General features: G+C 69.2%; 84 protein-coding genes (1 of these 84 cut by a window edge). 41 read left to right on the top strand and 43 right to left on the bottom strand.

Annotation, left to right across the window (positions count from 1 at the left end; genetic code table 11):
* The 3 genes from DFP85_RS03075 to DFP85_RS03085 form a co-directional block, all read left to right on the top strand.
* Positions 1-1,019: the 3' portion of a TRAP transporter large permease gene (locus tag DFP85_RS03075; protein WP_133634865.1), read on the top strand. The gene continues 241 nt to the left of window position 1, outside the view; only the last 1,019 of its 1,260 coding nucleotides appear in the window; its start codon lies beyond the left edge, outside the window; it ends in the stop codon at positions 1,017-1,019.
* Between the two features lie 42 nt (positions 1,020-1,061).
* Positions 1,062-1,253, top strand: a complete 192-nt coding sequence (locus DFP85_RS03080) for a hypothetical protein (protein ID WP_133634866.1) — start codon at positions 1,062-1,064, stop codon at positions 1,251-1,253.
* A 71-nt stretch (positions 1,254-1,324) separates the two neighbouring features.
* Positions 1,325-2,146, top strand: a complete 822-nt coding sequence (locus DFP85_RS03085) for a TlpA disulfide reductase family protein (protein WP_133634867.1) — start codon at positions 1,325-1,327, stop codon at positions 2,144-2,146.
* A gap of 55 nt (positions 2,147-2,201) precedes the next feature.
* On the opposite strand, the gene DFP85_RS03090 is transcribed toward DFP85_RS03085, so the two are convergent.
* The 3 genes from DFP85_RS03090 to DFP85_RS03100 form a co-directional block, all read right to left on the bottom strand.
* The gene (locus tag DFP85_RS03090; RefSeq protein ID WP_133634868.1) at positions 2,202-2,828 is read right to left on the bottom strand and encodes a DUF938 domain-containing protein; all 627 of its coding nucleotides are present in this window, start codon (positions 2,826-2,828) and stop codon (positions 2,202-2,204) included.
* 45 nt (positions 2,829-2,873) lie between these two features.
* On the bottom strand, positions 2,874-3,920 hold the full coding sequence (rluF, locus tag DFP85_RS03095; RefSeq protein WP_133634869.1) for a 23S rRNA pseudouridine(2604) synthase RluF: 1,047 nt from the start codon (positions 3,918-3,920) through the stop codon (positions 2,874-2,876).
* A 101-nt stretch (positions 3,921-4,021) separates the two neighbouring features.
* Positions 4,022-4,480 (bottom strand): YchJ family protein, encoded by a 459-nt coding sequence (locus DFP85_RS03100; protein ID WP_133634870.1) that lies wholly within the window; start codon positions 4,478-4,480, stop codon positions 4,022-4,024.
* A gap of 60 nt (positions 4,481-4,540) precedes the next feature.
* Between DFP85_RS03100 and DFP85_RS03105 the strand changes: the two genes are divergently transcribed.
* The 3 genes from DFP85_RS03105 to DFP85_RS19060 all read left to right on the top strand — a co-directional run bounded on the left by DFP85_RS03105 (position 4,541) and on the right by DFP85_RS19060 (position 7,771).
* Positions 4,541-4,900, top strand: a complete 360-nt coding sequence (locus tag DFP85_RS03105; RefSeq protein ID WP_133634871.1) for a DUF6482 family protein — start codon at positions 4,541-4,543, stop codon at positions 4,898-4,900.
* 101 nt (positions 4,901-5,001) lie between these two features.
* Positions 5,002-7,296, top strand: a complete 2,295-nt coding sequence (locus tag DFP85_RS03110) for a cation-translocating P-type ATPase (protein WP_243737188.1) — start codon at positions 5,002-5,004, stop codon at positions 7,294-7,296.
* Positions 7,211-7,771 (top strand): cation transporting ATPase C-terminal domain-containing protein, encoded by a 561-nt coding sequence (locus DFP85_RS19060; protein ID WP_243737196.1) that lies wholly within the window; start codon positions 7,211-7,213, stop codon positions 7,769-7,771. Before DFP85_RS03110 ends, DFP85_RS19060 begins: the two co-directional genes overlap by 86 nt.
* Before the next feature lie 78 nt (positions 7,772-7,849).
* Here the strand turns inward: DFP85_RS19060 and hrpB are convergent, their stop codons facing one another.
* Positions 7,850-10,285 carry an ATP-dependent helicase HrpB gene (hrpB, locus tag DFP85_RS03115; RefSeq protein ID WP_133634872.1) on the bottom strand — a complete coding sequence of 812 codons (2,436 nt, stop codon included), beginning with the start codon at positions 10,283-10,285 and terminating at the stop codon, positions 7,850-7,852.
* Positions 10,286-10,292: 7 nt separating this feature from the next.
* Complete coding sequence (locus DFP85_RS03120; protein WP_133634873.1) at positions 10,293-10,976, bottom strand: TetR/AcrR family transcriptional regulator; 684 nt, start codon at positions 10,974-10,976, stop codon at positions 10,293-10,295.
* A gap of 206 nt (positions 10,977-11,182) precedes the next feature.
* On the opposite strand from DFP85_RS03120, the gene xdhA reads away from it, so the two are divergent.
* Genes xdhA through guaD form a run of 4 tightly spaced genes read left to right on the top strand, consistent with a single transcriptional unit; the run spans position 11,183 to position 17,358 of the window.
* Positions 11,183-12,664 carry a xanthine dehydrogenase small subunit gene (gene xdhA, locus DFP85_RS03125; protein WP_133634874.1) on the top strand — a complete coding sequence of 494 codons (1,482 nt, stop codon included), beginning with the start codon at positions 11,183-11,185 and terminating at the stop codon, positions 12,662-12,664.
* On the top strand, positions 12,648-15,119 hold the full coding sequence (xdhB, locus tag DFP85_RS03130; RefSeq protein ID WP_133634875.1) for a xanthine dehydrogenase molybdopterin binding subunit: 2,472 nt from the start codon (positions 12,648-12,650) through the stop codon (positions 15,117-15,119). The genes xdhA and xdhB overlap by 17 nt, the downstream gene beginning before the upstream one ends.
* Complete coding sequence (gene xdhC / locus DFP85_RS03135; protein WP_133634876.1) at positions 15,116-15,994, top strand: xanthine dehydrogenase accessory protein XdhC; 879 nt, start codon at positions 15,116-15,118, stop codon at positions 15,992-15,994. Before xdhB ends, xdhC begins: the two co-directional genes overlap by 4 nt.
* A 47-nt stretch (positions 15,995-16,041) precedes the next feature.
* Positions 16,042-17,358, top strand: a complete 1,317-nt coding sequence (gene guaD / locus DFP85_RS03140; protein WP_133634877.1) for a guanine deaminase — start codon at positions 16,042-16,044, stop codon at positions 17,356-17,358.
* Positions 17,359-17,534: 176 nt separating this feature from the next.
* Here guaD and DFP85_RS03145 read toward each other — a convergent pair whose 3' ends face one another.
* From DFP85_RS03145 to DFP85_RS03175, 7 genes are all read right to left on the bottom strand, one after another.
* On the bottom strand, positions 17,535-19,223 hold the full coding sequence (locus DFP85_RS03145) for a diguanylate cyclase domain-containing protein (RefSeq protein WP_133634878.1): 1,689 nt from the start codon (positions 19,221-19,223) through the stop codon (positions 17,535-17,537).
* A 156-nt stretch (positions 19,224-19,379) separates the two neighbouring features.
* Positions 19,380-20,375, bottom strand: coding sequence for an adenosine deaminase (locus DFP85_RS03150; protein ID WP_133634879.1), 996 nt, complete (start codon positions 20,373-20,375; stop codon positions 19,380-19,382).
* Between the two features lie 30 nt (positions 20,376-20,405).
* Positions 20,406-22,139 carry a thiol reductant ABC exporter subunit CydC gene (gene cydC / locus DFP85_RS03155; protein WP_133634880.1) on the bottom strand — a complete coding sequence of 578 codons (1,734 nt, stop codon included), beginning with the start codon at positions 22,137-22,139 and terminating at the stop codon, positions 20,406-20,408.
* Positions 22,140-22,141: 2 nt separating this feature from the next.
* Positions 22,142-23,827 carry a thiol reductant ABC exporter subunit CydD gene (cydD, locus tag DFP85_RS03160; RefSeq protein WP_133634881.1) on the bottom strand — a complete coding sequence of 562 codons (1,686 nt, stop codon included), beginning with the start codon at positions 23,825-23,827 and terminating at the stop codon, positions 22,142-22,144.
* Positions 23,828-23,831: 4 nt separating this feature from the next.
* Complete coding sequence (cydB, locus tag DFP85_RS03165; protein WP_133634882.1) at positions 23,832-24,833, bottom strand: cytochrome d ubiquinol oxidase subunit II; 1,002 nt, start codon at positions 24,831-24,833, stop codon at positions 23,832-23,834.
* A 3-nt stretch (positions 24,834-24,836) separates the two neighbouring features.
* On the bottom strand, positions 24,837-26,246 hold the full coding sequence (locus DFP85_RS03170) for a cytochrome ubiquinol oxidase subunit I (RefSeq protein WP_133634883.1): 1,410 nt from the start codon (positions 26,244-26,246) through the stop codon (positions 24,837-24,839).
* A gap of 268 nt (positions 26,247-26,514) precedes the next feature.
* Positions 26,515-27,498 carry a calcium/sodium antiporter gene (locus DFP85_RS03175; RefSeq protein WP_133634884.1) on the bottom strand — a complete coding sequence of 328 codons (984 nt, stop codon included), beginning with the start codon at positions 27,496-27,498 and terminating at the stop codon, positions 26,515-26,517.
* A 109-nt stretch (positions 27,499-27,607) separates the two neighbouring features.
* On the opposite strand from DFP85_RS03175, the gene DFP85_RS03180 reads away from it, so the two are divergent.
* From DFP85_RS03180 to DFP85_RS03235, 12 genes are all read left to right on the top strand, one after another.
* Positions 27,608-28,957 (top strand): paraquat-inducible protein A, encoded by a 1,350-nt coding sequence (locus DFP85_RS03180; RefSeq protein WP_133634885.1) that lies wholly within the window; start codon positions 27,608-27,610, stop codon positions 28,955-28,957.
* Positions 28,954-30,642: an intermembrane transport protein PqiB gene (gene pqiB, locus DFP85_RS03185; RefSeq protein ID WP_133634886.1), complete on the top strand. Its 1,689-nt coding sequence runs from the start codon at positions 28,954-28,956 to the stop codon at positions 30,640-30,642. The genes DFP85_RS03180 and pqiB overlap by 4 nt, the downstream gene beginning before the upstream one ends.
* Positions 30,639-31,232 (top strand): PqiC family protein, encoded by a 594-nt coding sequence (locus DFP85_RS03190; protein WP_133634887.1) that lies wholly within the window; start codon positions 30,639-30,641, stop codon positions 31,230-31,232. The genes pqiB and DFP85_RS03190 overlap by 4 nt, the downstream gene beginning before the upstream one ends.
* Before the next feature lie 141 nt (positions 31,233-31,373).
* On the top strand, positions 31,374-32,684 hold the full coding sequence (locus DFP85_RS03195) for a DEAD/DEAH box helicase (RefSeq protein ID WP_133634888.1): 1,311 nt from the start codon (positions 31,374-31,376) through the stop codon (positions 32,682-32,684).
* Positions 32,685-32,772: 88 nt separating this feature from the next.
* A complete protein-coding gene (locus DFP85_RS03200) occupies positions 32,773-33,273 on the top strand; it encodes a hypothetical protein (RefSeq protein ID WP_133634889.1) in 501 nt (166 codons plus the stop codon).
* A gap of 7 nt (positions 33,274-33,280) precedes the next feature.
* Entirely contained in the window at positions 33,281-33,835 is a 555-nt protein-coding gene (locus DFP85_RS03205) for a hypothetical protein (protein ID WP_133634890.1), read from the top strand.
* A complete protein-coding gene (locus tag DFP85_RS03210; protein WP_133634891.1) occupies positions 33,816-35,042 on the top strand; it encodes an MFS transporter in 1,227 nt (408 codons plus the stop codon). The genes DFP85_RS03205 and DFP85_RS03210 overlap by 20 nt, the downstream gene beginning before the upstream one ends.
* 35 nt (positions 35,043-35,077) lie before the next feature.
* Positions 35,078-35,809: an ABC transporter ATP-binding protein gene (locus DFP85_RS03215; protein ID WP_133634892.1), complete on the top strand. Its 732-nt coding sequence runs from the start codon at positions 35,078-35,080 to the stop codon at positions 35,807-35,809.
* 4 nt (positions 35,810-35,813) lie between these two features.
* Positions 35,814-38,177 (top strand): ABC transporter permease, encoded by a 2,364-nt coding sequence (locus tag DFP85_RS03220; RefSeq protein WP_133634893.1) that lies wholly within the window; start codon positions 35,814-35,816, stop codon positions 38,175-38,177.
* Between the two features lie 27 nt (positions 38,178-38,204).
* Positions 38,205-39,413 carry an efflux RND transporter periplasmic adaptor subunit gene (locus DFP85_RS03225; protein WP_133634894.1) on the top strand — a complete coding sequence of 403 codons (1,209 nt, stop codon included), beginning with the start codon at positions 38,205-38,207 and terminating at the stop codon, positions 39,411-39,413.
* An 86-nt stretch (positions 39,414-39,499) separates the two neighbouring features.
* The gene (locus DFP85_RS03230; protein ID WP_133634895.1) at positions 39,500-40,552 is read left to right on the top strand and encodes an asparaginase; all 1,053 of its coding nucleotides are present in this window, start codon (positions 39,500-39,502) and stop codon (positions 40,550-40,552) included.
* A 91-nt stretch (positions 40,553-40,643) separates the two neighbouring features.
* Positions 40,644-40,880, top strand: a complete 237-nt coding sequence (locus DFP85_RS03235) for a DUF2789 domain-containing protein (protein ID WP_133634896.1) — start codon at positions 40,644-40,646, stop codon at positions 40,878-40,880.
* A 17-nt stretch (positions 40,881-40,897) separates the two neighbouring features.
* Here DFP85_RS03235 and DFP85_RS18855 read toward each other — a convergent pair whose 3' ends face one another.
* The 3 genes from DFP85_RS18855 to trhP all read right to left on the bottom strand — a co-directional run bounded on the left by DFP85_RS18855 (position 40,898) and on the right by trhP (position 43,084).
* On the bottom strand, positions 40,898-41,053 hold the full coding sequence (locus DFP85_RS18855; protein WP_166644588.1) for a hypothetical protein: 156 nt from the start codon (positions 41,051-41,053) through the stop codon (positions 40,898-40,900).
* Between the two features lie 109 nt (positions 41,054-41,162).
* Positions 41,163-41,573: an SRPBCC family protein gene (locus DFP85_RS03240; RefSeq protein WP_133634897.1), complete on the bottom strand. Its 411-nt coding sequence runs from the start codon at positions 41,571-41,573 to the stop codon at positions 41,163-41,165.
* A gap of 74 nt (positions 41,574-41,647) precedes the next feature.
* Positions 41,648-43,084 carry a prephenate-dependent tRNA uridine(34) hydroxylase TrhP gene (gene trhP, locus DFP85_RS03245; RefSeq protein WP_133634898.1) on the bottom strand — a complete coding sequence of 479 codons (1,437 nt, stop codon included), beginning with the start codon at positions 43,082-43,084 and terminating at the stop codon, positions 41,648-41,650.
* Between the two features lie 213 nt (positions 43,085-43,297).
* On the opposite strand from trhP, the gene queC reads away from it, so the two are divergent.
* From queC to DFP85_RS03265, 4 genes are read left to right on the top strand one after another with little or no spacing between them, the layout of a single operon-like run.
* Positions 43,298-44,011 (top strand): 7-cyano-7-deazaguanine synthase QueC, encoded by a 714-nt coding sequence (gene queC / locus DFP85_RS03250; RefSeq protein WP_133634899.1) that lies wholly within the window; start codon positions 43,298-43,300, stop codon positions 44,009-44,011.
* Positions 44,011-44,679 carry a 7-carboxy-7-deazaguanine synthase gene (gene queE / locus DFP85_RS03255; protein ID WP_133634900.1) on the top strand — a complete coding sequence of 223 codons (669 nt, stop codon included), beginning with the start codon at positions 44,011-44,013 and terminating at the stop codon, positions 44,677-44,679. The genes queC and queE overlap by 1 nt, the downstream gene beginning before the upstream one ends.
* Entirely contained in the window at positions 44,679-45,524 is an 846-nt protein-coding gene (locus DFP85_RS03260; RefSeq protein ID WP_133634901.1) for a 6-pyruvoyl trahydropterin synthase family protein, read from the top strand. Before queE ends, DFP85_RS03260 begins: the two co-directional genes overlap by 1 nt.
* On the top strand, positions 45,521-45,790 hold the full coding sequence (locus DFP85_RS03265) for a YkgJ family cysteine cluster protein (protein ID WP_133634902.1): 270 nt from the start codon (positions 45,521-45,523) through the stop codon (positions 45,788-45,790). The genes DFP85_RS03260 and DFP85_RS03265 overlap by 4 nt, the downstream gene beginning before the upstream one ends.
* A gap of 70 nt (positions 45,791-45,860) precedes the next feature.
* Here DFP85_RS03265 and DFP85_RS03270 read toward each other — a convergent pair whose 3' ends face one another.
* The 3 genes from DFP85_RS03270 to DFP85_RS03280 are packed head-to-tail and all read right to left on the bottom strand — an operon-like array spanning position 45,861 to position 50,905.
* Positions 45,861-49,775, bottom strand: coding sequence for an ATP-binding protein (locus tag DFP85_RS03270; RefSeq protein ID WP_133634903.1), 3,915 nt, complete (start codon positions 49,773-49,775; stop codon positions 45,861-45,863).
* 33 nt (positions 49,776-49,808) lie between these two features.
* Positions 49,809-50,450, bottom strand: coding sequence for a MiaE family protein (locus DFP85_RS03275; RefSeq protein ID WP_424955075.1), 642 nt, complete (start codon positions 50,448-50,450; stop codon positions 49,809-49,811).
* Positions 50,450-50,905, bottom strand: coding sequence for a DUF1289 domain-containing protein (locus DFP85_RS03280; RefSeq protein ID WP_133634905.1), 456 nt, complete (start codon positions 50,903-50,905; stop codon positions 50,450-50,452). Before DFP85_RS03280 ends, DFP85_RS03275 begins: the two co-directional genes overlap by 1 nt.
* 277 nt (positions 50,906-51,182) lie before the next feature.
* Here DFP85_RS03280 and acnB point away from each other — a divergent pair, with 277 nt between their 5' ends.
* The 3 genes from acnB to DFP85_RS03295 all read left to right on the top strand — a co-directional run bounded on the left by acnB (position 51,183) and on the right by DFP85_RS03295 (position 56,474).
* On the top strand, positions 51,183-53,786 hold the full coding sequence (acnB, locus tag DFP85_RS03285; protein WP_133634906.1) for a bifunctional aconitate hydratase 2/2-methylisocitrate dehydratase: 2,604 nt from the start codon (positions 51,183-51,185) through the stop codon (positions 53,784-53,786).
* Between the two features lie 227 nt (positions 53,787-54,013).
* Positions 54,014-54,502 (top strand): ribonuclease E activity regulator RraA, encoded by a 489-nt coding sequence (gene rraA / locus DFP85_RS03290; RefSeq protein ID WP_133634907.1) that lies wholly within the window; start codon positions 54,014-54,016, stop codon positions 54,500-54,502.
* A gap of 88 nt (positions 54,503-54,590) precedes the next feature.
* On the top strand, positions 54,591-56,474 hold the full coding sequence (locus DFP85_RS03295) for a glycerophosphodiester phosphodiesterase family protein (protein WP_133634908.1): 1,884 nt from the start codon (positions 54,591-54,593) through the stop codon (positions 56,472-56,474).
* Between the two features lie 10 nt (positions 56,475-56,484).
* Here the strand turns inward: DFP85_RS03295 and ggt are convergent, their stop codons facing one another.
* From ggt to ppsA, 6 genes are all read right to left on the bottom strand, one after another.
* Positions 56,485-58,308 carry a gamma-glutamyltransferase gene (gene ggt / locus DFP85_RS03300; RefSeq protein WP_133634909.1) on the bottom strand — a complete coding sequence of 608 codons (1,824 nt, stop codon included), beginning with the start codon at positions 58,306-58,308 and terminating at the stop codon, positions 56,485-56,487.
* Between the two features lie 47 nt (positions 58,309-58,355).
* A complete protein-coding gene (locus DFP85_RS03305; RefSeq protein ID WP_133634910.1) occupies positions 58,356-58,838 on the bottom strand; it encodes a hypothetical protein in 483 nt (160 codons plus the stop codon).
* A gap of 82 nt (positions 58,839-58,920) precedes the next feature.
* Positions 58,921-59,703, bottom strand: coding sequence for a universal stress protein (locus DFP85_RS03310; protein WP_166644589.1), 783 nt, complete (start codon positions 59,701-59,703; stop codon positions 58,921-58,923).
* Positions 59,693-62,101: a Lon protease family protein gene (locus DFP85_RS03315; protein WP_133634912.1), complete on the bottom strand. Its 2,409-nt coding sequence runs from the start codon at positions 62,099-62,101 to the stop codon at positions 59,693-59,695. The genes DFP85_RS03310 and DFP85_RS03315 overlap by 11 nt, the downstream gene beginning before the upstream one ends.
* Before the next feature lie 117 nt (positions 62,102-62,218).
* The gene (locus tag DFP85_RS03320; protein ID WP_133634913.1) at positions 62,219-62,806 is read right to left on the bottom strand and encodes an anti-virulence regulator CigR family protein; all 588 of its coding nucleotides are present in this window, start codon (positions 62,804-62,806) and stop codon (positions 62,219-62,221) included.
* A 121-nt stretch (positions 62,807-62,927) separates the two neighbouring features.
* The gene (gene ppsA, locus DFP85_RS03325; RefSeq protein ID WP_133634914.1) at positions 62,928-65,300 is read right to left on the bottom strand and encodes a phosphoenolpyruvate synthase; all 2,373 of its coding nucleotides are present in this window, start codon (positions 65,298-65,300) and stop codon (positions 62,928-62,930) included.
* Positions 65,301-65,570: 270 nt separating this feature from the next.
* Here ppsA and ppsR point away from each other — a divergent pair, with 270 nt between their 5' ends.
* Complete coding sequence (gene ppsR / locus DFP85_RS03330; protein WP_133634915.1) at positions 65,571-66,404, top strand: posphoenolpyruvate synthetase regulatory kinase/phosphorylase PpsR; 834 nt, start codon at positions 65,571-65,573, stop codon at positions 66,402-66,404.
* Between the two features lie 207 nt (positions 66,405-66,611).
* On the opposite strand, the gene DFP85_RS03340 is transcribed toward ppsR, so the two are convergent.
* From DFP85_RS03340 to DFP85_RS03365, 6 genes are all read right to left on the bottom strand, one after another.
* The gene (locus DFP85_RS03340) at positions 66,612-67,832 is read right to left on the bottom strand and encodes a CaiB/BaiF CoA transferase family protein (RefSeq protein ID WP_133634916.1); all 1,221 of its coding nucleotides are present in this window, start codon (positions 67,830-67,832) and stop codon (positions 66,612-66,614) included.
* Between the two features lie 109 nt (positions 67,833-67,941).
* Entirely contained in the window at positions 67,942-69,123 is a 1,182-nt protein-coding gene (locus DFP85_RS03345) for an acyl-CoA dehydrogenase (RefSeq protein ID WP_133634917.1), read from the bottom strand.
* A 101-nt stretch (positions 69,124-69,224) separates the two neighbouring features.
* Positions 69,225-70,610, bottom strand: coding sequence for an MATE family efflux transporter (locus DFP85_RS03350; protein WP_133634918.1), 1,386 nt, complete (start codon positions 70,608-70,610; stop codon positions 69,225-69,227).
* Between the two features lie 324 nt (positions 70,611-70,934).
* Positions 70,935-71,837, bottom strand: a complete 903-nt coding sequence (mmsB, locus tag DFP85_RS03355; RefSeq protein WP_133634919.1) for a 3-hydroxyisobutyrate dehydrogenase — start codon at positions 71,835-71,837, stop codon at positions 70,935-70,937.
* A 63-nt stretch (positions 71,838-71,900) separates the two neighbouring features.
* On the bottom strand, positions 71,901-73,055 hold the full coding sequence (locus tag DFP85_RS03360; protein ID WP_133634920.1) for an enoyl-CoA hydratase/isomerase family protein: 1,155 nt from the start codon (positions 73,053-73,055) through the stop codon (positions 71,901-71,903).
* Between the two features lie 35 nt (positions 73,056-73,090).
* Entirely contained in the window at positions 73,091-74,257 is a 1,167-nt protein-coding gene (locus DFP85_RS03365) for an acyl-CoA dehydrogenase family protein (protein ID WP_133634921.1), read from the bottom strand.
* Positions 74,258-74,521: 264 nt separating this feature from the next.
* Here DFP85_RS03365 and DFP85_RS03370 point away from each other — a divergent pair, with 264 nt between their 5' ends.
* Complete coding sequence (locus DFP85_RS03370) at positions 74,522-74,965, top strand: MerR family transcriptional regulator (RefSeq protein ID WP_133634922.1); 444 nt, start codon at positions 74,522-74,524, stop codon at positions 74,963-74,965.
* An 84-nt stretch (positions 74,966-75,049) separates the two neighbouring features.
* Complete coding sequence (locus DFP85_RS03375; protein WP_133634923.1) at positions 75,050-76,741, top strand: AMP-binding protein; 1,692 nt, start codon at positions 75,050-75,052, stop codon at positions 76,739-76,741.
* Between the two features lie 234 nt (positions 76,742-76,975).
* Here DFP85_RS03375 and DFP85_RS03380 read toward each other — a convergent pair whose 3' ends face one another.
* Both DFP85_RS03380 and nagZ read right to left on the bottom strand, forming a co-directional pair.
* Positions 76,976-77,554 (bottom strand): hypoxanthine-guanine phosphoribosyltransferase, encoded by a 579-nt coding sequence (locus DFP85_RS03380; RefSeq protein WP_133634924.1) that lies wholly within the window; start codon positions 77,552-77,554, stop codon positions 76,976-76,978.
* Between the two features lie 43 nt (positions 77,555-77,597).
* Entirely contained in the window at positions 77,598-78,611 is a 1,014-nt protein-coding gene (gene nagZ, locus DFP85_RS03385) for a beta-N-acetylhexosaminidase (protein WP_133634925.1), read from the bottom strand.
* Between the two features lie 148 nt (positions 78,612-78,759).
* Here nagZ and DFP85_RS03390 point away from each other — a divergent pair, with 148 nt between their 5' ends.
* The 4 genes from DFP85_RS03390 to DFP85_RS03405 are packed head-to-tail and all read left to right on the top strand — an operon-like array spanning position 78,760 to position 81,417.
* Entirely contained in the window at positions 78,760-79,611 is an 852-nt protein-coding gene (locus DFP85_RS03390) for a prepilin peptidase (RefSeq protein ID WP_243737189.1), read from the top strand.
* A 43-nt stretch (positions 79,612-79,654) separates the two neighbouring features.
* A complete protein-coding gene (gene coaE, locus DFP85_RS03395; RefSeq protein WP_133634927.1) occupies positions 79,655-80,269 on the top strand; it encodes a dephospho-CoA kinase in 615 nt (204 codons plus the stop codon).
* A 42-nt stretch (positions 80,270-80,311) separates the two neighbouring features.
* Positions 80,312-80,545: a DNA gyrase inhibitor YacG gene (gene yacG, locus DFP85_RS03400; protein WP_133634928.1), complete on the top strand. Its 234-nt coding sequence runs from the start codon at positions 80,312-80,314 to the stop codon at positions 80,543-80,545.
* Complete coding sequence (locus DFP85_RS03405; protein ID WP_133634929.1) at positions 80,542-81,417, top strand: DNA replication terminus site-binding protein; 876 nt, start codon at positions 80,542-80,544, stop codon at positions 81,415-81,417. Before yacG ends, DFP85_RS03405 begins: the two co-directional genes overlap by 4 nt.
* 53 nt (positions 81,418-81,470) lie before the next feature.
* On the opposite strand, the gene DFP85_RS03410 is transcribed toward DFP85_RS03405, so the two are convergent.
* From DFP85_RS03410 to DFP85_RS03450, 9 genes are all read right to left on the bottom strand, one after another.
* Positions 81,471-81,758, bottom strand: coding sequence for a hypothetical protein (locus DFP85_RS03410; protein WP_133634930.1), 288 nt, complete (start codon positions 81,756-81,758; stop codon positions 81,471-81,473).
* A gap of 245 nt (positions 81,759-82,003) precedes the next feature.
* A complete protein-coding gene (locus DFP85_RS03415) occupies positions 82,004-82,390 on the bottom strand; it encodes a histone-like nucleoid-structuring protein, MvaT/MvaU family (protein WP_133634931.1) in 387 nt (128 codons plus the stop codon).
* A 305-nt stretch (positions 82,391-82,695) separates the two neighbouring features.
* Positions 82,696-84,372 (bottom strand): 30S ribosomal protein S1, encoded by a 1,677-nt coding sequence (rpsA, locus tag DFP85_RS03420; protein ID WP_133634932.1) that lies wholly within the window; start codon positions 84,370-84,372, stop codon positions 82,696-82,698.
* Positions 84,373-84,567: 195 nt separating this feature from the next.
* Complete coding sequence (cmk, locus tag DFP85_RS03425; protein ID WP_133634933.1) at positions 84,568-85,257, bottom strand: (d)CMP kinase; 690 nt, start codon at positions 85,255-85,257, stop codon at positions 84,568-84,570.
* Complete coding sequence (locus DFP85_RS03430; protein WP_133634934.1) at positions 85,254-87,524, bottom strand: bifunctional prephenate dehydrogenase/3-phosphoshikimate 1-carboxyvinyltransferase; 2,271 nt, start codon at positions 87,522-87,524, stop codon at positions 85,254-85,256. The genes cmk and DFP85_RS03430 overlap by 4 nt, the downstream gene beginning before the upstream one ends.
* Positions 87,525-87,539: 15 nt before the next feature.
* Complete coding sequence (gene pheA / locus DFP85_RS03435) at positions 87,540-88,631, bottom strand: prephenate dehydratase (RefSeq protein WP_133634935.1); 1,092 nt, start codon at positions 88,629-88,631, stop codon at positions 87,540-87,542.
* Positions 88,632-88,634: 3 nt separating this feature from the next.
* Entirely contained in the window at positions 88,635-89,738 is a 1,104-nt protein-coding gene (gene serC / locus DFP85_RS03440; RefSeq protein WP_133634936.1) for a 3-phosphoserine/phosphohydroxythreonine transaminase, read from the bottom strand.
* Positions 89,739-89,753: 15 nt separating this feature from the next.
* Positions 89,754-92,501 (bottom strand): DNA gyrase subunit A, encoded by a 2,748-nt coding sequence (gene gyrA, locus DFP85_RS03445; protein ID WP_133634937.1) that lies wholly within the window; start codon positions 92,499-92,501, stop codon positions 89,754-89,756.
* Between the two features lie 119 nt (positions 92,502-92,620).
* On the bottom strand, positions 92,621-93,040 hold the full coding sequence (locus tag DFP85_RS03450; RefSeq protein ID WP_133634938.1) for an acyl-CoA thioesterase: 420 nt from the start codon (positions 93,038-93,040) through the stop codon (positions 92,621-92,623).
* 162 nt (positions 93,041-93,202) lie between these two features.
* Between DFP85_RS03450 and DFP85_RS03455 the strand changes: the two genes are divergently transcribed.
* From DFP85_RS03455 to DFP85_RS03475, 5 genes are all read left to right on the top strand, one after another.
* Positions 93,203-94,135 (top strand): recombination-associated protein RdgC, encoded by a 933-nt coding sequence (locus tag DFP85_RS03455; RefSeq protein ID WP_106232182.1) that lies wholly within the window; start codon positions 93,203-93,205, stop codon positions 94,133-94,135.
* Between the two features lie 26 nt (positions 94,136-94,161).
* Positions 94,162-95,328: a 1-acyl-sn-glycerol-3-phosphate acyltransferase gene (locus DFP85_RS03460; RefSeq protein WP_133634939.1), complete on the top strand. Its 1,167-nt coding sequence runs from the start codon at positions 94,162-94,164 to the stop codon at positions 95,326-95,328.
* Between the two features lie 31 nt (positions 95,329-95,359).
* Complete coding sequence (locus tag DFP85_RS03465) at positions 95,360-96,547, top strand: cation diffusion facilitator family transporter (protein WP_133635038.1); 1,188 nt, start codon at positions 95,360-95,362, stop codon at positions 96,545-96,547.
* Between the two features lie 65 nt (positions 96,548-96,612).
* Complete coding sequence (locus DFP85_RS03470; protein ID WP_243737190.1) at positions 96,613-97,350, top strand: transglutaminase-like cysteine peptidase; 738 nt, start codon at positions 96,613-96,615, stop codon at positions 97,348-97,350.
* A 4-nt stretch (positions 97,351-97,354) separates the two neighbouring features.
* Positions 97,355-99,271, top strand: coding sequence for an EAL domain-containing protein (locus tag DFP85_RS03475; RefSeq protein WP_133634940.1), 1,917 nt, complete (start codon positions 97,355-97,357; stop codon positions 99,269-99,271).
* Positions 99,272-99,339: 68 nt separating this feature from the next.
* On the opposite strand, the gene DFP85_RS03480 is transcribed toward DFP85_RS03475, so the two are convergent.
* Both DFP85_RS03480 and DFP85_RS18860 read right to left on the bottom strand, forming a co-directional pair.
* Positions 99,340-99,678 carry a tryptophan synthase subunit beta like protein gene (locus tag DFP85_RS03480; protein ID WP_133634941.1) on the bottom strand — a complete coding sequence of 113 codons (339 nt, stop codon included), beginning with the start codon at positions 99,676-99,678 and terminating at the stop codon, positions 99,340-99,342.
* A 105-nt stretch (positions 99,679-99,783) separates the two neighbouring features.
* A partial coding sequence (locus DFP85_RS18860) for a calcium-binding protein (RefSeq protein WP_166644590.1) occupies positions 99,784-101,585 on the bottom strand: 1,802 nt, incomplete at its 5' end.

Raw genomic sequence — 101,585 nt, forward strand, 5'->3', positions numbered from 1 at the left:
ACTCGCTGTTCGGCTTCCTCAAGGGCGGCCTCTCCCTCGTCTCGGTGGGCGCCGGCATGTTCTTCGCCGCCATCTCCGGCTCCGGGGCCGCCACCACCGCGGCGGTGGGCTCGAGCCTGGTGCCGGAGCTGCGCAAGAAGGGCTACGAGCCCGCCTCGGCGGCGAGCCTGATCGCTGCCAGCGGCACCATCGGGGTGGTGATTCCGCCCTCGGTGCCGATGATCATCTATGCGGTGATCGCCCAGCAGTCGGTCTCCCAGCTTTTCCTCAGCGGCATCCTGCCGGGCATCGCCATGGGCCTGGGGCTTGCCGCCATCGCCATCGTCCAGGCCTATCGTCGCAACTACCCCCGCGGCACGGCCTTCTCCCCGGCCACCATCTGGCATACCTTCCGAAGCGCCAGCTGGGGCCTCATGACGCCGGTGATCATCCTCGGCGGCATCTTCTCCGGCGTGTTCACGCCCAGCGAGGCGGCCGTGGTAGCGGTCAACTACGCCCTGCTGGTGTCGCTGTTCGTCTACCGCGACCTGGGGCTCGCCGACGTCTACCGCATCCTGATTCGCTCGGCCATCACCACCTCGGTGATCATGCTAGTGATCGCCACCTCGGCGGTGCTCAGCTGGACCCTCTCCAGCTGGCAGGTCCCCGGCGCCATCGCCCAGGCGGTGCTGTCGCTCTCCACCGATCCCTACGTGATCATGCTGCTGGTGGTGGCGGTGATCCTGCTCACCGGCGTCTTCATCGAGACGGCCAGCGCCCTGATCATCCTCACCCCGGTGCTGCTGCCGCTGGTCACCCAGCTGGGCATCGACCCCATCCACTTCGGGCTGATTATCGTGGTGGGGCTGGCCATCGGCATGATCACCCCGCCGGTGGCGATCAACCTCTATGTGGCCTCCTCGGTCACCCGGCTGCCGCTGGAGCGCATCACCCGGGCGATCATCCCCTACCTGCTGGGGCTGGTCGCCGTGCTGCTGCTGGTGGTCTATGTCCCGATCCTGCTGGGCCTCTCCGGCTAGGTCACCCAGGCAGCCCGTTCACCAAGCAACGAGGAGTCTTTGATGCATCGATCGATACCGTCTCTCGCCACCCTGCTCGCCATGTCCCTGCTGGCCGGCTGCACCACCTACACCTGGGAGGACGGTCGCCGGGAAACCGTGTGGGGCGTGCCCGCCGAGGACGAGACCAAGACCCGCGAGGAACGCCAGGCCGAGGGCGTCGAGTACCGCGAGCCCGGCGAGATACCGGAATGAGGGTCCCTTAATGCGGCACTAACCGCGGCCGGGCATGCTGGAGCTCACATTCCCGACAGGCGTGAGCAACCATGAACCTCCTCTCCCAGAGCATCGCCATCGGCCCGCTTGGCCTGAGCCTGGGCCAGCTGCTGATTGTCTTCGCCCTGGGTGTCGCCCTCATCACCGGCCTGCTGCTGGGCAGACGCCAGCGCCTGGGGATCGGCGACACCCTCTCGACGCTTTGCCTGGTTGCCTTGGTCGGCGCTCGACTGGTCTTCGTGGCACGCTACCACCAGGACTACGCGGGGCCGCTCGCGATGCTCGACATCCGCGACGGTGGCTTCGATCTCCTCGGCGGCATCGCCGCCGGGACGGCCTATGCGGCCTGGCGACTGTGGCGACAGCCCGCCCAGCGCAAGGCCCTGGGCGGCGCGTTGGCCGCCGGGATACTCACCTGGAGCGTCACCGCCGGCACCCTCGGCCTGTTGGCCGGACAGAGCCGCCCTGTGCCCGAGACCGAGCTCACCACCCTCGCCGGCGAGGCCATCCGCCTCCCCGATCTGCAGGCCGCCGAGGGCCAGCCCATGGTGGTGAACCTCTGGGCGACCTGGTGCCCGCCCTGCCGTCGCGAGATGCCGGTGTTCGCCGAGGCCCAGCGGCAGGAGGGGGACATCACCTTCGTGTTTCTCAACCAGGGCGAGGACCCCGCCCAGGTCCGTCGCTTCCTGGACCACGAGTCCCTCGCGCTCGACAACCTGCTGCTCGATGCCCAGCTGGCCTTCGGCGATCGCGTCGGTGCCAGGGCAATGCCCACCACCCTCTTCTACGATGCCGACGGCCGGCTGCTCGATACCCACTTCGGCGAGCTCTCCCGGGCAACGCTCAATCGAGAGCTGGAACGGCTGCGCTAAGCCGGTCACGCCAGAAACCCAAAAGCCGTCTCCCCCGATGCCCGAGGCCAGCCCGCTACCTGGCGGGGATAAGTGTTGACTGGCCCGACTGGCGGAACACCAGGCTGAGATTGTTGGACGGCATGGTCACTACCTTGTCGAGCTTCAGTCCATGACGCCCGGCCGCGGCCGTCACCTCCTCCAGGTCACGGATCCCCCAGCGCGGGTCGCGGGCACGCAGATCCGCATCGAAGGTCGCATTGCTGGGCGCCGTATGGCGTCCCTCCCGCCGGAACGGCCCGTAGAGGAAGAGCACGCCACCGGGCACCAGAGCATCGCCGGCGCCCGCCAGCAGCGCCTCGGTCGCCGCCCAGGGCGAGATATGCAGCAGGTTGATGGCCACCACCGCCTCGAAGGGCGTCGACGGCCAGTCGCCGGTCACGTCCAGCTCCACGGGCTCGAGCAGGTTCGCCAGCCCCGCGGCCTCGCGCCAGGCGGCGATGGAGGCCAGCGCCCGGGGACTGGGATCGCTGGGCTGCCAGCGCCAGCCAGGTGTGGCGCCGGCCAGGTAGACGGCATGCTCACCGCTGCCGCTGGCCACCTCAAGCACCCGCGCACGCTCGGGCAGCACCCGCTGCAGGATCTCGAGGATGGGCTGTCGATTGCGGGCCACGGCGGGGCTCTGCAGGCGTGGGTCGTTCATGGCGCTCCTCATGGCCTCGGCCTGGATCTGGGATCAGGCAGGCGGCTACTTCCTGCCCCTGGGCTTGCGGGACGGGCCGGCGGATTTCTGGCGGGGCCCCTTCGACGGCTTGGCGCCCGGCTTGCCGGGCTTGGAGGGCTTTCCGGGCTTGGAGGGCTTGGTGCCGCGGGACCTGCCGGGCACGGCCTTGCCGCCTGCCTGGCGCTTCGCGGCCTTGCCCGCAGCGGCCTTCCCGCCCTTGCCTCGAGGGCTCGCGCCGGGCTTTCCCGAGCCTGACTTGCCCGGGCCTGACTTGCCGCCGCCGTCCCTGGCGCCCTTGCCTGCCTGGCGCCGGGCCGACCGGCGGCCGGGCTGCTGGGCCTCGGAGGTGGAGTGCTCGGTCAGGGAGAGGATCGTCGCCACCTCGGCCTGCGTCAGGTCGCGCCACTCCCCCGGTGCGAGCCCGGCGAGGGACACGTTCATGATGCGGATCCGCTCGAGCTTCACCACCTCGAAGCCGAACACCTCGCACATCCGGCGGATCTGGCGGTTGAGCCCCTGCACCAGGGTGATGTTGAAGACGAACCGGGACTCCTTGATCACCCGGCACTGTTTGGTGACCTCGCCGAGGATCGGCACGCCAGCGCCCATTCCGGTGATGAAGTCGTCGGTGATGGGCCGGTTGACGGTGACCCGGTACTCCTTCTCGTGCTGGTTGCTGGCCCGGAGGATGCGGTTGACCAGGTCGCCGTTGTTGGTCAGGAAGATCAGCCCCTGGGAGTCCTTGTCCAGCCGGCCAATGGGAAAGATGCGCGCGCCGTGCCCGACGAAGTCGACGATATTGGCCTTCTCGCCCGGGTCGGTGGTGCTGACGATGCCCACCGGCTTGTTGAGGGCGATGAACACCAGGTCCTCCTCCTCCAGAGCCAGCGGCTCGACGACCTGGCCGTTGACCTTCACCACGCTGCCCGGGAAGACCTGGTCACCGGGGGTGGCGCGCCGGCCGTCGATCCGCACGTTGCCCTGCTCGATGTAGCGGTCGGCTTCCCGCCGCGAGCACATCCCGCTCTCGCTGATGTACTTGTTGATCCGTTTCGAGAGGGTCTGGGCCATGGGACACGTCCGGGACGAAGATAAGGGGGCCGAGGAGGCACGGCACGTTGCCGCGCAGTGTAAGGGGTGCACCGCCTCACGACCAGCAAGGCAGGGAACGGCTATCCCAGGCCGCAGCAGGCCTTGAACTTGCGGCCGCTGCCGCAGGGACATGGCTCGTTGCGGCCGGGCTTGAGCCGGGTGACAGCGGGATCGCCGTCCAGGTAGGTCCACCTGCCGGCCTCACGCCGGAAGCGCGAGCGCTCCTCCAGCGCGCCGAAGCGCCGCTCCTCGCGGAAGGTGGCGCGGAAATGCACCTGCCCCTCATCGCCCTCCTCGCCGCTCTCCAGGATCTCCAGCGCCACCCAGCGGGTCGAAGGATCCGGGGCGAGACTCGTCGGGCGGGTGTCGGGATGCCAGCTCGCCAGCAGGTAGTCGGTGAGGTCCAGGGCGAAGGCGCTGTAGCGCGAGCGCATCAGCGCCTCGGGGGTGGGGGCCGGCTCGCCGGCATGGTAGCGACCGCAACATCGGGCGAGGGGCAGGCCGCTGCCGCAGGGGCAGGCATCGGCGGTTGACGGCATGACGACTCCTGTACAGGTCGCGATAGAATGACAGCTCATGTCCAAGTTCGGATCATGCCCATGATACCCCTGAATGCCCCCGCCCTGCCCGATCGCCTGACCCTGGAGGCGCTGGCCAAATGCCTCGACCCGGATGAACCGCCCGCCGTGGAGGTACAGTCGCTGGACATGGGGGTCTACCTGGTGCGCCTGCACCACGCCGGCGGCGAGAGCCTGCTGGTGGACGAACATGGCGAGGGTCGGCGCTTCACCGGCACCCAGTGGATCAGCCGCGCCCTGGCGCCGCTGGGCCTGACCCATGGCACCCTGACCTGGGCCGACGTCACCGACGAGATGGTGGGCCTCCCGGAAACCCTTCCCGTCGAGCCGGCGGCACGCCTGGCCCACGGCACCCGCGTCGCCTTCATGACCCAGGGCTGACAGGCACTTGCCGGCCCTGCTTGTCCTAGATCACTGCACTGCAGCATGTTGTATGGTAGTTATCTATCCAGCAGCCTCCCGACAGTTGCCGGAGTAAGAAGATGACAGAGCCGAGACACAGCGAGCCCACCGCCTGGCATGCCCTGGGCGAGGATGCGTCCCTCGACCGGCTGGAGAGCACGCGGGAGGGGCTGGGCGGCGAGGAGGCCCGGCGCCGGCTGGCCGAGCACGGCCCCAACCAGCTGCAGCAGGCCGAGGCACGCCCCTGGTGGAAACGCCTGCTGGAGCAGTTCAACAACATCCTGATGCTGGTGCTGATCGTCGCCGCCCTCGCCAGCCTGGGACTGGGACACACCCTCGACGCGGGCGCGATCTTCGGCGTGGTGCTGATCATCGCCCTGATCGGCTTCTTCCAGGAGGGCAAGGCGGAGCAGGCCCTGGAGAGCATCCGCCAGATGCTCTCGCCCCAGGCCCAGGTACTGCGCGACGGCAGGCGCGAGACCATCCCTGCCGAGGAGCTGGTGCCGGGTGACATCGTGCTGGTGGAGAGCGGTGACCGGGTGCCGGCGGACCTGCGCCTGCTGGAAGCCCGGCGCTTTCGCACCGAGGAGGCCTCGCTGACCGGAGAGTCCACGCCGGTGGACAAGGCCACCGATGCGGTGGCGGAGGACGCTGACCTGGGCGATCGCGGCAGCATGGCCTATGCCAGCACCATCGTGGTCCAGGGCAACGCCCGGGGCCTGGTGGTGGAAACCGGTGCCAACACCCAGATCGGCCGTATCTCGGAGATGCTGCGCGGCGTGGAGCAGCTCAAGACCCCGCTGCTGCGCCAGATCGACCGTGCCGGCCAGGTGCTGGCGTTCTTCATCCTCGCCGCTGCGGTGCTCACCGGGGCCTTCGGCGCCCTGGTGCATGGCCAGCCGCTGGTCGAGATGTTCATGGCCGCGGTGGGACTGGCCGTGGCCGCCATCCCCGAGGGCCTGCCGGCCATCGTCACCATCGGCCTGGCGCTGGGCGTACAGGCCATGGCCCGGCGCAACGCCATCATCCGCCGGCTGCCCGCGGTGGAGACCCTGGGCTCCATCTCCACCATCTTCTCGGACAAGACCGGCACCCTGACCCGCAACGAGATGACCGCCCAGGAGATCTGGCTGCCACAAGGCGAGGTGCACATCGAGGGGATCGGCTTCGCGCCCGAGGGCAGCTTCCACCGCGTCAGCGACGGCGAGGCCGAGACGGAAGCGCTGGACCTCGAGGACGACCACGCCCTGCGCCACTTCCTCAAGGTGGGCGTGCTGTGCAACGACGCCGAACTGGCCGAGGAGGAGGGCCGCTGGCGGATCCACGGCGACCCCACCGAGGGTGCCCTGGTGGTGGCCGCGGCCAAGGCCGGGCTGTCCACGGAGAAGCTGCGCGGCGACCACGATCGCCACGATGCCATCCCCTTCGAGTCCGAGCGCAAGTACATGGCCACCCTTCACAAGGTGGACGGCGAACCGCTGCTGCTGGTCAAGGGCGCCCCGGACAGGCTGCTGGAGATGTGCCACCGGGTGCGCACCGAAGAGGGGGACCAGGCGCTGGATGTCGAGACGTGGGAGGCGCGCATCCATGACCTCTCCTCCCGGGGCCTGCGGGTGCTGGCCCTGGCCGAGCGATCGATCCACGACGTCCACGAGCTGACCGACGAGCACGCCGAGGAGGAGTTGGTGCTGCTGGGACTGGTGGGGCTGCTCGACCCGCCCCGCGACGAGGCCATCGCGGCGGTGAAGGACTGCCTGGCTGCCGGGATCCGCCCGGTGATGATCACCGGTGACCACGCCGTCACCGCCCTGGCCATCGCCAGGCAGCTGGGCTTCGCCCACACCGATCGCGCCCTGGCGGGACACGAGATCGAGGCAATGTCGGACGCCGAACTCGAGGCGATCATTCTCGAGGTGGACGTCTTCGCCCGCGCGGCGCCGGAGCACAAGCTGCGTCTGGTCCAGGCCATGCAGGCCCGAGGCGGCATCTGCGCGATGACCGGCGACGGGGTCAATGATGGCCCGGCGCTGAAGCGCGCCGACGTCGGCGTGGCCATGGGCCATCCAGGGTACCGAAGCCGCCAAGGAGGCTGCCGAGATGGTGCTGGCCGACGACAACTTCGCCACCATCGTCGGCGCCATCCGCGAGGGCCGCAAGGTCTACGACAACATCCGCAAGACCATCACCTTCCTGCTGCCCACCAACGGCGGCCAGGGCCTGGCGATCATGCTCGCGGTGCTGGCCGGCTCCACCCTGCCGGTGACGCCTCTGCAGGCGCTGTGGGTCAACATGGTGGTAGCGGTCACCCTGGGCCTGGCGCTGGCCTTCGAGGAAGCCGAGCCGGACATCATGACCCGCCAGCCCCGCGACCCTGACGCCTCCCTGCTGGACCTCTTCCTGCTGTGGCGGGTGGTGTTCGTCTCCATGCTGCTGCTGGTGGGCGTGTTCGGCATGTTCAGTTGGCTGCAGGCCCAGGGCGGCAGCATTGAGCTGGCCCGCACCGGCGCGGTCAATATGCTGGTGATGGGCAGCGCGGCCTACCTGATCAACAGCCGCTTCCTGCTGCGCAGCACTCTCTCCATGGCCGGCCTCTTCGGCAGCCGTCCGGTCTGGGCCTCCATCGGGATCATCGTGATGCTGCAACTGGGCTGGACCTACCTGCCGGTCATGCAGCTGATCTTCGGCAGCGAGGGGCTGGGCCTCGGTCACTGGGGGGTGATCCTGGCCGGCAGCCTGGCGATCTACCTGATCGTCGAGGTCGAGAAAGGCGTGCTGCGCGCCCGCGGCGTTCGCGGCCAGCCGGCCGCCAGCCCCGGCGGTCACGATCGCACGGGGGTCGAGTCATCGTGAGGGGGAGCGCCGCTTGGTGCGGGCGGTGGCCTCGGCGGCCTTGATGCTGCGGGGTCCTCGGGCCCAGACAAGCCAGGATCAGCCACGCCGTTTGGTGCGGGCGGTGGCCTCGGCGGTGGTGGGATCCTCGGGCCAGGGGTGCTTGGGGTAGCGGCCACGCATCTCCTTGCGCACCTCCGGGTAGCCATTGGCCCAGAAGCTCGCCAGGTCGGCGGTGACCTGCAGCGGGCGACGCGCCGGCGAGAGCAGGTGCAGCAGCACCGCCTCGCGGCCCTCGGCCACCCGCGGCGAGGCCTGCCAGCCGAAGCACTCCTGCAGCTTCACCGCCAGCACCGGCGGCTTGTCCGCCAGGCACGGCGTATAGTCGACCCGATGGCTGGCGCCGCTGGGCACCGCCAGGCGGCGCGGCGCCAGCACATCGAGCCGCGAGCGCAGCGCCCAGTCGAGGCCGTCCAGCAGCAGGCGCGCCAGCGGCAGGCGCTCCACGGCCTCGAGCCGTGTCATTCCCTCCAGATGCGGGCCCAGCCACGCCTCGAGCGTTTCCAGCAGGGCCGCCTCGGACCAGTCGGGCCACGCCTCACCCAGGACGCGGCGCAGCAGCGCCACCCTGCCCTGCAGCTGTCTCAGTTCCTCATCCTGCGGTAGCCCTCGGCGACGCAGTGCCTCGAGCAGCGCGCGGCGCACCGCCTCCGGCGGCAGCCTGGCCAGCGGCTTCCTCTCCAGCACCACCGCCCCCAGGCCACGCACCTGCTCGCCCACCAGGCGCCCCTGGTCGTCGGACCACTCGAGGCTAGGGCGCCACTCGCCGCACTCCGGATAGAGCGCTTCGAGCCGCGCTCGAGAAAGCGCCACGGCGCGGAAGATTCGTGCCCCGCTGGCCTGGCCGTCCAGCTCGGCGGCCACAAGCAGCTCGGCATGGGCCAGGGGGTGGCCCTCGGGAAGGGTCGCCAGCCCCCCGCCGGCCAGACGAAAACGTCCCGGCTCGAGCCGCTGCGCCACCCGCTCGGGATAGGCCAGCGCCAGCAGCTCGCCCAGTGGTGCCAGGCGGGTCACCCGGAGTGACACGCCGGCGACTCGCGCCAGGCGTTCGGCGTCGCGCTGCCACTGGCGATGCTCCCTGGGCGTCTTGAGCCGCGCCTGAAGGGCCTGCTCGAGGTCGCGCTCCCCGTCCAGGCCGCGCCCCTCGAGCAGCGCCACCAGGGCACAGGCCAGGGGGCGGGCCTCGAACTCGTCGGAGCGCTCCAGCATCACCGCCAGGCGCGGGTGGGTCGGCCAGCGCACGCAGGCGCGCCCCAGCGGGGTCAGGAGATACGCCTCGTCCAGCACGCCCAGCCGGGCCAGCAGGTCGCGTCCGGCGGCCAGTGCCGCGGCGGGCGGTGGCGTGACCCAGGCCAGCCGGTGCGGATCAGTGATGCCCCAGCGCGCCAGCTCGAAGGCCAGCGGGGCCAGGTCTGCCTGCAGGATCTCGGGCTCGCCATGGGGCACCAGCGGCTGCTCCTCGGCCCATAGCCGCAGGCAAAGGCCCGGGCCCTGGCGGCCGGCGCGGCCACGGCGCTGGTCGGCGCTGGCCCGGTTGACGCGGCGCGTCTCCAGCCGGGTGAGCCCGCTGCGCGGCTGGAAGACCGGCACGCGCTCCTGGCCGGCATCCACCACCAGGCGCACGCCGTCCACCGTGACGCTCGACTCGGCGATCGCCGTGGCCAGCACCACCCGCCGTCGCCCGTCGGGGTCGGGTCGCAGGGCGCGCCGCTGGGCCTCGAGGGGCAGGCGGCCGTGGAGTTCCAGGACGGCCAGGGCCGGAGCCCGCCCGGCGAGTTCCCGGGCCAACCGGCGGATCTCCGCCACCCCGGGCAGGATCACCAGGGCATCGCCTGCCTGCTGTTCAAGGCTCTCCAGCAGCGCCCGGGCCTGCTGGGCCGCCGCGTCTTCGCGACCGCTCAGCGACCGGTAGCGGGTCTCGACGGCAAAGCTCCGTCCCGGACAGTCGACCACCGGGGTGGCCTCGCCGAGCACGCCCAGCAGGGCCTCGACGTCGAGGGTCGCCGACATCACCACCAGGCGCAGCTCCTCGCGCAGCCCCTGCTGGGCATCGAGGGTCAGTGCCAGGCCCAGGTCCGCCTCCAGGCTGCGCTCGTGGAACTCGTCGAAGATCACCCCGGCCACGCCCTCGAGCATCGGGTCCTCCTGGAGCATGCGGGTCAGCACTCCCTGGGTGACCACCTCCAGGCGAGTCGAGGGTCCCACCCGGCTCTCCCCGCGCATCCGGTAGCCGACGGTCTCCCCCACGCGCTCGCCGAGCTGTTCGGCCATGAAGCCGGCGGCCAGGCGCGCCGCCACCCGCCGCGGTTCCAGCAGCAGCAGCCTGCCGCCCTGGCGGCACCAGGAGGCCTCGAGCAGCGCCAGCGGCACCCGGGTGGTCTTGCCCGCCCCGGGCTCGGCCACCAGCAGGGCGCGCGGGTGCCTCTCGAGGGCATCGAGGATGGCGTCGAGGCGGGAATCGATGGGCAACGTCATGGGCGGCTCAGCGGGCAGGGTCGGCATCCCGTGAGCGCACGCCGCACCCCTTGAGGATCACCCGGGTGAGGAAGGTGGTGATCTCCTCGACGTCGGCATCGCTGAGGGCGTCCCGGCCGGTGATGCCCAGCACCTGGGTCTCGAAGTCGGCGTAGTGCTGGGTGGCCGACCAGATCAGGAAGATCAGCCATACCGGGTCGACGGGATCCATCAGCCCACGTTCGGCCCACTGCTCGAATACCCTTGCCCGGGCCAGGACCCAGTCGCGAAGCTCGCCGCGCAGGTACTCCTGCAGGAAGGGCGCACCGCCGAGGATCTCGGCGGCGAAGAGGCGCGAGCCCTCCGGATGACGCCGCGACAGCTGCATCTTGCTGCGGATGAAGGCCTCCAGCACCTCGGCGGGGTCATCCTCCACCGAGATGTCGTCGAGCAGCGCGTTCCAGCGCTCCATCATCCGCTCCAGCAGCCGCACGTAGAGGCCCCGCTTGCTGCCCATGTAGTAGAGGACGTTGGACTTGGGCAGGCCGGCCTGCTCGGCAATGGCCTGCAGGCTCGCCCCCCGGTAGCCGTGACGGGCGAACACCCGCTCGGCCGCCGCCAGGATCTCGCGCTCGTTGCGCCGGCGGGTCACCCCGTTGGCCTCGCCCTGCTCTCTCGCCCCCCGCTCGGCGGGCGCGCTCCCCTCTGTCATCGGCCCTGTCATCGGCCACCTCACTGCCCCATGGCGGATCAAAGCCAAGGATAGTGCCCCACCCCCGTGCCGGGTGCAAACGGGCTTGCAACGCGGACGATTCTGGACCAAGCTGAAAGCATTCTGACCGAATGGTCAGGAAGTGGACCCCCTGAACCCGGGCGCCTCGGCGCCAACGCTTACGCGCCAACAACAGAGACAAGGCGATGATCGACTTCCTGCTCAACGGGCAGCCCCGCCACTGCGCGGCCTCGCCCGATACCAGCGTGCTCGAGCTGCTGCGCGACTCGCTCGGCCAGACCGGCACCAAGGAGGGCTGCGCCTCCGGCGACTGCGGCGCCTGCACGGTGGCCATCGGCGAGGCCGGCCCCGACGGCACTGTCCGCTTCCATAGCGCCAACGCCTGCATCACCCCGGCCCATCAGCTCCAGGGACGCGTGCTGGCCACCGTGGAGGGCCTGGCCCGCGGCGAGAGCCTCCATCCCGCCCAGGCGGCCATGGTCGAGTGCCACGGCAGCCAGTGCGGTTTCTGCACCCCGGGCATCGTGATGTCGCTGTTCACGCTCTATGAGGACCAGCACGAGGACGGTACTACGCCCCCGGCGCCGCTGACCCCACAGCGCCTGGAGGCAGCGCTGGGCGGCAACCTCTGCCGCTGCACCGGCTACCGGCCGATCCGAGACGCGGCACTCTCCATGGGCGACTACCCCCATGCGCGTCCGCCGTGGCTGGAGCAGTGCACCGACGCCGCGGCAACGTCGCCCTCATCGCCCATCGAGCACCATGGCGATAGCGCCTTCGTCCAGCCGGAAAGCCTGGCGGCGCTGGTCGACGAGCGCACCCACCACCCCGAGGCACCCATCGTCGCCGGCGGCACCGACCTCTGGCTCGAGGTGACCCAGCGCCTGGCGCGCTTCGCACGGGTGGTGGACGTCACGCGCGTCACCGAGCTCAAGGACATCGAGGAGGCGACCCTGGAGGATGGCCGCGAAGGGTGGTGGATCGGCGGTGCCGTGACCTACTCGCGCCTGGAGCCGCTACTGGCCGACCACTATCCGGCCTTCGCCCATCTGCTGCATCGCCTGGGCTCCGCCCAGGTGCGCAACCGCGGCACCCTGGGCGGCAACGTCGCCAATGCCTCGCCGATCGGCGACACCCCGCCGGTGCTGCTGGCGCTGGGTTCGCGGCTGTGGCTGGCCGGCCCGGAGGGCGAGCGGCAACTGCCCCTCGACGACTTCTTCCTCGGCTACAAGAAAACCGACCTGCGCGAGGGCGAGGTGATCCGGGCGATCTTCCTGCCCCGAGCCGAGCCGAGCCGACACCTCAGGGTCTGGAAGCTGTCCAAGCGTCGTGAGGACGACATTTCCGCGGTGCTTGGCGCCTTCGGCTGGCGCCTGGAGGATGGCCTGCTGCGCGATGTCCGCCTGGCCTTCGGGGGCATGGCGGCGACGCCGAAACGGGCCACCGCGGCCGAGGCCGCCCTCGAGGGCCAGGCGCCGTCCGCCGCCGCCTTCCAGGCCGCCCGGCTGGCGCTGGCCCAGGACTTCCAGCCGATGAGTGACGTGCGCGGCAGTGCCGACTATCGTCGGCTCTCCGCCGCCAACCTGCTCGAACGCCTGCGCCTGGTCATGGCACAGGAGACGACCGACTCTCCCCGGGAGGTGATGCTCCATGCGTACGCTCACTAAGCTGGACGCCCCGTCCAGGGCGACGAACGACCTCGATGACGCCACGACACGAGTGCGCGAGGAGCAGCAGGGTCGCATCAAGGGCGACGGCCCCCTCGCACGACAGGCGGACGCCCGCAAGACCGAGCCCGCCGTCTCGCGTGGTGGTGCCGGCAGCGCTCGCGCCCACGAGAGCGCGGTCAAGCACGTCACCGGACGCGCCGCCTATATCGACGATGTCGCCGCCCCCGCCGATGCCCTCCACCTGGCCCTGGGACTCTCGCCGGTGGCCCATGGTCGCCTGACCCGCCTCGACCTCGAGGCAGTGCGCGCCCGGCCCGGCGTGGTTGACGTGGTCGCCTTTTCCGACGTACCGGGGCACACCGATATCGGCCCGGTCTTCCCCGGCGACCCGATCTTCGTCGAGGACGAGATCAGCTATGCCGGCCAGGTGCTCTTCGCGGTGGCGGCCGAGACCCATCGCGCCGCCCGGGAAGCGGTCAAGGCGGCGATCGTGGAGGTCGACGAGCAGCCCGCCAGCCTCGACCCGGTGGGCGCCGCCGAGCGCGGCGAGGCCGTGCGCCCCACCCATGTCCAGCAGAGCGGCGACTGGCAGCGCTCGCTGGCGGACGCGGCCCATGTCATCGAGGGCGAGCAGTTCGTCGGTGGCCAGGAACACTTCTACCTGGAGGGGCAGGCCTGCCTGGTCCAACCCACCGAGGACGAGGGGGTGATCGTCCATACCTCCAACCAGCACCCCAGCGAGACCCAGAAGCTGGTTGCCGAGGTACTGGGCATTCCCTTCCACGCGGTGACCGTGGAGGTGCGCCGCATGGGCGGCGGCTTCGGCGGCAAGGAGACCCAGGCCTCGCCCTGGGCCTGTATCGCCGCACTGGTGGCCCGGCGCACCGGGCGCACCACCCGCCTGCGCCTGCCCCGCGCCGAGGACATGCGCGTCACCGGCAAGCGCCACCCCTTCCACAACCGCTACCGGCTGGGCGTGGACGCGGCGGGCGTGATCCAGGGCGGCGAACTGACCCTTATCGGCGACTGCGGCTACTCCCCGGATCTCTCGGACGCCATCGTCGACCGGGCCATGTTCCACGCCGACAACGCCTACTCCCTGGGCGAGGCGCGGGTCACCGGCCACCGGGCGCGCACCCACACCGCCTCCAACACCGCCTTCCGCGGCTTCGGCGGCCCCCAGGGCATGATGGTGATCGAGGCGGCGATGGATGACATCGCCAGACGCCTCGGCGAGGACCCGCTGACGATCCGCAAGCGCAACCTCTATCGCCCCGGACGCGAGACCACCCACTACGGCCAGACCGTGGAGCAGGTCGCCCTGCTGCACCATGTCGTCGAGCGGCTCGAGGCGAGCAGCGACTACTGGGCCCGCCGCGAGGCGATCACCGCCTTCAACGCCGAGAGTCCCGTGATCAAGCGTGGCATGGCACTGACCCCGGTGAAGTTCGGCATCTCCTTCACCGCCAAGCACCTCAACCAGGCCGGCGCCCTGTTGCACGTCTATACCGACGGCAGCGTGATGATCAATCACGGCGGCACCGAGATGGGCCAGGGCCTGCACACCAAGATCTGCCAGGTGGTGGCCCGCGAGCTCGCCCTCGACCTGGAGACGGTGCGCATCACCGCCACCCGCACCGACAAGGTGCCCAACACCTCGCCCACTGCCGCCTCCAGCGGCGCCGACCTCAACGGCATGGCCGCCCGTGACGCCTGTCTCAGCCTCAAGGCGCGGCTGTTCGACTTCGCCAGCGAGCACTATGCCCTGGATCGCGAGGACATGCGCCTGGAGGCCGGTGCCCTGGTGGCCGGTACCGGCGAGAGCGAGCGGCGCATCCCCTGGGGCGAGCTCGTCCAGGCCGCCTACCTCGGACGGGTGTCACTCTCGGAGAAGGGCTTCTACGCCACCCCGCTGATCCACTACGACCGCATGACCGGCCAGGGACGCCCCTTCTACTACTTCGCCCATGGCGCGGCCGTCGCCGAGATCAGCGTCGACACCCTGACCGGCGAGTACCAGGTCGACCGGGTCGACATCCTGCATGACGTGGGCGACTCCCTGAACCCGGCCATCGACATCGGCCAGGTGGAGGGCGGCTTCATCCAGGGCATGGGCTGGCTGACCAGCGAGGAGCTCAGGTGGAACGACGCTGGCCAGCTGATCTCCGACGGCCCGGCCACCTACAAGATCCCCACCTACGGCGACCTGCCCCCGAGCTTCAACGTCGAGCTGCTCCAGGGCCATCCCAACTCCATGGCCAGCATCTATCGCTCGAAGGCGGTGGGCGAGCCGCCCTTCATGCTCGGCATCTCGGTATGGGCGGCGCTGCGCGATGCCCTCTCGAGCCTCACCGACTACCGCGAGGCGCCGCGGCTCGACACCCCGGCCACGCCGGAGCGAGTCCTGCTGGCCGCCGAGGCGCTGCGCCAGGGCGGGGAGTCGACGCCATGAGCTCGCAGGCGGAGAGCTGGCACGCCGCGCTGCACCGGCTGCAGCGCGAGGGGGTGCCCCATGCCCTGGCCACCCAGGTGACCAGCGCCGGCTCAACGCCACGGGAGCCCGGGGCGCGCATGGTGATCACCGCCGATGCGGTCTACGACACCCTGGGCGGCGGCACCTTCGAGTGGCAGACCATCGAGGCGGCGCGCCAACGCCTGGCAGGCCCCGATGGCGAGTACGAGCCGGGGATGAGTCTGGAGGCCTTCAGCCTGGGTGGGCGCAGCGGCCAGTGCTGCGGCGGCTTCGTCAACGTGCTGCTCGAGGTCTTTCCCGGCAGCACCACCACGTTGGCGGTCTTCGGCGCCGGCCATGTGGGCCGGGAGCTGGTGCGACTGGCCGCGCCGCTGCCCTGGCGGGTGCGCTGGCACGACAGCCGGGTGGACGCCTTTCCCGACTGGGCGTCGGACCAGCCGCGCCTCGCCTGTCGCCATGCCCCCGACCCGGCCGAGGCCGTGGCCGCCCTGCCGCCCGGCGTCCACGCCCTGGTGCTGACCCACGACCACGCCGAGGACCGCGCCCTGGTGGATGCCCTGCTCGCCCGCGGCGACACGGCCTCGCTGGGCCTGATCGGCTCCCGCAGCAAGTGGGCCAGCTTTCGCTCGCGGCTGCGTGACGCGGGCCACGGCGAGGAGGCCCTGGCCCGCGTGCGCTGCCCCATCGGCATGGCGGCCGGTGGCACCGGGGGCGACAAGACCCCCTACGCCATCGCCCTGGCCACCCTCGCCGAGCTGCTGCCGCTGGTCGAGTCGCCCGAGCGAGGCGACCAGCGAGGCCTCGACCCCGCCAAGCTGCGAAATGCCCTGGGCCTGACGACACCAGGGAACTAGGGGCGCCGGATCGCCCCGGTGACACAAGAAACCATGAGCCTGACGAGATGACCCATAACGACTCGCGCGTGCTGCGCGCCGAACTGCTGAGCTTCGATGGCGACCCCGGCGAGGACGATATGCCTGCCGAAGGCAGCATTTGCCACCACCCGGATGGTGCCCTGTGGATCGAGGACGGCCGCATCCGCGCGGTGGACGACTACACCACCCTGGCCCCCGAGCTCCCCGAGGGGATCGAGGTGATCGACCACCGCGGCAAGTTGATCTTGCCCGGCTTTATCGACAGCCACGTGCACTACGTGCAGCTGGAGATCATGGCCTCCTACGGCCGACAGCTGCTCGACTGGCTGAGCGACTACACCTTCCCCGAGGAGTGTCGCTTCGCGGCACGCGAGCACGCCGACGCGCTGTCGGAGGCCTTTCTCGACGAGATGCTGAGGGTCGGGACAACCACCGCCCAGGTGTTCTGCTCGAGCCACCCGGTCTCCGTCGATGCCTTCTTCGCCGCCAGCCGCCGGCGCGGGCTGCGCATGCTGGCCGGCAAGGTGCTGATGGACCGCCATGCCCCGGACGCGCTCTGCGACGATACCCTCGGCGGCATCCGCGATACCGAGCGGCTGATCGGCGACTGGCACGGCAAGGGGCGGCTGGGCTACAGCCTGACCCCGCGCTTCGCCCCCACCTCCAGCCGGGACCAGCTGGACGCCACCGGGGGCCTGATGCGCAACGACCCGAGCCTGTGGCTGCAGACCCACCTGGCCGAGAACACCGGCGAGCTGGACTGGGTGGCGGAACTCTTCCCCGACAGCCGCGACTACCTCGAGGTCTACGAGCAGTCGGGCCTGGTGGGCCCGCGCAGCACCTTCGCCCACGGCATCCACCTGGACCAGGAAATGCGCGGCCGGCTCGCCGAGCGGGGGGCGAACCTCGCCTTCTGCCCGAGCTCCAACCTCTTCCTCGGCAGCGGGCTCTTCGACCGGCTGGCGGCCCGCGAGGTGGGACTCAACATCACCTACGCCAGCGACGTGGGCGGCGGCACCGACCTCTCCGGCCTGGCCACCATCAAGGCCGCCTACCAGGTGGGCCAGCTACGCGGCCAGCCGCTAACCGCCTGGCAGGGCTTCTACGGGCTGACGCTGGGCAACGCCCGGGCGCTGTCGCTGGACGGCCACATCGGCCGCCTCGCCCCGGGCATGGAGGCCGACCTGGTGGTGCTCGACCCGGCCGCCACCCCGCTGCTGGCACGGCGCACGGCCCGCAGCCGTTCGCTTGCCGAGACACTCTTCGCGCTGATGATGCTGGGCGACGATCGCTGCGTGGCCGAAGCCTGGGCCGGTGGGCGCCCGGTGCACCGCAGGGCATGACCCGGAAAGGGCCGAGGAGCCTGTCGGGCTTGACCAATCGTAGCGAGAGATTCGGGTTTCGAGACAAGTTTTTCGATCTGTGGAGGCGAATAGCGTGCTCTTTAACGAAACAGATCGAATGAAATTGGCCGAAAAACCGGAGTTCGCAGTAGATTAGCGTTAAGTCCGATAGGCTCCTATATGGCCACCCGGGCCCGGTTGCGCCCCTCGGCCTTGGCCTGGTAGAGCGCCTCGTCGGCCCGCTTCAACAGGCTGTCGAGGTCCTCGCCGGGAACGGCCAGACAGGCCCCCACACTGATGGTGACCGCTGTGCCCTCCACCTCGATCGAGGCGACCGCCTGGCGCAGGCGCTCGGCCACCCGGGTCAGGGTCGGCTCGTCGCAGGGCGAGAGCAGCACCAGGAACTCGTCGCCTCCCCAGCGCGAGGCCCGGTCGTAGGGACGCAGCCCATGCCGCAGCGCCTCGGCGACACGCACCAGGGCCTGATCTCCCGCGGCATGACCGAGGCCATCGTTGAGCTCCTTGAAGCGGTCAAGATCCAGCCAGATCAGCCCGAAGTGACTCCCCTCCCGGGCCGCCCGCAGGATCTGCTCCTCCAGCCATTGCTGCATGCCGCGACGGTTCATGAGGCCCGTCAGCACATCGCGGATGGCCACCGCCTCGAGCTCCTCGGTGCGCTCGCGGACCCGCTCCTCGAGATCCCGGGTATGGCGCTGGATGGCCTCGGCCATGGAATGGAAATGGCGCATCAGCCGGCCCATCTCGCCCCGCCCCCGGGGCAGCTCGGAGGGCGACATGTCCCCCTGCTTGACCCGCTGCATGGCGGCTTCCAGGGCCGCGATGGGCACCAGCAGCTGGCGGCGCAGCGCCAGGTGGAAGACCAGCAGCGTGACCAGCAGGGTGAGCACGAACACCACTGCCACCGGCGTGAAACCGTCCAGCGGCATCAGCACCTCCAGGTCGAGCAGTGTCACCTCGAACCAGCCGAGAGCCGGCAGGAAGGCCACGCCGGCCAGGTGACGCTTGCCCTCCACGGTCACGAACTCGGTGCGCACGTTCGGCGACTGGTCCGGGGCCTCGCGCAGCTCGCGCATCATGCCGAACAGCGCCTCGGCGTCACGGGGCAGGTCCACCAGCAGGTCCAGGGTACGCTTCTGACCCTCCGGCTTGACGAAACTGGCGTAGTCGATGAGGCGACGGTCGCGGTAGAGCTGGATGGCGCCGTTGTAGTCGACGAACAGGGTGGTGATGCCGGGCTGCTGGATATCCACGACCTCCTGCAGGAAGCCCTCGAGCTCCATGCCGGTGCCCACCACCCCCAGGATCTCGCCATCGGCGTCCCGCATCAGGACATCGATCCACAGCTTGGTGACGCCGAGCTCCACGTCCGGATTGACGTTGAGGTGGAAGTCCCGGCCCTCCTCGATCAGCCGAAAGAACCAGGCGTCGGCCGGCCGGTCCACCCTCAGCCGGTAGCGAAGGCGCGCCTCGCCATAGTCGTTGGCGGCATTGTTGTGGTAGTAGCCACCGCTGTCCCGGAGGGCGACGAAGTAGCTGTTGTCGCTGAAGTTGCGACGAAAACTTTCCATCTCGGCGAAGGCCTGGGCCTCGAGCGCCGGGTCGTCGGGGTCTCGTGCCCAGCGCTGCAGCACGATGGAGTCGGCCATCTGGCGCGCCAGGGCAATTTCCCGCTCCAGGGGCTGCAGCAGGCGCCCGCCGTCGTACTGCACCTGGATGGCCGCGACGCGCTCGCCCCACTGCTCGATGATGCCCTCGGTGATGCGGTGGAAGACGGTCCAGGCGGCCGCCGACGCCAGGAGCACGAGGCAGGCAGCAAGCAGCAGGAAACGGGTCTTAAGGCTCAAGCACGGCTCTCCCCGAACGGCCCCGATGACAGGATGAGAGCCTCCCTTTTACACGATCTTACAGACCGTTGCACACCGGCCCCTCAACGCAGGGGTGCCCGCACGCCCCTGGGGCATCGCGTGCCGCCCGGCCCAGGGCCACTCGCTGGCGGGTGGCTAGAGGCATGCCGCCAACTGGCGATGCAGGTCGAGGCGGCGCGTCTCGTCGATGAAGGCGGCCTCGATGGCGGTACCGGCCAGCTGGATGAAGACCTCCTGCGACCAGCCGAAGGCCTCGGCGCAGGCCTCGAAGTTGGCCAGCATGCCGCCACCGAAATAGGCCGGGTCGTCGGAGTTGAGGGTCAGGCGCAGGCCGGCATCGAGCAGCTGCGGCAGGGGGTGGTCGGCCATCCGCTCGACGACCCTCAGGCGCACATTGGAGAGCGGACAGACGGTGAGCACCACGCCCTCGTCGCGCAGCCTAGCCACCAGTTCGGGGTCCTCCAGGCAGCGCACGCCATGGTCGATGCGACAGACATCCAGCAGGTCCAGGGCCTCGCGGATATAGGCGGGCGGCCCCTCCTCGCCGGCGTGGGCCACCCGGGGGATACCGAGCTGTCGCGCCCGTTCGAACACCTCGACGAATTTCGACGGCGGATTGCCCTGCTCGGCGCTGTCGAGCCCCACGGCGTCGAGCATCTCCCAGTAGGGGGCCGCGCTCTCCATCACCGCCATCGCCTCCTCGGCCGGCCGGTCGCGCAGGAACGCCATGATCAGTGCCGTCGACATGCCCAGCTCGCGCCGTGCGCGGCGTCGCGCCAGGGAGAGCCCCTCCATCACCACCGGCAGCTCGATGCCGCGCACCAGGTGGGCCTGGGGGTCGAAGTGCATCTCGACGTGCACCACCCCCTCGGCGCTGGCCCGGCGAAAGTAGTCCATGGCCAGGTCATGGAAGTCCTCGGCGGTGCGCAGCACGCTCATGCCCCGGTAGTAGAGGTCGAGAAAGGACTGAAGATCGGAGAAGTCATAGGCCGCCCGGACCTCCTCCACGGAGGCATAGGGCAGGCTGACGCCGTTGCGCTCGGCCAGGGCAAACATCAGCTCGGGCTCAAGCGAGCCCTCGATGTGCAGGTGGAGTTCGGCCTTGGGCAGGCGCCTGAGGAAATCACGCATGGCACACCTCATCCGGGGGAGTCGTGGGTCTCATCCTGAAACATCCTGACCAGTCGTGCAAAGTCGTCCGTCGCGCAGGGTCAGGCAGCAGTCGATGCCCGGCGGGTCGACGGCCTCGCCGAGCTGGTGCACCAGGTAGATGACGGTGCGCCCGGCCAGCCAGGCATCGAGGCGGGTGGCGAGTCGTGCCGCGGTCCCGGCGTCGAGCCCGGCGAAGGGTTCGTCCAGCACCACCAGGTCCGGCTCTCGCAGCAGCAGCCGGGCCAGGGCGACGCGCCGGGCCTGGCCGCCGGAGAGGCGTCGGCCGCCCTCCCCCACCCGGGTATCGAGGCCCTGCGGCAGGGCCCCGGCCCAGTCGGCGAGTTCCACCATCGCCAACACCCGCCACAGCCAGGCCTCGCCCGCCCCGGGGTCGCCCAGGCGCAGGTTGGCGGCCAGGGTATCGTCGAACAGGTCCGTCTGCTGGGTCAGCAGGGCCACTCGGGAGCTCAATGCCCCCGCCGGCCACCCCTCCAGCACCACGCCACCCAGCCGCACCTCGCCCGCCTCGGGGCTGAGCTGTCGCGTCAGCAGCCCGGCCAGGCTGGACTTGCCGGCCCCCGACGCCCCGCACAGGGCCAGCCGCTCGCCGGGCTTCAGGGCGAGGCCGACCTCGGCCAGGGCCGGCACCAGGGCATCCGCATGGGTCAGGGTGACATCCGTGAGGGCTACCGACAGCGCCCCCGACGGCAGGCGTGCCGGCGATTCCCCCGTGGCCACGCGACACTGCTGCGCTTCCAGCGCATTGAGCCGCTCGGCGGCGCCCCGCGTGGCCCCCAGCCAGGTGAAGGCGGCTGGCAGCGGGGCCAGCGCCTCGCTGATGGCCAGCACCGCCAGCGGCATCATCACCGTCAGCGGCCCGGAGAGCAGCCCGGCGCGCCAGGCCTCGGCCGCGAGCCAGAGGGCCAGGAGCATCGCCAGCCCCACCACCAGCGATGCCAGCGCGTTGCCCAGCGCCACCCGCTCTCCCAGGCGGCGCTGATCCCGGTAGAGTCGTACCTCGATAGCGGCCAGCCGTGCGCGGTGGTCCGCCAGGCTGCCATAGGCCTCCAGCTCCGCCAGGCCCTGCACCTGCTCGATGAGTCGCCCCCTGAGCCGCTCCAGGTCGTCGACCTGGCGACGGCTGGCAGCCATGCCCAGGCGGGCCTGGCCCGCCGTCAGCCAGAGCCAGCCCAGCATCAACAGCGCCCCGGTCGCCGCGCCGACCCGCGGCGACCACAGCGCCAGGAATCCGGCCAGGCCGAGGATCGCCAGCAGCGCCACCACCGCCGGCGCCAGCAGGCGCAGGTAGAGGCTGTCCAGGGTATCGATATCCGCCGTCAGGCGGTTGAGCCAGTCGCTGGCACGCCGTCGCGACAGGGCGTGGGCGTCGAGGCCGGAGAGCACGGCGAACAGCCGTGCACGCAGGTCGGCGAGCAGCCGCAGCACGGTATCGTGGTTGTAGAGGCGCTCCACGTAGCGCGACACCGTGCGGGTCACCGCGAAGAAGCGGATCCCGCCCCCGGGCACATAGACCTCCAGGGTCGCGGCGATGCCCGCCGCCACGAGCAGGCCGGTCACCGCCGTGGCGGTGATGAACCAGCCCGAGAGGACCAGCAGGCCGATGGCCGAGACCAGGGTCAGCCCCATCAGCAGGGCGCCCAGGATCAGCCGGCGGCGACGCTGCCCGAGCAGGGCAAGCCGGGGGCGCAGGGCCCGCCAGAGCGAGGCATCAGGCACAGGCATCGTCACGCTCCTCCCGGGGGGGTGGCCTGGGCCTCGAGCGACAGGCGCCGCCTCGCCAGCGCCATCAGGGCGGGATGATGGGTCGCGATGACGAGTGTTCGCCCCTTCTCGGCCAGCCCCTGCAGCGCCTCGATGAGCTGGCTCTCGGTCTCGGCGTCGAGGCTGGCCGTGGGTTCGTCGAGCAGCACCAGCGACGCCCGGGAGAGGAAGACCCTGGCCAGGGCCAGCCGCTGCGCCTGGCCCCCGGAGAGACCGACGCCGCGCTCGCCGAGGCGAGTCTCCAGCCCCAGAGGCAGCATTGCCAGCAATTCGCCGAGGCCCGCCCTGGCCAGCGCCCCGCGCATCTCCGCCTCGCCGGCGTCGGGGGCCGCCAGGCGCAGGTTATCCGCCAGGCTGCCCTGGATCAGCAGCGGGCGCTGGTCCATCCAGGCCAGGCGGAGCCCCTCGACCCTGCGAACACTGCCGCTGGCGGGCGCGACGAAGCCGGCCAGCAGCTGCAGGAGGCTTGACTTGCCGACGCCCGACGGCCCGGTGACGGCTACCACGTCGCCCGCGGCCAGCGTCAGGTCGACGGGTCCCAGCACACGGCCTCGCCCGGGATAGTCGACGCTGGCGGCCTCGAGCTCGACCAGCACATCCCGGGAGGGCACCGGGACGGCCTTGCCCGGCAGGCGCCCGGCATCGGGGGCCTCGTTGAGCAGGGCCACCAGTCCCTCGGCGGCCCCCAGTGCCGCCGCCCGGTCATGGTAGTGCTGGGAGAGGCTGCGTAGCGGCTGGAAGAATTCCGGTGCCAGCAGCAGCACCAGCAGGCCGCTGAACAGGGTCAGCTCCTCTGCGGGGCCATACTCGATGTAGCCCAGCAGGCCGAAGCCCACGTAGATCGCCACCACGGCGATCGCCACCGAGGCGAAGAACTCCAGCACCGCCGAGGAGAGAAACGCCAGGCGCAGGGTACGCATGCTGCGTTGCCGATAGTCATCGGCGGCGGCATGCACCTCGCGGGTGGCCTGGGCCGTTCGGCCGAACAGCTGGAGCGTGGTGATGCCCCGCACGCGGTCGATGAAGTGGCCCGAGAGTCGCGCCACGGCGTCGAACTGCTCCCGGTTGAGCCGCTCAGCCCCCATCCCGACCAGGGCCATGAACAGCGGGATCAGCGGCGCCGAGGCCAGCAGGAAGAGGGCCGCCAGCCAGTCCAGCCATAGCGCCGCCAGCAGGACCGCCAGCGGCACCAGCACCGCCAGCCAGAGCTGCGGCTGGAACCGGGCGAAGTAGCCGTCCAGGGCCTCCACCTGCTCCACCAGCTGGCTGGCGAGCGACGCGCTGTGCCGCGAGGTCAGCCTCACGGGTCCCAGTCGCGCCAGGTGATCGAGCAGCGCGCGCCGCGCGCGCTGGCGGATCCGCAGGCTCGCCGCCTGGGCCAGGGTTTCCTGCAGGTAGAGTGCCAGGGCACGCAGCGCCAGCATGGCGAGCAACCCCGCCAGCAGCGGCACGAGCTCGCCAGGTGACGTCCCGTCGACGACCAGGCGGCTGATGAACCGGGCCAGCAGCACCAGCTGGGCGATGGTCAGCAGGCCCGCCGCGGTCCCTGCCAGGACGGCGATACGCAGCCGCCGGCGTTCGCCGGCGGCCAGGTCCTTCAGGTAGCGGCGCGCGGTCAGCTCGCCCGAGGCCGCGTCGTTCGCGCCCATCGGCTCAGTGGTACCCCTCGCCGGGGCGCACCTTGCCGCGGAACACCCAGTAGGTCCAGGCGGTATAGGCCAGCACGATGGGGATCACGAAGAGGACCCCGATCAGCAGGAAGAGCTGGGAGCCCGGATCCGAGGCGGCATCCCAGATCGTGTAGTCAGGCGGCACGATCACCGGCCACTTGCTCACCACCAGACCCAGGTAGGTGAAGAGGAACAGGCCCAGGGTGGCGATGAAGGGTTGTCCCTCCCGGCGCTGGCTGACGGCACGCCACAGCAGCGCCGCACAGGCCAGCGCCAGCACCGGGAAGACCCAGATCAGGTGCAGGTGGCCGAACCAGCGCTCGCGGACCCCGGCATCGACGAACGGGGTCCAGACACTGATGATCGCGAACACCGCCAGTACCGCCAGCAGCAGGCGCGGCGCCAGCCGGTAGGCCCAGGCCTGGACCGCCCCTTCGGTCTTCATGATCAGCCAGGTGGCGCCGAGCAGGGCATAGCCGGCCATCAGCCCCAGGCCGGTGAGCACGCTGAAGGGCGTCAGCCAGTCCAGCGGCCCCCCCACGTAGACGAAGTCCTCCACGGCGAAGCCCTGGATATAGGCGCCCACCACCACGCCCTGGGCGAAGGAGGCCACGGCGGAACCCCAGCAGAAGGCGCGGTTCCACCAGCGACGGTTGCGGTGCGACTTGAAGCGGAACTCGAAGGCGATGCCGCGGAAGATCAGGCCGGCGAGCATCAGGAAGACCCCGATGTAGAGCGCCGGCAGGAACACCGAGTAGACCAGCGGGAAGGCCCCCAGCAGGCCCGCCCCGCCGAGCACCAGCCAGGTCTCGTTGCCGTCCCACACCGGCGCCACCGAGTTCATCATGACATCACGCGATTCTTCGTCGGGCGCGAAGGGAAAGAGGATCCCCACGCCCAGGTCGAAGCCGTCCATCAGCACATACATGATCACCCCGAAGCCGATGATCAGGGCCCAGATCAGGGTCAGGTCGAACGCTTCCATGATTCAGCTCCTTCCCGGTTGGCGAGAGGCGTCTTCGAAGGGCACATGGGCGGCCGACAGCGGACGCTTGGGCCGTTCCACCTCGTGGTCATGGGGCGCTTCGGGCAGCATGCCCTGGCGTACCACCCGGGTCAGGTAGTAGACGCCGGCCCAGAACACCACCGCGTAGACGGCGATGTAGCCGACCAGGGTGAACAGCGCCATGCCGCCGGTGAGCGATGGCGTCAGCCCCTCGGCATGGGTCATCATGCCGTAGACCAGCCAGGGTGCCCGGCCGGTCTCGGTGACGAACCAGCCCGCCAGCACCGCGATGAAGGGCGTCACCGTCATCACCCGCATCAGCTGCAGGAAGCCGCGATGCTCGTAGACCCGTCCGCCGCGTCGCAACCAGAGCCCCGCCAGTGAGACGGCGATCATGACCAGGCCGATGCCGACCATCACCCGGAAGGACCAGAACACCAGCCATACCGGCGGCTGCTCCTCTGGCGGCACCTCGCTGATGCCGGGCACCTCGCCGTCGGCATGGTGGGTCAGGATCAGGCTGGCGAGGCTCGGGATGCCGACCTCGAAACGGTTCTGCTGGGCCTCCTGGTCGGGCCAGGCGAAGAGCAGCAGCGGCACATGGGAACCGCGCTCCCAGTTGCCCTCCATGGCCGCGACCTTGGTCGGCTGGTGCTCGAGGGTATTGAGGCCGTGGAAGTCCCCCAGCACGGCCTGAGCCGGCGTGAGGACCAGCAGCAGCCACAGGCACATGGAGAGCGCCTTGCGGTTGGCCTCGATGTCGCGCCGGATGAGCAGGTACCAGGCGCTGACCCCGGCCACCACGAAGCCGCCGGTCAGGAAGGAGGCCAGCACCATGTGCCAGAAGCGGTACCAGAAGGAGGGGTTGAAGATCGCCTCGCTCCAGGAGGTGACGTGGAAGCGGCCGTCGATCAGCTCGACGCCGGCGGGCGTCTGCATCCAGCTGTTGGCCGAGAGGATCCAGAACGAGGAGATGAAGGTCCCGGTGGCCACCATGATGGCGGCAAAGAGATGGACGCCCTGGGGCACCTTGCCTCGCCCGAAGAGCAGCACCCCGAGGAACGCCGCTTCGAGGAAGAAGGCGGTGACCACCTCATAGCTGAGGACCGGCCCGAGGAAGTTCGATGCCGCCTGGGAGAAGTTGCTCCAGTTGGTACCGAACTGGAAGGACATGACGATGCCCGACACCACCCCCATGCCGAACACCACGGCAAAGACCTTGGTCCAGAACAGCGCGAGGCGGTCCCATGCCGGATTCTCGGTCTTGAAGAAGAGCCCGTTGAGCAGGGCGATATAGGATGCCAGGCCGATGGTGAACACCGGGAAGATGGCGTGGAAGGCGACCACGAAGGCGAACTGCAGTCGCGACAGCAGCAGGGGATCCAGTTCCATGAAGCACTCCTCGTTCCTGTGATGCATGAGTACGAGATGCGTCAGGCACTGGACGTGCTCTTGTGCGTGGGGCCTCGAGGACCCTGCCGCATTCTGGTCTGATCAGGGAACAACGTAGCGCATTCTACTTACGTGCGTGGCGGACAGCCGATAATAGCAAAATAGAATAAGCTAATTCCCTGATCACGCACCTATCATACGCCTACGACCCACGCGCGGGGAGGTTGTTCGGATCACCTGACCGTGTCGCGTTGTCGCAGCCGGGCGCTCAGGTCGAGCTACCGACGATCACCATGCTGACCATATAGGCGGTGTAGCCGAGGAACATGGCCAGCAGCGCAGCGCCCTCCACCCGGTTGATGCGGCCCTCGCGGCCGCGCCAGCCCATGGCGAAGACCGCCATCATCACCGTCATCGCCATCATCAGGCTCCAGTCACGCAGCAGCACCTCGCGACCGGCCTCGATGGGCGCGATCACCCCGGCCAGGCCCACCACGCCCAGGGTATTGAAGAGGTTGGAGCCCACCACGTTGCCCAGCACCAGGTCGTGCTCGCGGCGGCGCAGCGCACTGATCGACGAGGCGAGCTCCGGCAGCGAGGTGCCCACCGCCACCACGGTCAGGCCGATCACCAGGTCGCTGACGCCGAACCCCTCGGCGATGGCCACCGCGCCCCAGACCAGGATGCGCGAGCTGACCACCAGCAGCACCAGGCCGACACCCGTCCAGACGAGCCCGGCCTTCAGCGACATCGGGTGCACCGCCAGGCTCTCCTCGGTGTCGCTGGAGAGGGCATCGCTGCCGTCGCGCAGGCCAAGATAAATGGAGACGCCGATGAAGGCGGCCAGCAGCGCCAGCAGCAGGATGGCCTCGAGGCGGCCGATCACGCCACCCCACAGCAGCAGGGCGGAGAGCAGGGTGACGCCGCCCAGCACCGGCAGCTCGCGACGTACGACCGCGGAGTGCACCGCCAGCGGCGAGATCAGCGCCACCAGGCCCAGGATCAGGCCGATGTTGGCAATGTTGGAGCCATAGGCGTTGCCCAGCGCCAGGCCGGGGTTGCCCTGCGCGGCCGCCAGGGCGGAGACCACCAGTTCCGGTGCCGAGGTACCGAAGCCGATCACCAGCATGCCGATCAGCAGCGGCGACAGCCCCAGCCGGGCGGAGGTCGCCGCCGCCCCGTCGACGAAGCGCTCGGCGCTCCACACCAGCAGGACAAGGCCTGCCAATACCGCCACGGCGGGAAGTAACATGTCGTCTCCTCGGGAACATTCAGGCCCGCATGTTTGTATATGGTGTCCCCCTCGTCAACGTGCCACACTGACTTTTCTGATCTTGTCGTCATGAGGAGACCCCATCGCGGTGCCCAGGCTCGCCTTTCGCGCCCCCCCCCTGCCCCGGGGAGAACCGCTGGTGGACCGCTCGCCACCGGAGACGCGCACCTCGCGGCGACGGCTGCGGGCCTGTCACGAGTGCGACTGGCTGGTGGCGCTGCCACCGCTGCACGCCGGCGAGAAGGCCGAGTGTCCGCGCTGCGGCCATACCCTGGCCAGCCGCCATCACCGACCGGCCCAGCGCAGCATGGCGCTGGCCCTGTCCGCCCTGGTGGCCCTGGCGCTGGCGGTCTCCTTTCCCTTCGTCAGCTTCAGCGTCGGGGGCATCGGCAACCGCATCGAGCTCTCCCAGACTGCCACCACCCTGATCGGCTTCGACCAGCCGCTGGTGGCCATCGCCGTGCTGCTGACCATCGCCGTGCTGCCTGCCGTCTACCTCGCCGGGGTGGTCTGGCTGCAGCTCGGCCTGCTGCGCCAGGCCCCGCTGCCGGCCAGCCGCAGTATCGCCCGCTCGCTTTCCCACCTGCACCCCTGGATGATGGCCGACGTCTTCATCGTCGGCGCCCTGGTGAGCCTGATCAAGATCGCCGGCATGGCCGAGATCGAGCTGGGCATCTCCTTCTGGGCCTTCTGCGTCTTCGCTCTGCTGCTGCTGGCCACCACCCAGTCGCTGGATGCCGACTGGCTGTGGTTCTCGCTTTCCGGCGAGCCCCTCGCCCCGGAGGGCGTGCGCACCGGCGAACCCGCCGCCCCCCAGGGCCTGGCCGGCTGCGCCACCTGCGGTCTGGTCAACCGCCTTGACGGCGACGGCCACGGTCGCTGCCGACGCTGCGGCGAGGGCCTGCACGCGCGCCTGCCCCACAGCCTGCAACGCACCTGGGCCCTGCTGGCGGCCGCCACGGTGATGTACCTGCCGGCCAACCTCTACCCGATCATGACCACCACCAGCCTGGGGCACGCCTCGCCCTCCACCATCATCGGCGGGGTCGTGGAGCTGATCCAGATGGGCTCCTGGCCGGTGGCGGTGGTGATCTTCGTGGCCAGCGTGATCGTGCCGGTGGGCAAGCTCGTGGCACTGGCCTGGCTGTGCCTGGTGGTCCGGCGCAGCGATGAGCTCAGTGCCCCGACTCGCACCCGCCTCTACCGCCTCACCGAGTTCATCGGCCGCTGGTCGATGGTCGATGTCTTCGTGGTGGCGATCCTGGTGGCGCTGATCCGCGCCGGTGCCCTGATGTCGATCACCCCGGGCCCCGCCGCCCTGGCCTTCGGGGCCGTGGTGGTCAGCACCATGCTCGCCGCCATGACCTTCGACCCGAGACTGCTCTGGGACACGCCCCTGCCGCGTGAGTCCCGCCCCGCACAAGGAAGCCCGCGATGACCGAGCCCCCCGAGACGCCCGACCGGGACAGCCACCGCGCCCACGCCACGCCCCAGGCCCGGCTCTCGCCGATCTGGATCGTGCCCCTCGTGGCGATCCTGATCGGCGCCTGGCTGGTCTACGACAACTACCGCAGTCGCGGCCCGCAGATCACCCTGATGATGGACAGCGCCGAGGGCATCGAGGCGGGCAGCACCCTGATCAAGACCCGCAACGTCGAGGTCGGACGGGTCGAGCGGGTCCACCTCTCGGATGACCTCTCCCGGGCGGTCATCACCGCCCGCATGAGCCCCGACACCGATGCCATGCTGGTCGAGGACAGCCGCTTCTGGGTGGTCAAGCCACGCATCGGTCGCGAGGGCATCAGCGGCCTGGGCACGGTGCTCTCCGGCGCCTACATCCAGCTCGAGCCGGGCCAGAGCGAGGTCGACGCACGGGAGTTCGAGGTCAGCGAGCAGCCGCCGGTGTCGCCGGCCGGGGCGGAGGGGCTGCGCATCAACCTGGTCAGCCAGCTGGGCAACTCGCTGAACGTCGGCGACCCGGTCACCTACCAGGGCCTCATCGTCGGCCGGGTCGAGGAGGCCAGCTTCGATGCCGCGACCCGGCGCATGCACCACCGCATCTTCATCGAGAGCCCCTACCACGACCTGGTGACCGACAGCACCCGCTTCTGGTCGGCCAGCGGGTTCGACCTGCGGCTGGACTCCGAGGGCTTCCGGGTCAATATCGACTCCCTGGAGACACTGCTCGGCGGTGGCGTCACCTTCGGCGTGCCGGAGGACCTGCCCCGCGGCATGGCCGTGGAGGCCGACGCGACCTTCACCCTTTTCCCCGACGAGGAGAGCGCCCGACAGGGGACCTTCAATCGCTACCTGGAGTACGTGCTGCTGGTGGAGGACACCGTGCGCGGCCTCTCGCGGGGCGCCCCGGTGGAGTTTCGTGGCGTGCGGATCGGCACGGTGGCGGCGGTGCCCTGGAACTTCACCGCCCCCCAGCCGGATTCCCGCGCCAACTTCGCCATCCCGGTGCTGATCCGCATCGAGCCCCAGCGCCTGGGCATCGACTCCCAGGAGCTCGATATCGAGGAGTGGCGCACGCGCTTCGAGCGCCTCTTCGGGCTGGGACTCAAGGCCTCGCTGAAGAGCGGCAGCCTCATCACCGGCGCGCTGTTCGTCGACCTCAACTTCCAGCGCGACCAGGCCGGCGACTATGTCGCGGAGACCTTCGCCGAGCGCAGCGTCTTCCCCACCACCTCGAGCGGCTTCGCCCAGATCGAGGCCCAGGTGACCGCACTGCTCGACAAGCTCAACGGCCTGGAGCTCGAACCGCTGCTGGAGGGGCTGGACCGCAACCTGGCGACTTCCGAAGCCATGCTCGTCGAGGTCCGCGAACTTACCGCCAGCGTGCGCACCCTGGTCGACGACCCCGGCACCCGGGCGCTCCCCGGCAACCTCAACCAGACCCTGGAGGAGCTGCGCGCCACCCTCGAGGGCATCTCGCCGGATTCCGCCGCCTACGGCGACTTCACCGGGACCCTGCAGCAGCTCGACCGGCTGCTGCGCGACCTGCAGCCCACCGCGCGCACCCTGCGCGACAACCCCCGTGCCCTGCTCTTCGACAGCCTGGACGGCGAGGACCCGCTGCCCAGGGCGCCGCAACGCCAATCCCGAGGGAGCTCCCCATGATGCGCATCAAGGCCCTGATCGCCGCCGGCCTCGCCCTGTGGCTGGCCGGCTGTGCCGCCAGCGGGCCGGCGCCGAGCCGCTACACCCTGCCCGCGGACGCCGACGGTGACCCGCCACGCATCGCCGGGGCAGACGCCACGCACCGGCTGGTCGTCGGCCAGCCCCGGCTGGCCCGTTTCCTCGACGTCGACGGCCTGGTGCTGCAGCTCGACGACATCACCCTCAACGAGGCCAACCACCACCAGTGGGCGGAGCCCCTCGGCCTGCAGCTCGAGCGCGGCCTGCGCACTCGCCTGGCCGCGCGCCTGCCGGACACCCGGGTCATGCAGGACGGTGCCGACAACCGTCGCGGCACGGCCCCCACCCTGCGCCTGGAGGTGGATCGCTTCCATGGCCGCTTCGACGGCCAGGCCGTGGCCGGGGGCCAGTGGCAGCTGCGCGACGCGGGCGGCGACCTGCTGGCCATGGCCCCCTTCGTGGTGGAGGTGGCACTGGCCGAGGACGGCTACCCTGCCCTGGTGCGAGCCCTGGGTCGCGGCTGGGACCGGGTGGCCGACGAGATCGCCGCACAAATCAAACGGCTGCGCTGAACCGCGCACTGTGGCATACTACCGCCACGCGGCGATCGCTGGTCCCTCCTGCCGCGCCAGATTCCTTTTACACGCCTCGGCCCGGGACTGACCACGTCGACCATCGACGCGGCGCGACCGGGGCGTCTCTGCGGAGACCGCATGACCTTTTCCGACCTCGGCCTGCGTGCCGAACTGCTCCGTGCCGTCGAGGCACAGGGCTATACCACCCCGACCCCGATCCAGCTCAAGGCGATTCCCGCCGTCCTTCAGGGCGGTGACCTGCTGGCCAGCGCCCAGACCGGAACCGGCAAGACCGCCGGCTTCACCCTGCCGATGCTGCAGCGCCTGGCCGGCGGCCCGCGCCCGGCCAAGCACCAGGTGCGTGCCCTGGTGCTGACCCCGACCCGCGAGCTCGCCGCCCAGGTGGGCGAGAGCGTCGCCGACTACGGCCGCCACCTGACCCTGAAGAGCCACGTGATCTTCGGCGGCGTCGGCCAGCAGCCCCAGGTGGACGCCATCCGCGGTGGCCTGGACGTGCTGGTCGCCACCCCTGGGCGCCTGCTGGACCTGCACCAGCAGAAGCACGTCGACCTCTCGAAGGTCGAGATCCTGGTGCTCGACGAGGCCGACCGCATGCTCGACATGGGCTTCATCCACGACATCAAGAAGATCCTGCGGGTGCTGCCCGAGAAGCGCCAGAACCTGCTGTTCTCGGCGACCTTCTCCAACGAGATCCAGGCGCTGGCGGGCAAGCTGCTCGACGATCCGGCGATGATCGAGGTCGCCCGGCGCAACACCACCGCCGAGCTCGTCGACCAGGCGATCTACCGCGTCGACCGCGAGAAGAAGCGCGAGCTGCTGGCCCACCTGATCACCCAGCACGACTGGCAGCAGGTGCTGGTCTTCACCCGCACCAAGCACGGCGCCAATCGCCTGGCCGAGCAGCTCTCCAAGCAGGACATCCCGGCCATGGCGATCCATGGCAACAAGAGCCAGTCGGCCCGCACCAAGGCGCTGGCCGCGTTCAAGACCGGTGACCTGCAGGTGCTGGTGGCCACCGACATCGCGGCCCGCGGCCTGGATATCGAGGAGCTGCCCCACGTGGTCAACTTCGAGCTGCCCAACGTGGCCGAGGACTATGTCCACCGCATCGGCCGCACCGGCCGGGCCGGCAGCGAGGGCAAGGCGGTCTCCCTGGTCTGCGTCGACGAGCACGGCCTGCTCAAGGGCATCGAGCGGCTGATCAAGCGCGACCTGGAGAAGCGCATCGAGCCGGGCTTCGAGCCGGACCCCAATGCCAAGCCCGAGCCCATCGAGAACGGTCGCGGCAAGCGCTCGGGCGGCGGCGGCCGTAACGGCGGCCAGGGCCAGCGACGCCAGGGCCAGGCCGCGGGCCAGCGCCGCGGCGGCGACGAGGCCCGTGCCCCGCGCCGCCGCCGCGGTGGCGGTTCGGGCTCGCGCCAGGCCTGAGACGCCTGACTGGCGGGCTGCATCGGAATGTGCGAATGTAGCCCGCTGATCTCCCTACCCCTTCCACCGTCCAAGGCAGGACGCTTCCATGGATGAAAAGAACCTCGTCACTGGCTATCGGCGCTGGCTGACCTTCCAGCAGCAGGCCCGGCTGGACCGCGAACACCACGGCGCCCGTCAGAAGCTCGAGGAGTCGAAGGTCTCGGCGACGCGCATGACCGAAGCCTACCGCAGCATGGCCGCCAAGGGCGCCAGCGAAGGCGCCAGCTACCGCACCCTCTTCCTGCGTGACCATGGCGACACGGCGCTGGCCTGCGAGGGCTGGCTGTTCGTGCGACGGGTGCTGGCAGAGGGCGGCTCGACCCGCGTGCGGGCCACCCTGCTGACCACCTTCACCCTCGAGGAGGGCCGCATCGAGCCCGGCACCCACCCGGCCGAGAAGGTCACCCTGGAGATCTTCGACCAGTTGAACATCGATCGCGGCATGAGCAGCGTGGTGCGGGTCGACCGCATCGACGGCGACCGCGACACCCGCTTCATCACCCTGCTCGATGCGGTGCGAGGCGACCTGCGCCGCCACATGCGGTGAGCGCGGCATGCTGAAGACGCTGTTCGGCAGATCCCCCGTGGAGGTCTGGGTCATCAAGCAGGTCGATGATGGCCTGCTGCACCTGTGCGGCCAGGGCATCCTCGAGAGCGGGGACAGCCGCAAGGCCGTGCTCGCGGCCCTGGCAGAGGGACGGTTCCATGGTGCCGTGCGCCTGGCCGGCGGCGGGCTGGTGCTCAACGCCCGGCTCTTCGCCGCCCTGGTGCCGCTGGACGACCTGACGCTGACCGACGACGGCCAGGCCCACTGGCAGGACCGCCTGTGGCGCGTCTCCCAGGTGCCCCAGCGCTGCTGGGGCTTCGACGGCAGGCTGGTCGCCCAGCAGGGGGTCAGCGTCGGTGGGCTCGGCCTGGTCAGCGCCGAGGATGTCTCCGGCATCCGCCGGCGCGTGGACCGCGATACCCCGCAGCCGCCCGGCGAGGTCACCTTCCGTGCGGTCAACGAGCTCGAGGACCACCCCCTGGTCGCCGAGCCCCGGGAGGAGCCTCGCCCCGCCCGACCGGCGCATCGACGCGAGTGGCGTGATGACAACGAACGGCACTGAGGCGTCCCGGCCCGCTGCCCGCCAGCTGGCGCTGTTCATCGGTCTGATGGTGCTGGTGGGGCTCAACCTGCGCCCCGCCCTCTCCACCCTGGCCCCGCTGCTCACCCGCATCCAGCAGGAGACCGGGCTCTCGGCGCTGGCCATCGGCGCCCTGACCACCCTGCCGGTGCTCTGCCTGGGCATCTTCGCCCCGCTGGCCCCTTGGTTTTCCAAGCGCTTCGGCCCCGAGAACACCCTGGCCGCCGCCCTGCTGCTGCTGGCCGGTGGCCTGTTGCTGCGCGGCGTGCCGGCCGTGGTGGCGCTGTTCGGCGGCACCCTGATGGTCGGCGCCGCCATCGGCGTGGCCGGCACCCTGCTGCCGGCGCTGGTCAAGCGCGAGCTGCCGGCCGGCGCCGACCTGATGACCGGCGTCTACACCATGGCCCTCTGCCTCGGTGGCGCGCTGGGCGCGGGGCTGAGCATTCCCCTGGCCGACGCCCTGGGGGGCTGGCCGGCCGGGCTCGCCAGCTGGGCCCTGCTGGCGCTGGTGGCCCTGGTGGCCTGGCGGGTCCTGATGCCGCGCCATGACGCCACCGCGGCCCTTCCCGGCGGGGCCGGCTCCACCCGTGAGCTGCTGGGCCAGCCGCTGGCCTGGCAGGTGATGCTGTTCATGGGCAGCCAGTCGTCGCTGGCCTACATTGTCTTCGGCTGGCTGCCCACCCTGCTGGTGGCCCGCGGCTACAGCGAGGCCGAGGCCGGCTGGATGATGGGCGCCTCGGTGATGGTGCAGCTGCTCTCGGCCCTCTCGGCGCCCTGGCTGGCCCGCCTGGGCCGTGACCAGCGGCCTGCCCTGCTGATCGTGCTGGGCATGGTCGCCGCCGGCTTCTGGCTGCTGCTCCAGGCGCCGGCGATCTGGCGCTGGCCCGGCGTGGTGCTGCTTGGGCTCGGCCAGGGCGGCGGCTTCAGCCTCGCTCTCACCCTGATCGTGCTGCGAACGTCCACCTCACGCCTGGCCGGCAAGCTCTCGGGGCTGGTCCAGGGGGGCGGCTACACCCTGGCCGCCATGGGACCGCTCGCGGTCGGCGTGATGCTGCAGCTCGAGGTGGGGCTGGCGTCGGTGACCCGTGTGCTGCTTGGCATCATCGCCGTCAGCATGGGCTTCGCCCTGCTCGCCGGCCGCAACCACCGCCTGGAGGTCGACGACGCGGGACGTCTGGTCACCCGCTAGACTCGAAGCAGGGGGAACGAGGGGATGCCCGGCGGATGGACAACGACCAGGACGAGGTCTTCACGACGCGGGGACTGACCCGCCTCTACCGCATGGGCGAGGTCACCATCCGGGCGCTGCAGGGCGTCGACCTGGCGCTCTACCGCGGCGAGCTCGCCGTCATGCTCGGCGCCTCGGGCTCCGGCAAGTCCACCCTGCTCAACATCCTCGGTGGCCTCGACAGCCCCAGCGACGGCGAGGTGCACTATCGCGACAGGGCCGGGCAGGACCACGACCTGACCCGCGCGACCCAGCGCCAGCTGACCCGCTTCCGTCGTCACCACGTGGGCTTCGTCTTCCAGTTCTACAACCTGATCTCGAGCCTCACCGCCCGGGAGAACGTGGCCATCGTCACCGACATCAGCCGCGATCCCATGCCCCCCGAGGCCGCCCTGGCCCTGGTCGGCCTCGCCGAACGCCTTGACCACTTCCCCTCCCAGCTCTCCGGCGGCGAGCAGCAGCGCGTGGCCATCGCCCGGGCCGTGGCCAAGCAGCCCGACGTGCTGCTCTGCGACGAGCCCACCGGCGCCCTGGACTTCCGCACCGGCATCCGCGTACTGGAGGTGCTCGAACAGGTCAACCGCGAGACCGGCACCACGGTGGCGATCATTACCCACAACGAGGTGATCGGCGAGATGGCCGACCGCATCATCCGCCTGCGCGACGGCCGGGTGGACGAGATCCACGCCAACGCCCGCCGCCGTCCGCCCGGTGAGCTGCGCTGGTGATGCCATGCTGACCCTGGACCGCAAGCTCCATCGCGACCTCTGGCGCCTGAAGGGCCAGGCCCTGGCCATCGCCGTGGTGATCGCCGGCGGGGTGATGACGCTAATCCTTGCCGTCACCACCCTGGAGGCGCTGACGGGCTCCCGAGACCGCTTCTATGCCAGTCACCACTTCGCCGAGGTGTTTGCCGACGCCAAGCGCGCCCCCGCGGGGCTGATGCCCCGGCTGCAGGCGATCGAGGGGGTCAAGCGGATCGAGCCCCGGGTCAGGGCTGCGGTGCGACTGGCCGTGCCCGGCTTCGACGACCCCGTCCGCGGCCTGCTGGTGTCGATTCCCGACGGTCGCCAGCCGACCCTCAACCGCCTGAAGCTCCTCGCCGGCGCCCTGCCGGAGGCCGGCCGCGACGACCAGGTGGTGGTCAGCGACGCCTTCGCCGAGGCGCACGACCTGGCGCCGGGCGATCCCCTCGAGGCGATCATCGACGGTCGCCAGACGCGGCTTCGGCTCTCCGGCATCGCCCTGAGCCCGGAACACCTCTACCAGGCCGCCCCTAGCGACCTGATGCCGGACTACCGCCGCTATGCCGTGCTGTGGATGAACGAGCGCGCCCTGGCCAACGCCTACGACATGGAAGGGGCCTTCAACAGCCTGAGCCTGACCCTCCAGGCCGGGGCCCGCCGGGAGGACGTGATCGACGCCCTGGACCTGGCCCTGGCCCGCTACGGCGGTACCGGCGCCCAGACCCGCCACGACCAGCAGTCCCACCGCTTCCTCGAGGAGGAGCTGGCCCAGCAGCGCCTGATGGCCACCGTGCTGCCGGCCATCTTCCTCTCGGTCTCGGCCTTCCTGCTCAACGTGGTGATGGGGCGCATCATCCAAACCCAGCGCGAGCAGCTCGCCGTGCTCAAGGCGTTCGGCTATCACGACGTGGAGCTGGCCCGCCACTACGCCCTGCTGGCCGGCGCCATCGTGCTGGCCGGCTGGGTGCTGGGCGTCACCCTCGGCGCCTGGGCCGCCAGCGGGATGGCCAGCCTCTACCGCGAGTACTTCCGCTTTCCCGAGATGGTCTTCCGGGTGCCGGCCTGGGCCCTGGCCCTGTCGCTCGGCGTGGTGCTCCTGGCCGCACTGACCGGCACCTGGCAGGCGGTGTGGCGGGCGGTCAGCCGCCCGCCGGCCGAGGCCATGCGCCCGCCGGCGCCCGCGCGGTTCCGCAAAAGCTGGCTCGAACGGGCGCTGCCGGCCGCCCTGCTCGGCCATGAGGGACGCATCATCCTGCGCAACCTCGCACGGCACCCGGCCAGGGCCGGCCTCTCGGTGGCCGGCATTGCCCTCTCCTGCGGGCTGCTGATGGTGGGCGCCTACCAGCTCGATGCCGTGGAGGCGATGCTCGACCAGCAGTATCGCAACGTGCTGCGCATGGACGTCGAGCTCACCTTCGTCGATGCCACCCCGGCGCGGGCCGTCGGCGAGCTTCGCCACCAGCCCGGCGTGATGGCGGTGGAACCCTGGCGCCGGGTGCCCGCCACCCTGGTCCACGGTCACCGCGAGGTCCGCACCAGCCTGCTGGGCCTGGAACCCATGCCGCAGCTGCGCCAGCTGCTCGACGCCGAGGGTCATGCCAGGCGGCTGCCCGAGGCGGGCCTGACCCTGACCCGCCACCTCGCCGGGGAACTCGACGCCCGCATCGGCGACACCCTGGAGGTGGCCATCATGGAGGGTCGGCGTCGCCGGGTCCGCCTGCCGCTGGTGGCCCTGGTGGACGAGCCCCTGGGCACGGGCGCCTACCTGCGCCGGGAGCGCCTCAACGCCCTGATGGGCGAGGGGCCTGCCATCAGCGGGGCCTGGCTGCTGGTCGACCCCGGGCGCATGGACGAGCTCAATGCCGCCCTATGGGCCATGCCGGGCGTCGCCGCCATCGGGCTGCTCGCCGACGCCGAACGCGGCATCCGCGACTATCTCGACGAGACGCTGCTGATGGTCGCGCTGATCTTCGTCACCGTTGCCGGCTCCATCGCCTTCGGGGTGGTCTACAACGATGCGCGTATCGCCTTCGCCGAACGTGCCCGGGAGCTGGCCACCCTGCAGGTGCTGGGCTACACCCGGGCCGAGGTGTCACGCATCCTGCTCGGCGAGATCGCCCTGCTGACGCTGGTCGCCATCCCGCTGGGCTGGGCCATCGGCATCGCCTTTGCCCGGCTGCTCAACCAGGCCTTCAGCAGCGACCTCTACCGGATACCCCTGGTCTTCACGCCCCAGGCCTTCGGCATCGCCGCCGGCGGGGTGCTGGGCGCCTCGCTGCTGGTGGGCCTGCTGGTGGTCCGCCGCCTGGGCCGTCTCGACAGGATCCGCGTGCTCAAGGCCGTGGAGTGACCCGCACCGCACCACAGGAGATCCCTCATGACATCACGCCAGCGCTGGACCCGACGTCTGCTGTGGACCGCCATGGGGCTGGCCCTGGTCATGGCCCTGGCCTGGGCGCTGCGCCCGGCCCCGGTGCCCGTCAGCGTGGCACCGGTGAGCGTCGGGCCCTTCATCGACTCGATCACCGAGGAGGGCCGTACCCGGCTGCGCGACACCTGGAACGTCTCGGTGCCCATCGCCGGCTATCTGCAGCGGGTGCTGCTCGAGGTAGGCGACGAGGTCGAGCGGGGCCAGGTGCTGTTTCGCCTCGAACCCAGCCCGGCCCCGGCCCTCGACCCGCGCTCCCGCCAGCAGGCCGAGGACGCCCTGCGGGCTGCCGAGGCGCGGCTCGAGGCGGCCCGCGCCAACCTGGAGACCGCCCGGGCCGAGCGCCGCTTCGCCGAGGCGGAGTACGAGCGCTACCGCCAGCTCCACCAGCGCAACCTGGTCTCCACCACCGAGCTGGAGCAGCGCCAGAGCCAGCGTGACCGCCAGCGCGCCCTGGAGCGGGCCGCCGCATCCAGCGTCGAGGCGGCGAGCTTCGAGGTGGAAAGTGCCCGGGCCGTGCTGGCGGTGGCCAGCGGCCAGCGCGGCGACATCGAGCACCCGGAGCTCGAAGTGCGCGCCCCGATCGATGGCGTGGTGCTGGGCCGCTATCGCTGTTGCGAGGGGAGCGTGGCCGCCGGGGACCCGATCCTGGAGCTCGGCCGCCTCGACGACCTGGAGATCCAGGTCGACCTGCTTTCCATGGACGCCGTGCGCCTGCGCCCGGGGATGACAGTGCGCATCACCGGCTGGGGCGGCGAGCCCCTGGCGGGGAGCGTCCGGCGCATCGAGCCCGCCGGCTTCACCCGCATCTCCGCGCTCGGCGTCGACGAGCAGCGCGTGCCGGTGATCGTCGACTTCGACGCGGCGGTCGACCCCGCCGCCCTGGGGCTGGGCAGCGGCTTCCGGGTCGACGTCGAGTTCCTGGTCTGGCAGGCCGAGGAGATCCTGCAGCTGCCCACCGGCGCACTGTTCCGCGAGGCCGGCCAGTGGACGGTGTTCGTGGTCGAGGACGGGCGTGCCCTCAGCCGTCGGGTCGAGGTCAACCGGCGCAGCGGACTGGTCACCCAGGTCGTCGGCGGCCTCGAGCAGGGCGAGCGGGTCATCCTCCATCCCGGCGAGCGGGTGGCGGAGGGCGTGCGGGTCCGCCCGGACCCCTGAGGGCCGCGGCCGCCGCCTTGCCCCCTCGCGGTGCACCGGTATCATGGCGCCATCGCGTTTCCCATCCGCCGCCGACAGGAGCCCCCATGCCCGCCCCGGTTTCCGCAGACTCCCCCGTGCTGGTGATCTACACCGGCGGCACCCTGGGCATGGTCGAGACCGCCCGCGGCCTGGCCCCGGCTGGCCACATCGAGGCGCGCCTGCGGCGCGCCCTGGCCAGCCTGCCTCCGGGCCGCCAGGCGAGCCTGCCGGCCTTCGAGGTGCTCGAGATCGACCGCCCCATCGACTCCAGCAGTGCCACGCCCGATGACTGGCAACGGCTCGCCTCCCTGGTGGCGCGGCGCTACCGGCAGCATGCCGGCATCGTCATCCTCCACGGCACCGATACCCTGGCCTGGACGGCCTCGAGCCTGGCCTTCCAGCTGCCGGGGCTGGATCGCCCGGTGATCCTCACCGGCGCCATGCGCCCCCTGGAGGCCGAGGGCAGCGATGCCGCGGCCAACATCGAGGACGCCCTGCGCTTCGCGGTCACCCCGCGCCTGCAGGAGGTGGCAATCTGCTTCGCCGGCAAGCTGCTGCGTGGCTGCCGCTCCCGCAAGTGGCGGACCCGGGAGGCCGACGCCTTCACCAGCCCCAACCAGCCGCTGCTAGGCGAGCGAGTCGACGACGAGGTCGTGCTCTATCCGGGGCGCGGCCTGGCGGACCACCAGCGGGGCGCCCCGCGCTTCGAGCTGGCCGACTATGCGCCGCTGGCGGCGGGGGGCGTGGTACGCCTGGCCCTCTGGCCGGGCATCCAGGCCTGGCAGGTCGAGGCCTGGTTGCGCGACGACCGGGTCCGGGGCGCCGTGCTCGAGGTGTGGGGTGGCGGCAACCTGCCCGACGACCCGGCGCTGGCCGGCGCGCTCGCCCGCGCCAGCGGCGAGGGCAAGCTGCTGGCGGCCCTCAGCCAGTGCCCCCAGGGTCCGGTGGCCTTCGGTGCCTACGCTGCGGGACAGGGGCTGGCCGAGGCGGGGGTGCTCTCGGCGGATGACATGACCCCGGAGGCCACCTTCACCAAGCTGGTCCACCTGCTCGCCCTTCCGCTCCCGGAGGAGGAGCGGCGACGGCGCTTTCTCACGCCGCTCGCCGGCGAGCGATAGGGCGTCGACGGCAGCGTTGACGGGCGTCAAGCACGGCATCCCGGAAGTCGCTAAGGTGGGAATATCTCGACAGGACAGCAGGAGTCACGCCATGGAACACCCCGACCACCCCTTCACCGAACTCTTCGAGCAGCTCGGCCTTGCCTCGGATCCCGCAGCGATCAAGCGCTTCATCGACCGCCATGCCCCCCTTCCCGAGGACGTCGCCCTGCCCGATGCGCCCTGCTGGAACGAGGGCCAGGCGGAGTTCCTGCGCGAGGCCCTGGAGGAAGACGCCGACTGGGCCGAGGTGGTCGACCACCTCAACACCTCGCTGCGCAAGGGCTGAGCCGGCGGTCGCGGTCGTCAGGCAGGCGGGGAGGCCCCGCCCCGGGGATCCTCGGAGGGAGAGAGTTCCTCCGGCGGCAGGCGTGGCATGGACGCCACGCGTCGATCCACCAGGTGCAGCAGCCAGAGCTGTCCCGCCAGGACGGCAAGACACCAGAGAAGACCAGTGATCATGGGTGGATCCTCGCGCAGGCCGACGGCCTGGGTCCCCCCATCATAGCCCTGGCAGCGGGCGGCGGTAAGATAGGCCGCTAATTGATTTTGGTGATCACTGCCGCCGGATTCATAGCCGCGCCTCGACCCGCTCCAGGATCTGCCGGCTGACCTTGCCGACCAGCGGCCGTGCCGCCCGGTTGACGGCCTTCTCCAGCAGGCGATTGCGGATGGCGTAGGTCAGGGTCAGGGCCACCTCGGTGCCCCCCGCCACGGGCGTGAGGCGATAGCAGCCCCGGTTGTGCACCCCGTCCAGCGACTCCCAGGCCAGCACCTCTGGGGCGCGCGCCTCGGTGATCGCCACGTCGAAGGTCCAGTCCATGCCCACGGCGTGGACATGCCAGCGATAGCGGTCCTCCCCCAGCGGCTCGATGGCCTGGATCAGGTCGGAGTAGTCGGCAAAGTCCTCGACCCGCTCGAGCAGGGCGAAGACCCGGTCGGGCGGTGCCTTGAGAATCGCGCTGTGTTCGATGGTGGCCATGCCGCTCCCTGTTCGAAGAACAATCGATGCCTACCATGTCGCCGGCGGCCGTGGATGTCCAGCCGCCGCCCGGCTCAGAGGTCGCGCATCAGCAGCGCGAACTCGATCCGCTCCGTCGCGATGGGCTCGCCCGGCACCGGGATGCGCACCACGTGGCCGGAGCCGGGCGCGGCGTCCACGGATTCGCCGCGGCGGTTCTCGATATGCTCGAGCACGAAGCGGCGGTTGCCACCCGGCAGCATCAGCTCCATACCGTCGCCGACCTCGAAGCGGTTCTTGACGTCGACCTCGAGCACGCCGCGGTCCGGGTCGTAGCCGATCACCTCGCCGACGAACTGCTGGTGCACCCCCACCGAGTTGCCCTGCTCGTAGTTCTGGTACTCGTCGTGGACGTGGCGGCGGTAGAAGCCCTCCGTGTAGCCGCGGTTGGCCAGGTTGTCGAGCTCGTCCATCAGGCGCATGTCGAAGGGGCGGCCGGCCACGGCATCATCGATGGCGCGCCGATAGACCTGGGCGGTGCGCGCCACGTAGTAGTGGGACTTGGTACGCCCCTCGATCTTCAGCGAGGTGACGCCCATCTCCGTGAGCCGCGGCACGTGCTGCACGGCGCGCAGGTCCTTGGAGTTCATGATGTAGGTGCCGTGCTCGTCCTCGAACACCGGCATCAGCTCGCCGGGGCGGGTGCGGTCCTCGATCAGCGCCGAGAGCTCGTCCTGGCCCTCCACGCCGCCCGCGGTGGCGGTGCTCGCCATCGCCTCGATCGGCTGGGCACTGCCGCCGCCGGAGGCAATCAGGCCGCCCTGCCGCCCCCCGTCCTGGGGCGTCCAGATGCCGCTGCCGGCATGGGCGCGGGCCGAGTTGGCCGGCACCAGGTCGCCGGTCTCGTCGTGGGCGGCGGCCACGGTGTTGTACTTCCAGCGGCAGGCGTTGGTGCAGGTGCCCTGGTTGGGGTCGCGGTGGTTGAAGTAGCCGGAGAGCAGGCAGCGGCCGGAATAGGCGATGCACAGCGCGCCGTGGACAAAGGTCTCGATCTCCAGGTCGGGACACTCGGCGCGGATCTCGGCGATCTCGGCGAGCGACAGCTCACGCGACAGGATGATGCGGCTGATGCCCTGCTGCTGCCAGAAACGCGCCGCCGCCCAGTTGACCACGTTGGACTGCACCGACAGGTGGATCACCTGGTCCGGCCAGCGCTCGCGGATCATCATGATCAGGCCCGGGTCTGACATGATCAGCGCGTCCGGGCCGGCCTCGATCACCGGCTCCATGTCGCGCAGGTAGGTCTTCAACTTGCTGTTGTGCGGCGCGATGTTCGAGGCCACGTAGAACTGCTTGCCCCGCTCATGGGCGTAGGCGATGCCCTTGTGCAGGTTGTCGATCTTGAAGTCGTTGTTGCGCACCCTCAGCGAGTAGCGCGGCTGGCCGGCATAGACCGCATCCGCGCCATAGGCGAAGGCGTAGCGCATGTTCTTGAACGTTCCCGCGGGGGAGAGCAGTTCGGGGGCTTGCATAGAAGGTCACCGTTGTCAGGACGATGGCGCACGACGGCGCAGGGTGTGAAGGGGGCGCGATTATAGCAGGACAAGGGCCGAACGCCGAACGCCGAACGCCGGAGACTGGAGTTCCCCGGGGCCGGCAGGTCACGTAGACTGTGGCCGTTTCCGGACCGGACCCCGGATCGCCGCGCAAGCGGCCCGACAAATTCTCCGACCAGAGCTCCCGCCATGAACGACGCTTCTACACCTGCCACCGTGGTGATCTACTCCGGCGGCATGGATTCCTATACCGTGCTGCACCGGGCCCTGCGCGAGGGGCGCGAGGTCCACGCCCTCTCCTTCGACTACGGCCAGCGACACGCCCGCGAGCTCGAGGTGGCCGCGCGCGTCTGCCGCAATCTCGGCGTGCCCCACCAGGTGGTGGACATCCGCGCGATCCATGGTCTGATCGACGCCTCGGCGCTCACCGACGCCCGCCGCGCGTTGCCCGAGGGCGACTACGCGGAGGAGAACCTCACCGCTACCGTGGTGCCCAACCGCAACATGATCCTGCTCTCGCTGGCCATCGCCAAGGCGGTCAACATCGGCGCCGGACGGGTCGACTATGGCGCCCACGGCGGCGACCACGTGCTCTACCCCGACTGTCGACCGGAATTCGTCGAGGCGATGAACGCGGTGGCCGGCATCGCCAACTTCCAGGCCGTCGAGATCCACACGCCCTACCTGCAGGCCGGCAAGGCGGAGATCCTCGCCGACGGCCTGGCCATGGGGCTCGACTACGCCGACACCTGGACCTGCTACCGGGGGGAGGCGCTGGCCTGCGGACGCTGCGGCAGCTGTCGCGAGCGCCTGGCCGCCTTTGCCGCCAATGACGCCACGGATCCCCTCGGCTATTGTCAGCGGCCCGACCCCGCCGCCGAACCGGCCAAGGGGGGCGAGTGATGTACCACGTCAAGGAGGCCTTCTACACCCTGCAAGGCGAGGGCGGCCAGGCGGGTCGCGCCAGCGTCTTCTGCCGTTTCTCGGGCTGCAACCTCTGGTCAGGCCGCGAGGCGGATCGCACCAGTGCGGCCTGCCGCTTCTGTGACACCGACTTCATCGGCACCGACGGCCAGAACGGTGGGCGCTTCAGCAGCGCCGAGGCACTGGCCAACCACCTGGCCGCGCTCTGGCCCGACCAGGACGGCCATGATGGGAGAGCCGCCACCCCCTATGTGGTCTTTACCGGCGGTGAGCCGCTGCTGCAGCTCGACGAGGCGCTGATCCGCGAGATGCACGCCTGCGGCTTCGAGGTGGCCGTGGAGACCAACGGCACCCTGCCCGCCCCCGCCGGCATCGACTGGCTCTGCATCAGCCCCAAGGGCGACAACGCCCTGGCGATCACCGCGGGCAACGAGCTGAAGCTGGTCCATCCCCAGGCCGACGCCCCGCCGACGCGCTTCACCCGGCTCGACTTCGACCACTTCTTCCTGCAGCCGATGGCTACCGGGCCGGCCGTTCCCTCGGGCGACGCCCTGCCCGACACCCTGGCCGAGACCGTGGCCTACTGCCTGGCCCACCCCCGGTGGCGGCTGTCGCTGCAGACCCACAAGATCGCGGGGATCGACTGATGACGCTCTTCGTCAACCGCCTCACCCATCTCGATGTCTCGCTCTGGTGCCCGCGGCGGGGCCTGGTCGGCGCCAGCTGGCAGGTCGACGCGGAACTCGACGGCGAGCTCGGTGAGGACGGCATGCTGTTCGACTTCGGCGAGGTGAAACCCTGGATCAAGTCGCGACTGGATGGCGACCTCGACCATACCCTGCTGGTCCCCACCCGGGCCCAGGGAGTGACGCTCCACGACTGCCGGGAGGGGCTCTGCGTGCGCAGCGAGCGACCCTACCCGCTGGAGGTGCGTGCTCCGCGCCAGGCGCTGAGCCTGCTGCCCTGGCGCGAGATCACCCCGGAGCGACTCGCCGGCCACCTGGCCACCGAGCTGATGCGCCGCCCGCCGCCGCGGGTCAGCGACATCCGCCTGAGGCTTAGCGAGGAGGCCATCGAGGGGCCAGCCTACAGCTACAGCCATGGCCTGAAGCAGCATGCCGGCAACTGCCAGCGCATCGCCCATGGCCATCGTTCGCGCCTGGAGGTCTGGCAGCAGGGGCAGCGCGTCCCGGCCCTCGAGCAGCACTGGGCCGAGTGGCTGGCCGACCGCTACCTGGTGGACGAGGCGGATGTCGTCGACGACGACGCGCCCGGCTTCCGCGACCAGCTGAGCTGCCGCTACCGCGCCGAGCAGGGGCACTTCTTCATCCGGCTCCCGCGCAGTCGCTGCGCGGTGCTGCCGACGCCGACCACGGTGGAACACATCGCCGCCTGGCTGGCCGGGGCCATCGCCCGGGAGAGCGGCCAGGCCACGCGGGTCCAGGCCTTCGAGGGCATCGACAAGGGCGCCATCGCCGAGGCCCGGCCATGACCCCTAAGGCCCCTGCCGAGGGCTGTCGTCCGGGGTGCGGCGCCTGCTGCATCGCGCCCTCGATCAGCTCGCCGATTCCCGGCATGCCCGACGGCAAGCCGGCGGGCGTGCGCTGCGTGCAGCTCGATGACGCCAACCTCTGCCGGCTGTTCGGTGACCCGCGCCGCCCCGCGGTGTGCACGCGGTTCGACTATGACCCCGAGCTGTGCGGCACGCGACGCGACGAGGCGCTCAGGCGCATCGAGGCCCTGGAACTGGCCACCTGAGCCCCGCCCGCCCAACCGCAACGGCGCCCCTGGGGGGCGCCGTTGTGCTGTGGGGTCGGCCATTGGAGCGTCAGGAGGAGAGGTCCGCGGCATGCGGCAGGCGGCGGTCGAGCAGGGTGCGCCAGCGCGTCAGCACCGGCGCATCACTGTGGCTCACCTCGCCCAGCAGGGCGCGGAACTCCGACCGGGAGGCCTCGTCGCGAGGATCGATCAGGGTCAGCCAGAGCTCCAGGGCGGCGAGCTGCTGGTGGAGGTTGCCGTCCTCCCGGGCCTGCAGCAGGGCCTGCTCGGCAAGGCTCCTGACTTCCTCGCGGGAGTGCCCCAGGCGATGGCGGACGCGCGCCAGGTGCACGGCCAGTTCGGGGACGAACAGGGTGGTGCGCTCGCGGGCGATCATCAGGCACTGGTCGAGGTAGTCCTCGGCCCGGGACAGCTCCCCCAGGGCCAGGCAGGCATCCACGTACCACAGGGCCGGGCGCTGGTAGGGGTCCCGCCCGGTGACCTCGGCCAGCTCCTCCTGGGCCGACTCGATCTGGCCCAGGCCGTCGCGGTCGCCGGCCAGGGCCCGCTGCCAGCCCAGCACGCTGCGCGAGGCCACCTGCCAGAGGTGCAGGTCGGGGGTGCCGGTCAGCTCGAAGGCCCGCTCGGCGCGCATGGTGGCCAGGTGCACGTGCCCCAGCTGGCGATAGAGGGCCGCGGCATACATCAGCGCCATGGCCAGGCTGCCGGGATGGCCGATCCGCTCGGCCAGCCGGATGGCCGACTCCACCTGCCGCTCGGCACGCTGGTAGTCGCCGCGCAGGCAGAGGGTCCAGCCCTGGAAGCAGGCGGCCGCGACCTGGGGGTGGTCGGAGAACGGCAGCCACTCGATCATCATCGAGGCATTGAGCGGGTCGATCTCCTCCAGATGGTCATAGGCCTGGGAGATGCGCCCGGCCCAGTACTCGCAGCTGGCCCGGGCGAAATCGGCCAGACGCCGGTAGCGCGGGTCCTCGAGGCGGTCGGCGAGGCCCGCCAGGCGCGAGGCCAGCGAGAAGGCATCGGCATGGGCATGACGCTGGCTGCAGCCCACCCACAGGCCCCACTGGACCAGGAAGGCCTGCTCCAGGTCGCCGGCGTCGTCCGGGCCGGCCTCCTCCTGGGCGAGAAGCTCCCGGGCCCGCACGAAGCTCTCGTGCGCGGTGGGCGAGCCGTGCCCCTCCAGGGCGAAGGCGGCCTGGCCACGCACGGTGAGCAGGCTGATCTCGCGCTCGGCCTGACCCTCGACATGGCGCAGGCTGGCCAGGCCGAAGTCGGCCATCTTCAGCGCCGTGCGGTTGGCGCTGACCTTGAGGGCCTCCCGCGCAGCCAGCTCGAAGTAGCGGGCGCCGCGGGCATAGTGGCCGCTGCGCCGCAGGTGGGTGGCGAAGTCGCCGGGGTGGCGGCTGATCCACATCGGGAAGTGCTCCTCGATCAGGCTGACCACCTGACGATGGATGCTCACCCGCACGTCCCGGGGGCAGGAGAGGTAGGCGGCTTCCTGCAGCAGCTGGTGGGTGAACTGGTATTCGCGCTCGCCCTCCTCGCCCTCGGCCGGTTCGATGATCTCCAGCCGGCGCATCTGCTCCAGCGCCGGCGCCAGGCGGCTCATCTCCCAGCCGCTGCACTCGGCCAGGAAGTCGAGGCGGAAGCGGCGTCCGAGCACCGCCGCCACATGGGCCACCTCGCGATCGCCGTCGAGCTGGTCGATGCGGCTGGCCAGCAGCCCCAGCAGGCCGCGCGGCAGCTCGTCGAGCTGCACGCTGCGCCCCTCGCGGCGGTCCATGTCGACCCGGCGGCAGATCTCCTGGAGGTAGAGCGGGACGCCATCGCAACGCTCGATGATCTGGCCGCGCAGCCGCGGGCTGAGGTGGATGCGATAGCGGCGCGCCAGCTGGGAGAGCAGCCGGGAGGACTGCATGGCATCCAGCCGCCCCAGGGAGATCTGCTGGTCCCAGTGCAGCTTCGCCGGCAGCGCCTCGCGGCCATGGTGGCTGGCCACCAGCAGGAAGGGGCTGTTGATCGGCAGCCGCGCCTGGAGGCCTGCCAGCACCTTGAAGGAGGGCTCGTCGAGCCACTGCAGGTCATCGATCATCAGCACCAGGGTGCGCTCGCGGGAGAGCTCGCGGATCAGGCGATGGATGAGTCCCACGACCAGCTCCACGGCCTCCCCGCTCTGGGCGAGCACCGCCATCTCGCGGGGCTCGCGCACGCCGAGGGCCTCCTCCAGCAGCAGGCGGTGTTCGGCGTCGGGCGCCTCGGCATCATCGGCGGCCAGCAGGCGCGACAGCGCCTCGGCGTCGATGCGCCCCCCCAGGTGCCAGCGCAGCAGCTGCCGCGCCACCCCATAGGGCTCCTGGACGGAGAGCCGCGTGGTGGGCTGCCAGCAGATCGCCGCCTCGCGGCTCTGCTCGAGCTGGCGGAAGCCCACCAGCAGCGCCGACTTGCCGAGCCCCGAGGGGCCCCGTACCAGCACGCTCTGGCGCAGGCCGATGCCGGCCCGGGCCAGGGCATCGCGCAGGGTGCGCAGGGAGCCCTCGCGCCCCACCAGACTGGGCGGTGGCGCCTCGCGCCCGCCCTCGTTGGTGCCGAGGACCAGCGCCCGCAGGCGCACCCGACCGTCGCTTGCTACCAGCCGCGTCGAGAGCCGCGGCTGGAGGTCAAGGGCCGGCGGCATGTGCTGGCTGGCGTCCTGGGAGATGACCAGCTCGCTGCCCTCGGCGGCGCTCATCAGGTCGAGGGAGCCCTGGGTCACCTGGCCGAGCGGGTCGACCAGGTGTCGCTCGGGGAGGTAGACCACCCGCCCGCTGTCCAGGCCGGCGGCCAGTTCGATGCGCGGCGGCTCGCCCTCGCCGCTCCAGTGGCGCTGGGACTCTTCGGGCAGCACGCGGCGACAGTGCTCGTAGAGCGCCACCAGCTCGGCCAGCTGGTGCGCCGGGCCATGGGTGCCGAAGCAGGCCAGGCCCAGGCCGCCGGTCGCCCCGGGCAGCCAGAAGCCGCCGAGGTGGTGGCACTGCTGCTCGAGCCAGCGCATCAGCTCGACCTGCAGCGCCAGGCAGGCGCGGGCATCGGCGCGGGCCGAGAGGTCGGCCTTGAGTCGCAGGCGAATGGCCATCACCGAGAGCTGGCGCTGCTCGATCTCGTCCTCGCGCAGGGGAGCGCTGTCCATCGCCAGGGTCCGCGAGAAGGCCCCGCTGGGGCCGAGGTGGGCGCCCTCGGCCTGGGCATCGGACCAGTAGCGTGCCAGCTGCAGGAAGGAAGGCTCCGGCTGCTGGCCGGAGAGCGCCAGCAGCTGCAGGTAGGCGTTGTACTGCTCGTGGGCGGCGGCCAGCTGGCCCTGCTCGGCCAGCTGGCGCACCAGACGTTCATGGAAGGGCCCGTAGCCGGAAAAACGGCTGACCAGCGACTCCAGCACCCCATCCGGCAGCGGTTCCTGGCGCTCCAGGACGCTCTCGGCGAAGCGGATCACCCGCTGGCGCCACTCGTTACGCACCTGGACCAGCCAGCGCTGGTACTCGGCACAGCTGGTGAGGTGCAGCTCCTCGGCGAGGTCGCCGCGGTAGCAGGCCAGCACCGCCTCGAGGGTGGCCACCTCGGCGGGGCCCTCGAGCAGCGCCTGCAGCCGGTGCATGTCGAAGTGCCAGCGCTCCGGCAGCCGGAAGGCAATGGTCTGGCGGGAGACCGACAGCACCCGCTCGGCCTCTTCGCCCAGGGACTGACGCAGGCAGTGCAGGGCGTGGCGCAGGTTGGTACGTCCCGACGACAGGCCCTGGTCGGGCCACAGCAGTTCGGCCAGGGTGGCGCGACTGACCGGCTGGTCGTGGAGCAGCAGGTAGACCAGCAGCGCCTTGACCTTGTCGTAACTGAACTGGGTCAGGACATCGTCGCCCAGACTCAGTGAAAAGTGGCCGAAGAGTGCCAGGTGGTCCCGGTCATCGTTATGTACGTCGTCGGCAGCATCCCGCATGGTGATCATTCCTGCGTGGCGGAAGTGATGGCCTCAGGCCGGCACGCCGCTGTGAAAACGAAAGGCCGTGTCCGGCATGGTGACCAGCTCGGCCTCGCGATCGGAGAAGAAGGCGATACGCGCGTCGATGGGCGCCGTGGCCAGGCGGCGCGCCAGCATCAGGTAATCCTCGAAATGACGGCCTTCCGACTTAACCAGACTGCGATAGAACTTGGCAAGTTCATCATCCAGATGCGGAATCAGGCGGGCAAAGCGCTCGCAGCTGCGTGCCTCGATCAGCGCCCCGATGATCAGGATGTCCACCAGGCGCTCCGGTTCCTCTCCCCGCACGTGGCGACGCAGCCCCTCGGCGTAGCGCGAGGCACTGATATGGCGATAGACGATGCCCCGCGCCTCCATCAGCTTGACGACCTGCTCGAAGTGCAGCAGCTCCTCCCGGGCCAGTTGGGACATCTTGGTGAGCAGCAGCGGCTGGTCCACATAGCGGTAGAGCAGGCTCATGGCCGTGGAGGCCGCCTTCTTCTCGCACTGGGCGTGGTCGATCAGCAGCAGCTCGGGGTTGGCCAGGGCCCAGTCGACCCACGCCTCCGGGGTGGCACAGGGCAGGAACGCCAGCAGCTCGGCAGGCAGCAGGTCCCGGCAATCGGTCGTCTCGAGGGTTGGCATCGGGGGCATCATGGTTCCTGTGTCGGCGGGTCAAGGGGGTCGGGAAGCAGCGCCTGTCGCCGCTCGGCGGCGGCCAGCAGGTCGGTGGTGATGCGTTCATGAAGCGCGGCGGCGTCCTCGCCGTCGCGACCGACCAGCCCGTAGCACGACAGGTCGCGGATGCGGCCGCGTCCCACCCGCAGCAGCTCCACGGCGCGCGAGAGCGGCGGCTGCTCATCCCGGAAGCGGATCCGGTGACGGCGCAGCTGGGCCTCCAGGCTCTCGGGGTCGACGACCACCAGGAAGCGCCCGGCGACCTCGGCGCGCAGCCTGTCCAGCTCGGCCATGCGTTGCTGTCGCTGCTCGCCGGAGAGGGCCGGCCAGTCGCGGATCTCACCGTCGACGCGCTGACAGCCACGGCACACCCGGTCGCCCAGGGTGGTCGAGCAGAGACCGACGCACGGCGAGGTGATGCGCTCTCCCATGTCTCCTCCCGTTGACGTTAACGTGCGTTGACATAACGTCATGGTAACGCGGGAGACCCCGGGCTGGCAGCCCGAAGTTGCCGCCGACCAAAGTTCAAGGCCGCCACGGCGGGCCCAGCTTAACATTGTCGACAGTTTCCTCTATGATCGCGGCACCGCTGACACCCTGGCATCAGGAAGGGTCTGCCAGACGTTTTCCCGCGCCGAAGCGTGCCTTACGTCGACGCTCGACTGAGGTCTGCCGGCTTCGGCCACCACCACCGATGAGGGCCCCAACGTGCTTGAAGCCTATCGCCAACATGTCGAGGAGCGCGCCGCCGACGGCGTGCCGCCGAAGCCGCTGAACGCCGAGCAGGTCGCCGCACTGGTCGAGCTGCTGAAGAACCCGCCGGCCGGCGAGGAGGAGTTCATCCTCGACCTGCTCACCAATCGCGTTCCGCCCGGCGTCGACGAGGCGGCCTACGTCAAGGCCGGTTTCCTGACTGCCATCGCCAAGGGCGAGGCCGAGTCCCCGCTGATCGACAGGGTCCACGCGGTGAAGCTGCTGGGCACCATGCAGGGCGGCTACAACATCGTCTCCCTGGTGGAACTGCTCGACGATGCCGACCTGGCCAAGGAAGTGGGCGAGCAGTTCAAGCACACCCTGCTGATGTTCGACGCCTTCCACGACGTGGAAGAGCGCGCCAAGGCCGGCAACGCCGTGGCCAAGGACGTCATCCAGTCCTGGGCCGAGGCCGAGTGGTTCCTCTCCAAGCCGGCCCTCAAGGAGAAGATCACCCTCACCGTCTTCAAGGTGCCGGGCGAGACCAACACCGACGATCTCTCCCCCGCCCCGGACGCCTGGTCGCGCCCCGACATCCCAGTGCACGCCAACGCCATGCTCAAGAACGAGCGCGACGGCATCGAGCCCGAGGTGCCCGGCACCACCGGTCCGCTCAAGCAGATCGAGGCGGTGAAGGCCAAGGGCTTCCCCGTCGCCTACGTGGGCGACGTGGTCGGCACCGGCTCCTCGCGCAAGTCCGCCACCAACTCCGTGCTGTGGTTCTTCGGCGACGACATCCCCAACGTGCCGAACAAGCGCGCCGGCGGCTTCTGCTTCGGCGGCAAGATCGCCCCGATCTTCTTCAACACCATGGAAGATTCCGGCGCCCTGCCGGTGGAGATGGACGTCTCCGGCCTCGAGATGGGCGACGTCATCGACGTCTATCCGTATGAAGGCAAGGTGTGCAAGCACGGCACCGACGAGGTCGTGACCACCTTCGAACTCAAGACCCAGCTGATCCTCGATGAGGTGCGCGCCGGCGGCCGTATCCCGCTGATCATCGGCCGCGGCCTGACCACCAAGGCGCGTGAGTCCCTGGGCCTGGCGCCCTCCGACGTGTTCCGCCTGCCCGAGCAGCCCAAGGACACCGGCAAGGGCTTCACCCTGGCCCAGAAGATGGTCGGCAAGGCCTGCGGCCTGGACGGCGTGCGTCCGGGCATGTACTGCGAGCCGAAGATGGCCACCGTCGGCTCCCAGGATACCACCGGCCCGATGACCCGCGACGAGCTCAAGGACCTCGCCTGCCTGGGCTTCCAGGCCGACCTGGTGATGCAGTCCTTCTGCCACACCGCCGCCTACCCGAAGCCGGTGGACGTGGACACCCACCACACCCTGCCCGACTTCATCATGAACCGCGGCGGCGTCTCGCTGCGTCCGGGCGATGGCATCATCCACAGCTGGCTGAACCGCATGCTGCTGCCCGACACCGTGGGCACCGGCGGCGACTCTCACACCCGCTTCCCGCTGGGCATCTCCTTCCCGGCAGGCTCCGGCCTGGTGGCCTTCGCCGCCGCCACCGGCGTGATGCCGCTGGACATGCCGGAGTCCGTGCTGGTGCGCTTCAAGGGCAAGCGCCAGCCCGGCGTCACCCTGCGTGACCTGGTCCACGCCATCCCCTACTACGCCATCCAGAACGGCCTGCTGACCGTCGAGAAGTCAGGCAAGAAGAACGCCTTCTCCGGCCGCGTGCTGGAGATCGAGGGCCTCGAGGACCTCACCGTCGAGCAGGCCTTCGAGCTCTCCGACGCCTCCGCCGAGCGCTCCGCCGCGGGCTGCACCATCACCCTGTCCGAGGACAGCGTGAGCGAGTACCTGAAGTCCAACATCACCCTGCTCAAGTGGATGATCGCCAACGGCTACGGCGACCGCCGTACCATCGAGCGCCGCATCCAGGGCATGGAGGAGTGGCTGGCCGACCCGAGCCTGATGCGCGCCGATCAGGACGCCGAGTACGCCGAGGTCATCGAGATCGACCTCGAGGAGCTCAGGGAGCCGGTCCTGTGTGCGCCGAACGATCCGGACGACGCCCGCCTGCTCTCCGAGGTCGCCGGCGAGAAGATCGACGAGGTGTTCATCGGTTCGTGCATGACCAACATCGGCCACTTCCGCGCCGCGGGCAAGCTGCTCGAGAAGCAGCCGGCCGGCAGCCTGAAGACCCGCCTGTGGCTGGCCCCGCCGACGAAGATGGACCAGCACCAGCTGACCGAGGAGGGCTACTACGGCATCTACGGTCGCGCCGGGGCACGCATGGAGATGCCGGGCTGCTCGCTGTGCATGGGCAACCAGGCCCGCGTCGCCGCCAAGAGCACCGTGGTCTCCACCTCGACCCGCAACTTCCCCAACCGCCTGGGCGACGGTGCCAACGTCTACCTCGCCTCCGCGGAGCTGGCGGCCGTGGCCGCCGTGGAGGGTCGCCTGCCCACCGTCGACGAGTACCGCCGCTACATGGGCGAGTTCGACGCCATGGCCGGGGAGATCTACCGCTACATGAACTTTCACGAGATCGAGGAGTATCAGAACGCCGCCTCCAACGTGATTCCGGTCGCGCAGGAAGCCTGATCAGCGGTATTCTGATAGAGTCAGATTCGACTCCGATGCTCGCAACATCGAAGGCCGTCGCCCGCGGCGGCCGGAGCCGATGAACGAAGCGCCCCATCCGGGGCGCTTTTTTTGCGCCTGACCCTCCACCCCGACCCTGCCACCGCTCCGTCCCACCAAAGGGGACTTCCGTTCTGCCCACGCCGTGGCATCATCGAGGGCTCACCCATGGCACGAGGAGCCTTACCGTGAGCCATATCGTCACGCCGGACATCTGCGACGCCTACCCCGAGGTCCAGGTGCTCGACCCGATCTTCGTCAACGTCGGCGGCCACGAGGCCTTCGCCGGCCCGATCCGCACCGTCAAGTGCTTCGAGGACAACTCCCTGGTCAAGCAGGCGGTGGCCGAGCCAGGGGACGGCGCCGTGCTGGTCGTCGACGCCGGCGGCTCCACCCGCTGCGCCATGCTGGGCGACATGCTGGCCGAACAGGCCGCCGGCCACGGCTGGGCCGGCGTGGTGATGTATGGCTGCGTGCGCGACGTCGACGTGCTGGCCGAGACCGAGCTCGGCATCCAGGCGCTGGGGGCCCATCCGCGCAAGAGCGAGAAACGCGGCGAGGGACAGCGGGACATCCCGGTCAGCTTCGCCGGCGTCACCCTGACGCCGGGCCAGTGGCTCTACGCCGACAACAACGGCATCCTGGTCGCCGACGAGCAGCTTGACCTGGAGCGCTGACGCACGACGAGGCCCGCGGTAACAGGCACTTGCCCGTGACGCGGCAGCGGTGTCACCCTGACACGAGATCCCCGTCGCGGGCCTGTCCATGCTGCACCTGTCACGATTGAGCGGCGACGTGCTGCGCACCCTGCGCGAGCACCTGCGCCCGCTGATCGCCTATCACCTCTTCTTCACGCTGCTGGCCTCGAGCCTGCTGCTGCCGGCCGTGGGCTGGACCCTCTCGGGCCTGCTCGCCCAGTTCGGCCGCCCGGTGATCACCAACAACGAGCTGATCGCCCTGCTGATGAGCCCCGGCGGCCTGCTCTGGCTGCTGGCCGCCGTTGGCCTGACCTTCCTGGTGCTCTACCTCCAGCAAGCCGGCATGATCCTGGTGGCGGTACGCCCCCGGGACCATCATGTCCGCCTCGCCTTCGAGGCCCTGTGGGCCACGCTGCGCCGGCTGCCGGCCCTCAGCGGCCTGGTGGTGCTGCAGGTGGGGGCCCAGCTGCTGCTGCTGGTCCCGCTGGCCCTGAGCCTGGCCTGGCTCCACGGGTTCTTCCTGGGTGAACTCGACCCCTACTTCGTGCAGAGCGTGCGCCCGCCCGCTTTCTGGGCCTTCCTCGGCAGCGGCCTGGTGCCGGTGCTGGCGTGGCTCCTGCTCGCCGGCAGCCTCTATGTCCGCTGGCACCTGGCCCTGCCGGTGCTGACCCTGGAGGAACTCTCGCCGCCGGCGGCCCTGGCGCGCAGCAGGCAGCTGACCCGAGGCCGGGGCCGCCATATCGCGGCGGCGGTGGTGCTGCTGCTGCTGGGCATCGTCATGCTGCCGCTGCTGGCCACGGCGCTGTTCGACCGGGTCGTCACCCCGCTGCTGTGGTGGCTGCCCGAGCGCAATGCGGTGCTGGTCCCGGCCATGCTCGCCTACCTCACCGCCTACCTGCTGGTGGCCCTGGCCATCACCTTCGGCGGCATCGCCGCCAACGCCCTACAGGCCACCTGCCTCTACCTGCGCCTGGCCCATCGCGAGCCGAAGCCCAAGCCTCCGCCGCCCGGCACCCACCCCGGTCGCCTGGCCTGGACCGTCGAGCTCGCCGTCGTGCTGTTCGCCATCGGCCAGGCGTGGCTGATCGTCAATCGCTTCGAGATCCGCGACGAGGTCGCCATCATCGCCCACCGCGGCAGCTCGCTGCATGCGCCGGAGAACACCCTGGCCGCGGTGGAGCAGGCGATCCGGGATCGCGCCGATGGCGTCGAGATCGACGTGCGCCTCACCGCCGATGGCGAGGTGGTGCTCTACCATGACGAGAGCCTCAGGCGGCTGGCCGGGGACGAGCGCCGGGTCGGGGAGCTGCCGCGATCGGAACTCGACGAGGTGGATGTCGGCAGCTGGTTCGGGGACCCCTTCATCGGCGAGCGGATCCCGGGGCTGGACGAGGTGCTGGCGGCGGTGCGCGGACGCGCCACCCTGATGATCGAACTCAAGCCCGACCCCGGCCGCGAGCTCGAGCTGGTCGAGGCGGTGATCGACACCCTGGCGAGGGAGAGGGAGCTGCGCGTCGCGTGCCGGCATCGCGCCGCGGATCGGGTGACCGCCCTGGCCTGTGGCGACCCGGACGTCATGGGCGAGATGCGCGTGGCCGCCATGTCGCCCTGGCTGCTGCGCGAGGTCGGGCTGCGTGCGCCGCGCCTGCGCACCACCCTGCTCGCCCAGCTGGTGATGTCGGGCACCCTGGAGCGCCGAGGCTTCGATGCCCTGGCCCTGCGCCACAATCGCATCGACGAGGAGGAGGTGCGCCTTGCGGGATACTACGGCTACGAGCTGCATGCCTGGACCATCAACGACCGCACCCGGATGTCCCAGCTGATCGACCTCGGCGTGGACGGCATCATCACCGACCGGCCGGCGATGCTCGCTGCGCTCATCGGCGAGCGCCGCCGCCTGGGCGACGGCGCCCTGCTGCTGGTCAAGCTGCGCAACTGGTTGCGGGGCTAGGCACGCGCGCTCAATCCCCCATCACCACCCCTTCGCGGCGCGGGTCGGCGCCACCGAAGAAGCCCTCCTCGGTGCGCTGGATCGCCTGCAGCCCGCTGGTGAGCTCGCGCTCCTCCACCTCGTGGCCCCGCTCGCGAAGCGCCTCCCGGGTGGCCGGCGGAAAGCGTCCCGCCTCCAGGTAGACCGGCCCGCCCAGGGTGATGGCATGGGGCAGGTCCAGCGAGCGCTGGGCGTCCAGGCCCCAGTCGAGCATGGCCACCAGCGAGCGGGCGGTGTAGTGGATGATGGCCGCGCCCCCCGGCGAACCGAGGCTCGCCACCAGGTCGCCGCTGTCCCGGTCGAAGACCAGCGTCGGGCTCATGCTGGAGCGCGGACGCTTGCCGGGCTCCACGCGGTTGGCGATAGGGGTCCCCTCCTCATCCGCGGGGGTGAAGGAGAAGTCGGTCAGCTCGTTGTTGAGCAGGAAGCCCCCCGGCATGCCGGTCCCCCCATCGGAGAGGATGCGCGCACCAAAGGCCTGCTCGATGGAGCTGGTCATGGCCAGGGCGTTGCCGTGCTCGTCGACGATACTGATGTGGCTGGTGCCGTATTCCGGCTGCGTCGGCTGCACGGCCCAGGCGGTGGCCAGGGCACCGGGGTTGCCCGGGCTGGCGCCGCCGCTGCCCATGCTCTGTTCCGCATCGATCAGCTCGGCGCGTTCGGCCAGGTAGTCGGGGTCGAGCATCAGCGACCAGTCGCCGCCGGGCGCCTCGACGAAGTCCGGGTCGGCGATGTAGCGCCCGCGGTCGGCGAAAGCCAGCCGCGAGGCCTCGAGGAAGCGGTGCAGCCAGTCGACGCCGGGCAGGTCCTCCTCCAGGGCTGCCTCCAGCGGCGGGAGCTGTTCCAGCATGCCGAGGATCTGCATCACCGTCAGGTGGCCCGACGAGGGGGGCGGAAAGCCGCACACCCGGTACGTCTGCCACTCGGTGCAGAGCGGCTCGCGCTCCTTCGCCGTGTAGGTGGCCAGGTCCTCGAGACTCAGACTTCCGGGCAAGGCGGGATGGTTCTGCACCTGCGCCACGATGTCCTCCGCGACGGCCCCGGTGTGCAATGCCGAGCTATCCTGCTCGGCGATCCGCTCGAGGATCACCGCAAGGGCCGGGTTCTTGAGCGTGTGGCCCTCGGGCAGCGGCTCCCCCTCCTCGGTGAAGTAGAAGGCCGAAGCCCTGGCATTGTCACGCAGGCCCTCGGTGTCGGCCAGGCTCCGGTGCAGCCGGGGGCTGACGGGGAACCCCTCGTCGGCCAGGGTGATGGCCGGCTCGAAGAGCTCGGCCCAGGGCAGGCGACCATGCGCCTTGTGGGCCCTCTCCAGCATGCGCAGGGTACCGGGCACGCCGACCGAGCGACCGCTGGCCACGGCCTTCATGAATGCCAGGGGCTCGCCCTCCCCGTCCAGGAAAAGCTCCTCCTCCACCGAGGCCGGCGCGGTCTCACGGCCGTCGTAGGCCATGACCTCCTCGCCGTCGTGATACATCAGGAAGGAACCGCCGCCGATGCCGCTGGACTGGGGCTCGACCAGGGTGAGCACCATCTGCACCGCGATGGCGGCGTCGATGGCCGAGCCCCCCGCCTGGAGGATCTGGTAGCCGGCATCGGTGGCAAGCGGGTTGGCCGCGGCCACGGCGAACGTCTCTGTGGCCCAGCCGGGCTTCTCCTCGCTGCCGGAGGCCGACTCCGGGGCGATCTCCGGGCGCTGGTACTGGAAGTCCACCTCGCCGAGGGCCGCCGAGGAGAGCAGCAGCGGCGAGAACAGCAGAATGGACGCCGAGCGACGCCAAGCGGTGGGGATGGCCATGATCATGACTCCTTGTCTCGATTCGGGGTCATGACAGCATAGGTGAGTCAGGGCCGGTCGTCGCCACCCGACCGGTGACAGCGCCACAGGGCCAGCAGGTTCATGCCGGCGAGGGTCAGCAGGGCGGCGGCGGCCCACCCCAGGGTGGTGACCAGTCCATGGAACTCGCCGGGGGCGGCCAGCGGCCGGAAGGTCATGCCGTATTCGGCCAGGCGACTGCCCGCGTAGAGCAGCAGGACCAGCAGGCCCAGCGGCAGCGGCGAACGCCGCCGGGCCAGCCAGCGGGTCAGTCGCCAGGGTGTCGGCGGCACCTTGGCGGGTGCGGCCTTCCGCGCCCTGGTCCGGGGGGCAGCCTTGGGCCTGCCGGGCGCCTTGGTCCTGCTGGGTGCACGCCGCGGGGGGCGCCGTGACGGTGTGCGGCCCGCGCCCGGCAGGCGCCCCGCCAGCCAGCGCGTGGCACGGACCAGGCCCCAGCCCAGGGTGAAGCAGACGGAGAGCGCCAGGCCCCCCATCACCAGCAAGTATGCCATCCCGGCAGATCCCCCTTCGGCTCGTTGGAGGCGCTATCTTGCCAAATTCTCGCCGCCCCGTGGGCCGGAATCGCACGATGGCTCAAGGCACCACGATGACCGGTATCGGCAGGCGGGCCAGCAGGTCGGCATCCTGGTCGGCCAGGCGGGCGAGCTGGGGGCGATGGAGCAGCAGGGCGCCATTGTCCACGCGGGCCAACTGCTGCTCCAGCTGCCGGGCATCGCTCGCCTGCAGGACCTCCCGGCCGTCGAACAGGCGGGTCAGCGCCTCGGGAACCGGCGGGAACTCGCCGCCCGCTCCGGGACCGTCCAGGGTCCGCAGCGGGCCGCGGGCCAGCGACAGCCGCTCGTCCCAGATGATCACCGTGCAGGGCGCCTCGAGGATCAGGGCACGGCTGGTGGAGCCCAGGCGCACGCCCCAGTGGCCCGATAACCCGGCCTTGCCGAGCACCAGCAGGTCGCCCGGACCGGCCAGCGACAACGCCTCGCTGACCACCCGGCCACGACTGACCCGCAACTGGTGTCGCAGCTCCCGGCCGGCCACCGCGGCATCCAGGGCCTCGGTCACGCGACGGGCCTGTCGCGCCATGCCGGCCTCGAGGTCGGTCCTCGACAGCCGGCGCACCCGCCCCGAGGCCGCACCGATCTCGCGGGCAAAGGGAAAACCCGCGCTGCCCAGCAGGTCCTGGTCCTCGACGTAAAGGGCCACCAGTTCGGCATGGCGCGTCACCGCAAGGTCCACCGCGGCGGCCAGTGCCGCCAGGCTGTGGCGGGACGCATCAAGCAACGCCAGCACCCGCATCACCGGAATCTCGCTCTCTCCCCCCAGCTCCTCCGGGCCTGACCGGGACACCTCAACGTTCATCATCCGGCTCCTCGTGTTCATCGTCATCGCCGCCCCCCTCCTCCTGGCGCGCGTGCTTCACCACCTCGCGGAAATGGGTCAGCCGCTCGGCCACGCGGGCATCCAGGCTGCCCAGGGGGAAGTGCCCCTGGTCGTCGGGGACACCGATGGACAGACCGGTGAGCAACTCGAGTGCCTCGTCCACCCGTGACACGGCGAAGACCCGGAAGTGACCCTCCTCGACCGCCTCGCGCACCTCGGCCTTGAGCATCAGATGCTCGACATTGGTCGCCGGCAGGATCACCGCCTGCCCCTCGAGGTGGCCACGGGCGGCGCAGACATCGAAGAACCCCTCGATCTTCTCGTTCACACCGCCCACCGCCTGGACCCGCCCATGCTGATCGATGGAGCCGGTCACGGCGAAGGCCTGATCGAGCGGCACCCGGGCGATGGCCGAGACCAGGGCACATACCTCGGCCACCGAGGCACTGTCGCCCTCGATCCCGCCGTAGGACTGTTCGAAGGCCAGGCTCGCGGAGAGCGAGAGCGGCTCCTCCCCCGCGTAGCGCGTGGCCAGGTAGCGCGACAGGATCATCACCGCCTTGGAGTGGATGCGCCCCCCCATGCGCGCCTCGCGCTCGATGTCCACCACCTGCCCATTGCCCGGCCGCGCCGTGGCGGTGATACGCGACGGCTGGCCGAAGGCGTACTCGCCAAGCTGCAGCACGGAGAGGCCGTTGACCTGGCCGACCACCCGCCCCTCGGTGGCGACCATCATGGTGCCGCGAGTGATCATCTCGTGGCTGCGCTCGCGGATGCGCCCGGCGCGCCAGAGCTGCTGGCTGACCGCCTTCTCGACATGGCGACGGGCGATCACCGTGGCCGCCTCCTCGCCGGCCCAGTGGTCGGCCTCCAGCACCAGGTCATGGAGGTCGCGATGACGCGCGGTCAGCTTGCGCTGGTCGTCGGCCAGCCGGCTGGCCCGCTCGATCACGGCGGCCACGCCGCTGCGGTCCAGCGGGCGCAGAGCCGCCTCGCGGGCCAGGGTCGCCACCATCCGGGCATAGAAGGCCTCGTGCCGGGGGTCACGGTCGAGCTCGTCCTCGAGGTCGGCCTGGACCTTGAACAGCTCCAGGAACTCGGGGTCATGCTCGCAGAGCAGGTAGTAGAGCAGGCGCTCGCCCAGCAGCACGATCTTGACGTCCAGCGGGATCGGCTCCGGCTCGAGGGTCACGGTGCTGATCAGCCCATAGGCCTGCTCCAGCGACTCGGTACGGATCTCACCGGCCTTGAGCACCCGCTTGAGGGTCTCCCAGGCCCCGGGCTGGGTGAGCACGCCGCGCACGTCCAGCACCAGGTAGCCGCCGTTGGCGCGATGCAGGGCGCCCGCCCGTATCAGCGAGAAGTCGGTCAGCAGGGTGCCGTTGTGCACATGGTGCTCGATGCGGCCCACCAGGTGCTGGTGGGTGGGCAGGTCCTGGTAGATCAGCGGCGCCCCTTGTGCCTCGGCGTTGTCCACGATCAGGTTGACCTGGAAGCGGCTGAACACCGCCTCCGCCGGGATGTCGGGCTCGTCGGCGATGAAGGAATCGACATTGAACAGGATCGCCTCGCGGATGGCGTCGAGGTGGGTCAGGACGCCCTCGTGCTCGGCATAGCGCTCCTTGAGCTCATCCAGCGGGGTGCCGATGGCCGACTCGAGCATCTCCGCGTTGAGGGCGTTGGCCTGGTCGCGCAGCTCCTTGGCCAGGCGCGGCATCTGGCGGATCGCCTGGGTCAGCTTGCGCTGCAGGATCTCGACCGTGGCCTCGATGCGCTCGCGCTCGTCCTTCGGCAGCTTCTCGAAGGCCTCCGGCGCCATCATCTTGTCGCCGTCGGCCGGCGCGAAGGTGAAGCCGTTGGGGGTGGAGAGCAGCAGGATATCGTGCTCGCGGGCCTCGCGTCGCACGGCCTCCACGGCGTCGCGCTGGCGCTCGCCCATGGCCTGCTTGAGCTCGTGGAGGCGGTTCTGGTACTCCTCGCTCTCGAACACGGCGGGGATGGCGCTGCGCAACTCCTCGACCAGTGCCTCCAGGTCGGTGCGCAATTGACGCCCCAGGCCGGGCGGCAACGAGAGGGCCAGCGGCACGGCCGGGTCATCGAAGTTGTAGCGGTAGCACCAGTCCCGCGGGGGCGAGGCGCCCCGGGCCTTCTCGGCGAGGAAGCTGCCCACCAGGCTGTGGCGATCATGCCCGGGCTGGCCCAGCACGAAGAGGTTGAAACCGTCGCTGCGGATCGCGGTGCCGAAACTCAAGGCATCCCGTGCGCGTTCATGGCCGATGAGCAGGTCCAGCGACTCCAGTTCGCTGGTGACCTCGAAATCGAAGGCATCGGTCGGACAGGTCCGATACACCTGCGCCACCCCAAGGGGTTCCACCATGGCAGTTCTCCTTTGCAGACACGGGCAGTATGAGACATGACGAAGGGTCATGCCTGATGAAGATCAAGGAGAGCGGGCACAGGGAACGGCGGGCACCGGCGTGCCCGCCCGGGGTGATCAGCGCAGGATGTCGTGGATCACCTCATGGATGATGTCGTTGGTGAGGTCGACCAGCACGGCGTCGGTCCCCACACGGCGCCATTCATAGCCCTCGTAGTAGGGCAGGTCGCGCCGCACGCGCTCGTCGAAGTTCCTGGCAATGCCGGGGGGCAGGGGCTTGCCGCGTTCCAGGTTCATGCGGATGCCGGGCGGCAGGCTGTCGCGGTCATCATGGTGAAGATACTCGCGCCGACTGCGGAAGATCTCGCGAACCTCGCGCTCGTCGATCATCGGCCGCCTTGCCTCGTCGCGATAGCGTTCCCGGTCACGATATTCATCACGCTCCCGGTCGCGATACTCGTCGCGCCCCCGGTCACGGGACTCCTGGCGGTCGCGATCACCTCGGGCCTGGCCCTGGCCACGGGACTCCTGGGGACCACCCTGCCCCTTCTGGGCACGCTGCGGCTGTCCCTCCTCCTTCCAGGGCGCCGCCCCCTGGGCATTGCCCTGGCCATTGCCGGGCTGGGCCAGCAGCGGGGAGGCAGCGAGGGACAGGCCGAGGGTACCGGCCACCACCAGAGGAAAGATAAGGAAACGGGTCTTCATGCAGACCTCCACGTCGGGGCATGTACGCTCAGTCTAGCCCGGCATCGTGCAAGGGCCGTGCACAAGGCAAGACACCCGGGCAAGCCCGGGTGTCGTCTGTCACTGCTGGCAGGAGCGGGCGTTAGCCCAGGGTCTCGCCGGCCAGCATGAACCAGGTCTCGAGCACCGCATCGGGGTTGAGCGACACGGAGTCGATGCCCTGCTCCATCAGCCACTTGGCCAGGTCCGGATGGTCCGAGGGGCCCTGGCCGCAGATGCCGATGTACTTGCCCTGAGCGTGACAGGCCTGGATGGCCATGGCCAGCAGCTTCTTCACGGCGGGGTTACGCTCGTCGAAGAGGTGGGCAACGATGCCGGAATCGCGATCCAGGCCCAGGGTCAGCTGGGTCAGGTCGTTGGAGCCGATGGAGAAACCATCGAAGTACTCGAGGAACTCCTCGGCCAGCAGGGCGTTGGCCGGCAGCTCGCACATCATGATCACCTTGAGACCGTTCTCGCCCCGGGCCAGGCCGTTGGCGGCCAGCAGGTCGACCACCTCACGGGCCTCCTCGGTGGTGCGCACGAAGGGCACCATGATCTCGACGTTATCGAGCCCCATCACCTCGCGCACCCGCTTGAGCGCACGGCACTCCAGCTCGAAGCAGGGACGGAACGAGTCCGAGATGTAGCGCGAGGCGCCCCGGAAGCCGAGCATGGGGTTCTCCTCGCCCGGCTCGTAGAGCTTGCCGCCGATCAGGTTCTCGTACTCGTTGGACTTGAAGTCCGACAGGCGCACGATGACCCGCTTCGGGTAGAAGGAGGCCGCCAGGGTGGAGATGCCCTCGACCAGCTTGTCGACGTAGAACTCCACCGGGTCGCTGTAGCCGGCGGTGCGCAGGTCGATGGTCTGCTGCAGGTCGGCGGGCAGGGTGTCGTACTCGAGCAGCGCCTTGGGGTGTACCCCGATCATGCGGTTGATGATGAACTCGAGCCGTGCCAGGCCGACCCCGGCATTGGGCAGGCTGGCAAAACTGAAGGCACGATCCGGGTTGCCGACGTTCATCATGATCTTGAAGGGGATCTCGGGCATGGCGTCGACGCTGGTGACGTTGCGGTCGAATTCCAGCAGCCCCTCGTAGACGTGGCCGGCGTCCCCCTCGGCGCAGGAGACGGTGACGTCGCGCCCGTCATCCAGCGCCTCGGTAGCGTCCCCGCAGCCGACCACGGCGGGAATGCCCAGCTCGCGGGCAATGATCGCCGCATGGCAGGTGCGGCCGCCACGGTTGGTGACGATCGCCGAGGCGCGCTTCATGATCGGCTCCCAGTCCGGGTCGGTCATGTCGGTGACCAGCACATCGCCGGGATTGACCTTCTCCATGTCGTCCGGGGAGAACACCACCTTGACCGCGCCGCGACCGATGCGCTGGCCGATGGCCCGGCCGGCCACCAGGGTGCGCCCCTTCTCCTTGAGCTGGAAGCGCTCGAGCTTGCCGCCCTCCTGCTGGGAGACCACTGTCTCGGGACGCGCCTGGACGATGTAGAGTTCGCCATCGTCGCCGTCCAGCGCCCACTCGATGTCCATGGGGCGGCCGTAGTGCTCCTCGATGGTCACCGCCTGGCGGGCCAGCGCCATGATCTGCTCGTCGTCGATGCAGAAGCGCGCCCGGTCGGCCAGCGGCACGTCCACCGTGGCCACCGACTTGCCAGCGCTGGTGTCGTCGGTGTAGATCATCTTGATCAGCTTGGAGCCGAGGTTGCGGCGCAGCACCGCCGGGCGGCCCGCGGCCAGGGTCGGCTTGTGGACATAGAACTCGTCGGGGTTCACCGCCCCCTGCACCACGGTCTCGCCCAGCCCCCAGGAGGCGGTGACGAAGACAGCGTCGCGGTAGCCGGACTCGGTGTCCAGGGTGAACATCACGCCCGAGGCGCCGGTCTCGGAGCGCACCATCTTCTGGATGCCGGCGGAGAGCGCCACGTTCTCGTGGGCATAGCCGCGATGGACGCGGTAGGAGATGGCGCGGTCGTTGAACAGCGAGGCGAAGACCTCGTGCACGGCGCGCTTGATGTTGTCGAAGCCCTCGATGTTGAGGAAGGTCTCCTGCTGACCGGCGAAGGAGGCGTCCGGCAGGTCCTCGGCGGTAGCCGAGCTGCGCACGGCGACCTTGAGGTTGGGATGCATCGCCGAGAGCGTCTCGTAGCTCTCGCGCAGGTAGCGCTCGAAGGTCGGCGGCAGCGGCGTGTCAATCACCCACTGGCGGATCTCGGCACCGGCCCTCGCCAGCTCGGCCACGTCATCGACGTCCAGGGTGGCGAGCCGGCGGTTGATGCGCTCGTTGAGTCCTTCGTGGGAGAGGAATTCGCGGTAGGCGTGTGCCGTGGTGGCGAACCCGCCGGGGACGGTGACACCCGCGCCGGACAGGTTGGAGATCATCTCGCCGAGGGAGGCGTTCTTGCCCCCGACCCGCTCGACATCGTCCATGCCCAATTGATCGAACCACTGAATGTAATCGTCCATGAGACCTCCCAGGATATCGACGAAGATGCATCATGCCGGCGGGTCGCTCGGGACTCGGGCATGAAGGGATGTTGGCGACTCTAACAGCGGCCTTCCATATTCGCCATTAGTCTAACATCGAAGTCACTGGAGGATTTTTACAACACCCGGCCGAATCGCCAGTCATCTGTAGTGGCGAGAGGCGTGGCGGGCAGGAAAGCCGCCTCTTGTCCCGGCCTCGAGCAGCATCGACAATGGGCCTTACCTTCCCACTGGACACAGCGAGCCGCCATGACGCGCACCGCCTTCTTCATCTCCGACGGCACCGGGATCACCGCCGAGAGCCTGGGACGCAGCCTGCTCGCCCAGTTCCAGAGCGTCGAGATCCGTATGCTGACCAAGCCCTACATCGACTCCCTCGAGAAGGCCCGGACCCTGGTGGCGATCATCGAGGCCACGGCGGTGCGCGACGGCGAGCAGCCGATCATCATCGACACCATCGTCGACGAGCAGATCCGCGAGGTGATCCGCCAGGCGCCCGGCTTCAAGGTCGACATCTTCTCGACCTTCCTCAAGCCGCTGGAGGAGGAACTGGAGGCCCACTCCTCCTACAGCGTCGGCCGTACCCACTCGATCGGCAAGGATGAGGTCTACATGGACCGCATCCACTCGGTGCACTTCGCCCTGGACAACGACGACGGGGCGCGCACCCACCAGTACGACAAGGCCGACATCATCCTCGTCGGGGTCTCGCGCTGCGGCAAGACCCCCACCTCGCTCTACCTGGCCCTGCAGTTCGGCATCCGCGCCGCCAATTACCCGCTCACGGAGGACGACCAGGACGAGAACGGCACCCTGAAGCTGCCCAGGGCCCTGGTGCCGCATCGCCACAAGCTGTTCGGGCTGACCATCGACCCCCGACGGCTGGCGGCGATCCGCCACGAGCGCCGGCCCAACAGCCGCTACAGCTCCATGGACCAGTGCGTCCAGGAGGTCGAGCAGGCCGAGGGACTCTATCGCCAGATGCATATCCCCTACATCGACACCACCCGCTTCTCCGTGGAGGAGATCTCCACACGGATGATCGCCGAGACCGGCCTGACACGGCGGTTTTCACCGCGATAAGAGCCGAGCGCCGAGCGCCGAGCGCCGAGCGCCGAGCGCCGAGCGCCGAGCGCCGAGCGCCGAGCGCCGAGCGCCGAGCGCCGAGCGCCGAGCGCCGAGCGCCAGCAGGAGGGTGCTCACGCATCAAGATGGCGACAAGCAAAGGCCTCCAGCAGGCGACTCTGCTGGAGGCTTTTCTTGGCTGCTTGGCTGCTTGGCTGCTTGCAGCTATCTCACCACCCCTGCCCTTCTGAGCTTGGCAATATCCTCGGGCGTCAGGCCCATCTCGGCGAGTATCGCATCGCTGTCCTGGCCGAGCCTGGGAGGCGCCACCTCGCTGGTGGCAGGCTCGCCGTCGAAACGTAGCGGGTTGGCGACCTGGGGCACCTCGAGATCGCCGCGGCGCAGCGTTCGGTGCAGGCCTCGATGGCGCACCTGGGGGTCGTCGAAGACCTCGGTCAGGGTGTTGATGGGGCCGGCGGGGATACCGCGCGCCTCCATCTCGGCCAGCCACTCATCGCGACCCCGCTCGAGCAGGATCCGCTGGATGAGCGTGACCAGCACCTCCCGGTTGCCGACCCGGGCGGCATTGGTGGCGTAGGCGGGATCCTCGGCCCACTCGGGGTGACCCAGCAGGTCGGCGAAGCGCGCGAACTGGGCATCGTTGCCCACGGTGAGCACCAGATGGCCATCGGCACAGGCAAACGCCTGGTAGGGCACGATATTGGGATGGGCGTTGCCATGGCGCTCGGGTGAACGGCCTTCGACCAGGGCATTGAGCGCCTGGTTGGCCAGGGTGGCCACCTGGACGTCGAGCAGGGCCAGGTCGATATGCTGCCCCCGCCCGGTGCGCGCACGCTCCTGCAGGGCGGCCAGCACCCCCACGGTGGCATAGAGGCCGGTCATCACGTCGGTGATGGCCACGCCGGTCTTCATGGGCATGCCGTCGGGCTCGCCGGAGAGGCTCATCAGCCCGCCCATGGCCTGGATCATGAAGTCGTAGCCGGCCCGATGGGCATAGGGACCGTCCTGGCCGAAGCCGGTGACCGAGCAGCCGATCAGCCGCGGGTTGATCGCCTTCAGGCTGGCGTAGTCGAGCCCGTACCTGGCCAGGCCGCCCACCTTGAAGTTCTCGAGCAGGATATCGGCGCCCTTCGCCAGTTCCCTGACCAGGGTCTGACCGCCCTCGGTGGCGATGTCCACGGCCAGCGACTGCTTGCCACGGTTGGCGCACAGGAAGTAGGCCGCCACCCGCTCGGCGTCGTCCTGCTTATCCTCAAGGTCTTCTGCCAGCCAGGGCGGTCCCCAGCCGCGGGTGTCATCCCCCCGCGAGGGGTGCTCGACCTTGATCACCCTGGCCCCGAGGTCGGCGAGCAGCTGGCCGGCCCAGGGCCCGGCCAGTACCCGCGACATATCGAGCACCGTGATGCCCTCAAGCGGTCCGCTCATCTGCAGCTCCTTGCTCGCTCTCACTCGGGGCTGATCCGGCAACAAGCCCCACATCCTTCGACTCGTTCCCGACGCCCCACGTTAGACGCCCGTCATATGACCTGCCGGCTCAGCCGGTAAAGGCCTGCAGGCCGGTCTGGGCGCGCCCGAGGATCAGGGCGTGGACGTCGTGGGTGCCCTCGTAGGTGTTCACCGCCTCGAGGTTCATCACGTGGCGGATCACGTGGTACTCGTCGCTGATCCCGTTGCCGCCGTGCATGTCACGGGCCACCCGGGCAATGTCCAGCGCCTTGCCGCAGTTGTTGCGCTTGATCAGCGAGATCGCCTCCGGCACCAGCTGGCCATCGTCGATCATGCGGCCGACGCGCAGCGCGGCCTGCAGGCCCAGGGCGATCTCGGTCTGCATGTCGGCAAGCTTCTTCTGGATCAGCTGGTTGGCGGCCAGGGGGCGGCCGAACTGCTTGCGCTCCAGGGTATAGTCGCGGGCCGCATGCCAGCAGGCTTCGGCAGCGCCCATGGTGCCCCAGGCGATGCCGTAGCGGGCGCGGTTGAGGCAGGAGAACGGCCCCTTGAGGCCTGTGACGCCTGGCAGGCGCTGATCGTCCGATACTTCCACGTCCTGCATGGCGATCTGGCCGGTGATGGAGGCACGGAGGCTGAACTTGCCCTCGATCTTGGGGGCCGAGAGCCCCTTCATGCCCTTCTCGAGGATGAAGCCGTTGACGACCCCCTCATCGTCCCGTGCCCAGACCACGAAGACGTCGGCGATGGGCGAGTTGGTGATCCAGGTCTTGGTGCCGTTGAGCCGCCAGCCGCCGTCGGTGCGGGTGGCACGGGTGCTCATGCCGCCAGGGTCGGAGCCGTGGTCGGGCTCGGTGAGGCCGAAGGCCCCCACCCACTCGCCGCTGGCCAGTTTCGGCAGGTACTTCTCGCGCTGGGCCTCGCTGCCGAAGGCGTGGATCGGGTACATCACCAGGCTCGACTGCACGCTCATGGCACTGCGGTAGCCGGAGTCGACGCGCTCTACCTCTCGGGCGATCAGGCCATAGCTGACGTAGTTCAGCCCGGCACAGCCATAGCCGTCGATGGTCGCGCCGAGCAGGCCCAGCTCGCCCATCTCGTTCATGATCTCGCGGTCGAAGCGCTCGTGACGGTTGGCCTCCAGCACCCGCGGCAGCAGCTTCTCCTGGCAATAGTCGTGGGCGGTCTGCAGGACCATGCGCTCGTCCTCGGAGAGCTGGTCGACGAGGCGGAAGGGGTCGTCCCAGGTGACGGGAGTGATCTGGCTCATGGGGTGTCCTCGATTGGCGTGCCGACAATTTCTACATTTTTATCAAATGTAGACCAAGACGACTCATCTGCCAAGTGCGACGTCGCCGGCTTGCTCCTCTTTCAGCGCGCTACCTGACGTCCCAGTTCGGCCCGGATCTGCCGCCAGGCGATCAGCGCGACCAGCAGGTTGGCGGCGAGCATCCCGGCGAAGACGCCGGTGCTGTCGGCCAGCCGCCCGCCCAGCCAGGCCAGCGGCACGGTCAGCGCGAAGAGCCTGACCACCGACAGTCGCATGGCCCGGGCGGGACGATGCAGGGCGTTGAAGGCGGAGACCGCCAGGATCACCACGCCCTGAGCACCGAGCCCCAGGGGCACCAGCCACAGGAAGCTGCGCAGCACCTCCCCGACCGCCTCGCGCTTGGCATAGCCGGCCACCAGCCAGGGCGCCAGCAGTTGCAGCACGCCCCAGACCAGCAGCTGCCAGGCCAGCACGAAGACGAAACAGCCCAGGATCGCCCGGCGCACCCGGTCGTGCTGGCCGGCACCGGCATTCTGGCTGATCAGCGGCGAGAGGGTCATGGAGAGCGCCAGCACGGCGATCTGGGAGATGGCCTCGATGCGCGTGCCCACGCCGTAGCCGGCCACCGCATCGTGGCCATGGCCCGCCACGATGCGGGTCACCAGGCCCAGGGCGATGGGCGTGAAGACACTGGTGAGGGCCGCCGGCCCCGCGATGCGACCCAGTTCCCGCCAGGAGCCGGCGAGGCCCTGCCAGCTCAGGCCGGCCAGGTCGAAGAGCTCGCGCAGCTCGCGCTGGACGACCAGCACTCCGGCCATCAGGCCCCAGCTCAGCACCGTGGCCAGCGCCGCGCCGGAGACCCCCAGGGCCGGAAAGGGCCCGATGCCGAAGATCAGCCACCAGTCCAGCAGCACGTTGGCGCCGGCGGCCAGCGCCATCATCAGCCCCTGGGTGGTGGTATTGCCGTGGGCGCGCAGGATGCTGTTGAGCACCCGTGGCACGATCACCGCCGCCGCCCCCAGGTACCAGATACCCATGTAGTCGCGGATATGGGGCATCAGCAGGTCATCGGCGCCCATCAGGCGAAACAGCGGCTCGAGGGTGGCAAGGCCCAGCAGCGTCATGCCGAGCCCCACCCCCAGCGCCAGCAGGGCCGCATCGGTGGCGCGCCGCCTTACCGTGTCCAGGTCGCCCTGCCCCAACCGGCGGGCCACGACCGCCGAGGTGCCTATCCCTAAGCCGATGGCCAGGCTGATCACCGTGAACACCACCGGAAAGGTGAAGGAGACCGCCGCCAGCTCCTCGGTACCGAGTCGCGAGATGAACCAGGTATCCACCAGGTTGAAGCTCATCATGGCGATCATGCCGCCGACCACCGGCAGGCTCTTGCGCAGCAGGGTCAGGGCAATGGGCCCCTCGAGCAGTTCGCGACGGGCGGGACGGGGGCGGGACGCCGGGGAGGAGGACGGGGAAGCGGGTGTGCTCATGCAGGGTCTCGACGGAAAACGGGCACTGGATTGTGCCGCGTCCCCTAAGGGAGGGCAAAGCGCGCCGAGCGCCGAGCGCCGAGCGCCGAGCGCCGAGCGCCGAGCGCCGAGCGCCGAGCGCCGAGCAAGATGCTGCCCGCGCACCGCTATGAAAACCAGGGAAGAACGCCAGCAGGGTAGCCTGCTGGCGGTTTTTCTTGGCTGCTTGGCTGCTTGGCTGCTTGGCTGCTTGGCTGCTTGGCTGCTTGGCTGCTTGGCTGCTTGGCTACTTGGCTGCTTGGCTGCTTGGCTGCTTGGCTGCTTGGCTCCCTAGCTCCCTGGCGCTTACGTCTCCTCGCCCTGGCGGTAGAGGGTCTGGATGCTGGAGAAGTCGAGCTGGCCACTGCCTTGGGCGCTGTGCAGGGCGAAGAGGTTGCGGGCCTGGGAGCCCATCGGCACGGTGGACTTCGAGCCCAGCGCCAGCTCCCAGGCCAGCCCCAGGTCCTTGGCCATCAGGTCGGTCAGGAAGCCGCCCTGGTACTCCCGGGAGGCGGCGGAGCCTTCCATCACCCCGGGCCAGGGGTTGTAGACGTTGAGCGCCCAGTTGCCGCCGCTGCTCTGCTTCATGATTTCGGAGAGCACGGCGGGGTCCATGCCGTTCTTCACGCCCAGCGCCAGGGCCTCGGCGGTCCCCGACATCAGGATGCCCAGCAGCATGTTGTTGCAGATCTTGGCCACCTGGCCGGCACCCGCCTCGCCGGCGTGGAAGATGTTCTTGCCCATGGCCTCGAGCAGCGGCTTGGCCTGTTCGAAGCCTTCGGCCTCGCCGCCGACGATGAAGGTCAGGGTACCGGCCTTGGCGCCGCCCACCCCGCCGGAGACCGGGGCATCCAGGTAGGTGAAGCCGCGCTCGGCGGCGGCGGCCGCCACCAGGCGGGCATCGTCCGGCGCGATGGTCGAGGAGTCGACGAGCAGCGGCTTGCCGTCGAGGGCATCGAGCAGCCCCGGCGCACCGTCGCGCCCCAGGTAGAGCCCCTTGACGTGTGCCCCGGCCGGCAGCATGGAGACGACCACGTCGGCACCGGCGGCGGCCGCCTCGGCGCTGGCGGCCCGCCGTGCGCCCTCGGCTTCCAGGGACTGGATGGCGCTCTCGACCAGGTCGAAGACGGTGACGTCATGCCCGGCCTTGACCAGGTTGATGGCCATGGGTGCGCCCATGTTGCCCAGGCCGATAAAGGCGATGTTCATATGCGGTGCTCCTTGTTGTTGATCTCGTGAACGCTGGCGGCAGTGCCCGTGGCTGTTCCGCCCCTACCCGACCCGATGGCCGACGCCCAGGTCACGCAGGGGATGTGACTCGCTGGACCAGAGCGGGGTCATCAGGGCCTGGATATCGGCCTGGGATACCCCGGCGACGCTGTCGTGCTGCCAGCGTGGTGCCTTGTCCTTGTCGACCAGCAGCGCGCGCACCCCCTCGACGAAGTCCCCCTGGCGACAGCACTGCACCGACAGGCCAAGTTCGTCGCGGAAGGCATCGGCCAGGCTGGTGTGGGCGTGGCGCTCGAGCATGCGCCACACCAGCTGGGCGCTCATCGGGCAGCCGGCCTCGAGACGCGCGCGGTTGGCGGCGAGCCAGCCATCGTCGGTGGTGTCGCGCAGGATGCGCTTGACGGCCGTGGCGGCATCCACCCGGCCCACCAGCGCCTGGAGATGGTCGAGGTGCGGCCACACCTGGCCGGCGGGCGCCTGCCCCCGGTCCTCGTGGTCATCGAGCACCCCCTGCACCCCGGCCCTCAGGGCCGACAGGCTGCGGTCGCCGTAGTCGGCCTCTTGCAGGGCGCCGAGCAGCGCCTCGCGGCGCTCCCGCGGGATGAAGCGGTCGGCCAGCCCCAGGTCGAGGGCATCCCGGGCATTGAGCTGGGCGCCGGTGAGGCCCAGGTAGGCCCCCACCCCGGGGGGCATGCGTCCCAGGAACCAGCTGGCCCCGATATCGGGATAGAGGCCGATGGTGATCTCCGGCATGGCGATGCGCGTGGTCTCGGTGACCAGGCGCTGGAAGCCGCCGGCCAGCAGCCCCAGGCCGCCGCCCATGACGATGCCGTCGCCCCAGACCATCAGCGGCTTGGAGTAGGTGTGGATGCGGTAGTCGAGGCGATACTCCGCGGTGAAGTAGGTCTCGGCGAAGAGGCCGTCGCGGCCGGCGCCGCGGTTCTCGCCTTCCTCGGTCAGCGAGCGGTAGAGGGCCACCACGTCACCGCCGGCACAGAAGGCCTTCTCACCGCTGCCCTCGAGCCACACCGCCACCACGCTGCGGTCCACGGCCCAGGCCTCGAGCTTGGCCTCGAGCTGGCGGATCATCTCCAGCGACAGCGCGTTGAGCGACTTCGGGGCGTTGAGCGTGGCCACGCCGATGCGGCCGCCATCGCGGGTGGGCAGCTCGTCGAAGAGCACTGCAAGGTCCGACATCCCGGGATCTCCTGGGTCTGGTAAAGGAAACGGGGTTACTGTAGCGACTCGATGACGCCGTCGGCCAGCAGGCGACGGGCAACGATCAGGCGCATGATCTCGTTGGTGCCCTCGAGGATCTGATGCACCCGGGTATCACGGACCAGGCGCTCCAGGGGGTACTCACGGATGTAACCATAGCCGCCATGCAACTGCAGGGCCTCGTTGCAGACGTTGAAGCCCATGTCGGTGGCGAAGCGCTTGGCCATGGCACAGTGGGCCGTGGCCTCGGGATCATTCTGGTCGAGGCGCCAGGCGGCGTGGCGCACCATCAGTCGCGCCGCGGTGAGTTCACTGGCCATGTCGGCGAGCTTGAACTGCAGGGCCTGGAACTGGCTGAGCTCGCGACCGAACTGCTTGCGCTCGGCGAGGTAGTCCCGCGACAGGGTCAGCGCCTGCTGGGCGGCCCCGAGCGAGCAGCTGGCGATGTTCAGGCGCCCACCGTCGAGGCCCTTCATGGCGAACCTGAAGCCCTCTCCCTCTGCCCCCAGGCGGTTGGTGACCGGCACCCGCACGCCGTCGAAACTGACCAGGCGCGTCGGCTGGCTCTTCCAGCCCATCTTCTCCTCGTTCTTGCCGTACTCGATCCCCGCGGCATCGGCCGGCACCACGATCGCCGAGACCCCGCCGGCGCCGCTGTCGGGTGCGCCGGTGCGGGCCATCACCACCAGCACCTCGGTGGCCCCCGCGCCGGAAATGAACATCTTGCTGCCGGAGAGGACATACTCGTCCCCCTCGCGCACGGCCTTGGTGCGCAGGCTGGCGGCATCCGAGCCGGCACCGGGCTCGGTGAGGCAGTAGGAGCCGAGCGCCTCACCGGCTACCATGGCGGGGACCCAGGCCTCGCGCAGGGCATCGTCGCCCCAGCTGGCGATCATCCAGGTCACCATGTTGTGAATGGTCAGGTAGGCGGTGGTGGCGATGCAGCCCTGGGCGAGCTGCTCGAAGATCAGCGAGGCCTCAAGGCGCGATAGGCCCAGGCCGCCATGTTCTTCCGGGGTATAGATGCCGAGGAACCCCGCCTCGCCGGCCCGGCGGATCACCTCCACCGGGAAGTGGGAGCGCGCGTCCCAGTCGGCGGCATGCTCGACCAGTTCGGCCCTCGCGAAGTCGGCGGCCGCCGCGGCCAGCGCCTTCTGGTCATCGGTCAGGGAGAAGTCCATGGGGAATCCCTCTTGTTCAGCAATGAGTGGGTGACGTCTTTGTGGTTGTTGTCTGGGCCACTAAGGGCCCCGGGCGGGTCTCGGGGACACCCCGGCGACATCGTTGCCTCGCCCGGCCGGCTGGACACCAACCTAGCACTTGCTAGGTTTATCCCATATCACCCCATGGTCGAACAAGCACTTTACGTTAACGTAAACCTCGTCTAGTGTTGCCAGACGAGGTGGGAAACCGCCGGTTCACCACCCGGTCACAGGATCGACGTCATGACACAGCCAAGCGCCCCGGCCAACGAGGCCAGCCAGGAGGCCCTGCCCCGCCAGCACCGACACTACACCATCGGTGAGCTGGCGAGGATGTTCGAGGTCACGCCACGCACCATCCGCTTCTACGAGCAGGAAGGCCTGCTGGCGCCCCGCCGCGAGGGACAGAAGCGCATCTACCGCGAGAAGGACCGGGTGCGCCTGAAGCTGACCCTGCGCGGCAAACGACTGGGATTCTCGCTGGCCGAGATCCGCGAGGTGGTGACGATGTACGACGCCATGCCCGACGGCAACGCGCGCCAGCTCTGGCGACTGCTGGAGATACTGGCCGACAAGCGCGACAACCTCGAGCGTCAGCTGGAGGACATCCGCCTGATGCGCATGGAGATCGACGACGTGGACCACCGTGCCCGGGAGGTACTGCGCAACCTCGGCCACGAGGCCTGAGCGATGGGCAAGCGCCTGGCGAACCACGACGTCATTACCCGTTTCACGCACACCGCCACAGGCAACAACAAGACGAGAAACACCATGACACGCCAACATCGATCGATCAGCTACGTCAGCGGCATCAGCGACACCCCCCTCAAGGGCCAGACCATCGGTGACTGCTTCGACGATACCGTGGCGCGCTTCGCCGAGCGCGACGCGCTGATCAGCCGCCACCAGGGGCTGCGCTACAGCTGGAAGGCGCTGCAGCAGGCCGTGGACGAGGCGGCCCGCGCCCTGCTCGCCCTGGGCGTGGACAAGGGCGACCGGGTCGGCATCTGGTCGCCCAACTGTGCCGAATGGACCATCACCCAGTTCGCCACCGCGAAGATCGGCGCCATCCTGGTCAACATCAACCCCAGCTATCGGACCCACGAGCTCGAGTACGCCCTCAAGCAGTCAGGCGCCTCGACGCTGGTCCTGCAGGGGGCCTTCAAGACCTCCGACTACGTTGCCACCCTGGCCGAGCTGGCCCCGGAGCTGCGTGACGGTGCCCCGGGCACCTTCTCCAGCGCCAAGCTGCCCGAGCTGAAGCGGGTGGTCTGCCTCGACGCCGACCGCGCGCTGACCGGCATGCTGACCTGGCCGCAGATGCTGGCCCATGCCGACGAGGTCTCCGCCGAGCACCTGGCCGATGTCCAGGCCAGCCTGCAGTTCGACGACCCGATCAACATCCAGTACACCTCGGGGACCACGGGTGCGCCCAAGGGCGCCACCCTCTCCCACCACAACATCCTCAACAATGGCTTCTTCGTGGCCCGCACCATGAACCTCAGCGAAGCCGACCGCATGGTGATCCCGGTCCCGCTCTACCACTGCTTCGGCATGGTGATGGGCAACCTGGGCTGCGTGACCCACGGCGCCACCATGATCTATCCGGGCGACGGCTTCGACCCCGAGCAGACGCTGCGCGCCGTCTCCGAAGAGAAGGCCACCACTCTCTACGGCGTGCCCACCATGTTCATCGCCGAACTGGAGCATCCCGAGTTCGAGAGCTTCGACCTCTCCAGCCTGCGTACCGGCATCATGGCCGGCTCCATCTGCCCCATCGAGGTGATGCGCAAGGTGATCGATCGCATGAACATGCAGGACGTCACCATCTGCTATGGCATGACCGAGACCAGCCCGGTGAGCACCCAGACCCAGACCGATGCCCCGCTTGAGAAGCGGGTCACCACCGTGGGCACCATCCACCCCCACCTGGAAGTCAAGCTGGTGAGCCCCGAGACCGGCGCCGTGGTGGCCCGCGGCGAGACCGGCGAGCTCTGTACCCGCGGCTACAGCGTAATGCTCGGCTACTGGAACAACCCGGAGGCCACCGACAAGGCGATCGACAAGGCCGGCTGGATGCACACCGGGGACCTCGCCACCATGGATGACGAGGGCTATGTGGCGATCGTCGGGCGCATCAAGGACATGATCATCCGCGGCGGCGAGAACATCTATCCACGGGAGATCGAGGACTTCCTCTATACCCACCCGGCCATCTCGGACGTGCAGGTGATCGGCGTGCCCGACGAGAAGTACGGCGAGGAGGTGATGGCCTGGGTCAAGCTGACCGAGGGCGAGTCGCTCAGCGAGGAGGAACTCAAGGCCTTCTGCAAGGGCCAGATCGCTCACTACAAGGTGCCGCGCTACGTGAAGTTCGTCGACGAATTCCCGATGACCGTCACCGGCAAGATCCAGAAGTTCAAGATGCGCGAGGAAGCCACCCACGAGCTGGGGCTGGCCTAGGCTAGACGCCGAGCGGCCAAGCGGCCAAGCGGCCAAGCGGCCAAGCGGCCAAGCGGCCAAGCGGCCAAGGCAAGAGTAGAAAGAAGAAAGTAGAAAGCGAATCCCCGCGGACCCAAGGTCTCGCGGGGATTCTTTTACTTGCAACGCAACCACTTGCTACTTGTCACTTTCACCTTGCCACTCTGCAGGCAGCAGGAACCTGGCCCATCGTCTGACAGCTTGGCTGCTTGGCGCTTAGAGCCCCTTGGGCGCGTAGATGCCCGGGGCATTGCGCCAGTAGCCCTTGTAGTCCATGCCGAAGCCGAAGACATAGCGGTCGGCGACTTCCAGGCTGCAGTAGTCGGCCTTGAGCCCGGGGACCGCCTTGCGGTCGTGCTGCTTGTCGACCAGCACCGCGGTGGAGATGCTTGCCGCCCCCGCCTGCCGGCAGTAGTCGAGAATCGCGGCCAGGGTGGCGCCCTCGTCGAGGATGTCATCGACGATCACCACGTGACGACCGGCCATGGGCACCTCCGGGGAGACCCGCCAGAACAGCTCGCCACCCCGTAGCCCCCCCCGGTAGCGGGTGGCGTGGAGGTAGTCGACCTCGAGGGGAAAGCCCAGCCGGGTCAGCAGGTGGCCAGTGGTGATCAGGCCGCCGTTCATCACGCAGTAGAAGACCGGCAGGCGGTCACCCAGGTCGCGGGTGATCTCGTCGGCCATGCGGTCCAGGGCACGCTCGACCTCGGGCTGCGAGATCAGGCAGTCGGCATTGTCCATGACATCGCGCATATCGGTCAGGGACGGCAGGGAATCGGCATCGAGTCGGGACATCGTCGGTCGGCTCTTGATGGGAAGCGGAGGAAAGAAGGTTGGTTCAGCCGGCGGCCATCGCCTCGAGACGCGCATGGACGCGTCGCCAGCGCGACAGAGCCCCCAGCGCCTTGAGGTCGGGACGGGCCCTGGCGTAGCGCAGCCGCGTGGCGCGACGCGCCTGGCGACCCTGGCAGGCGTCCAGCACCTCGCGGGCCGCGCTGCGGTCGTTGCAGACCAGCAGCATGTCGCAGCCCGCAGCCAGCGCCAGCCGGGCCCGCTCCGCGGGCGTGCCGGCGGCGGCCGCACCGGCCATGCTCAGGTCGTCGGAGAAGATCACGCCCTTGAAACCCAGGCTCTGGCGCAGCATGCCCAGCCAGGCCGGGGAGAAGCCCGCGGGGCGCGGGTCGAAGTCGGAATAGACGACATGCGCGGGCATCACCGCATCGAGCCGGGGCGCCAGCTCGGCGAAGGGCAGGAGGTCATGGCGGCGCAGCGCCTCCAGAGGGCGCCCATCCACCGGCAGCTCATGATGGGAGTCGGCCGCCACGCCACCGTGGCCCGGGAAGTGCTTGCCCACGGCCACCATGCCCGCCTCGTGCAGGCCATCCAGGAAGGCACGGCCGAGGCGGGCCACCGCCCGAGGATCGGCGGAGAAGCTGCGATCGCCGATCACGCTGGAGCTGCCCCCGTCCACGTCCAGCACCGGGGCAAAGGTGAGGTCGAGGCCGCAGGCTGCCATCTCCATGCCCAGCAGCCAGCCGGCATCCTGGCAGAGGCGCACCGTCACCTCGGGCTGGTGGGCGAAGTCGCGACCCAGGCGGCCCATGGCCGGCAGGCGGGTGACGCCCTCGCGAAGCCGCTGGACCCGCCCCCCTTCCTGGTCGACCGCCAGCAGCAGGTCGGGACGCACGCGACGGACCTCGTCGCACAGGGTGCGGACCTGGTCGGCCGAGGCGATATTGCGGGCGAACAGGATCACGCCCCCGACCTCGGGACGCACCAGCAGCGCCTGTTCCTCGGGCGTCAGGCGCTGGCCCTCCAGATCCAGCATCACCGGTCCGAGCATCTGGGTCATGAGCGTGCCCCTGGAAGATGAAAGGGAGCCGATTCTAGACCAAAGCCGCAGCGCAGGACAGCCCGCGAGGGGCACGGCTGTATCCGGGCAATCGACGCCATCCCCCCATACAATGGGCAACCGGATCCGACTGGACAGGAGTCACCCCTTGCTCGCCGACCTCCCCCCCTTCCTGCTCTGGCCCCTGGCGGTCGTCCTGGGCCTGTGCCTGGGCAGCTTCCTCAACGTGGTGATCACCCGGCTGCCAGTCATGCTGATGCGCGGCTGGCGCGCCGAGGCCCGCGAGGCCCTGGAACTGGCGCCGGAAGAGGCAGCGCCCTTCAACCTGGTGACCCCCCGCTCGCTGTGCCCGCGCTGCGAGGCCCCCATCGCCTGGCACGACAACATCCCGCTGCTCGGCTGGTTCAAGCGCCGCGGGCGCTGTGCCAGCTGCCACACGCGCATCAGTCCCCAGTACCCCCTGGTGGAGCTCGCCGGGGGCGTGCTGGCCGTGGCGGTGCTGGCACTCTTCGGGCCGACCCTGGAGGCGCTGTTCATCCTCGGCGCCTGCCTGGCCCTGCTGGCCATGGCGGTGATCGACCTGCGCACCCAGCTGCTCCCGGACCTGCTCACCCTGCCCCTGCTGTGGGCAGGGCTGCTCTACCAGCTGCTCTTTCAGCCGTTGCTGCTGCCCTCGGCCGTCATCGGTGCCATGGCCGGGTACCTCGTGCTGTGGAGCTTCTACTGGCTGTTCAAGCTGGTCACCGGCAAGGAAGGCATGGGCTACGGCGACTTCAAGCTGCTGGCCGCCCTGGGCGCCTGGCTGGGCTGGCAATACCTGCCGCTGGTGCTGATCCTCTCCGCCGGGGCGGGCGCGGTGGTGGGCATCCTCATCCAGCTGGCCATCCCGCGTCTGCGCGGTGCCCCGCTGCCCTTCGGGCCCTGGCTGGTGATGGCCGGCTGGATCGCCCTGCTGGCCGGCGAGCCGCTGATGGCGCTCTACACCGAGCTGCTGTATTGACCTCACCATGACGCGCACCCATGCACCCACCAGGGAGACGAGAATGATCATCGGCGTGACAGGCGGCATCGCCTCGGGCAAGTCGACGGTTGCGCGGGCCTTCGCCGCGCGGGGCATTCCCTGGGTGGATGCCGACGAGGTGGCGCGAGAGGTCGTGGCCCCGGGGGAGCCGGCACTCGCCGAGATCGCCGAGCATTTCGGGCCTGAGGTCCTGACGCCCGACGGCGGCCTGGACAGGCGGGCGCTGCGCGAGATCGTCTTCGCCGATGCCGAGGCACGGCAGCGACTGGAGCGGATCACGCACCCGCGGATACGCCAGCGCCTGGAAGCCCACCTCGAGCGGCTCCAGGCCCAGGGGGCGCCCTATGTGCTGCTGGTCTCCCCGCTGCTGTTCGAGTCCGGCCAGGACGCGATGGTCGACCGCTGCCTGGTCATCGATGTCCCCGAGGTGACCCAGATTGAGCGCACGGCGGCACGCGACGGCGTGGACGAGGCCCAGGCCCGGGCCATCGTCGCGGCCCAGATGTCACGGACGGAGCGCCTGGCGCGCGCCGACGACGTGATCGACAACTCCGCCGACGAGGCGGGCCTGGACGCCCAGGTCGTGAAGCTCGACCGCCGGTACCGGGCCGCCGTCGGTTTGCCTCCCGGGCGCTGATTCGTCATCCTTCCCCGACCATCCTGCCGAAGACGATATCGCATGAGCACGCACGACACCTCGCGCCCCCTGGAAGTCGCCTGCCCGCAGTGCCGCAAGAAGGTACTGTGGAGCGAGGCCAACCCCTACCGCCCCTTCTGCAGCAAGCGCTGCCGGCTGCTGGACCTGGGCGCCTGGGCCGACGAGTCCCATCGCATCGCCGGCGAGCCCGCCATGGACGAGACCGACATCGATGCGCTGCTGGCGCGCGCGGACCGGGACGGCGAGCCGTCGTGAGCAGTGACGGGCAGCGCCCGGAATATCGCCTGCTGGCTGAGCTTGAGGCCCTCTTCGATCGCCTGGTCGAGGAGACCGACGCACTGGTGGCGACCTGGCAGGCCTCGGGCGCCCCGGCCTGGTCCTTCGAGCATGACACGGCCGATGCCGCCTGGCTGCGCCAGGCGCTGCTCGATGTCTGGTACCAGGATGGCCAGGACGGCCGCGCCACCCGCAGCCATGTGGGCCTGGTGGCGGCCAACGAGGCGGTGATGGAGGCGGTTACCCGGGTGAATGCCACCAAGAAGGCCTTCGCCGCGCTGCTGGCGGAGATCCGCAGCGAGGTACCGTCGCTGATCCCCGAGATCAAGGCGGTGCTGCCCTTCCGGCACCCGGCCCTGCACGACCACCTGCGCGGCACGGGGCTTGCCAGGCTGCACCTCAAGCAGTGCTGGCGGGCGATCCCCATGGCCGAGGCCCCGGTGGCCCGCGTGCGCCTGGCCTGGTATGCCAGCGGGCGCTCGATCAAGCGGCTGACGGTGCGCGAGGCCGAGCAGAAGCTGCTGGCCCTGGACAGCGAGGCTCCCCACGTGCGCATCCAGCTGCGCCAGCTCGCCGGCATCCCCGATGGCGAGCCGCTGGCCCAGGTGCAGACCCAAGCCCCCCTGATGCGCGCCAACCTCTTCTACCGAGAACCGCTCGAGGACGGACGAACCCGGCGCGCCATGAACATCGCCCTGCCGCTGTTCGTGCCCAGCCCCGACGGCCGGCTACCCGACCATAACCGCCCGCCCGCTCACCCGCCCGCCACCCGCACCCGGGCCCGGCGACGCGACGAGCGACTGGAGGACAATGCCTTCCTGCCGAGCCTGCGCGTCTATCGCTACCGCTGACGGCCGCCGCCGTTGGTGGCGCCAAGGCGGGGAGGAACATCCGGCGTGGCGACTCAGGCGATCCGCCCGAGGGCCCTGAGGGTGTGCAGCAGGTGGCTGACACTCTCGGCCGACTGGGCGTAGTCGGCCATCAGGGCCTTGAGGCGCTGCTCGAAGGCGCGCTGGAGGGCCTGCTCGTCCTGCGGCTCGGCGCCGGCCTCCTGCTCCAGGCGCTCGAGTGAACGGACCGGCGGGCCAGTGGGGATATCGAGTTCGCTGTCGGGACTCTCGAGTTCACGCAGTGCATCGGCGAAGGCATCGTCGAGTTCGCGGAACCTGCGCAACTTCTCTCGTTCGTCCATGGGCTGTCGGGGGTTGTGTGATTTCATTCGATTCCAATGGTGTCGAGGCGAAGGCCGTGGCGTGAAGAGGGATGAACGGGCCATCGCCGGTACTCGGGGATGCTCCCGATTATACGGGCAACGCACCGACGAATCATCTTCCCATCGGCGTTTTCGCACGGCACGGCATGTCAATCACGAGGGGCATTCAACACAAACGACGACGCCGCCCCGAGGGGCGGCGTCATGCCTTCACGCGAAGGAACTCACTCCTCGACGCGCACCAGCCAGGACTCGACGGTATCGGAGCCGTGCTCGTCCTTCCAGGCCTTGAGGGTCTTCTGGTTACCGCCGCGGGTTTCCACGACTTCACCGGTATTGGGGTTCTTGTAGATCTTGAGCTTGCGCTTGCGGCGCGCACCGCCGGTCGCCGGGGCGGCGGCAGTGCCGCGAGATGCCGCGGCCGGCTTGGGATCGAGCAGCGCAATGACGTCGGCAGCACTCTTGTCGAACTCGCGCATCAGCGACTCGAGCTTTTCCTTGAACTCGAGTTCGGCCTTGAGACGGTCGTCGTTCTGCAGCTTGTCCAGTTCCGACTGAAGTTGCTTGAGCTGCTGCTCCATCTGCATGTAGTTGCTGAGCAGTGATGACATGTATTAGTTCCTTCTCGGGGATTACAGGATGCAGCGGCATTATTGCCTTTTAAAACTTCCTTGGCAACATTATGACCATCAATTCGAAGTTCGGCAAACTACGAGCGTGACGTTTAACGGAAAACTTTGCAACTAACTCGCCGCGAAAACTCGTGGAGTTCCATTGTCGCGCCTTCCCCGGAACGAGACGCGCCAGAACCATCGAAGAGACCGGTACAACAAAAAGATACTGGAACAAAAAAAGAAAGCGCCGCCCCGAGGGGCGGCGCCTTGTCAGACGATGAGCGAGGGAGTCCCTCTCGCTATCAGTCCTGACCCATCTGCTGCTTGATGAGGTCGCCGATGGTGGTCGGGCCACCGCTCTCGGGCGCTTCCTCACGCAGCTTCTTGAGGTTCTGGCGAGTGTCGTCCTGATCCTTGGCCTTGATGGACAGGGCGATCTGGCGGTTCTTGCGATCGACACCGATGATGCGGGCCTCGACGCTGTCGCCTTCGCTCAGCACGTTGCGGGCATCCTCGACGCGGTCAGCGCTGATCTCGGAGGCCTTCAGCACGGCGACGACATCGGTGGCCAGCTCGACCTGGGCTTCCTTGGCATCGACCTCGACCACGCGACCGGTGACGATGGAGCCCTTGTCGTTGACCGCCAGGAACTCGGACACCGGATCGGTATCGAGCTGCTTGATGCCCAGCGAGATGCGCTCACGCTCCGGATCGATGGAGAGGATGACGGCTTCCGCCTCGTCGCCCTTCTTGAACTGGCGAACGGCTTCCTCGCCGGTATCGGTCCAGGAGATGTCAGACAGGTGCACCAGGCCATCGATACCGCCTTCGAGGCCGATGAAGATGCCGAAGTCGGTGATCGACTTGATGGTGCCGGTGACGCGGTCACCCTTGTTGTAGCGCGCGTTGAAGTCTTCCCAGGGATTGGTGGTGCACTGCTTGATGCCCAGGGAGATGCGGCGACGCTCCTCGTCGATGTCCAGCACCATGACGTCCACATCGTCGCCGACCTGCACGACCTTGGACGGATGGATGTTCTTGTTGGTCCAGTCCATCTCGGAAACGTGGACCAGGCCCTCGACGCCCTCTTCCAGCTCGGCGAAGCAGCCGTAGTCGGTGAGGTTGGTGACCTTGGCGTGAACCTTGGTGCCTTCCGGGTAGCGATCCTTGATGTTGACCCAGGGATCCTCGCCCAGCTGCTTCAGGCCCAGGGAGACGCGGTTGCGCTCGCGGTCGAACTTGAGCACCTTGACGGTGATCTCGTCGCCCACGGCCACGATCTCGCTCGGATGCTTGATGCGCTTCCAGGCCATGTCGGTGATGTGCAGCAGGCCATCGACGCCACCGAGGTCGACGAAGGCGCCGTAGTCGGTGAGGTTCTTGACGATACCGATGATCTGCTGGCCTTCCTGCAGGGTCGCCAGGAGGGCTTCACGCTCGGCGCTGTTCTCGGCCTCGAGCACGGCACGACGGGACACGACGACGTTGTTGCGCTTGGCGTCGAGCTTGATGACCTTGAAGTCGAGTTCCTTGTTCTCGAGGTGGGTGGTGTCGCGCACGGGGCGAACGTCCACCAGGGAACCCGGCAGGAAGGCACGGATGGAGTCGACGTCGACGGTGAAGCCGCCCTTGACCTTGCCGTTGATCACGCCCTTGACGATCTCTTCCTTCTCGAAGGCGGCTTCCAGCACCTTCCACGCTTCGGCGCGCTTGGCCTTCTCGCGGGACAGGCGTGTCTCGCCGAACCCGTCCTCGACGGCTTCCAGGGCGACATGCACCTCGTCGCCGACGGCGATGGTGAGTTCGCCGTTATCGTCGCGGAACTGGGCCGCGGGGATCTGACCTTCTGACTTCAGGCCGGCATTGACGGTGACCCAGTCGCCGTCGATGTCGACGATGGTAGCCGCGACGATGGCGCCCGGCTCCATGTTGATGTCCTGGAGAGACTGTTCAAACAGTTCAGCAAAGCTTTCGCTCATGATGTTCCTACGTGATCAACGTTGAGTACGGCGTTGCCGCCTTCTCCGCACCACCAGCGAGTGCGGGCCTTATTTACCAAGCCCCCGGGGATGTTGGCGCTGGTTCGACCTGGCCCGGCTCACGGCGCTGCTTTATCAAACCAAGAAGTGCCGGACCACGTCATCACATCCTGCCGGAGGCGCCGCAAGGGAGTGTCAGGTGGCGGATGCCAGACCGCGTTCGGTCAGCAACTCCGTCAGCCGATCCACCACTTCCGGTATCGTCAGGCGCGTGGTGTCAAGCGTGATGGCATCGATGGCCGGCTTGAGCGGGGCCACGCTGCGCTGCATGTCGCGGGCATCGCGCGCCTGAATCTCCTTTAGAAGACTCGATAGACTAGCATCCACCCCGGCCTCCCGCAACTGGAGGTGGCGCCGTCTCGCCCGCTCCTCGGCACTCGCGGTGAGGAAGATCTTCAGCGGGGCGTCCGTGAACACCACGGTGCCCATGTCGCGCCCGTCGGCGACCAGGCCCGGGGCCTGCCGGAAGTCGCGCTGGCGCTGCAGCAGCGCCTGGCGCACCGCGGGCAGCGCGGCGACCCGAGAGGCGGCATCGCCCACCTGCTCGGTGCGGATCGCGGCGGTAGCATCCCGCCCCTCCAGCAGCACGGTGGCGGCATCATTCTCGGCGACGAAGACCACGTCCAGCGTGGCGGCGATGTGGGCCAGTGCCGGCTCGTCGTCCAGGGGCACCTCGTGTTTCACGGCGGCCAGGGCGGTCAGGCGATAGAGCGCTCCGCTGTCGAGCAGGTGCCAGCCCAGGCGTGCGGCGACCAGGCGACTGATGGTACCCTTGCCTGCCCCGCCCGGGCCATCGATGGTCAGTACCGGTGCCGAATCGCTCATGACGCCTCCCGCTGTTCCTCGAGGGTCAACCCGACCCGGCGCGCCAGGTCGATGAAGCCGGGGAAGGAGGTGGCCACGTTGGCACAGTCGTCGATGATGATCTCGCCGTCGGCGCGCAGCGCGGCGATGGCGAAGGCCATGGCGATGCGGTGATCCCCCAGGCTGTCGATGTGGCCGCCGCCATAGCGGGCCCCCTCGCCGCCCTCTCCTTCAGGACGGCCGACGATATCGATGCCATCCTCGAGCAGCACATGCTCGACGCCGAGGGTGGCCAGGCCGTTGGCCATGGCCTGAAGCCGGTCGGACTCCTTGACGCGCAGCTCCTCGGCGCCCCGCAGGCGGGTGATGCCCTCGGCGTTGGCCGCGGCGATGAACAGCGCCGGGAACTCGTCGATGGCCAGCGGCACCTGCTCCACCGGGATGTCGATGCCCTTGAGCGGCGCGTAGCGGATATGCAGGTCGGCTACCGGCTCGCCGCCCACCTCGTGCTCGTTCTCCAGGCGCAGGTCGGCGCCCATCAGCTGGAGGATATTGATCACGCCGATGCGGGTCGGGTTGATGCCCACGTGCTCGAGCACCAGGTCCGAGCCCGGCGTGATCGCCGCGGCTACCAGGAAGAAGGTCGCCGACGAGATGTCCGAGGGCACGTCGATGGGGGCCGCGGTGAGCCTGCCGCCCCCCTGCAGCCAGCAGGTGTCGCCCTCGCGGTACACCTCATAGCCGAAGCCCTGGAGCATGCGCTCGGTGTGGTCGCGGGTCGGTGCCGGCTCGCGCACGCGGGTCTCGCCCTCGGCGTAGAGGCCGGCGAGCAGCAGGCAGGACTTCACCTGGGCACTGGCCATGGGCATGTCGTAGGAGATGCCCTTGAGCGGCCTGCCGCCGTGGATGTGCAGCGGCGGACGCCCGCCCTCGGCGGTATCGATCTCGGCGCCCATGGCTCGCAGGGGATCGGCCACCCGCCCCATGGGGCGCTTGGTCAGGGAGACATCGCCGGTGAGCTCGGTGTCGAAGGCCTGGCCCGCGAGCAACCCGGCGAAGAGGCGCATGGCGGTACCGGCATTGCCCACATAGAGCGGCCCGGCAGGCGGCTTGAGGCCGTGCATGCCCACGCCGTGGATGGTCACGCGGCCCTGGTGGGGCCCCTCGATGGCCACGCCCATCTCGCGGAAGGCCTGCAGGGTGGCCAGGCTGTCCTCGCCCTCGAGGAAGCCCTTCACCTCGGTGACCCCGTCGGCCAGCGCCCCGAGCATGATGGAGCGATGGGAGATCGACTTGTCGCCGGGCACGCGGATCCGCCCGGTGACGCCACCACCGGGGCTGACCCGGTAGCGCAGCTTGCCGTGTTGTTGCATCTGGTACTCCGCCTGATAACTGGTCTGGTTGAGCAGGGATTCGAAATAGTGCCGGGCGTGACTGGCCCGGTCGAAGGTGGCCAGCATGGCATCGCCGTCGCCGCGCTCCACCGCGCGGCGCAGCCGGGCCACGCCGGCCTCGAAGTCGTCCAGGGCGGCGAGCACCGCATCGCGGTTGGCGACGAAGATGTCGCGCCACATCACCGGGTCGCTGCCGGCGATGCGCGTGAAGTCGCGAAAGCCGCCGGCGGCGTAGCGGAAGATCTCCAGCCGCTCGTCCTGGCGGGCCAGGGTGTCCACCAGCGAGAAGGCCAGCAGGTGCGGCAGGTGGCTGGTCCGTGCCAGCACCTGGTCGTGGCGGGCCACGTCCATCTCCAGCACCTCGGCGCCGCTGGCCTCCCAGAGCGCGCGCACCCTGGCCATCGCGGCCGGGTCGGTATCGGGCTCGGGCGTCAGGATCACCTTGTGGCGTGAATAGAGCCCGGCATCGGCGGCCGCGACCCCGCTCTTCTCCGAGCCGGCAATGGGATGGCCCAGCACCAGGTTGGTCGGCATGCGACCGAAGGCGGCCACGGCCGCCTCGCGGATCGCCGCCTTGGTGCTGCCCACATCGGTGACGACGACATCGGGCGCGGCGCGATCGATCACCCCGGCCAACTGGGCCATCACCGACTCCATGGCCAGTACGGGCACCGCCAGCACCACCAGCGACGCGCCCTCGACCAGCGCCTCGAGGCGGGTGTCGCCGTTGTCGATCAGGCCCATCTCGATGCCCCGGGCGATCTCGTCGGCATCGGGGTCGCAGGCGAGGATGGTGCCCCGAAATCCGGCGGCGCGCAGCGCGGCGGCAAGCGAACCGCCGATCAGCCCCAGGCCGACGATCAGGATGCGCCGCTCATCGGGCGGCGTCTTCATGATGCCCGCCATCCCTCAGAGCACGCCGACGGGATAGGAGCCCAGCACCTTCACCTCAGCGGCGCGTAGCTGGACCTCCTCCAGCATGGCCGCGACGCGCGGCTCCTCGCGGTGCCCCTTGAAGTCGATGAAGAACACGTAGTTCCACACGCCGGTACGCGACGGGCGGGTCTCCAGGCGCGTCATGTCGATCTGGTGGCGATGGAAGGGCTCGAGCAGGTCGTGCAGGGCCCCGGGCTGGTTGCGCATCGCGACCACCAGCGAGGTCTTGTCCTCGCCCGAGATGGGCACGTCCTGGTTGCCGATGATCAGAAAGCGCGTGGAGTTGTCCGGGCGGTCCTCGATCTTCTCGGCCAGCTTGGCGAGCCCATAGAGCTTGGCGGCCATGTCGCCGGCGATGGCCGCGCTGTGCCACTCGGTCTTGACCAGGCGGGCGGCCTCGGCATTCGAGGAGACCGGCACCCGCTCGGCCTGGGGAAAGTGGGCGTCGAGCCACTTGCGGCACTGGGCGAAGGACTGCGGGTGGGAGTAGATCCGCGAGACCTTGTCGCGACGGGTCGTCTCGGCCACCAGCAGGTGGTGGTGGATGCGCAGCACCACCTCGCCACAGATGCGAAGCCCGGAATCCATGAAGGAGTCGAGGGTGTGGTTGATCACCCCCTCGGTGGAGTTCTCCACCGGGACCACCCCATAGTTGACGGCGCCGGCCTCCACCTCGCGGAACACCTCGTCGATGGCGGCCATCGGCAGGCTGATGGCGCTCTCGCCGAAGTGCTTGAGGGCGGCCTGCTGGGTGAAGGTGCCCTCCGGCCCCAGATAGGCAACCTTGACCGGCTGCTCCAGGGCCAGGCAGGCCGACATGATCTCGCGGAACAGCCGCGCCATCTCCTCGCTGTCAAGGGGCCCCTGGTTGAGCTCCATGATCCGGCGCAGCACCTGGGCCTCGCGCTCGGGGCGATAGAACACCGCGCCAGGCTCATGCTCGGCCTTGATCTCGGCCACCTGCTGGGCACAGGCCGCCCGCTCGCTGATCAGGCGCAGGATGTCGTTGTCCAGGGCGTCGATGCGCTGGCGGAGCGCCTCGAGGCTGACGGTAGGCTCGGTCATGGATTATCCCCTGCGTTTCTCGAAATCGGCCATGAAGTCGATCAATGCCTCGACGGCGGCCTCGGGCACGGCGTTGTAGAGGCTGGCCCGCATGCCCCCCACGCTGCGATGTCCCTTGAGGTTGAGCAGCCCCGCCGCCTCGGCCTCGTCGAGGAACAGGCGGTCCAGCTGCGGGTCGGCCAGCACGAAGGGCACGTTCATCCGCGAGCGGTTGCGCAGCGTGATCGGGTTGGCGTAGAGAGCGCTGCCGTCGATGGCCGCATAGAGCCGGGCCGCCTTGCGGCTGTTGATGGCGTCCATGGCCGAAAGGCCGCCGATATCGCCCTTCAGCCAGTCGAAGACCAGCCCCGCCAGGTACCAGCTGTAGGTCGCCGGGGTGTTGACCATCGAGCCCGCCTCGCTGAGCGCCCGGTAGCCGAAGAGCGACGGCATGTCGTCACGGGCCTGGTCCAGCAAGTCATCGCGCACGATCACCACCACCAGGCCCGCGGGCCCGATGTTCTTCTGGGCACCGGCGTAGATCACCCCGAACCTCGAGACATCCAGCGGGCCGGAGAGGATGGACGAGGACATGTCGCAGACCAGCGGCACCTCGCTGCCATCCGGCCGGCGGGCCTCGGGAATGTAGTCGAAGGCGAGCCCGCCGATGGTCTCGTTGGCGGTGTAGTGCAGGTAGGCGGCGTCGTCGGACAGGACGATCTCCTCCTGGCGCGGCACGGCACTGTGGCCGTTCTCCTCGCTGCTGGCGGCCACATGGACGTCGCCGACCAGGTGGCGCGCCTCGCTGATCGCCTTCTTGCCCCAGATGCCGGTGTGCAGGAAGTTGGGGCGGCCACCGGCCCCCAGCAGGTTATAGGGCAGCGCGGCGAACTGCAGGCTGGCGCCGCCCTGGGTGAAGAGCACCCGGTAGTTGTCGGGAATGGCCAGCAGCTCGCGCAGGTCGGCCTCGGCCCGCTCGGCGATGGCGACGAAGTCCTCGCCACGATGGCTCATCTCCATCACCGAGAGGCCACGGCCGCGGTAGTCCAGCAGTTCGTCCCGGGCTCGCTCCAGCACGGCCGTGGGCAGCGCGGCCGGGCCGGCACAGAAGTTGTAGTGACGTGTCATCAGCGTTGCGTGTCCTTATTCCTGGTCCTGCTCACCGCCGGCCTCCTGTGCCCCCTCATCTGGTGCCGCATCGCCGGATGATGCGACTCCCGACTCGTCGCCCGCCTCGACCGGCGCCTCAAGGGGGGCCTCCAGGGCCTCCTCGGGCTCGTCGATGCGCACGGTCTTGACCAGCTTCTCGTCGTTGCCCAGGCGGATCAGCATCACCCCTTGGGTGTTGCGCGAGCTGATCGAGACCTCGTCGACCCGGGTGCGTACCAGGGTGCCGCGATCGGTGATCAGCATCATCTCGTCGGTGGCGTAGACCTGCATGGCCGCCACCAGGGCGCCGTTGCGCTCGCTGGTCTGCATGGCGATCACGCCCTGGCCGCCACGCCCGCGCAGCGGGAATTCCTCGAGGCGGGTGCGCTTGCCATAGCCGTTCTCGCTGGCGGTGAGGATGTAGATCTGGCCGCCGTTGCCGGCCTCGACGCTCGCGCCCTCCTCGGCCTCGGCCTCGGACTCACTCTCCAAACCGGCCTCGGCATCGATCTGCTGGCTCTGCGGGATGATTAGGCTGATCACCTCGCCATCGCCGAGCAGACGCATGCCGCGCACGCCGCGGGCGGTGCGGCCCATGGCGCGCACGTTGGACTCCTCGAAGCGGATCGCCTTGCCGTTGGAGGAGAGCAGCATGACATGATCACTGCCCGAGGTGATGGCGGCGCCCACCAGGCGGTCACCCTCCTCGAGGTCGATGGCGATCAGGCCCACGCTGCGCGGCCGCGAGAACTGCTCGAGGCTGGTGCGCTTGACGGTGCCGCGCTCGGTCGCGAAGAAGATGTAGCTCTGCGGGTCGTAGTCGCGCACCGGCAGGATGGCGTTGATCGCCTCGCCCTCATCCAGCGGCAGCAGGTTGACCAGCGGCTTGCCCCGCGAGCCACGGCTGGCGACGGGCATCTCGTAGACCTTGAGCCAGTAGACCTTGCCGCGATTGGAGAACAGCAGCACGGTGTCGTGGGTCGAGGCCACCAGCAGGTGCTCGATGACGTCCTCGTCCTTCATCGCCGTGGCCGACTTGCCGCGCCCGCCTCGGCGCTGGGCCTGGTAGTCGGAGAGCGGCTGGGTCTTGGCGTAGCCGGTGCGCGACACCGTGACTACCATGTCCTCCTCGGCGATCAGGTCCTCGAGGCGCAGGTCGAGGTGGCTGGCCTGGATCTCGGTCTTGCGCGGGTCGCCGAACTGGTCGCGCACGGCGATCAGCTCCTCGCGGATCACCTCGAGCAGCCGCTCGGCGGAGGCCAGGATGGCGGTGAGCTCGGCGATCTTCTCGAGGATCGAGAGGTACTCGTCGAGAAGCTTCTCGGTCTCGAGCCCGGTCAGGCGATGCAGGCGCAGCTCGAGGATCGCCTGGGCCTGGGCCGGCGACAGGCGGTACTCGCTGCCGGCCTGGTTGAGCCCGAAGCCCTCCTCGAGGTCCTCGGGCTTGCAGGAGGTGGCGCCGGCACGCTCGAGCATGCCGGTGACCTGCCCCGGCTGCCAGGACTTCGCCAGCAGCTTCTCCCTGGCCTCGCTGGCGTTCGGCGAGGCCTTGATCAGCTCGATCACCTCGTCGATGTTGGAGATGGCGACGGCCAGGCCCTCGAGGATATGGCCACGCTCGCGGGCCTTCTTCAGCTCGAAGAGGGTGCGGCGGGTGACCACCTCGCGGCGGTGGCGGATGAAGGCCTCGAGGATCTCCTTGAGGTTGAGGATCTTGGGCTGGCCATTGTCGATGGCCACCATATTGATGCCGAAGACGGTCTGAAGCTGGGTCTGGGCGAAGAGGTTGTTGACCACCACCTCGCCGGACTCGCCGCGCTTGACCTCGATGACCACGCGCAGGCCGTCCTTGTCGGATTCGTCGCGCAGTTCGGCGATGCCCTCGATCTTCTTCTCCTTGACCAGTTCGGCGATCTTCTCGATCAGCCGCGCCTTGTTCACCTGGTAGGGAAGCTCGTTGACGATGATGTGGTCACGGCCGGTCTTGTCGTCATGCTCGATGGTGTGGCAGGCCCGCACGTAGATGCGGCCGCGGCCGGTGCGGTAGGCCTCGAGGATGCCGGCGCGGCCATTGATGATGCCGCCGGTGGGAAAGTCCGGGCCGGGGACATGCTCCATCAGGTCGTCGACGGTGAGGGTGTAGTCGTCGATCAGCGCCAGGCAGGCGTTGATGATCTCGCCCATGTTGTGGGGCGGAATGTTGGTCGCCATGCCCACGGCGATGCCCGAGGAGCCGTTGATCAGCAGGTTGGGGACCTTGGTGGGCAGCACCTCGGGGATGCGCTCGGTGCCGTCGTAGTTGTCGACCCAGTCGACGGTGTCCTTCTCCAGGTCGGCCAGCAGCTCGTGGGCGAGGCGTGCCATGCGTACCTCGGTGTAACGCATGGCGGCGGCGTTGTCGCCGTCGATGGAGCCGAAGTTGCCCTGGCCATCGACCAGCACATGGCGCATGGAGAAGTCCTGGGCCATGCGCACGATGGTGTCGTAGACGGCACTGTCCCCGTGGGGGTGGTACTTACCGATGACATCGCCCACCACGCGGGCGGACTTCTTGTACGGCTTGTTCCAGTCGTTGCCGAGCTCGTGCATGGCGAACAGCACGCGCCGGTGCACCGGCTTGAGGCCATCGCGCACGTCGGGCAGCGCACGGCCGATGATCACGCTCATCGCGTAATCGAGGTACGACTGCTTGAGCTCGTCCTCGATGTTGACTGGCAGAATCTCTCTGGCGATGTCACCCATGGGTCGTCGAATCCTTTGCACTGCAACAGGTTGGCGCGTCACGTGGCCGTGACATGGCGCGCAATATCAGCCTGGCATCATACCATCCCGGACGGTGCAAAGGGAGCTGTGCAAGGGGGCTAAGGCAGGACCAGTGCCGCCATGGCCTCGCGGATCTCGCCGCCGATCTCGATGGCCCGATTGGCCGCCACGTCGAGCAGCACGAAGGTGATGTCGGCACTGGCCACCGGCTTGCCGTCCCGCACACGACGGACCTCCTGGTGCATGCGGGCACGCCGCGAGCCGAGTTCGGCAAGCCGGGTCAGCACCTCCAGGTCGTCGCCGGCAACGGCGGCACGCCGGTAATCGATGTTGAGGTTGACGGCGACGAAGGCCACGTCGCCCTTCTGCAGGAAGACGGCCAGCCCGGGACGGTCGTCGAAGTAGGCCCAACGGCCCTCCTCCAGGAATTCCAGGTAGCGGGCATTGTTCACGTGGCCATAACCGTCCAGGTGATAGCCTCTGACACGCAGGGCGGTGCGGGAGATGCGGGGATCCATGCCGGGGGACTCCTGAGCGGGGAAAACCTCGATTCTAGTCACGGCGGCAGCCGACATTCAAACCACCGTTTGAACACTGGCCTGTCACGCCGCCCGCCCATGCGCTGGCACCGGCGCCTCCCTTTGGCCATAATGTGCCCCTTTTCTCTCGGGAAATGCTCCATGTGGTTCAAGCACTTGCACCTCTACCGCCTGCACGACGCCCCTGAGCTGGATGCCGCCAGCCTGGAAACCGCCCTCGGCGAGCAGGCCTTCCGCCCCCTGGGGGGCAGCGAGGCGCGTCGCCTGGGGTGGTCCGCGCCGGCCGGCCGGGCCGGGACGCAGCTGCTGCACGAGTTGCAGGGCCAGCGCCTGATGACCGCCCTGCGCCAGGAACGCATCCTGCCCGCCTCGGTGGTCCGCGAGGAGGTCGAGGAGCGCAGCGAGGCCATCGAGACCGGCGAGGGCCGCAAGCTGCGCCGCCAGGAGAAGCTGGCGATCAAGGAACAGGTCTACGAGGAGCTGCTGCCCCGCGCCTTCGTGCGCAGCCAGAAGGTCGACCTGTGGTGGGACAGCCGCCGGGCGCTGATCGCCGTCAATGCCAGCTCCCGCAAGCGAGCCGAGGAACTCCTCGACCTGCTGCGCGAGACCCTGGGCAGCCTCAAGGTGACACCGCTGGCCAGCCAGACGCTGCCCATGCGCGCCATGACCACCTGGCTCGGCGACCCGGGCTCGCGGCCGGCCGACCTGGTGCTCGGCGACCAGGTGGAACTCAAGGCCAAGGGCGACGACGGCGTGCTGCGTGCCCGCCAGGTCGACCTCGACAGCGACGAGATCCAGCAGCTGCTGGAGAGCGGTCGCCAGGCCAGCAAGCTGGCACTGTCGATCGAGGGCCGGCTAAGCTTCGTGCTGCATGACGACCTGGCGATCAAGTCGCTGCGCTTCGACGACGCCTTGATCGACGAGGCGTCCCAGGCCGACGATGGCGATGACGCCCTGGTGCGCCTGGAGACCGACTTCATCCTGATGACCCAGGCGCTGGCCGAGAACATCGAGCGCCTGATCGAGTGGCTGGGGGGCGAGGCCGGCAGCGCCGGTGACGCCCGCAGCGCCTGATCGCTTCCGACCACAGCCTGGATCCCATGACCGAGACTCACCACACTCCTGCATCCGACCCCTGGGCCGAGATCCGCCCCTACCAGGACGACGAGGTGGCCGAGGTCCTCGCGCGCCTGGCCCATGATGCCGAGCTGCTCGATGCCCTCACCCGCTATCGGCTGCCGCGGCTCAGCCGCCTCATGCCGCGCCTCTCGCGCCTGCTGGCCAGCATCGCCATCCGCCGCGAGGTGCGCGGCGTGACCGGCGTGAATGACTTCCAGATGCGCATCGCCAGCTACATGCAGCGCATGATCCGCACCTCCACCGACACCTTCGAGGTGGCGGGGCTCGAGTCGCTGGACCCGGACAGGGCGTACCTGTTCATCGGCAACCATCGCGACATCTCGCTCGACCCGGCCTTCGTCAACTACGCCCTCTACCTGGCCGGGCGCGACACCGTGCGCATCGCCATCGGCGACAACCTGCTCAAGAAGCCCTACGTCAACGACCTGATGCGCCTCAACAAGAGCTTCATCGTGCCGCGCAGCGCCCGCGGCAAGCGCGCCATGCTGGCCGCCTACCAGAACCTCTCGGCCTACATCCGCCACTCCATCCTGGAGGACAACCACTCCATCTGGATGGCCCAGCGCGAGGGGCGTGCCAAGGACGGCATCGACCGCACCGACCCGGCGATCATCAAGATGCTGACCATGGCTCGGCGCGGTCGGGAGCGCCAGGCGAGCATCGGCGAGGCCATCGCCGAGCTGCGCCTGGTGCCGGTCTCGATCAGCTACGAGTACGACCCCTGCGACCTGCAGAAGGCCAGGGAGCTTCACGCCATGCAGACCAGCGGCAACTACGAGAAGGGCGAGTTCGAGGACATCAGCTCCATCGTCGCCGGCATCACCGGCCACAAGGGACGGGTGCAACTCACCTTCGGGACCCCGCTCGCGGCGGACTTCGATGACCCCGAGGCCGCAGCCGCCGAGATCGACCGCCAGGTACTCGCCGGTTACCACCTCTTCCCCAGCCACTTCCTGGCCCTGGAAGCCCTGGGCGAGGCCCCCGACCTGCTCGACCTGAGCGAGGTCAGCGACGCCGACCGCGCCCGCTTCCAGGCTCGCCTGCAGACGGTGCCCGACGACCTTCGCGAGTTCTGGCTGGCCCAGTACGCCAACCCGGTGCTCCACAAGGCGGGACGCTGCCGTTGAGGGCCGAGGCATGAGCCACGAGAAGCCCGACATGAACGCCCAGGCGACCCACTCGCAGGGGCCGGCCAAGGATCGCGCCACCCAGACCCGCGAGGCCCACAAGGTCACGCTGGTCGGCGCCGTCATCGATTTCGTGGTCGGCGTGGCCAAGATGGTCGCCGGCTTCGCCGTCGGCTCGGCGGCCCTGGTGGCCGACGGCATCCACTCCTTCTCGGACATCCTGACGGACCTCTTCGTCGTCGCCGCCACCCACTTCGGCCGCCAGGAGCCCGACAGCAACCACCCCTATGGCCACGGCCGCATCGAGACCCTGGCCACCCTGTGGCTGGGCAGCGTGCTGATCTTCGTCGCCGGGGGCATCGCCTGGGCGAGCATCACCCGTCTGCTGGGCGGGGAGCCGGTGCCCGCCCCGGGGCCCTGGGCGATCGGCATCGCCGTGGCGGCCCTGCTCGCCAAGGAGTGGATCTTCCGCTATACCCTGCGCGTGGCCAGGCGGGTCGCTTCGCGGCTGCTCGAGGCCAACGCCTGGCACTCGCGCTCCGATGCCCTCTCCACGGTGGTGGTGCTGGTGGGCCTGGTGGCGGCCCAGTTCGGTGCCGGCTGGATGGATGCCGTGGCCGCCATCGTGGTGGGTATCATGGTCGGCCAGGTTGGCGGTCGCCTGCTGTGGGAGTCCAGCCAGGAACTCATCGACACGGCGCTGCCGATCGCCCAGCGCGACCGCATGCGGGAGATCGCCGAGCGCGTTCCCCATGTCAACGGGGTGCACGACCTGCGGACCCGCAAGCTGGGCAGCGACGTGATCCTCGACCTGCACATCGTGGTGCCACCGCGGGTCACCGTGTCCGAGGCCCACGAGATCGGCAACGAGGTGAGCCGGCGCCTTCGCGAGGCCTTCCCGGAGCTCGCCGACGTCACCTTCCACATCGACCCCGAGGACGATTCGGGCGAACTGGAGCACAGCCTGCGTCCCGGCCTGCCCCTGCGCAGCGACGTGGTGGAGCTCCTCGATGGCGTGTGGCACGGGCTGCCGATCTGGCACGCCCGGGTCGCGCTGGACCTTCATTACCTGGACAACCAGGTGGACGTCTCCCTCTACGTCAAGGCGCTCCCCGACGGCCAGAGCCTCGAGGGGGCGGCCGGTGAACTGCGACGTGCGGCCCAGGCGCTCGACTGGGTCGGCCGGCTGCGGATCTGGCTGGGCCCCGGCAAGGGCTGAGTCGCCCGACATGATGCCACTCACTCCCCTCGCATTAGGGGTCTACGCCCCCTAGACTTGAGCAAATGCTCATTCAGGCCCGCTGCATGCCGCCGCCTTCGCCCCGGACACTCGATTCGCCCGGGCGCCGCCGTTTCCTGGCGGGGCTCGGTGGCCTGTCGCTGGCCATCGGCCTGGGGCTGCGCCCCTCCCCGGGCGAGGCCAATCTCTCGCCCGAGCGCCTGCGTCGCAGCATGCAGGCCCAATATGGCGCGCACGGGCTGGAGAGTCTCGAGGCCTGGTTCGCGCTGCTCGACCGGCTGCGTCCTGCCGACCTGCAGACCCGCCTGCGCGAGGTCAACGCCTTCTTCAACCGGCGGGTCCGCTGGCTCGACGATATCGACATCTGGGGCCAGGAGGACTACTGGGCCACGCCGCTGGAGACCCTGGGCCGCGGCCAGGGGGACTGCGAGGATTTCTCCATCGCCAAGTACATCACCCTCAAGGAGCTGGGGGTACCGGGCGACGAGTTGCGCATGATCTATGTCCGCGCACGCATCGGGCGGAGCGGCATCACCCAGGCGCACATGGTCCTGGGCTACTACGAGACCCCCGCGGCGGACCCGCTGGTGCTCGACAACCTGGTGCCCTCGATCACCCGCGGCTCGCTGCGCGACGACCTGGACCCGCTGTTCAGCTTCAACAGCAGCGGCCTCTGGGCCGGCGGCTCCACCCGGTCGCGCGCCGACCCGGTGGCCCGCCTGTCGCGCTGGCGACGCGTGATCGGTCGCATGCAGGAGCAGGGATTCATACAAGGGGGATAACAAGATGTCGCTCATCAAGCAGCTCTGGCTGACCATCGTGGTACTGCTGCTGCTCGCCTTCGGCGGCAGCCTGTTCATCGGGGTCAGCTCCAGCCGGGCCTACATCGAGCAGGAAGTGCGCATCAAGAATGCCGACAACGCCAACGCCCTGGCGCTGACCATGAGCCAGATGCCCAAGGACCCGGTGACCCTGGAGCTGCTGGTGGCCGCCCAGTTCGATACCGGCCACTACCGGCGCGTGGAGCTGCGCGACCCGCAGGGCGAGATCATCGAGCAGCGCCGCGCCGGCGAGGCGATCGAAGACGTGCCGGCCTGGTTCGTCGACCTGGTGCGCTTCGAGGTGCCCCCGGGACAGGCCGTGGTACAGGACGGCTGGCGACAGTTCGGCACCCTCACCCTCCAGAGCCAGCACAGCTTCGCCTATCGTTCGCTGTGGCGCAGCAGCCTGGAGCTGGTCGGCTGGTTCGCCCTGGCCGCCGCCCTCAGCCTGCTGCTGGCCTGGTGGATCGTGCGCACCATCCGACGCCCGCTGCGCAATGTCGTCGACCAGGCCCTGCACATCGGCGAGCGGCGCTTCACCACCATTCCCGCCCCGCGCACGCGGGAGCTGCGCGAGGTAGTGGAGGCCATGAACCAGCTCTCCGCCGCCGTCCGCGACATGCTCGGCGAGGAGAGCCAGAAGCTTGACCTGCTGCGCCGGCGGCTGCAGCACGACGGCGTGACCGGCGTGCTCAAGCGTGAGGCCTTCCTGGCCCAGTTGCAGATCCACCTGGAGAGTCATGATTCCCGGGCCAGCGGCACCCTCGCCCTGGTGCGCCTCGCCCGCCTGGCCGAGGTCAACGAGCATCTCGGTCATGGCGAGACCGACGCCCTGCTGCTTGCGCTGGCCAGCGGCCTGGACCAGTTCGGCAAGGTCCGTGGCGGCGGGGTCGTGGGGCGCCTCAACGGCAGCGATTTCGTCCTGCTGCTGCCCGGCGCCCATGACCTGGAGCCGCTGCGGCATGAGCTCGGCAAGCGCCTCGCCGCGCTGAGGGAGCAGAGCAGGGTGCCCCTCGGGCTGCCCGCGGCCCTGGTCGACTACGCACAAGGCGACCAGCGAAGCGTGCTGCTGGCAAGCCTCGACGGCGCCCTTGCGGCCGCCGAGACCCGTGGCGACCAGAGCCTGGTCATCGCCGAGGGGCCCCAGCGCCGCAGCCTGTTCACCAGCCATGGCGAGTGGCGCCGAGCCCTTCAGGAGGCCATGGCCAAGGGCATCTACCTGGCCCACTACCCGGTACTCGATGGCAACGGCGAACTGCTGCACTTCGAGAGCCCCTCGCGGCTGCGCCTTAACAGCGAGTGGCAGCCCGCCGGGGTCTTCATGCCCTGGGTCTCGCGACTCGAGCTCGACAGCCGGCTCGACCTGGCGGTGATCGACGAGGCCGTGCGAGACATCACCCAGCGCGGCAAGCCGCTGGGCATCAACCTCTCGGCCGCCTCGATCCAGGATGCCCGCTTCGTCATGGAGCTCCAGGCACGGCTCAGGGCCCGGCCCGACGTCGCCGAGCGGCTCTGGCTGGAGATCCCGGAGTCCCTGGCCATCCACGACCTGGCCAGCTTCCGCAGCCTGTGCCACGCCCTGCAGCCGCTCGGCTGCCGGATCGGCCTGGAGCATGTCGGCGCCGAATTCACCCGGATCGCCGACCTTCAGGACCTTGGGCTCGGCTACCTCAAGATCGACAGGACGCTGGTCAAGGGGGTCGACAAGGTCGCTGAGCAGCAGACCATCCTGCGCGGCATGGCCACGCTCTGCCATTCTCTGGGGATACTGGCCATCGGCGAAGGGGTCGAGAACCGCGAGGAGGCACGAATGCTCTTCGAACTGGGTCTGGACGGCGCCACCGGCCCGGGCATCCGTCAGCACGACAAGCCGATGGGCTGACACGATGCGGGCCGGCCCCCTGGAGAATGCCGGCCCGTGTCGTCAGGTCACCGGGCGACTTGCCCGGTCTAGATCACCCCGCTCTCCTCGTCGCTGCCGGACACCAGCTGCAGGCCATTGAGGCGGCGACGCAGCGACTGGCGCTCCATCACCTTCTCCTGGGCGGCCGGCGGCAGGTCGGTGAAGCTGATCACCCCCTTGTCCATCAGCACCTCGATCACGTCCTCCAGCACCCGCACGAAGGCCAGGTCCGAGGCCTGGAAGCGTGCCGCGCCGTAGCCCACCTCGCCCTCCATCAGGAAGGCCAGCAGTTCAGGGGAGTCCGCCGGCAGGTACTCGCTGCACGCCGGCGTCTCCTCGCGACTGACCAGCTCGATGCGTCCTTCACCGTCGCGCTTGATGTACATGGGAGGCTCCTGAAAAGATCCTGACGGCAGCCTAGGCGGCCGCAGCGTGAGGCAACAAGCCAGCGCCCGGCAATGCCAGGCGCTGGGGGCGAGGGAGCGAACGGGTTACTCGATGTCGAGTTGGCCCTCGTTGATCAGGGATTGGAGGAACTGAGTGGAGTCCATCTCCCCCATGTCGACATTGCTGAGCAGGATTGTCTGATCGGCGGCGCTGACATCGTCGGCGGTCAGGCTACCCTCCGAACTGATATACAGGATGGTATCGGAACCACTCTCCTCTGCCTGGATGTATCCGGAGAGGTCTGCAACGTCGGACATGTTACTCAGCAGGTCGGAAACATCCAGCACATCCCCTTGCGCCGAAGTGAAGTCCGTCACCGTATCCTCGGCCGGATCAGTGCTCGTACCTTGGTCACCGAAGTTCCAGACGAAGGTGTCAGCACCGGCACCACCTGCCAAGCTCTCATTGCCTGGACCGCCGACAAGGATATCGTCTCCGGAATCCCCACTCAGGGCGTCATCGCCCGCCAATCCAACAAGCGTGGAGGCCTGGTCAGTTCCTGCATCCAAAGTGTCGTCGTTATCCGTCCCCATCTCGATCAGGTGATCATCCGGACTCAACTGAAGGCTAATGGCATCCTCGATCAAGGCCGTATCGCCATCAGCGTCAGTCAAGTTCAGATCAAGGGCGAAATCCACCGCTTGACCCGGGGTAACAGCGACCCCGCTGAAGCTGTTAACCGTGAATGCAGTACCAGCATCATAATGAAACTCAAGGCTACTGAAGCCATCATCGGTCACGGCGGCAAGCGCAGTGCCATCAACTACCCCCCCGACAAGAACCTGGCCTGTGTAGTCAGGATCATCCCACACGAAGGTAAATATCTGCCCGCCTACCGTGGCGGACTCAGTCCCAGAGTAGACGGTCAGTGATTCCTCACCGTACTGAATGACTACGGCTGTAATTGGATCGATATCTCCATTGCCAATGGAGATATCATCCGGATCAGCGCTGATGCCATCATCATAATCGTCGTAGGCAGCCAGTCGCACTGTGCTAGATCCCGACTTCACTCCTATGATCGCCCCAGCCCCTTGGACGGTGTAATGGGTATCGTAAGAGATGGGACCTTGCTTGGGATCTCCAGTGAGCCCTGTGACAAAATCGATCCGGATGCCCTCATTGCCACCAATCGTCATTCCTGTACCGGTTGCGAAATCATTGCTGCTGGAGTTTACCGTAGATCCAGTCTCCGTCGGGGTTAACAAGATATCCCGATCACCTTCTGTTGAGTCATTTAAGAAGAAATATGGTGAATTTCCACCCTCAGGCTCAAAGCCGCCTTCCGCCACCGCGAACGTGGAGGCACCACCATCGATCTGCTGGTGAAGAGTGAGTGAGTAAGTATCACTCGAATCATTCAAGCCTGCATCCGGGTTAAGCTCAACAGTGAACACCTTGTAGAATTCATTTTCCGCAGAAGCAACGTTGCTGTAGCTGCTATTGGCCAGGGTCGAACCGACAAGGGTCAAACCATCGGTGTACAGATAAATCAACGAACCGGAAGCGGTGAGTTCTGATGCAGTTCCACTATCCGCGATTCCAGCGAAGCTGATCGTTCCACCCTGATCTGCCCCATAGTTGTTATCGATATTACTGTCGATATCGAGGGGAATAGCGGAGACAGACTGACCAGCCAAGTTAACTAGATATCCCTTCTCGGGCTCAATCATGAAAGGCGCGTCGTCGACGATCCGGATATCCAGCGCGGCGCTGGCACTGCTGCCGTCGGCATCGGTGATGCTGACTGCGAAGCTGTCGAGGTAGCCGCCGTCGGTGGCGTCGGCGACGCTGTCGTTGTCGACGGTGCTGTCGAGCGTGTAGCTGTAGCTGAGGGTGCCGCCGG

Source organism: Halomonas ventosae (assembly GCF_004363555.1).
GTDB classification, from domain to species: domain Bacteria; phylum Pseudomonadota; class Gammaproteobacteria; order Pseudomonadales; family Halomonadaceae; genus Halomonas; species Halomonas ventosae.

What these genes read in the sequence shown, in the direction of transcription:
- yacG (WP_133634928.1), top strand. Translation starts at nt 80,312, where the DNA reads ATGAGCACGCACGACACCTCGCGCCCCCTGGAAGTCGCCTGCCCGCAG.
- DFP85_RS03225 (WP_133634894.1), top strand. Translation starts at nt 38,205, where the DNA reads ATGACATCACGCCAGCGCTGGACCCGACGTCTGCTGTGGACCGCCATG.
- DFP85_RS03205 (WP_133634890.1), top strand. Translation starts at nt 33,281, where the DNA reads ATGCTGAAGACGCTGTTCGGCAGATCCCCCGTGGAGGTCTGGGTCATC.
- DFP85_RS03305 (WP_133634910.1), bottom strand. Translation starts at nt 58,838, where the DNA reads ATGGCATACTTGCTGGTGATGGGGGGCCTGGCGCTCTCCGTCTGCTTC.
- DFP85_RS03085 (WP_133634867.1), top strand. Translation starts at nt 1,325, where the DNA reads ATGAACCTCCTCTCCCAGAGCATCGCCATCGGCCCGCTTGGCCTGAGC.
- DFP85_RS03320 (WP_133634913.1), bottom strand. Translation starts at nt 62,806, where the DNA reads ATGAAGACCCGTTTCCTTATCTTTCCTCTGGTGGTGGCCGGTACCCTC.
- ppsA (WP_133634914.1), bottom strand. Translation starts at nt 65,300, where the DNA reads ATGGACGATTACATTCAGTGGTTCGATCAATTGGGCATGGACGATGTC.
- cydB (WP_133634882.1), bottom strand. Translation starts at nt 24,833, where the DNA reads ATGGAAGCGTTCGACCTGACCCTGATCTGGGCCCTGATCATCGGCTTC.
- DFP85_RS03315 (WP_133634912.1), bottom strand. Translation starts at nt 62,101, where the DNA reads ATGGTGGAACCCCTTGGGGTGGCGCAGGTGTATCGGACCTGTCCGACC.
- gyrA (WP_133634937.1), bottom strand. Translation starts at nt 92,501, where the DNA reads ATGGGTGACATCGCCAGAGAGATTCTGCCAGTCAACATCGAGGACGAG.
- xdhA (WP_133634874.1), top strand. Translation starts at nt 11,183, where the DNA reads ATGATCGACTTCCTGCTCAACGGGCAGCCCCGCCACTGCGCGGCCTCG.
- DFP85_RS03240 (WP_133634897.1), bottom strand. Translation starts at nt 41,573, where the DNA reads ATGGCCACCATCGAACACAGCGCGATTCTCAAGGCACCGCCCGACCGG.
- xdhB (WP_133634875.1), top strand. Translation starts at nt 12,648, where the DNA reads ATGCGTACGCTCACTAAGCTGGACGCCCCGTCCAGGGCGACGAACGAC.
- coaE (WP_133634927.1), top strand. Translation starts at nt 79,655, where the DNA reads ATGATCATCGGCGTGACAGGCGGCATCGCCTCGGGCAAGTCGACGGTT.
- DFP85_RS18855 (WP_166644588.1), bottom strand. Translation starts at nt 41,053, where the DNA reads ATGATCACTGGTCTTCTCTGGTGTCTTGCCGTCCTGGCGGGACAGCTC.
- DFP85_RS03270 (WP_133634903.1), bottom strand. Translation starts at nt 49,775, where the DNA reads ATGCGGGATGCTGCCGACGACGTACATAACGATGACCGGGACCACCTG.
- DFP85_RS03265 (WP_133634902.1), top strand. Translation starts at nt 45,521, where the DNA reads ATGACCCCTAAGGCCCCTGCCGAGGGCTGTCGTCCGGGGTGCGGCGCC.
- DFP85_RS03375 (WP_133634923.1), top strand. Translation starts at nt 75,050, where the DNA reads ATGACACGCCAACATCGATCGATCAGCTACGTCAGCGGCATCAGCGAC.
- trhP (WP_133634898.1), bottom strand. Translation starts at nt 43,084, where the DNA reads ATGCAAGCCCCCGAACTGCTCTCCCCCGCGGGAACGTTCAAGAACATG.
- DFP85_RS03410 (WP_133634930.1), bottom strand. Translation starts at nt 81,758, where the DNA reads ATGGACGAACGAGAGAAGTTGCGCAGGTTCCGCGAACTCGACGATGCC.
- DFP85_RS03175 (WP_133634884.1), bottom strand. Translation starts at nt 27,498, where the DNA reads ATGTTACTTCCCGCCGTGGCGGTATTGGCAGGCCTTGTCCTGCTGGTG.
- cydD (WP_133634881.1), bottom strand. Translation starts at nt 23,827, where the DNA reads ATGGGCGCGAACGACGCGGCCTCGGGCGAGCTGACCGCGCGCCGCTAC.
- rluF (WP_133634869.1), bottom strand. Translation starts at nt 3,920, where the DNA reads ATGGCCCAGACCCTCTCGAAACGGATCAACAAGTACATCAGCGAGAGC.
- DFP85_RS03150 (WP_133634879.1), bottom strand. Translation starts at nt 20,375, where the DNA reads ATGCGTGATTTCCTCAGGCGCCTGCCCAAGGCCGAACTCCACCTGCAC.
- DFP85_RS03365 (WP_133634921.1), bottom strand. Translation starts at nt 74,257, where the DNA reads ATGGACTTCTCCCTGACCGATGACCAGAAGGCGCTGGCCGCGGCGGCC.
- DFP85_RS03105 (WP_133634871.1), top strand. Translation starts at nt 4,541, where the DNA reads ATGATACCCCTGAATGCCCCCGCCCTGCCCGATCGCCTGACCCTGGAG.
- DFP85_RS03465 (WP_133635038.1), top strand. Translation starts at nt 95,360, where the DNA reads ATGAACGCCCAGGCGACCCACTCGCAGGGGCCGGCCAAGGATCGCGCC.
- DFP85_RS03480 (WP_133634941.1), bottom strand. Translation starts at nt 99,678, where the DNA reads ATGTACATCAAGCGCGACGGTGAAGGACGCATCGAGCTGGTCAGTCGC.
- DFP85_RS03110 (WP_243737188.1), top strand. Translation starts at nt 5,002, where the DNA reads ATGACAGAGCCGAGACACAGCGAGCCCACCGCCTGGCATGCCCTGGGC.
- DFP85_RS03275 (WP_424955075.1), bottom strand. Translation starts at nt 50,450, where the DNA reads ATGCCCCCGATGCCAACCCTCGAGACGACCGATTGCCGGGACCTGCTG.
- ppsR (WP_133634915.1), top strand. Translation starts at nt 65,571, where the DNA reads ATGACGCGCACCGCCTTCTTCATCTCCGACGGCACCGGGATCACCGCC.
- DFP85_RS03345 (WP_133634917.1), bottom strand. Translation starts at nt 69,123, where the DNA reads ATGAGCCAGATCACTCCCGTCACCTGGGACGACCCCTTCCGCCTCGTC.
- DFP85_RS03170 (WP_133634883.1), bottom strand. Translation starts at nt 26,246, where the DNA reads ATGGAACTGGATCCCCTGCTGCTGTCGCGACTGCAGTTCGCCTTCGTG.
- DFP85_RS03080 (WP_133634866.1), top strand. Translation starts at nt 1,062, where the DNA reads ATGCATCGATCGATACCGTCTCTCGCCACCCTGCTCGCCATGTCCCTG.
- DFP85_RS03195 (WP_133634888.1), top strand. Translation starts at nt 31,374, where the DNA reads ATGACCTTTTCCGACCTCGGCCTGCGTGCCGAACTGCTCCGTGCCGTC.
- DFP85_RS03360 (WP_133634920.1), bottom strand. Translation starts at nt 73,055, where the DNA reads ATGTCGGACCTTGCAGTGCTCTTCGACGAGCTGCCCACCCGCGATGGC.
- queC (WP_133634899.1), top strand. Translation starts at nt 43,298, where the DNA reads ATGAACGACGCTTCTACACCTGCCACCGTGGTGATCTACTCCGGCGGC.
- DFP85_RS03310 (WP_166644589.1), bottom strand. Translation starts at nt 59,703, where the DNA reads ATGAACGTTGAGGTGTCCCGGTCAGGCCCGGAGGAGCTGGGGGGAGAG.
- DFP85_RS03230 (WP_133634895.1), top strand. Translation starts at nt 39,500, where the DNA reads ATGCCCGCCCCGGTTTCCGCAGACTCCCCCGTGCTGGTGATCTACACC.
- DFP85_RS03120 (WP_133634873.1), bottom strand. Translation starts at nt 10,976, where the DNA reads ATGACAGAGGGGAGCGCGCCCGCCGAGCGGGGGGCGAGAGAGCAGGGC.
- DFP85_RS03190 (WP_133634887.1), top strand. Translation starts at nt 30,639, where the DNA reads ATGATGCGCATCAAGGCCCTGATCGCCGCCGGCCTCGCCCTGTGGCTG.
- DFP85_RS03470 (WP_243737190.1), top strand. Translation starts at nt 96,613, where the DNA reads ATGCTCATTCAGGCCCGCTGCATGCCGCCGCCTTCGCCCCGGACACTC.
- DFP85_RS03280 (WP_133634905.1), bottom strand. Translation starts at nt 50,905, where the DNA reads ATGGGAGAGCGCATCACCTCGCCGTGCGTCGGTCTCTGCTCGACCACC.
- DFP85_RS03090 (WP_133634868.1), bottom strand. Translation starts at nt 2,828, where the DNA reads ATGAACGACCCACGCCTGCAGAGCCCCGCCGTGGCCCGCAATCGACAG.
- DFP85_RS03455 (WP_106232182.1), top strand. Translation starts at nt 93,203, where the DNA reads ATGTGGTTCAAGCACTTGCACCTCTACCGCCTGCACGACGCCCCTGAG.
- DFP85_RS03210 (WP_133634891.1), top strand. Translation starts at nt 33,816, where the DNA reads ATGACAACGAACGGCACTGAGGCGTCCCGGCCCGCTGCCCGCCAGCTG.
- queE (WP_133634900.1), top strand. Translation starts at nt 44,011, where the DNA reads ATGTACCACGTCAAGGAGGCCTTCTACACCCTGCAAGGCGAGGGCGGC.
- hrpB (WP_133634872.1), bottom strand. Translation starts at nt 10,285, where the DNA reads ATGACGTTGCCCATCGATTCCCGCCTCGACGCCATCCTCGATGCCCTC.
- DFP85_RS03475 (WP_133634940.1), top strand. Translation starts at nt 97,355, where the DNA reads ATGTCGCTCATCAAGCAGCTCTGGCTGACCATCGTGGTACTGCTGCTG.
- mmsB (WP_133634919.1), bottom strand. Translation starts at nt 71,837, where the DNA reads ATGAACATCGCCTTTATCGGCCTGGGCAACATGGGCGCACCCATGGCC.
- DFP85_RS03380 (WP_133634924.1), bottom strand. Translation starts at nt 77,554, where the DNA reads ATGTCCCGACTCGATGCCGATTCCCTGCCGTCCCTGACCGATATGCGC.
- xdhC (WP_133634876.1), top strand. Translation starts at nt 15,116, where the DNA reads ATGAGCTCGCAGGCGGAGAGCTGGCACGCCGCGCTGCACCGGCTGCAG.
- guaD (WP_133634877.1), top strand. Translation starts at nt 16,042, where the DNA reads ATGACCCATAACGACTCGCGCGTGCTGCGCGCCGAACTGCTGAGCTTC.
- DFP85_RS19060 (WP_243737196.1), top strand. Translation starts at nt 7,211, where the DNA reads ATGGTGGTAGCGGTCACCCTGGGCCTGGCGCTGGCCTTCGAGGAAGCC.
- DFP85_RS03350 (WP_133634918.1), bottom strand. Translation starts at nt 70,610, where the DNA reads ATGAGCACACCCGCTTCCCCGTCCTCCTCCCCGGCGTCCCGCCCCCGT.
- DFP85_RS03415 (WP_133634931.1), bottom strand. Translation starts at nt 82,390, where the DNA reads ATGTCATCACTGCTCAGCAACTACATGCAGATGGAGCAGCAGCTCAAG.
- DFP85_RS03370 (WP_133634922.1), top strand. Translation starts at nt 74,522, where the DNA reads ATGACACAGCCAAGCGCCCCGGCCAACGAGGCCAGCCAGGAGGCCCTG.
- DFP85_RS03220 (WP_133634893.1), top strand. Translation starts at nt 35,814, where the DNA reads ATGCTGACCCTGGACCGCAAGCTCCATCGCGACCTCTGGCGCCTGAAG.
- DFP85_RS03430 (WP_133634934.1), bottom strand. Translation starts at nt 87,524, where the DNA reads ATGAAGACGCCGCCCGATGAGCGGCGCATCCTGATCGTCGGCCTGGGG.
- rpsA (WP_133634932.1), bottom strand. Translation starts at nt 84,372, where the DNA reads ATGAGCGAAAGCTTTGCTGAACTGTTTGAACAGTCTCTCCAGGACATC.
- DFP85_RS03450 (WP_133634938.1), bottom strand. Translation starts at nt 93,040, where the DNA reads ATGGATCCCCGCATCTCCCGCACCGCCCTGCGTGTCAGAGGCTATCAC.
- serC (WP_133634936.1), bottom strand. Translation starts at nt 89,738, where the DNA reads ATGACACGTCACTACAACTTCTGTGCCGGCCCGGCCGCGCTGCCCACG.
- DFP85_RS03460 (WP_133634939.1), top strand. Translation starts at nt 94,162, where the DNA reads ATGACCGAGACTCACCACACTCCTGCATCCGACCCCTGGGCCGAGATC.
- ggt (WP_133634909.1), bottom strand. Translation starts at nt 58,308, where the DNA reads ATGGCCATCCCCACCGCTTGGCGTCGCTCGGCGTCCATTCTGCTGTTC.
- pqiB (WP_133634886.1), top strand. Translation starts at nt 28,954, where the DNA reads ATGACCGAGCCCCCCGAGACGCCCGACCGGGACAGCCACCGCGCCCAC.
- DFP85_RS03295 (WP_133634908.1), top strand. Translation starts at nt 54,591, where the DNA reads ATGCTGCACCTGTCACGATTGAGCGGCGACGTGCTGCGCACCCTGCGC.
- cydC (WP_133634880.1), bottom strand. Translation starts at nt 22,139, where the DNA reads ATGCCTGTGCCTGATGCCTCGCTCTGGCGGGCCCTGCGCCCCCGGCTT.
- DFP85_RS03200 (WP_133634889.1), top strand. Translation starts at nt 32,773, where the DNA reads ATGGATGAAAAGAACCTCGTCACTGGCTATCGGCGCTGGCTGACCTTC.
- DFP85_RS03235 (WP_133634896.1), top strand. Translation starts at nt 40,644, where the DNA reads ATGGAACACCCCGACCACCCCTTCACCGAACTCTTCGAGCAGCTCGGC.
- nagZ (WP_133634925.1), bottom strand. Translation starts at nt 78,611, where the DNA reads ATGACCCAGATGCTCGGACCGGTGATGCTGGATCTGGAGGGCCAGCGC.
- cmk (WP_133634933.1), bottom strand. Translation starts at nt 85,257, where the DNA reads ATGAGCGATTCGGCACCGGTACTGACCATCGATGGCCCGGGCGGGGCA.
- DFP85_RS03260 (WP_133634901.1), top strand. Translation starts at nt 44,679, where the DNA reads ATGACGCTCTTCGTCAACCGCCTCACCCATCTCGATGTCTCGCTCTGG.
- DFP85_RS03215 (WP_133634892.1), top strand. Translation starts at nt 35,078, where the DNA reads ATGGACAACGACCAGGACGAGGTCTTCACGACGCGGGGACTGACCCGC.
- DFP85_RS03340 (WP_133634916.1), bottom strand. Translation starts at nt 67,832, where the DNA reads ATGAGCGGACCGCTTGAGGGCATCACGGTGCTCGATATGTCGCGGGTA.
- pheA (WP_133634935.1), bottom strand. Translation starts at nt 88,631, where the DNA reads ATGACCGAGCCTACCGTCAGCCTCGAGGCGCTCCGCCAGCGCATCGAC.
- DFP85_RS03100 (WP_133634870.1), bottom strand. Translation starts at nt 4,480, where the DNA reads ATGCCGTCAACCGCCGATGCCTGCCCCTGCGGCAGCGGCCTGCCCCTC.